Consider the following 115,343-nt stretch of genomic DNA (forward strand, 5'->3'; position numbering starts at 1 on the left):
ATGCCGGGGGATATTTATTTTCTGATTTCTTTATAATATCCGCCTTACTGGCTGATAACGATATGAACGGGTGATTTATGAATGGTTTATTGTGGCTGACGCTGGCCGTGGGCGCGGAAGTGGTGGCGACCTCAATGTTACGGGCGGCGGACGGTTTTACCCGGCTGATACCGTCGGTCGTGGTGGTGATCGGCTATTGCGTGTCGTTCTGGGCGCTGTCTCAGGTGGTGCGGATGATGCCGCTGGGGATTGCGTATGCTATCTGGTCCGGGTTGGGTATTGTCATTGTCTCTGCCGCCGCTTATTTTATCTATCACCAGAAACTGGATTTACCCGCAGTTATCGGGATGGCTCTCATTATTGCGGGTGTATTAGTGATAAATTTATTCTCGAAAAGCAGTGTTCACTGAGCTGCATCCGCAGCTATGAGGCCATAATCATGATATCAGTTCCATTTTTCCGCCGCCCGGGGCGGGTATTGTGCAGTGTTATTGTTGCGGCGGCTGCGTTTACCGCCGGTTGCAGCAGTTCACCGGACACGGTGCAGCAAAAGCAGATCCCGCGCTACCAGCAGCCGTTAATTGATTTAACTGAAGATGCCCGGGTCAGTTGCAGCTATGCGGGCGGAACGCCGTCACTTATCCGCGAGCTGAACGGCGCACAGACACCGGGCTGTCAGTTTGCCAACGGCAAACGCTGCAGCCAGCAGTCACTGCTTTCCGGAAGTTGCGGATCAGTATTATAAATGCGTTCTGAACAGCCGTGTTATGATGACACGGCTGTTATTGACTGAGTCAGATCAGAACAGACGGCGCGGCTGTTTGCGGTGAATGAACTGGGATAATAATACCAGCGCACTGACAAGCAGATACACAGCAAAGATCCCGATAAGCCACTGCGGCATATCCAGTTTCAGGAATACCCACTGCTGAACGGCACAGTCACCGGACGCCTCAAACACGGACGGCAGCCAGGTATTGAGCGGCAGCCATTCCGGGAAATTCACAAAGAAATCACAGGTATTGAACGGAGACGGGTAGAGCTGGATCATGGTGTGTTCCCATGACAGCTGTAATCCGGCAATCCCGCTGTAAATCCACAGGGCAATAGCCAGCCAGCGGATGATAACGCTGCGCGGTGCTATCCAGCCGAGGAATCCGGCAAATGCAATGCCCAGGACGGCAATACGTTCATAAATACACATCACACACGGCTGTAATCCCATTCCGTGCTGAAAGAACAGGGCGATACCGTCGAGTGCCAGTGCGGAGATCATCAGTAAAAACCATGCACCGCGGCCCCGCGAACACGCATAAAGATAAGTCAGCATAATTGTATCCGGGTTATCCGATTAATAAGAAACAGATTAACTAACGCAGCGACTGTACGATAAAAAATACAGCAGCGCACCCCTTTTCCGCATTTACGGCGGGCAGAAACAAAAAAACCGGAATAACACGGTTATTCCGGTTAGTGCAGTGTAAAAAAGTGGTTACGGCAGTGTGATCATACCATTTGCCGTCATCCATTCTGAAACCGGTACCAGCCACAATTCAACACCGAAGAAACCGACCAGTGTCATCACAATGGTGTAAGGCAGCGCCATGATCACCATTTTTCCGTAGGAAAGCCGGATCAGCGGTGCCAGTGCGGACGTCAGCAGGAACAGGAATGCCGCCTGACCATTTGGTGTCGCCACTGACGGCAGGTTTGTCCCGGTATTGATAGCAACAGCCAGATATTCATACTGGGTATAGGATACCAGTCCCGCTTTCATTGCCGTCATTGCCTCATTGATATACACCGTGCCGACAAAGACGTTATCGGAGACCGCCGAGAGCAGGCCGTTGAACAGATAGAACAGTGACAGCTGCGATGACGGATCCGAACTGAGGACAAACTGAATAAACGGTGTGAATAATTTCTGGTCAACAATTACCGCGACAACAGAGAAGAACACGGTCAGCAGGGCGGTAAACGGCAGTGCTTCCTCGAAAGCCTCACCGAGAGCATGCTCTTCCGTGATCCCGCAGAATGCTGTTGCCAGAATAATCACCGATAAACCGATCAGCCCGACTTCGGCGAGATGCAGGGCCAGTGCAGTGATCAGCCAGATACCGATAAGGCCCTGGACAATCAGCTGCATTTTTTCCTGTTTGGTCCGGCGTGCTGCGGATTTTTGTGCATTATCCTCCAGTACGGCTCTGACCCGATCCGGCAGTTCCGCACCATAACCGAACAGTTTAAACCGTTCCACCAGGTAACAGACCAGCAGACCACAGACAAACACCGGAATCGTCACCGGCGCCATATGCAGGAAGAAATTCACGAAATCCCATCCGGCATGTTTGGCAATAATCAGGTTCTGCGGCTCACCCACCATGGTCATCACGCCGCCGAGAGCGGTACCGATACCGGCATGCATCATCAGGCTGCGCAGAAAGGCACGGAACTGATCCAGTGTCTGGCGCATTTCGCTGCTGTCAATAAATTCATCATCACTGAGTGTCACCGTTTCCTTTCCGGAAGAAGCATACTGATGATAAATCGCATAAAACCCGACAGATACACTGATCACCACGGCGATCACCGTCAGAGCATCCAGAAATGCGGATAAAAATGCACTTGCCAGACAGAAAGCAAGGGAAAGCGCGCGTTTGGAGCGGATAGACAGAAGCAGTTTGGTGAACAGAAACAACAGCAGCTGCTTCATAAAGTAAATACCGGCAACCATAAAGATCAGCAGCAGAATAACCTCCAGGTTATTCATAATCTCATGACTGATTTGTGCCGGAGAGGTCATGCCGATCAGTACCGCCTCAATCGCCAGCAGGCCGCCGGGTTGCAGCGGATAGCACTTCAGTGCCATCGCAAGGGTGAAAATAAACTCAATGACCAGCAGCCAGCCGGCGGTAAAAGGGTCAATAAAGAAGTAAACAACCGGATTTATAATTAAAAAAAGAATAATAGCAAGCTTGTACCAGTCAGGGGAGTGGCCCATGAAGTTTTTCAGGAAGGCCTGCCGCATTGATATTTCCATTATTGCTGTGTGTCCTCCGCAGGGGGTGAAAAGACGATCCGCGTATAACTACAGTGCTTTATACTACGCCGGTATTCTGAATTTATTAAGAATTTAAATCAACTGATGGTCACCGTCCGCACTATCATGATTTATGACCGGACTCACTCTTTCGCAAGCTGATTGCTATATCGCGGCATCACATTCTGTTATCATCCGGATAATTGGAAGGTTAATTGTTTTGGACGAAGTCATCTATGGTCATCAAGGCGCAGAGCCCTGCGGGGTTTGCAGAAGAGTATATTATTGAGAGTATCTGGAATAACCGCTTTCCGCCGGGATCCATTTTACCCGCAGAGCGTGAGTTATCTGAACTGATTGGTGTGACCCGGACAACCCTGCGCGAAGTACTGCAACGCCTTGCCAGAGATGGCTGGCTGACGATTCAGCACGGTAAACCGACAAAAATTAATAATTTCTGGGAAACATCCGGACTGAACATCCTGGAAACCATTGCCCGTCTCGATCACGAAAGCGCGCCGAAACTGATTGAGAACCTGCTGGCAGCCAGGACCAATATTGCATCCATTTTTATCCGTACTGCGTTTCGTAATAATCCGGAAAAGTCACTGGAAATTCTCAGCCGGGAAAATGAGCCGGATGATAATTCCGATGCGTTCAGCCAGTATGATTATGACGTGTTCCGCGGCCTGGCATTTGCCTCCGGCAACCCGATTTACGGTCTGATCCTGAATGGTCTGAAAGGGTTATATACACGGGTCGGCCGGTTCTATTTCGCAAGCCCGGAAGCGCGTAAACTGGCGCGGAATTTTTATCAGCAGCTGACCGGCCTGTGCCGTGAAAAAGCCTATGATAAAGTACTGGATTGTGTCCGCAGCTACGGCAAAGAGAGCGGTACTATCTGGCAGACCATGCAGAGCGGTATTGCACAGGATTTGAATCCGCAGTAATACAGGCGGACAGGATGAAAAACCGGCTCAGTGCCGGTTTTTTTGTTATGCGCGGGCCAGAGCCTGTAATATCGCCTGTGACTGTGTCCAGAGCAGGGAGCCGCCTTCTTCCGCAAACAGATGATGTTCCGCGCGGGGAAAGCGTCCGGCCAGGATTTTGCCGCCATCCGGGGAATGCACGGTGCTGGTGTCCTTCTCCCCGTACCACAGCGACACCGGACAGGTGATTTGCTCCGGTGTAAACCCCCATTCCTGCATAGCAATCAGCAGATCCTGTGTATAGCCTTCATTTCCCTGAGAAAATGCCTCTGCCATACACTGCCGGTAAACCGGTAAAAAATCTGCCGCCTGATAAACCGCAAGGTCTGTTTCCCCGCTGTAATTCAGAATGAAATTCATCAGCCACTCTGCAGTGATATTTTCCCGCACCCATGCACTAAATCCGTCAGGCTGAGTCCGGGCGTTATTTTGCATATCAATGATATCCGCAGATAACAGTGCCCGGGTTGGCGGGTAATCGAACTGATCCTGTCCCGAAATCAGTGCCAGAGCGGAAACGTCCGCATAATACGCCAGCGCCATGGCATAAACCGCGCCCTGAGAGAATCCCGCCACCCGGAACTGTGCGTAACCCAGTGACTGCATCAGAAAAGTGACATCTGAAGCAAAGGACATCAGGGATTTTCCGGCATCGGGAGAAGAGTCCCCCAGTCCGGGACGATCGGGGGTTATCAGCCGGATATTATGGTCTGCCAGATACGAAATGCCGAATCCGGCAGAGCCGCTCATACCTGCACCGGTGCAGAATACAACCGGAATACCGGTTTCCGGGCCGGAATCATACCAGCTGAAGTGGCGGCCATCGGGTAAGGTAGTGATGGTTTTGCGTTGGTTTTTAATATTCATGGTGATTACCGGAAAATATGCCGGAAGGCATAAAAAAGAAGAGGGCGTTTTCTGATAAATAACCGGCGTAACGTAAATATACGGATTATTTATTCAGTCTGGTGTCATCGGCAACAGAGACGAGAGTCCGGTTGCGTTTCACGATGAGTTCGCAGCGGTGCCTGCGACAGATAGCCTGCATACTATTTAGTAAATGCTTATATTACAAGATAATAAAAGCATTTTCGGATAAAAGGATAATTTAATTAATGATATCAGTGATTAAAAAAAATACGGTTTTGTGACAGGCTGCAAAGAATCAGACTTAATATGATGTGAGGGGATTCCGCTATGTTGGCAAAATGTTTCTGAAATATTATGCTGATGCTAATGTGAAATAAGTAACAAGGCGGCAACATGAACATTGTCATCCTGGGAAGTGGTGTTATCGGTGTCACAACAGCCTGGTATCTCGCGCAGAAAGGGCACAATGTGACTGTTATCGACAGGCAGCCGGCGGCGGCGGAAGAAACCAGCTTCGGTAATGCCGGGCAAATCTCTCCCGGTTATGCCACACCGTGGGGCGCACCGGGTATTCCGCTGAAAGCGGTGAAATGGATGTTTGAAAAACATGCCCCGCTGGCCATCAGGCCGGACGGTTCGTTGTTCCAGCTGCGCTGGATGTGGCAGATGCTGCGTAATTGCGGTGCGGATTATTATGTTATGAATAAAAGCCGCATGGTGCGGATTGCGGAATACAGCCGTGACTGCATGAAAGCATTACGCGCAGAAACCGGGATACAGTATGAGGGGCGTCAGGGCGGTACACTGCAACTGTTCCGCACACAAAAGCAGCTGGATAACGCCGCCAATGACATTGCGGTTCTGAAGCAGGAAGGCGTGGCGTACCGCCTGCTGAGTGCCCGTGAACTGCACGAGGCAGAACCGGCGCTGGCCCATGCGGAACATAAGCTGGCGGGTGGCCTGCAACTGCCGAATGATGAAACCGGGGATTGTAACCTTTTTACCAAACGGCTGGCGGCAATGGCACAGCAGGCCGGCGTGAAATTCCGTTTCGGTGTCAATATTCACCGTCTGCAATTCAGCGGTGATCGCGTCAGCGGGGTGATCTGTGATGAGGAAGTGATCACCGGTGATCAGTATGTGGTGGCGCTGGGTTCATACTCCACGAAATTACTGCACGGTCATGTCGCCATCCCGGTGTATCCGCTGAAAGGTTATTCTCTGACCATGCCGATTATTGACGAAAGCCGTGCTCCTGCATCCACCGTACTGGATGAAACGTATAAAATTGCGGTGACCCGTTTTGACCAGCGCATTCGTGCCGGCGGTATGGCGGAAGTGGTCGGTTTTAATCTGGATATTGTCAGACGGCGCTGCGAAACACTGAAAATGGTGGTACAGGATCTTTACGGCGGCGGCGGGGATATCAGCAAAGCCACGTTCTGGACCGGTCTGCGCCCGATGACACCGGACGGTACTCCGATTGTCGGGCCGACGGAATACAGTAACCTGTTCCTCAATACCGGTCACGGCACCCTCGGATGGACAATGGCCTGCGGCAGCGGGCAGTTGCTTGCCGATATTATGTCCGGTGACAAACCGGCTATCCGTGCGGATGATCTTGCCGTTTCACGTTATCTGAACGGATTTAAGACCCGGCTGGTGATCCCGCAGCAGTTGCATACCGCATAACGAACAAAATAAGGAGTGGTGATTTTATGCCTCGTCCGATACAGGCTGTGATTGACAGTGAGGCTGTCCGCTATAATCTGGCCCGGGTAAAAGAGCGGGTCAGCCCGTCCCGGGTGTGGGCAGTGGTAAAAGCGGATGCATACGGACATGGCATTGAACGGATTTTTCCGGCACTGGCGCAGGCGGAGGGCATTGCGCTGCTGGATTTCAGTGAGGCGGCGAAAGTCCGCGAACTGGGCTGGCAGAAACCGCTTCTGTTACTGGAAGGATTTTTTCAGCCGCAGGATCTGTCTCTGATTGACCATTTGCAATTATCAACATCCGTACACAGCGAGTGGCAGCTTAAAGCGATAGAGGAAACATCGTTTATTCATCCGCTGAATGTGTATCTGAAACTGAACAGCGGCATGAACCGGCTGGGCTTTTCACCGGCGGCGTACCTGAATGCACTCCAGCGCCTGACAGTATTACCACAGGTCGGCACTATCACACTGATGAGCCATTTTGCGGATGCGGATTTAACCGCCGGTATTCATAAACAGATGTCCCGTATTGCCCTGTTCAGCTCTCTGAACTTACCGCAATGTCTGGCAAATTCCGCAGCGGCCATGTGGGAACCGGACACCCGTGCGGATGAAGTGCGCTGCGGTATTATCCTCTATGGCGTATCACCCAGTGGCAACAGTGCGGATATTGCAGAATTCGGCCTGAAACCGGCAATGACACTGCGCAGTGAAATTATTGCTGTTCATGATATTGAAGCCGGCGAAACGGTAGGCTACGGCAGCCGTTTTACCGCTGCGGAGCCGATGCGGATTGCCACCATTGCCTGTGGTTATGCCGATGGTTACCCGCGCCACGCACCGGATGGCACACCGGTCTGGATTGCCGGTCAGCGCTGTCCGCTGGCGGGACGGATCTCCATGGATATGCTGACAGTTGATATCACCCGCTGTCCGCAGGCGGATATCGGTACACCGGTTGAATTGTGGGGTGCGAATCTTCCGGCGGATGATGTCGCGCAATATGCCGGGACTATCGGCTACGAGCTGCTGACGGCACTGGCACGGCGGGTACCGGTGATCACCGCCGGGTAATTATACGTCTTTCCGGCTGTTTTTATGATCCTGATAAATACCCGGTCACTCTGCGCGCAGTAAACTGTGGCGGTTGAAATCAGGCAGGAGTGCGGTATGCAGGCGGGTGTGGAAATCCGGGTGAAAGGAAAAGTTCAGGGAGTCGGGTTTCGTCCGGCTGTCTGGCAGATAGCACATCAGATGGGATTGTGCGGGGATGTCAGCAATGACAGTGAAGGGGTGCTTATCCACCTTCCGGCAGATGCGGATATCGCCGGTTTTATCAGCCGGTTGCAGGCTCAGTGCCCGTTGCTGGCGCGTATCGACCATATCGGGCAGCAGCATTATACCTTTGAACAGCGTCCGGCAGCATTTACTATCACCGCCAGCGGACAGGGGGAAATGGATACGGAGATTATCCCGGATGCAGCAACCTGTGATGTTTGTCTGAGTGAGTTGTTTGACCCCGGCAACCGCCGTTACCGTTATCCTTTTATTAACTGCACACACTGCGGACCCCGTTTCACTATTATCAGAGGAATGCCGTATGATCGCCCGAACACCACGATGTCGGTGTTTCCGTTTTGTCCGGTGTGTCAGCATGAATACCGCGACCCGGCAGATCGCCGCTTTCACGCACAACCTAATGCCTGTCCGGATTGCGGGCCGCATATCTGGCTGACGGATCCGCAGCAGCAGATTACCGCCCGTTTTGATGATGCTCTGTCAGCCGCAGTCCGCTTACTGAAAGACGGAAAAATTTTGGCAATGCAGGGACTGGGTGGTTTTCATCTGGTGGCGGATGCACAAAACAGTGACGCTGTGGCTCTGCTGAGAGCCCGTAAACACCGGCCTGCCAAGCCATTTGCGGTGATGATACCGTCCGTTGACTGGCTGGCGGAATGCACCGGACAGGCGCCGGATCCCGGCCTGATAACGCTGCTGAAAAGTCCGGCTGCACCGATTGTGCTGACAGATGAACCGGGGATGATTGCTGCTTTATCGCCGTTGGTCGCACCGGGATTGTGTGAAACCGGAATTATGCTGCCGTCTAACCCGTTACAGCACCTGTTACTGCATGATATTCAGCGCCCGCTGATTATGACCTCCGGGAATGCATCGGGTCATACCCCGGCACTGGATCACGCAGCGGCATTTGAGCAGCTTAGTACCATTGCCGATGCTTTTCTTATGCATAACCGCGAAATTATTCAGCGGGCGGATGATTCTCTTGTCCGTTATCAGTCCGGTGATGTTCAGGTGCTGCGGCGCGCGCGTGGTTATGTGCCGGATGCCATTGATGTCAGTACTGTGACCGGCAAAAATCCGCCTGCGGTTCTGGCGCTGGGCGGTGACCTGAAAAACACCTTCTGTCTGCTGCATCATCAGCAGCTGATTACCGGGCCGCATCTCGGGGATTTGGCCGATCTCTCCGTGCAGGGGCAGCTTGAGGCCTCGCTGAAACTGTTTGAACAGATTTATCAGATGAAACCGCAGGTTGTCGCCGGGGATGCGCATCCGGGCTATATCAGCCATCAGATAGGTATGGCACTGGCGCAGGCACATGAGGTGCCGTTTATTCCGGTTTACCATCATCATGCTCATATTGCAGCCTGTCTGGCAGAACACGGCTGGCGTCAGGAAGATGGCGAAGTGGCGGGGATAGCGCTCGATGGCCTCGGGTACGGCGCGGATAACACATTATGGGGCGGTGAAATCCTGGCGGGTGATTACCGGCAGATGACCCGCACCGGCGGGTTACCGGCGGTGAGTCTGCCAGGTGGTGATAAAGCCGCTGTTCAGCCGTGGCGTAACCTGCTGGCACATCTGCATCATGCCGGTTTGTGGCCGTCTTCGCCACTGGCAGCACGGCTTGCCGGGAAGAATACAGCACCGCTTATCAAAGCCATTGAGAAGGGCATCAATGCCCCGAAAGCGTCATCATGCGGGCGTTTGTTTGATGCGGTGGCCTGTGCGCTGGGATTAACCGCTGATCAGATAAGCTGGGAAGGTGAAGCAGCCTGTGCACTGGAAACTTATGCGTTACAGTGTCACAATCAGGATGAACTTATTACAGGTGAAACATTGCCGCTGACGGCGGATAATACCATTGATTTATGCCCGCTCTGGCAGATGCTGGCGGATGATACGCTGACAATACCGGAAAGAGCATTCCGTTTTCATGTGCTGCTGGCAAATACGGTGGCAGGAATGGCGGATAAAACCGCTGTACGGAGGAATACGGATACGATTGTGCTTTCCGGCGGGGTATTTAATAACAGGCTGCTGCGCCGTTTCATTAAGGACAAATTAAGCCACCGGCAGGTGCTGGAACCCCGTCAGCTGCCGTGCGGTGATGGCGGAATTGCTGCAGGACAGGCGCTTATCGCGGCAGTGACATTACTTAACGAAAACCGGCGGCACGATTTAGCACAGTAAATATTTGTAATTTTTATCATCGCTGAATTATCATTCACCGTAATATATGCGATCCGCAAGCGTTGGTTGCGGTAATTTGTACATGAATTTAACTCAGGAAATGATAATGCATAAGAAATTAACCGGCCTGCTCAGCCTCAGTATGTTAACTGTCATGTCAGCCTCTGCGTTTGCCGATGACGGGAAATGGTCTGTCGGTGCATCTGTACTCTATCAGGATCAGGCATACCGCGGCACAAAAACGTCTGATAAGTTTATGCCGGTTCCGATGGTTAACTATGAAGGTAAAAACTTTTATTTTCATACGTTAGCGACCGGTTATTATCTGTGGAATGATAAAAAAGATCAGCTGTCCGTTGATCTGTTCTACTACCCGCAGGCATACCGTGCCAAAGATAATAAAGATTCCCGTATGCGCAAACTCGATAACCGCCGTGATACCGCCATGGCCGGGCTGAGCTACCGTCACCATGAAGCGTGGGGAACATTGCGTACCAACTTCTCCGGCGATATCCTGGGTAAAAGTGACGGTATGCGTTTTGATGCCGCTTACCTCTACGGATTCGAAGGGAATAATTGGTCTGTCCAGCCGGGGGTGGGTGTGATCTGGTCCAGTGAAAAACAGAACCGTTATGAATACGGGATCACTGACGCGGAATCCCGCCGCAGTGGTCTGGATGAATACCGTCCGGGCAGCAGCTGGACACCGTATGTCGAGCTGACCGGCCGCTATCAGTTTGATGAAAGCTGGTCCGCCTTCGCCATGGGCCGTATCGACCTGTTACCGTCGGAGGCCAAAGACAGCCCGATGGTGGATAAAAAATACACCTCCATCCTGTGGACCGGTGTGACTTATACTTTCTGATGATTCAGCGGTATAACAGAACTGCACCTGACCTGTGTCCGGTGCAGTTTTTTTATGGCTGAAATCCTGCCGGAGGCTTTCTGTGGTCAGCGTGTTGCGTCATTGTCTGTTATTGCTCTGTTTCTTTATTTCCGCCGTGTATGCATGGCAGCCGCAGCAGGGCGATATTATTTTTCATACCTCGCGCTCCTCTCAGAGCCTTGCCATTCAAAAAGCGACCGGGTCGGTATACAGCCACATGGGTATTATTCTGCTGCGTGACGGAAAACCGTATGTGTATGAGGCGGAAAAAACCGTCCGGTTTACTCCGCTGAAACAGTGGATTTCACGTGGTACCGGTAATCACTATGTGGTGAAACGCCTGAAAAAACCACTGAGTTCCTCACAGCAGCTGGCTTTATACCGTGAGGCGGGCCGTTATCAGTCACGGCCTTACGATCTGACATTTTCATGGGATGATGAGCGGATTTATTGTTCTGAACTGGTCTGGAAAATTTATAAAAATGCCCTGAATACAGAGGTCGGGCAGTTACAGACATTGCGGGAGTTTGATTTATCCTCACCGGAAGTTCAGGCGAAAATGAAGGAGCGATACGGAAAGAATATTCCGCTGAATGAAACGGTGATTTCGCCGGTGGCCATGTTTGATTCACCGCTGCTGAAAACGGTATATGAAAGCCGGTAATCCTTTACCGGCCTTCATAAGCGCGGGAACAGCCTGTCAGCCGATTTTCGGGTTCAGACGGATACGGACAGAGAGATGGGACGGTTTATCACCCTGTGGTGCCATAGGGCGGTTTATACGCGCACTTTCGGCACACACCATGGTTTTATAACCGTCATCCGGCATATCTGCCATTGATGCGGATAATGCCGCTCCCGGGTTCCAGCACACCACATCACTGTGATGAAAATGCACCACTTCAATATGACGTTTTAATTTCTTATCGTGAATATAGGTGGCTTGTTCCGGCTCGGTATAAATGCGGTCAGTACGGCCATTGAACACCAGCTTTGTATCTTCGGTATACTCTTCGCGCTGTGACAGATTATCCAGCAGATGCTGACCCAGACCGCTGATACTGACCTGAGCAATATCACCGACAGTAAAATAGGTATGCAGCGCAGCGGTTGCCTGATACTGCCCGTAAGCTTCCAGCTCAACCTCACAGGTTTCTCCCAGACGGATGCGGGCAATCAGTGTGAATTCGTGCGGCCACAATTTGCGGGTTTCCGCACTGTCACGCAAAGTGAATGTGAGAAATACACCCTCTTCATTTTCATTATGGGCGGTGAATTCCCACTGCATGATACGGGCAAAACCGTGAGAAGGCGCCTGTACCGGGCCGAACCACGGCCAGCAGATAGGGATCCCGCCGCGGATGGCCACACCCGGGGTAAATGCACTGTTCTCACTGAGCCACAATCCCGGCTGTTCTGAACCGGCAGGTTGCCATGCCAGTACCTGTGCTCCCTGAAAACTGACCGCAGCACGGACTTTCGGATGGTCGATCACAATAACCGGCAAATCACCCATCTGACGCTGGGACAGTGAAGGGGTGATCGGACTGGTAACCGGTAACGCAAGAAGGCGGTCAATCATAATTTACCCTTTTGTAATAAAAACAGGACATTTAATCTCTACTTTACGACTGTTTACCCCAAAACAAAAGAGCCGCAAAAGCGGCTCCTGACATCCGGAATTTTATGTCGCGATAGATATATTATTAAAATCGGGATAGAAAATCTGATGTGAAAGATTTGAAAAATTCTGTCTGCTTAATACAGAACCCCCGGTATTACTCATGATACTTTCATTTTTATAATGCACATCTATCAGTTGACGGGTCAGTGCAAGGTTCATCCGGTATGCTGCGCTGTGAAGCAGACGACGTTTTTCCGGTGTAATGCTGATCGCGTTATTCTGAGTATTTTCTGCCGGTTTTGTGGTCACAATATACTTGTCCTCATAACGGGAAGAATGATCTCTGGCCAGACAAAAGCCCTGTTCTGCCATCTCAAGCACCATCTGTATGGTATCCGTATTCTCCTGTGAGAATTCGTGTCCGGATGACAGATATTTATCCTGCTGTTGCCTGAGCATATTATATGCTGCCTGTGCTGAGACAGATGAGGTGGACAATACAGATAATTTACCGATTGATGCAGTCGCCTGTCCGTTTTCTGCTGAAACTGGTTCGGTCTGATTCGGTAATACAAAGCCGAGTTCCGCAGCACACGTTTTTATTACGGGAGTCAGATAACATTCGGGGGTCATGCAGGTCAGCGCAATTAATCGCTCACACACTTTGCGGATATTATGGTCTTTCTGTGTATGACATCCGGTTGAGAATGTTTTAAAACTATTAATAACGGAAGCGAGGTTGTCTTTCAGATGGCTGAAAACAGGTTGATTTCCAGTACAGCTTCCTGCACGCAGAGGCTGATATTCCGGAGTATAGGAGATTATTTTCACGGTTATTTTCCTGTTTATTGTCGTCACCGGAAAATAATATGAAACAGGCTGAGGAATGTATTTAAAGATATCACCATTTAAACCGGTATGGTGCTGTCATGATGTATAAAATAAAAAATGGCCGCAATCGCGGCCATTTCAGAGAATATGAGTGCAGACTTATTTGGAGATGTGTGCAATCAGATCCAGAACTTTATGAGAATAACCGGTTTCGTTGTCATACCAGGAAACCAGTTTCACAAAGTTGTCGTTCAGTGCGATACCGGCTTTGGCATCGAACACAGAAGTCAGTACTTCGCCGTTGAAGTCAGTGGAAACCACGTCATCTTCGGTGTAGCCCATCACACCTTTCAGTTCACCGGCTGCTGCTGCTTTGACAGCTTCGCAGATTTCAGCGTAAGTGGCTGCTTTTTCCAGACGGACAGTCAGGTCAACAACAGAGACGTTAGGAGTAGGAACACGGAAAGACATACCGGTCAGTTTACCGTTCAGTGCAGGGATAACTTTGCCCACTGCTTTTGCTGCGCCGGTAGAAGACGGGATGATGTTCTGGGATGCACCGCGGCCGCCGCGCCAGTCTTTGTGTGAAGGACCGTCAACAGTTTTCTGGGTGGCAGTGGTGGCGTGAACAGTGGTCATCAGACCTTCAACGATACCGAATTTGTCGTTGATGACTTTTGCCAGTGGTGCCAGGCAGTTAGTGGTACAGGATGCGTTAGAGACGATTTCCTGGCCCGCGTAATCTTTATGGTTAACGCCCATAACAAACATCGGGGTCGCATCTTTGGAAGGACCGGTCAGAACAACTTTCTTCGCGCCTGCCTGAATGTGTTTACGTGCGGTTTCGTCAGTCAGGAACAGACCGGTTGCTTCAGCAACAACATCAACACCGGCTTCGTTCCACTTCAGGTTCGCAGGGTCACGCTCGGAGGTAACGCGGATAGTTTTACCATTAACAACCAGATGGCCATCTTTCACTTCAACGGTACCGTTAAAACGGCCGTGAGTTGAGTCGTACTTCAGCATGTATGCCATGTAATCTGCATCGAGCAGGTCGTTGATTGCAACGATTTCGATATCTGAACGCTCTTGTGCAGCACGGAATACGATACGGCCGATACGACCAAAACCATTAATACCTACTTTGATAGTCATAGTATTACCACCAGCTATTTGTTAGTGAATTAAAGTTGCTACTAAAGTTACCAAAACCTTGCCAGCCGTCAAGCGGAATCGTGTCAATTAATGTCATTTAACATTTAATCTGCTCAACAAATCGCCACTTTCAGTAAATTTGTCGCCGCTATTATCGGGACTTACCGGAATAAAGACAGCGTGTATGGGGCATAAATGTGAAACATGTCACAAATAAGTAGTGTCAATGCTGACATGACAAGTTTAGAATAACATCCGGTCATTTGATGTTAATTTTTTGTTGTTCTGTAGTCTGACTGACCCTGCACAATAATGATAAGGATTCAGCTATGTCCGGGACTGATAAAAAGCGGGATACACCTGCTGAGCTGACAGAGATTCAGCACTATGTCACACAGGAAGCGGGAACTGAGCACCCGTTTACCGGCCGCCTGCTCTATAATGAGAAACAGGGGCTATATCGTTGTATTTGTTGTGGTTCTCCGCTTTTTTATTCGGATACCAAATTTGATGCCGGTTGCGGCTGGCCGAGTTTTTATGAACCGGTCGGCAAAAGTGCGATCCGGTATATTGACGATACCTCTCATGGCATGCATCGTATTGAGACCCGCTGCGGCCATTGTGATGCGCATCTGGGGCATGTTTTTCCTGACGGGCCTGCGCCGACAGGGCAGCGTTATTGCATTAACTCAGCATCACTGAGTTTTGAAGATGAAAAAACAAAAGCAATAACAAGCGGTTAGTTTGGTTATGTTGGTATTTAACATTTGTATAACGATAGAAAAAACGATTCAGCTTCTGATGTGATCAAAACGTGAAATCAGACGCTTTCGGGGAAGGAACTGTATGGAAATTGATGATTTATTGTCCGCCATGACGCCGGAAGTCTACGGGCGTCTGGTGACCGCCGTCGAACTGGGTAAATGGGCCGATGGTGTACCGCTGACGGAATCCCAGAAAAGCAGCAGTCTGCAGCTGGTGATGTTATGGCAGTCCCGCCATAATGCGGATCCGGCACATATGACGGTGGGTACTGACGGGGAAATCAGTCTGAAAAGTAAGCAGGAACTGAAAGCGCTGTTTACCGACACTCACCTGGCGACACTGAGACCGCAGGACTGAATATAAAACGGGACAGTATTGACTGTCCCGTTGTGATTTTTGCTATTCGTTTTCGCCGCAGAACTGAGCGGCAGTCTGCAATACCGCCCCGGCGTTTTCCATCTCTGCAAAGGCGGTGAGGCTGTCATCCGGCTGTAAATTAGCGCCCCGGCAGCCGTCTGTGATCACAGTGACGGCAAAACCTTCCGCCAGGGCATCCAGTACCGTAAATTTCACACAGTAATCGGTGGCGATCCCAAGAACCGCGAGATGCGTGATCTGCCGTTCTGTCAACAGTGGCAGCAGGGCGGTCGGCTCCCGGTGGTCGTTATCATAAAATGCACTGTAACTGTCCACTTCCGGATTTTCACCCTTATAAATAATATGGCTGATGGCCTGTTTATTCAGCTCAGGATGAAAATCCGCTCCCGGCGTGTTCTGCACACAATGCACCGGCCACCAGACCTGCGGCAGTCCGTTCAGCTCGCCGCATTCACCAATCACTGTCCCTGAATTAACCGCAAAGCTCAGATGCGCTGCCGGATGCCAGTCCTGACTGGCGATCACAGGAATATTTTGCTGCTGACAACGGGCTATTATCCGGTTTGCTGTGCGGATCACCGCATCACTGTCGCGGACAGCCAGACTGCCGCCCTGACAAAAATCATTCTGGATATCCACCAGAAGTAATGCCGGTTTTTTCATTGCCGACTCCTCAGTTGTCGTTATAGCTCAGTTCTCCGCGCAGATCCTGCTGCATGAGAATACGGATTTCATTGCTGGTGTAATCCTGGCTGAGCAGATAATGCAGTTTGGTCAGCGCCGCCTCGAAGGTCATATCAAAGCCGCTGATCACCCCGGCTTCCGCCAGCGCATGACCGGTGGCATAGCCGCCCATATTGACGCGCCCTGAAATACACTGTGTCAGGTTGATCACAATGATGCCGCGCTCTGTGGCCTCCCGCAGTGCTGTGAGCAGTTTCGGGTGCTGCGGTGCATTACCCACGCCGTAAGAGCGGATAATCAGTGCTTTGACCGGCTGCTGCAGAATGTTGTTCACCACATCCACTGACAAGCCCGGATACACGGTCACCACGCCGATGGGTTGCGGAGTGATGTTATGCAGCGTGAAAGGTGCAGTGCTCTGCGGCAGCGGGTGTGTATTGAGATTGCGGATATTAATCCCGGCTTCCATCAGCGGCGGGTAATTCGGGGAGGTAAAGGCCGCAAAGCCGTCCGCGTGGGCTTTGACGGTACGGTTACCCCGGTATAAGCGGTTATTGAAGAATAAGCCCACTTCATTGACCGGATAATTTGCCGCCAGGTACAGGGCATTCAGCAGGTTGATCTGACCATCGGAGCGCAGTGCTTCAAGCGGAATTTGTGACCCTGTCACAATTACCGGCTTGGTCAGGTTCTCAAACATAAAGGAGAGTGCCGATACGGTGAATGCCATGGTATCCGTACCGTGCAGGATCACGAAACCATCATAGTGGTCATACTGGGCTTGGATATCATCCGCGATACACTGCCAGTCATCCGGCGTCATATCGGATGAATCAATCAGCGGCTGGTGCTCGGTGATGGTGAAATCCGGCATCTCCGGACGGAAGAACTCCGGCATTTTGGCAACCTGGCGCTGAAGATGGCCGGAAACAGGGATATAGCCCTGTGCCGAATGCTGCATACCGATAGTCCCGCCGGTATAGACCACATAAATGGATTTCTTTTGCATGTTACTGCTCTTAACAATGAGTACAGGGAAGGAAATTATAGGGGCTTCAGAAATAAAAAAAAGCCTGTTCGTCACGAACAGGCTTTTGCGGATAAAGAATAAAACTTACTGAATATTGGTGCAATTTAAGCAGAATGCATAACGGTACTGCGGATCCGTCAGCATTTTCATAAAGGATGCCTGTTGTGTCAGCTGTGCGCCGACCGGTGCCGGGATCAGCCCCTGTAATGATGACGGCAGTGTCACCTTCACATTTCCGGCTGTTTCCGCGAGCAGTTTGTCAATGAACGACATTTCCGGCTGCATCCAGTTGAGTACCGGCTGTTCAACAGAGGCCAGCTCTGCCGCTTTGGCAACCGCATCATCAAAATCGCCGAGTTTATCGACCAGGCCATTCGCTTTGGCGTCAATACCTACCCAGACACGGCCCTGGGCAATTTTATCCACTTCTTCCGGTGTTTTGTGGCGGGATTTGGCAACGAGGTTAATAAAGTTACGGTACCCGTTTTCGATATACAGCTGCATCAGTTCTGAAAATTCCGGTGTCAGTGCCTTGGTCACTGTGGCGTCAGCCAGCGGAGACGTGGATACACCGTCAGTATGCACACCGATTTCACCCAGGGTGTCCTCAAAGGTGGTGATCACACCGAAAATACCGATGGAGCCGGTGATGGTGCTCGGTGAGGCAATAATGTAGTTTGCCGGTGTTGAGATCCAGTAACCGCCGGAGGCCGCCATACCTCCCATGGAAACCACCACGGCTTTACCGCTCTGTTTCAGTGCTGCGATTTCCGCACGGATCTGATCCGATGCCGTTACACTGCCGCCCGGGCTGTTTACCCGCAGTACCAGGGCTTTCACTTGCGGATCCAGACGGGCTTCGCGGATTTGTGCGGCAACGGTATCACCACCGGCCATTCCCGGTGCATCCGGCCCGTCAACGATCGCGCCCTGAACCACAACGACCGCGATATTACCGGTGGTTTTTCCCTTCGGCACGCCGATGCCCATATTTTTGGCATACTCAGCAAACGGAATCGCATTGATGGTGTTTTTCTTCTGATCCCAGCCGAATGTTTTGGACATTTCAGACTCAAACACGCTGGCCGGCATAATTTCATCGACCAGTTTCTGTGTGACAGCATAAGCCGCATTATCACCATTTGCGGATTTCATCAGTGCCAGCATCTGCTGTGCGCCCGGGAAAATGGTGGTTTTGCCGGTTTTACGGTTTTGCGCGAGTGTGGTGAGATAATTATCCCACAGCACACTGATAAAACGCTGTGTGGATTCACGGGCTTCCGGCGACATATCATTGCGCATCATCGGCTCAACGGCTGATTTATAGGTGCCGACACGGAAGATGTGCGTTTTTACCTTCAGCATTTCCAGCAATTCGTTATAATACAGCGTATTGGTAGCGAAGCCGTAGATACCGACACCACCCTGCGGCGGCATGTAGATTTTGTCTGCATAGGATGCCAGGTAATATTGCGCCTGGTTGTAGTTGCCGCTGACGGCATAAACCCGTTTCCCTTGTTTGCGGAATTCGGTGATGGCTTTGCCGATATACTGAAGTGACGGCTGATCAGCACCGATAAAATCATCCAGCTTCAGGATCATGCCGGTAATGTCAGGGTCAGTGGCGGCGGTGCGGATAGTTTCAACCACATCAAACAGCGAGTTTTCCTGTAACTGACCGGAAGACGCGCCGAGCAGCTGAAGAGAAAGACTTTCCAGCGGACTGTTACGGCTCAGCTGATCGACGACAACACCGGAGAGATTTACATATAATGCCCCGGGGTTACGGCTGGTCTGAACATCCTGTTCACTCAGCAGGACATAGGTCCCGGCAGCTAACAGCAGTATGATGATAAAAAGGACATTGGCGACAAGCTGACGCACAAAATTCAGTATACGCCAGCTCCATTTAAATATTCCGGCAACGATAGTCCATAAAGTATGCATGACGGCTCCAAAAACAAAGATGTCCTGCTATCGTAAAGAGGATATCCGGATTTGTCAGCCGGAAAACAACGCATTGCCGAAAATATCGGCAGTTAAGCAATCTATCCTTAAAAACAGTAAAAAAAGTGGTAGCTTATCAGCAACTGCAAAAAGGGGAAAACCGATGGATGCACTGACATTATTACTCAACCGGCGTTCTGCGTCTCGTCTGACCACACCTGCACCGGAAGGCGAAGCATTAAAAAATATACTTAATGCCGGGATGCGTGCGCCGGATCATGGCGCGTTACAGCCCTGGCATTTTATCGTGATGCGTGATGACGGCATCACCAAATTCAGTCAGCTGCTCGAAAAAGCGGCAAAAACAGCCGATCTCGGGCCGGAAGCGGAAGAGAAAGCCCGCAATGCGCCATTACGCGCACCGCTGATTATCACGGTTATCGCGAAAGTGAAGCCGGAACATAAAGTTCCTGAATGGGAACAGATCGCGGCGGCAGGCTGTTCGGTCCATGCAATGCAGATGGCCGCTGTGGCTCAGGGCTTCGGCGGGATCTGGCGCACCGGTTCGTGGACAAAAGACCCGGTGGTACGGGAAGGTCTGGGATGTGAAACGCACGATAAAATTGTCGGCTTTCTGTATCTCGGCACCCCGGCACTGAAAGCGCCGGCTAACGTGGCGGCACCGGATCTGACACCGTTTGTCACGTATTTCTGAGCAGACTGACGTTAACAAGGAGACTATCATGTCAGAAGCGGTGCGTTTAACGCAATACAGTCACGGCGCGGGTTGCGGCTGTAAAATTTCCCCGAAAGTGCTCGACACCATCCTGCACAGTGAGCAGGCAAAATTCACCGATCCTAATCTGCTGGTCGGCAATGAATCCCGTGATGATGCGGCGGTGTATGATATCGGCAACGGTACCGGCATCATCAGCACCACCGATTTCTTTATGCCGATTGTGGATGACCCGTACGATTTTGGCCGTATCGCGGCCACCAATGCCATCAGTGATATTTACGCCATGGGCGGCAGGCCGATTATGGCGATTGCGATCCTCGGCTGGCCGGTAGACAAACTGGCACCGGAAATTGCACAGCAGGTGATTGAGGGCGGGCGTGCGGTCTGCCGTGATGCCGGTATTTCGCTGGCGGGCGGCCATTCCATTGATGCCCCTGAGCCGATTTTCGGCCTGGCGGTCACCGGTATCGTCCCGACAGATAAAGTCAAACAAAACAACCGTGCGACCGCAGGCTGTGAGCTGCTGCTGACCAAACCGCTGGGTATCGGTATTCTGACGACCGCCGAAAAACAGAGCAAACTGCGTCCGGAACATAAAAATCTGGCACGTGACACCATGTGTCAGCTCAACAAGCCCGGTGCGGATTTCTCTGAAATCGGCGGCGTAAAAGCCATGACAGATGTGACCGGCTTCGGTCTGCTCGGCCACCTGAGCGAAATCTGTCAGGGTTCCGGGTTACAGGCTATTATTCGCACTGATTCTGTTCCGGTACTGCCGGGGGTGTATGACTATATTGCTCAGGGCTGCTGTCCGGGCGGCACACAGCGTAACTTTGACAGCTACGGTCACCTTATCGGCGACATGACCGATGTACAGCGTAAACTGCTGTGTGACCCGCAGACCTCCGGCGGCCTGCTGCTGGCGGTTGATCCGGCTGCGCGTGAGGAAGTGGAGGCTGTCGCCCGCAAATACGGCCTGACATTAAGCCCGGTCGGTGAACTGACTGAGCCGGACTCATCCCGTAAACTGATTGAAGTCACTGCATAAGCATGCGTTTGTTTATTGCCGAAAAGCCGAGCCTCGCCCGTGCGATTGCGGATGTATTACCCAAACCGCACCAGCGGGGGGACGGCTTTATCCGCTGCGGTCAGAATGACTGCGTGACCTGGTGTATCGGCCACCTGCTGGAGCAGGCGGAGCCGGATGCGTATGATCCGCGTTATGCCCGCTGGAACCTGGCTGATCTGCCGATTATCCCGCAGAAATGGATCCTCAGACCCCGCGATGCGGTAGCGAAACAGTTACGTACTATCGGTACACTGCTCAGTTCCGCAACCGAAGTTATCCACGCCGGAGACCCCGATCGCGAAGGGCAGCTGCTGGTGGATGAGGTTCTGGATTTCCTGGAACTCGCGCCGGAAAAGCGTCAGCAGGTACAGCGCTGTCTGGTCAATGACCTTAACCCGCAGGCGGTAAGCCGGGCGGTGGATAAAATGCGTCTTAACCGTGATTTTATCCCGCTGTGTGTCTCGGCACTGGCACGGGCACGGGCAGACTGGCTCTACGGCATCAATATGACGCGCGCTTACACTATTCTCGGCCGTAATGCCGGATATAACGGTGTACTTTCAGTCGGCCGGGTGCAGACCCCGGTGCTCGGACTGGTGGTACGTCGTGATGAGGAAATTGAGAATTTTGTACCGCGTGATTTCTTTGAAGTGCGGGCACATATTGTTACCCCGGCAGATGAACGTTTTACGGCGATGTGGGTGCCGAGTGAGGCATGCCGGGATTATCAGGATGATGAAGGGCGCCTGACGTACCGGCCGCTGGCGGAGCATGTGGTCAGCCGCATCACCGGCAAACCGGCGTTTGTCACCGATTTTCAGGACAAAACGGAAAATGAAATCGCGCCGCTGCCGTTTTCACTGTCCGCGTTACAGATTGAGGCCGCCAAACGCTACGGGCTGAGCGCCCAGGCAGTGCTGGATATCTGTCAGCGTCTGTATGAAACCCACAAACTGATTACCTATCCCCGTTCGGACAGCCGTCATCTGCCGGAAGAGCATTTTGCCGGACGTCACAGTGTGCTTAATGCGATTTCTGTGCATACCCCGCATCTGCTGCCGCAGGATAACCTCGATGATTCACAGCGTAACCGCTGCTGGGACGATAAAAAGGTGGATGCGCACCACGCCATCATTCCGACCGCAAAATCGGTCTCCGTGTCGCTGAATGAGAATGAGGCCAATATCTATGAACTGATTGCGCGTCAGTATCTGATGCAGTTTATGCCGGATGCACAGTACCGCAAATGCGTGATCGAGCTCGATATCGCCAACGGTAAATTTGTGGCAAAGGCGCGTTTCCTCTCTCAGGCGGGCTGGCGGACCATGCTGGGTGCCAAAGAGCGTGACGAGGAAAATGAAGGCACACCGCTGCCGGTGCTGACCAAAGGGGATGAACTCCTGTGTGAGCGCGGTGAAGTGGCGGAGCGTCAGACGCAGCCGCCGAGACCGTTTACCGATGCCACGCTGCTGTCAGCCATGACCGGGATTGCCCGGTTTGTGAAAGATAAGGCGCTGAAAAAAGTACTGCGTGAAACTGACGGATTAGGCACTGAAGCGACCCGCGCCGGGATTATCGAGCTGCTGTTCCGCCGCGAGTTTTTGTACAAAAAAGGGCGGAATATTCATTCATCCCCGGCAGGACGCGCACTGATTCATGTGCTGCCCGAAATGGCGACATTACCGGATATGACGGCACACTGGGAATCCACATTGACACAAATCAGTGAAAAACAGTATCGTTATCAGGATTTTATGGTGCCATTATCTGAAACACTGACCGGGTTGATAAACCAGGCCAGACAGAACCGGAATGTCCGGGCTTTCCGTGATTTACCACCACCGCCGCAGGCGAAGAAGGCCGGCGCGAAAGGCAGAGGCAAAACAGCCGCGAAGGGCAAAGGGAAAACCGGCGGGAAAAAAGCACCGCAACAGGAAAAAGAATAAAAAATGTCCCGCTTTGACGGGACATTTTTTATCAGCGGGTTAAATCGAATTCAGCCCAGACCGGCGCGTGGTCAGAGGGTTTTTCCATACCCCGGATCTCATAATCAATGCCGGTGGCGGTACAGCGCGGTGCCAGTGCATTGCTTGCCAGAATCAGGTCAATCCGCAGTCCGCGGTTGTCATCAAAGCCGCGGGAGCGGTAATCGAACCACGAGAAACGGTCGTCTGCATCCGGATACATGGCGCGGTAAGTGTCTGTCAGTCCCCAGCTGAGCAGGCGATCCATCCACTCGCGCTCTTCCGGCAGGAAAGAGCACTTGCCGGTCTTCAGCCAGCGTTTACGGTTGGCATCACCAATTCCGATATCAATATCCTGCGGGCTGATATTCATATCACCCATAATAACAATCGGATCCTGATTGGAGCGCCCGGACAGATAGTCCTGTAAGTCCTGATAGAATTTGGTTTTCGCCGGGAATTTCAGCGGGTGGTCACGGCTCTCTCCCTGGGGGAAATACCCGTTAATCACTGTCAGTACCCCGGCAGGGGTATCAATATCCGCCATAATCAGACGGCGCTGGGCATCTTCATCGTCCCCGGCGAAGCCTTTGCGCACGGCAAACGGCTCTGCCTTGGTCAGCAGGGCGACACCGTAATGGGATTTCTGGCCGTGATAAAAAATGTGGTAGCCGAGGTGTTTCAGGTCATCGAGCGGGAACATCTCGTCATGGACTTTGGTTTCCTGGAGGCCGATAACATCTGGCTGATGCTGTGCGATAATCGCTTCCAGCTGGTGGGGCCGGGCTCTTAACCCGTTAATGTTAAAAGAGACAAACTTCATAGCATTCCGACCGGTTGATGAGTTAACAACAAAAGAGTAACAGATCGCAGAAAAAAAGTAACCCGCCTGCAGAATAATAAAAAACCGGCACACCCGGCAGAGGTTAATATGTCTTAATTTTAATTGACAAAATAATCAGCATTAATAATGATTATTCTTCCTTCAGTAAAGCGGAATGAAATGGGTATGATAAAAATCGGAAGGAAGGTTTTTGTATTTATGGATTAATATTTAAAATGAGATTTAATAAAACAGAATAATAAAAATATAACATTGTATTATTATTGTTGTATGAGTTTTAACGAAAGCCGTATTTTAACTCTTTATTTAAGAAAAAAACACCAGAAATAAAGTCGTTACATATCAATAAGTAATTATTTAACTGATTATTTACTACAGCACAGGAATCGACATTATGTTTTTTTCAAGGAAGTTAGAAGCCTTTATGGCCGTTGTTGAGTACGGCTCACTCAGCAAGGCCGCGAAAGTAATGAACAGGACAACGCCTCCGGTCGCGAAGTCCATCAAGGATTTTGAAATCTCCCTGGGTAAGCGTTTATTTAAACGTGAGAAATTCGGGATGAGCCTGACTCGTGAAGGTATGGAGTTGTACAATGATTTGAAAGATCTCTATATGCAGGAAAAAGAGATTACCAAAAAACATATCAGCGGAACGATATGTAATAAGGTGAATATATTTTATGACTGGGGCAAAAGTAAATATATTGGTGCGCTGTACCGGGCGGCATTCAAAGCCGGTATACAAATTAATATATTTCGTTTCCATTATGATTGTATTGATGAAATAAATGATTTTGAGGGGAATACCCTGATACTGTCCTCTGAGCAGGTTATCAGTGAGCGTTTTATGCTGCTGCGCCACTTACCGCAGGGGCAAATCGGGATTTGTTGCCGCCGTTCACTGTTTCTGGCCTGCGACAATAATTTACAGGCATTATTATCCTGCTGTGTCTGGTTATGTGAGCCGTTGTTATATGAAAGCCCGTTACTGAAAACATTATTGCAGCAGCATGATGAGCAGAGTAAACATGAACATGTGCACCTGATCGACAATGTGAACAGTTATCTGCATCTGCTGGTTGACGGGGATTATCTCTGTTTTATTGATGAGCATCCGAAAACCCTGCCGTACAGTGATGAGCTGATTTTTCTGCCGTTATCGCAGAGTGAGGCGGAAAATCATTGTTATCTGTACAAATCGAAGTCACATGCAAGTGTGCTGAACAAAATAATGGATTGTATTGAAAATATGAAGTAACAGGAGAGAATAGAGATGGTGGTGGGAGAAGGATTCGAACCTTCGAAGTCTGTGACGGCAGATTTACAGTCTGCTCCCTTTGGCCGCTTGGGTATCCCACCAAAAATCAAATTGTCTGTCCGTTCAGCGGTTGCCTTGGGACGGGCTGCATAATAGCAAATATGCGGGCGCTGTAAAGTAAAAAAAGAGAAAAAATGTGTGTTCGCCGTTTTTTTGCCCGAAGTGCCCGTTATCCGTGCAACTTCAGGCAATTAAGCCGTTATAAAATGACAGTGCGGTTACCGTAAACAAATACCCGTTGTGTCAGAACACGTCCCAGGGCATGGCTGAGCACATTTTTTTCCACGTCACGTCCGGCCATGACCATATCATCAGCGCTGTAGGTGTGATCAACATTTATCACGCTCTGGTGAATGATCGGGCCTTCATCGAGATTATCATTCACATAGTGCGCGGTGGCACCGATAATCTTCACGCCGCGCTCATATGCCTGATGATAAGGCCGTGCGCCGATAAAGGCCGGCAGGAAGGAGTGATGAATGTTGATAATCCGGTTCGGGTAGTGCTGCACAAATGCCGGGGTCAGCACACGCATGTATTTTGCCAGCACCACATAATCCGGCTGATACTGATCAATCTGTTGAATAATCTGCATATCATGCTGTTCACGGGTCAGCCCCTCGTGGCTGATATAATGGAACGGAATACCGAACTGCGTGACCAGATGAGAGAGGACATCGTGGTTGCCGATAACCGCCGCGATGTCGACATCCAGACCGCCGTAGGCGCTTTTCATCAGGATATCACCGAGGCAGTGCGCTTCTTTGGTCACCATAATGACAATGCGGCGGCGCCCGGCGGTGGTTAATTCACGTGTGGAGCCTTTCGGCAGGGCATCATCCAGGTCGGCCAGCAGGGTTTCATCGTTAAAAATTCCTTCCAGCTCGGTACGCATAAAAAAGCGGCCGGTACGGTGATCAACGAATTCATTGTTCTGGACAATATTCAGCTGATGCTTGTAACAAATATTGGTGATCTTGGCGATAAGGCCTTTTGCGTCAGGGCAAATGGTTCGCAGAATTTTTTTCTGGCTCGTCTGGTGTTGCATGGAAGGTGCGGATCCTTAATAACTGATGTCGGTGATGTTTGTTTACAGAAGGTGCCTGTCCGGTGTCAGGCACAGCATTTTTTATATTTTTTTCCGGAGCCGCAGGGGCAGGGATCATTACGTCCGGTCTGTGGTTTAACGCCATCGAGGTACATCCAGGCACCGTCAGTCAGGCGAAAACGGGAGCGTTCGTGAATGAATTGTTTATCTTCGGACTTTTTATCAATAAAGCAAGCACAAAATTCAACGAAAGCCTCATCCGGCGCGGTGCCGGGCTGAAAATCGATCACATTCAGCCCCAGCCATTCTGTTTCACCGAACCCGGCAACCAGTTCTGCCCGCAGAGCTTGCGCACGTACCGGCGGGTACCAGGTGCGGATGAGATGATCAGCATTATGGGTGACAAACGCGCTGTAACGCGAACGCATCAGTGCCCGCGCATCCGGTGCGGACTGCACGCCGGAAAGATAAGGCTGACAACACTGTGCGAAGGTATTCCCGCTGCCGCACGGGCAGGGATCTGTTTCTGTAAAATGAGACATAATTATCAAATAATGTGTTGAGGGTAAATAATCGTAAGGAACAGAGATCAGATGCTACCGGAAATAGCGATCACGCGCTATCCTTAATCTCAGCAGCAGTGCGCGGGCAACGTTACCACCGGCGTTCCGCACGTTGTGTTGTGAGGCCGGCGGAAAGGAGATGCGATGAAGCAGGCACTGGACGGAAAACGATTGTTAGTCATCGATGACGACCCGGCATTCAATATGGCGCTGTCATCTTATTTACGTCTTCTCGGTGCCACGGTGTTATCTGCCGGTGACGGCGCCCGTGCATGGGAATGTATAGAACAGGGCTTTCAGCCGGAGCTGATTTTCTGCGACCTCAATATGCCGGTGATGACCGGCGCGGAATTTATTGCCCGGTCACAGTCGGATTTACCGGCCATCCCGGTGATTGTTATCTCCGCGACACAAAAAATGTCCGATATTGATGAAGTCCTGCGTCTCGGGGCGAAAGATGTTCTGTTAAAACCCCTGAGCAGGCTGGAAGAGGTGAAAAAATTATGTCTGTCTCACCTGTATCCGTCCTTTTTTTCACCGGGTGTGCTGGAAAATAATGATCTTTCCGGGATCTGGGCACAATTGCAGCATAATGTGGATGATGTTTTACGTTTATTAAAACAGCTGAATCCGCCGCCGAGCCAGGTACTGGCCAATTATCAGATTCGTTATGCGCAATTATCCGATACCTGCCGTGCCGGACTTGTATTTGATGTGGCAGAATTTTCCGATAATGAAGTGGCGTTTTATTGTCTCGATATCAGTCAGAATACCGGGAATGGCCCGCTGGTGGCGATGTTAATCCGCGTCATCTTTAACGATTTGCTTAAACGCTATATTCATAATCACCACCGGAAATTACCGAGCATGACCGCTATCTTAAATAAGCTGAACCGTTTATTGCAGGACGCGGGTATTCCGGGACAGCTGCCGCTGCTGCTGGGGTATTATCACACCCGGCGCAAGTCGGTGTTATTGTCCAGTGCCGGTATCTGTGCGGAATTACGCTCTGATAATCATGTGATCCGTATTAACCGGGGGATCCCGCTGGGGACACTCTCATCGGTTTATTCCAGTCAGATAAGCGAATTCAGCCGTCATCTGCAATGCCGGATCTGGAACAGCAGCAGTCAGATTAAATTAAGTCTGACCCCCGGACCGCATCAGGGATAATGACCGGACTTTACCAACCCGTTCAGATATTAAACATCTCTTAATACTAAACCGCATTTACCCGGCACAGAGTATTTATCCCTGAAAATTAGCTGGTATACTCAGTCTCATTATTTTTTATAAATCGCGTATTTATTCTGTTTATGCGCATTGAGGATGATGTATGTCAGTGCAGAAAAATAAAGTACACAAGGCTGTGATCCCGGTTGCAGGATTAGGAACACGTATGTTACCGGCCACAAAAGCGATTCCGAAAGAAATGCTGCCTCTGGTGGACAAACCGCTTATTCAGTATGTGGTAAATGAATGTATCGCGGCGGGGATCACCGAAATTATTTTAGTGACCCACTCATCAAAAAACTCCATTGAAAACCATTTCGATACCAGTTTTGAACTGGAAGCCATCCTGGAAAAACGTGTAAAACGTCAGTTGCTGGATGAAGTTCAGTCAATCTGCCCGCGTCACGTCACCATTATGCAGACCCGCCAGGGCATCGCCAAAGGGCTCGGCCACGCGGTGTTATGTGCAAAACCGATGATTGGTGATGAGCCGTTCGCCGTGGTATTGCCGGACGTCATTATTGATGAGTACAGCACTGACCTGACGAAATTCAACCTGAAAGAAATGATCGCGCGTTATGAAGAACACGGCGCGAGCCAGGTGATGGTCGACCCGGTTCCGCAGGAAATGGTGGCAAATTACGGTGTGGTGGATTGCCACGGTGAAAGCCTGGCCGCCGGTGAAAGTAAACCGATGTTTGCCGTGGTGGAAAAACCGGAACCGGCCAAAGCACCGTCGAATATGGCTATTGTCGGCCGCTATGTCCTTTCTCAGGATATCTGGCCGCTGCTGGGGAAAACAGCCCCCGGAGCCGGTGATGAGATCCAGCTGACTGACGCTATCGCCATGCTGATTGAAAAAAATCCGGTGGAGGCGTACCGTCTGGTAGGCCGCAGCCATGACTGTGGCGACAAAATGGGCTATATGAAAGCCTTTGTCGAATACAGCATGCGTCATAAGCACCTGGGCCGTGAATTTTCAGACTGGCTGAAAACATTACAGAATTAATTATTATCGCAATAGGTGAACTATGAAAGTAACTGTATTTGGAATCGGATATGTCGGTCTGGTGCAGGCGACTGTCCTGGCGGAAGTCGGCCATGATGTTATGTGTGTCGATGTGGATGCAAAAAAAGTCGAAAACCTGAAAAACGGGATTATCCCGATTTTTGAACCGGGTCTGACCCCGCTGGTGAAGAAAAACTATGACGAAGGCCGTTTAAGCTTCACCACGGATGCGGCACTGGGTGTGGCACACGGCACACTGCAATTTATCGCGGTTGGTACACCACCGGATGAAGACGGCTCTGCTGACCTGCAATATGTCACCGCCGTTGCCCGCACGATTGCGCAGCATATGCAGGACTACAAAGTGGTTATCGATAAATCCACGGTTCCGGTCGGTACTGCGGATAAAGTTAACGCCACCATTAAAGCAACACTGGCTGAACGCGGTGCGGATATTGCCTATGATGTGGTGTCCAACCCTGAATTCCTGAAGGAAGGGGCTGCGGTTGCTGACTGCATGCGCCCTGAGCGTATTGTTATCGGCTGTGATAATGATCGTGTTATCGATATTATCCGCGAACTGTATGAGCCGTTTAACCGCAATCACGATCGCATGATCGTGATGGATATCCGCAGCGCGGAGCTGACCAAATATGCGGCAAACTGCATGCTGGCAACAAAAATCAGCTTTATGAACGAAATCTCCAACCTGGCGGAAATGCTGGGCGCGGATATTGAAAATGTGCGCCAGGGTATCGGTTCTGACTCCCGCATCGGTTATCACTTTATTTATCCCGGCTGCGGTTACGGCGGATCCTGCTTCCCGAAAGACGTACAGGCGCTGATCCGTACTGCCGAACATATCGGCTTTACCCCGCGTATTCTGCGTGCAGTGGAAGAAGTGAACGAGCAGCAGAAATACAAGCTGCCATCCTTTATCAAACGCCATTTCGGTGAAAATCTGGAAGGCAAAACCTTCGCGGTATGGGGTCTTTCCTTTAAACCGAATACCGATGATATGCGTGAAGCGTCCAGCCGTATCCTGTTACAGGAATTATGGGCTGCCGGTGCCAAAATTCAGGCGTATGACCCGGAAGCGATGCAGGAAGCTCAGCGTATTTTCGGACAGCGTGATGACCTGGCACTGATGGGTACCAAAGAAGCGGCACTGCACAATGCGGATGCTCTGGTTATCTGTACGGAGTGGCAGAGTTTCCGTGCGCCGGATTTCGATGCTATCAAAGCCGGCCTGAAAACCCCGGTTATTTTTGACGGACGCAACCTATATGACCCGGAACGTTTAGAAAATCGCGGCTTTATCTATTATGGTATAGGCCGTGGTGCTTCCATTAATCCGGTAATCTGAGTCTGAATATGAAAATACTTGTAACCGGCGCGGCCGGTTTTATTGGTTATCATGTCTCGCAGCGCCTGCTTGAGCAGGGGCACGAGGTTGTCGGTGCCGACAACCTCAATGACTATTATGATGTTAATCTTAAGAAAGCCCGTCTTGATCTGTTATTACCGCATCCGCAATTTCAGTTCTTTAAAATGGATTTGTCGGAAAAAGCGGCGGTCAGTGAGTTGTTTACCGCTCAGCAATTTGAGCGGGTGATCCACCTGGCGGCGCAGCCGGGTGTGCGGTACTCCATTCAGAACCCGATGGCGTATATTGACGCGAATATTCTCGGGCATATGAATATTCTGGAAGGGTGCCGCCATCATAACGTGGGGCATCTGATTTACTCCTCCTCCAGTTCCGTATACGGTCTGAACCGCAAACAGCCGTTTTCTGCCGAGGATGATGTGGATCATCCGGTTTCGTTGTATGCGGCAACGAAAAAAGCCAATGAACTCATGTCTCACAGCTATTCACATCTCTATCAGTTGCCGACGACCGGTCTGCGGTTCTTTACCGTTTACGGTCCGTGGGGACGTCCGGATATGGCCTTATTTAAGTTTGTGAAAGCCATGCTGGACGGAAAACCGATTGATGTTTATAACCACGGCAATATGGTGCGTGATTTCACCTATGTTGGTGATATTGCGGAAGCCGTGGTCCGTCTGGTGAATGTGATTCCGGCAGCAAACAGTGACTGGACGGTGGAAGAGGGACTGAAATCCGCCAGTTCTGCGCCGTACAAAATTTATAATGTCGGTAACGGTCAGCCGACCCGGCTGGGTGATTTTATTCAGGCAATTGAAACAGCACTGGATATTAAAGCCAATAAACATTATATGGATATGCAGGATGGAGATGTGTTATCCACCTGTGCGGACTCTTCCGAACTGTATAACACGATTGGTTTCTCACCGGATACACCGGTTAATTACGGTGTGCAGCAGTTTGTTGACTGGTATATGTCGTTTTATCACGGTAAAAAATAAATAACAGCGGCGGTTATAAGTATAAAAAAAGGAGGCAAACGCCTCCTTTTCTCTGTCCGGCTGTCCGGAAGACATAAAAAAGCCCTTCAGAGAAGGGCCTTTTGTCAGGTATTATCGCTTACTTGATTAAGAAATCGTTCAGTGATTTACCTTCGTTATCGATAGCCTGTTTGATAACAGCCGGTGTACGGCCCTGGCCGGTCCAGGTTTTATTTTCACCGTTTTCATCGATATATTCGTATTTGGCAGGACGCTGGGCACGCTTGGATTTGCTTGCCACTTTGCCGGTTGCCATAGACTGAATTAATTCTTCCGGATTGATACCCTGCTTCAGAATTAACTGACGGACTTCTTCTAATTTGCGGGTACGCTCTTCCTTTTCTGCCTGAGCCTGAGATTCCTCTGAACGGCGTTCTTCAACAACCGCAGTGAGCTTCTCAAGCATTTCTTCTAAGATTTCTAAGCTGCATTCTCTCGCCTGAGCGCGAAGAGTACGGATATTATTAAATGGCTTCAAAGATTCACTCATAATCCTGGTCTCAAATTAAATGTTGGCTGATGTATAGATAATAATAGATTGCTATTTAAAAATCTGCAATAGCAAATTTCGGAGTAAGGTTAAAACACATTTTTTTTAAAAGCAATTATTTCTGAGGAATAATAAGGGTCTTTTTGGTTTTTCGTTTAAAACTGATAAGGGGACGGGGTGAAAATGTGTTGATGTTCAGCATCTTCATAAAAAATGTTCATAAATGAGGTGGGGAATACAAATTATATTCAACCTTATCTTATGTAAAGAAACGTTATTCTTCGGCGCCTGCATAATGAAAAACAGGATAAAGCGAAGAATAGCCGATAACAACAGTGAATATCCGGTATGTAACCATGACCGGTGTGAATTTACGCGGACGATGAAATCAGGATATTGTGCATGCGATCACGGCATGTGTTAAATACAGATTGCGCTGTTTTTAACACTAATGTGTTAGTATTGTCCCGGATCTTGAATGTGTAAGGGGAGAGAGCCGGTGGCTCAGCTTTATTTTTATTACTCCGCAATGAATGCGGGAAAATCGACAGCGTTACTGCAGTCATCCTATAACTACAATGAACGCGGCATGCGCACGCTGATATTTACCGCAGAGATAGACAACCGCTATGAGCAGAGCAAAGTCACCTCACGTATCGGCCTGAGCGCGGATGCACGGGTATTTGGCCCTGAGACGGACATGAGTACTGTTATTATCCGTGAACATCAGCAGACGCCCGTACACTGCGTATTAATCGATGAATGCCAGTTCCTGACCAAAGCGCAGGTGGAACAGCTCTGCTATATTGTCGATGATATTGATATCCCGGTTCTGTGTTACGGGTTACGCACAGACTTTAAAGGTGAGTTATTCAGCGGAAGCCATTATTTATTAGCCTGGGCGGATAAATTAGTTGAATTAAAAACTATTTGCTATTGCGGGCGGAAAGCCAGCCGTGTTTTACGTTACGACGGGCAGGGCCGGGTGATGTCAGACGGCGCGCAAATTGACATCGGCGGTAATGAAAAATATGTATCCGTCTGCCGCAAACATTACAATGAAGCGATACGCGAAGCGAAAGCAGCAGAATATCGGTCATAAAGCAGGGAAACGTCTCTGTTATACAAAAAGTGCCGGACGTCATTGTCCGGCTTTTTTATATCCGGCTGGTTTTGCCGGCGATATCAAAAAACACCGCAAACAGTTTCTGCAGGAAAAATGACGGGTATTAAGTGAAATATTAAAAACCATCTGTACCGGAAAACAGGTACAAAGGTGAACAATTGTTCATACAAAGACAATTATTTAATAATTATTATGAGACAGATATAAAAAAGCCCTCCGGAGAGGGCTTTGCGGTTATTATTTACCGGATTGATGACTATTTCTTAGCATTTCGTCTGGCAACCGGTTTTGGTGCCGCAACAGGCACCGATTCGTCATAGGTGCGGCCGTAATAGGTATCCAGCATAATTTGTTTTAATTCTGCAATCAGCGGATAACGCGGGTTTGCACCGGTACACTGGTCATCAAAGGCATCTTCGGACAGTTTATCCAGTTTTGCCAGGAATTCCGCTTCCGGCACACCGGCTTCACGGATAGATTTCGGAATACCCAGGGACGCTTTGATTTCGTCCAGCCAGATCAGCAGTTTTTCAATCTTCTGCGCGGTACGGTCACCGGCAGCACTCAGCTGCAGATGGTCAGCAATCTCCGCGTAACGGCGGCGCGCCTGCGGACGGTCATACTGGCTGAACGCAGTCTGTTTGGTCGGGTTATCGGTCGCGTTATAACGGATGACGTTACAGATAAGCAGGGCGTTAGCCAGACCGTGCGGAATATGGAACTCTGAACCCAGTTTGTGGGCCATGGAGTGACAGACACCGAGGAAGGCGTTGGCAAACGCGATACCGGCAATCGTCGCGGCATTATGCACACGCTCACGGGCCACCGGGTTCTTCGCACCTTCGTGATAGCTGGCCGGTAAGAACTCTTTCAGCAGTTTCAGCGCCTGCAATGCCTGACCGTCAGAGAATTCGTTTGCCAGTACCGATACATACGCTTCCAGCGCATGGGTGACCGCATCCAGTCCGCCGAACGCGGTCAGGGATTTCGGCATGTTCATCACCAGGTTGGCATCAACAATCGCCATATCCGGGGTCAGGGCATAGTCCGCCAGCGGGTATTTCTGACCGGTGGTATCATCTGTCACGACCGCGAACGGTGTCACTTCAGAGCCGGTACCGGATGTGGTGGTGATAGCAACCATTTTCGCTTTCACACCCATTTTCGGGAACTTATAGATACGTTTACGGATATCCATAAAGCGCAGTGCCAGTTCCTCAAAATGGGTTTCCGGATGCTCATACATCACCCACATAATTTTGGCTGCATCCATCGGGGAGCCGCCGCCGAGGGCAATAATCACGTCCGGTTTGAAGCTGTTCATCTGCTCTGCACCTTTGCGGACCACAGAAAGCGTCGGGTCAGCTTCCACTTCAAAGAAAATTTCCACTTCCATACCGTAGGATTTCAGCACACGGGTGACTTCATCCACATAGCCGTTATTAAACAGATAGCCGTCAGTTACGATAAAGGCACGTTTTGCGCCGTCACCGGCGATCTCTTCCAGGGCAACCGGCAGAGAACCACGGCGGAAATAGATAGATTTCGGAAGTTTATGCCACAACATATTTTCAGCTCGTTTTGCCACGGTTTTGGTATTGATCAGGTGTTTCGGCCCGACGTTTTCGGAAATGGAGTTACCCCCCCAGGAGCCGCAACCCAGTGTCAGTGACGGAGACAGTTTGAAGTTATACAGGTCGCCGATCCCGCCCTGTGATGCCGGGGTGTTAATCAGGATACGTGCGGTTTTCATCTTCTCACCGAAGTATTTCACGCGCGCCGGCTGGTTGTCCTGATCAGTATATAAGCAGGAGGTGTGGCCGATCCCGCCCATTTCCACCAGTTTTTCCGCTTTTATCACCGCATCTTCAAAATCTTTGCCGCGGTACATGGCTAACAGCGGAGAGAGTTTTTCGTGTGCAAACGGCTCGGTTTCATCCACCACGGAGACCGCACCGATAAGAATTTTGGTCCAGGCAGGTACTTCGATACCGGCCATTTCAGCAATTTTCACCGCAGACTGGCCGACAATTTTCGCATTCAGTCCGCCGTTGAGCAGAATGATGTCCTGAACGGCTTTCAGCTCTTTGCCTTTCAGAATATAACCACCGTGGGTTTCAAAACGTTCTTTGACCTGCTCATACACATCATCCACCACAATAACAGATTGTTCAGATGCGCAAATCACGCCGTTATCGAAGGTTTTTGACATCAGAATAGAGGCCACCGCGCGTTTGATATCGGCGGTTTCATCAATCACGACAGGGGTGTTACCCGCGCCCACACCAATGGCCGGTTTACCGGAGCTGTAGGCCGCTTTCACCATGCCCGGCCCGCCGGTGGCGAGGATCAGGTTGGTATCCGCATGATGCATCAGGGCATTGGATAATTCCACTGACGGCTCGTCGATCCAGCCGATAATATCTTTCGGGGCACCGGCGGCAACAGCTGCATTAAGGACAATCTCAGCGGCTCTGTTGGTGGCTTTTTTGGCACGCGGATGCGGGGAGAAAATGATCCCGTTACGGGTTTTCAGGCTGATCAGCGCTTTAAAAATCGCGGTGGAGGTCGGGTTAGTGGTCGGGACGATACCGCAGATAATACCGATAGGCTCTGCGATGGTGATAGTGCCGAAGGTCGGGTCTTCCGATAAGATGCCGCAGGTTTTCTCATCGCGGTAGGCGTTATAGATATATTCAGAAGCAAAATGGTTTTTGATCACTTTGTCTTCAATAATACCCATGCCGGACTCTTCAACCGCCAGTTTTGCCAGCGGAATACGGGCATCTGCTGCGGCGAGTGCCGCCGCCCGGAAGATAGCATCCACCTGTTCCTGGGAGAAACCGGCAAACTCGCGCTGAGCTTTCTTCACGCGGGCAACTAATTCATTGAGTTCGGTAACGTTCGTTACGGCCATACAGATCACTCCTGATAAATTGTTAAACTTTTTAAGCAAATCAGCGGATTGATACAATTTGATTATAGCGGTGATATCTTCCGGTAACTAAATCGATTTTGCCGGTAACATAATGCAGATATGCCCGCTGATTTGCTTAAAAAGCCCGTCAGGTCTTTCTGTTTGCATTGTAGTTGAATCGATTCAACTATAATGAAAGCAGCTTAACATTCGGGGGAAATATTAAAGTGATCCGGGTCACAAATATATCAAGCTGACACCATTCAGCATGGGTCAAAACGGGAACATCACACCATGACGGGAATGATATCGGGTTTCAATTTCACAGAAGAACTGATGATTGTCTGAAATTCAGGCAGAAATAAGGCAATATAACTGTATCGGGTCAGCGGGAAGCGGAAAATATTCTGCGCAAAGCAATTCCTTTTCCTGCACATTCAACGGTATGATGTCTGTGTTAATAATCACATTTATAATTATTACAACTATCTGGCGATAGTCTGCTGTTATTATCAGCGGCTGTCACTGTATTATCATCAGGCTGAGGATCCTTTGTGGGCAACACGTTGCTGGATTTTTCCGGTTATTTAAAATTTTTTGTCGGCTTATTTGCCTTAGTTAACCCGGTCGGTATTCTGCCGGTCTTTATGAGCATGACAAATTATCAGACTGCCGCAGTGCGCAATAAAACCAACATGATTGCGAACTTTTCGGTGGCCGTGATTTTGTGCACATCACTTTTGGTCGGCGATAAGATCCTCATTATGTTCGGTATTTCCATCGAATCTTTCCGGATAGCAGGGGGAACACTGATTGTCCTCATTGCCATGTCCATGATCAGCGGTAAGCTGGGGGAAGATAAGCAGAACAAACAGGAGCAGTCGGAAACGGCGATCCGCGATAATATCGGCGTGGTGCCGCTGGCGCTGCCGCTGATGGCGGGACCGGGGGCGATCAGTTCCTGTGTGGTCTGGAGTGCCCGCTGGCAGGGCTGGCAGAACTTTCTCGGGCTGGCGCTGACCAGCATCGTGTTTGCGTTCTGTTGCTGGCTGCTGTTCCGCTCGGCGGGACTGTGGGTGAAATATCTCGGACAAACCGGTATCAACGTTGTGACCCGTATTATGGGTCTGATGCTGATGTCTTTAGGGATCGAACTGATTATTACCGGCATGAAAATGAGTTTTCCGGGATTATTGTCATAATCACGCAGTTCATTATTATCAGACGGGGCCAATGGCCCCGTTTTTACCTCTATCAGTTCTCCATCCGGTGATCGCCGCGCAGCAAGGCGGCGCGATCAAATTCCCGTTCAATCTTCCCGTTCGCCATAAATGCCGCCCGGTCTGACATATGGGCCACCACATCCGCATCATGACTGACCAGCAGGTAGGTCATGCCGTGGGCGGTTTTCAGGTGGTTAAGCAGATTGAGAATTTCCGCCTGAACGGACATATCCAGTGCGGATGTCGGTTCATCGAGCAGCAGGATCTGCGGGCGCAGCATCAGGGCGCGGGCAATGGCAATACGCTGGCGCTGCCCGCCGGAGAGCTGATGCGGATAACGCTGTGCCACATCCGGCGGCAGCCCGACAGATACAATGGCCTCTGCCACCCGGCTGTCGATATCATTTTCACGGTGAATGCGTAATGGTTCGGAAAGTGCCCGGTGAATGGTATGGAACGGATGCAGAGACGCATAAGGATCCTGGAAGACCATCTGCACATTGCGGCGCAAAGCTCCCTTATACCGCTGGCCGGGGTGGATATGCTGTGTCAGCAGTTGCACACCGCCCAGCCATTCCCGCTGCAATCCGGCGATCACCCGCAAAATGGTGGATTTTCCGCAGCCGGACTCACCGATAAGACTGAACGTCTCTCCGGCATTGAGATGAAAACCGGCCTGACAAACCACCTGCCGCTGTCCGAAGCTGACGGAAAGGTTATTAACCTCAATAATCGGTGCTGAATTATTTTCCGGCATGATGTGTCTCCTGAGTCAGTAACGCCTGCAGGGCGGTGCGATCCAATACCGGCAAATCGGTGCCGTACGTCTGTGCATCCGGGCGGCAGGTCCATAATGTGCGGGTATAAGGATGCGTTGCCTGCGGCAGTTGTGCGGCGGGCAGTTCATCCACCTGCTGACCCTGATACATCACCATCACGCGCTGACAATGGGCCGCGACCAGTGGCAAATCATGACTTATCAGCAGCAGCCCCATCCGGCGTTCCTCACACTGGCTGACAATCAGCTCCAGAATCTGGTGGCGCAGCCGGGCATCCAGAGCGGAGGTCGGTTCGTCGGCAATTAAGACTGACGGGTTGTTGATCAGCGCAATCGCAATCATGGCGCGCTGTCCCATACCGCCGGAAAGCTGCCCCGGATAGCGGGAGAGCGCCTGTTCTGATAACCCGGCGGCACGGGCCATTTCAAAAACACGGTCGCGGCGATCAGATTTGTTCAGTGTCTGATGGCTCAGCAGAGATTCCTCAATCTGCTGATACAGATTTCTGACCGGATTCAGTGCATAGCGCGGATCCTGCATGATCATGGCAATGTCATTGCCGCGCAGTGCCGCCCACTGTTTTTCCCGCAGAGACAACAGGGACGTCTGACCGAATGTCAGCGTATCTGCGCTGACCATCCCCGGTTTGCGCACCAGCCCCATCAGCGCCCTGGCGGTCATGGATTTGCCGGAGCCGGATTCCCCGACCAGCGCCAGCCGCTCCTGTCCAAGGGTAAAGGAGACATTTTTCACCACTTGTGCGCGGGGATAATCCACACACAAATTACGGACACAAATAAGCGGCTCAGTCATGTTGCGGCTCCATAATATCCCGTAAACCATCACCCAGAAGATTGAATGCCATACCGGCAATCAGAATGGCTGCGCCGGGAACAGCAGCTATCCACCACTGGTCAAAAATAACCTGCATACCATCGGCAATCATGGCACCCCATTCCGCCATCGGCGGCTGTGCGCCCAGCCCGAGGAAGCCCAGACCTGCTGCTGCCAGGATAATGGTGGCGAGATCCAGCGCCAGCCGGACAATCGCTGACGGCAGACAGAGCGGCAGAATGTGCCCCCACAGCAGACGCAGACCACGGATCCCCAGCATTTCCGCGCTGGCCAGATAATCGCTGTTGCGCAGATGGCGGATTTCACTGCGTGCCTGGCGGGCATAGGCAGGCCAGGAGGTCAGGGCGAGTGCCAGCGCGCCGTTAATCAGCCCCGGGCCGAGAATGGCAACAAAGGCAAACGCGAGGATCAGGCGCGGCATCGACATGACAATATCGGTAAAGCGCATCAGAATCGTTTCCACCCAGCGGCCGTAAAATCCGGCCAGAATGCCGATTAATAACCCGGCAGGCAGGGTGATGGCGGCAACCAGCGCAACCAGACCAAACATCGGGCGGGTGCCGTAGATCAGGCGGGAGAGCACATCACGCCCGTAGCTGTCGGTTCCGAGCCAGTGTTGTGCATCCGGTGCCAGCAGGCGCTGTGCCGGGTTTTGCAATACCGGATCATAGGGAGCGAGCCACGGCGCAAACAGGGCCACCAGCAGCAGAAATAAAATAATCAGGGTGCCCGTCAGCGCGGACGGAGATCGGCGGATTTTCGGTAGTAATGTCATGATTTCACCCGCGGATCGGTTAAACGCACAATCATATCGGTCACGTTATTAATAAAGATAAAGCAGATACCGATCACCAGGGTTCCGCCCATCACAGCAGTGGTATCCCCGGCAAACAAAGCGGCGGTCAGGTAACGGCCGATACCGGGCCAGGAAAAGACCGTTTCGGTCAGTACCGCACCTTCCAGCATTCCGGTGTAGGCCAGTGCTATAACGGTGATCAGTGTTCCCCGGATATTCGGCAGCACATGGCGGAACAGCACCTGCATGTCGGTATTGCCTTTGGCGCGGGCCAGCGTGACATACTCTTTGTTCATTTCACTCAGACAGGCGGCGCGTGTCAGCCGGGTGATCCCCGCCAGACAAAAATAAGCCAGCAGCGATACCGGCAGGATCAGGTGTGCCACCGCATTGGTAAATGCGCCGGGGTCATCTGCCAGCCAGGTGTCGATCAGCACAAAACCGGTTTTTGCCTCGACGGTATACTGATAGATATCATCCAGCCGCCCCGGACCGGGGCTCCACTGCAGCGTGGCGTAGAACAACAGCAGCATCAGCAGTCCCAGCCAGAAAACCGGTACCGAGTTGCCGAGGAGGGTCAGGGTGCGGATGATAAAATCAAACGGCGTACCGGCATAACGGGCGCATAACACGCCGCAGAGGATGCCGAGCGAAGCGCCGATCAGGAGTGAAAGTGTTGCCAGTTCGATGGTGGCGGGCAGGGTGGTCAGCACGCCGTCGAGCACGGGCTGTCCCATCGAGGAGGCCATGCCGAGATCGCCGTGCAGCAGGCGTTCCGCGTAATGCCAGAACTGAATATAGACGGGCTGATCCAGCCCCAGCTCCAGCCGTACCTGCTCATAGGTCTCATGGCTGGCGTGATCGCCGACAATCTGCAATACCCGGTCAACCGGGGAGAGAGCCGATAATGCAAAGGTGATCACCAGTAACCCGAGCAGTGTCAGTGCCAGAGTGAAAACGCCCTGAAGCGTCACACGCAGGGTATGGCGAAACAGGGTTCCGGCAGGGGAAATATCGGACATACAGCAGTTCCTGAATAAAAACAAAACACACAAACCCCGTCAGCAGTACTGACGGGGTGATAAACAGAAAATCAGCAGGTTATTTGGTGACTCTGTCGTAATACACCATGTCTGCGTTCAGTCCCTGCTGATAGCCTTTCACGTTATCACGCAGTACCACCTGGTTTTGTCCCTGTGCCATAAAGACATACGGAGAACTGCGCTGTAACTCTTCCTGCATGGCGGTATACATCTGCGCACGTCTGGCTTTATCCGGCTCGGCCACGGCTTTCAGTGTGGTTTGTGATAACTGAGGAATATCCCAGCCGTTCAGCCACGCAACGGTGCTGCTCTTGCCGTCATTAAAGGCGAAGGCGCTGGCATTGGAATGGGCATCAAAATAGTCAGGGATCCAGAAACGGATGGCTGCCTGATGCTGGCGTGCCCGTACGCGGGAATAGACCTGACTGCCTGCCGCCGGCAACAATTCCACTTTGATGCCGCCCTGAGCAAAACTGGCCTGAAGTGACTGGGCGATAGTGATATATGGTGGTTTGTTTTCCACATCGAGGGTGAAATGGGCATCTTTAATCCCGGCGTTTGCCAGAATCTCTCTGGCTTTGGCCGGATCAAATTTATACGGGTTATTTTCCAGTGCGCCCGGTAAACCGACCGGCAGGAAGCTCTGATGAATAAAATACTGACCTTTCAGTAAATCGCGGGTAATGCCTTCATAATCGACCAGATAACGGGCCGCTTCCCACAATGCCGGGTTTTTCAGCAACGGATTAGCACTGTTGCCGGTGTTGAATGCCATATAATCCTGCTCGGCGGACGGAATATTTTCCACCCGCACCCCGGCGCTGTTTTTCAGTGCCGCAGTCTGGTCAGCACCCAGTTCACGGGCAATATCTGCATCGCCCTGCTGAATCAGCAGACGGCGGGAAGCCGGGTCCGGCACGTTTTTAATAATAATGGACGGAATTTTGGCCTCGCCGGTGGAGACATTCGGGTTGGCAGCCATCACAATTGCCTGGTTCGGCTGATAGACTTTCAGAGAATAAGCACCGCTGCCGGCAGAGTGCATTTTCAGCCAGGCATTACCGAAGTCATTATTTTTAATATTCGGTGTCACCAGTTTTTCATCCACCACCGAGGCTATCGGGGTAGATAACAGATTCAGTGCCACGTCCGGGCTGATATCTGCGCTCCATTTTATTTTCAGGGTGCGGTCGCCGGTTTTTTCAAACTGCTGCCCGATATTCTCTTTATTCCAGCCGAGAATATTGAGAATAAACGCAGGCGATTTATTCATGACCACAGCACGCTGGTAAGAGAAAATAATATCTTCCGGGCGCACCGGGTTGCCGGAGGCAAATTTTGCATTCTCTTTAATCCGGACAGTCAGGGTTTTATTGGCAGCATCGGCCTGCCAGTCTTCCAGTAAAATTGCGTCAAGCTGTTCCGGATTATCACGGTTCGGCTGCACCAGACGCTGATATAAGCTGGGAACAGTCTGGATACTGGACAGTTCATTACTTTCAGCCGGATCCAGGCTGACGATATCATCCAGGCTCTGGACAACAATGAGGGTATTCGGTGGTGTGGCGGCAAATGCGGAGACGGAAAAGAGCAGAGCCAGTGACGCTGCCGGATATATTTTTTTCATATATTTCCCCTGAAACGCGGTGTTATTGATTTTTGTAATACTGACACGTTAAAAAAAACAGCGCTGTTTTGCAAAGTCTGTTACGTGCTTGTTTATAACTTTTGGTTATAGACAAAACTAATCATAGTCTGAAATTGCTGACCGGGAGATTTCACCGGCAAAAAAAGCGGAAAAACAGCAGTAATATAACAACGGGTTATCAGCTCATAAAAAATCACACTAAAAATGGCGCTGTACGGGCGGATACGCTAACCCGTGTCGTTCAGTAATAAACGGGTATAACAGATAAAGGTGGTTAAATAAACAACAGAAACTATATTTACCGTCAATCCATTATTTTCAGTGCTCACCAGGTTGATATTTCAGTGAAATTTTTTGCTTTACTCTTTTTATTTACAGTTGTTTTTTAAGTGGTTGTTAATATTTAATCAGTTAAAATTGTGATAGAGGCAGGGTTTTTATCTGGAAAAATTGCTTTTTGTTAATTAAATGTTTACTTTTTATCCCTGGCTGAGCAAAACAGCCGGATCATAAGCAGTCTTGGGTTAATGTTTTATTTCAGCGGCAGAACGGCACTGTTTGCAGATAAAAACAATCACTGCCCCGGAAAATGTACATCAGACCGGAAAACAGCACCGGAAAACAGGCGAAACCCGTCGCTGACGGCACTTATAAATAAAGCATTTGCGATTTTTTAATCACGTTGTTCATTTAACAGGTGTTATTCAGAAGGGACGGAAGATGAAAAAACACACTATGACTGTTTTCCTCACGCAGGCGCTGCTGCTGAGTGCATTCTCTTATTCCGCATGGGCGGCACAGGTTCCGCCGGGAACCAAACTGGCGGAAAAACAGGTTATTGTTATCAATAACGGTACTGAACCGGTATCACTTGATCCGCATAAAGTGGAAGGGGTGCCGGAATCCAATATAATTCTTAATTTGCTGGAAGGGCTGGTCTCTACTGACAGTGATGGTCATATCGTGCCCGGGGTGGCGGAAAGCTGGTCGTCCCCGGATAACCGCATCTGGACATTCACACTGCGGCCGGATGCGAAGTGGAGTGACGGCTCGCCGGTGACCGCACAGGATTTTGTCTACAGCTGGCGGCGGCTGGCTGATCCGAAAACCGCATCACCGTACGGCAGCTACCTGCATTATGCCTATGTCGAAAATGTCGATGACATTATCAGCGGTAAAAAACCGCCGGAAAGCCTCGGTGTCAAAGCGATTGATGACAGAACTTTTCAGGTTCAGCTGACTCAGCCGGTGCCGTATTTTCCGGATATGCTGAGCCATACCGCACTGAAACCGGTACCGAAAGGGGCGATTGAACAGTTTGGTGATAAATGGACATCTGCCGGAAAATTTACCGGTAACGGCGCATATACACTTTCCGCATGGAATGTGAATGAACGGCTGGTGCTTAAACGCAACCCGGCATACTGGAACGATAAAGAAAGCGTGATTGAACAGGCAACATTTCTGCCGATCCAGTCAGAAACCAGTGATATTAACCGCTACCGCGCCGGTGAAATTGATGTTACCAACAGTGCGGTTCCGCCGGTTTTATTTGCCAAACTGAAAAAAGATATACCGGCTCAGGTGCGGATCTCCCCGTATTTATGCACGTTCTATTATGAGATAAATAATACGGCGGCACCGTTTACTGACCCGAAAGTGCGCGAAGCCGTTAAACTGGGATTGGATCGCGATATTATTACTCATAAAATCATGGGGCAGGGGCAAATTCCTGCGTTTGGTTTTACACCGCATTATATTAACGGCGGCCATTTTACCACACCGGACTGGGCATCCCTGACACAGGAACAGCGCAATGAAAAAGGGCGCAAACTGCTGGAAGACGCCGGTTACAGTGAAAAAAATCCGCTGACCTTTGAATTGCTCTATAACACGTCCGATCAGAATAAACAGCAGGCAATTGCCGCCGCATCCATGTGGCAGAAAAATATCGGCGCGAAAGTGGTGCTGAAAAACCAGGAATGGAAAACATCCAATCAGAACCGTCATGAAGGGAATTATCAGGTCGCCCGGGCGACCTGGTGCGCGGATTATAATGAGCCGTCCTCGTTTCTGAACATTTTTCTGTCAGACAGCAGTAATAACACCAGTTTCTACCGAAATACCGCGTTTGACAGCGCAATGCAGCGCGCTTTACTGGCAACGGATGAAAAAACACGTCAATCCGCTTATCAGGAGGCAGAAACTCAGTTAGATCAGGACTCTGCATTAATTCCTGTTTATTATCGCGTGAGTGTCCGGCTGATAAAACCATCAGTCGGCGGTATCAGCGGCAATGACCCGCTTGATTATATGGATATTAAGCGCTTATATATGGTAGAAACACATTAATAATAAAAAATTTGCACTCACAGAGTGCGAAAAAAATGAAGGTGCGGCAGTTAAAACGAAAAGCACCTGATAAAAACGCAACAAACGCAAAACACATTCGTCAATGGGGAGTTTATGTAAGATGGTTAATTCAACGAAAAAAACACTGCTGGCACTCAGTGTGGTCGCAGCTATGGGGATGGGAATTGGTACACAGGCGTTTGCTGCGGATGTACCGGCCGGTGTTCAGCTGGCAGATAAGCAGGATTTAATCCGCAATAACGGCTCTGAGCCGCAGTCACTGGATCCGCATAAAGTGGAAGGGGTGCCGGAAGCGAATATTATCCGTGACCTGATGGAAGGTATTACCCTGGAAGGGCCGGGTGGTGAAATTCTGCCGGGTTCAGCTATCTCCTGGGAAAATAAAGATTTTAAAGTCTGGACGTTTAAAATCCGCGAAGATGCAAAATGGTCTAACGGTGATCCGGTCACCGCGCAGGACTTCGTTTACAGCTGGCGCCGCCTGGCTGATCCGAATACCGCATCACCGTATGCCAGTTATCTCCAGTATGCTCACGTGGTAAATATTGATGATGTTATCGCCGGGAAGAAAAAACCGGAAGAGCTGGGTATCAAAGCGCTGGATGATAAAACCCTTGAACTGACTCTCTCTGAAGAAGTACCGTACATTCCGAAACTGCTGGCGCATAATTCCATGTCTCCGGTGCATCCGGCCACTGTTGAGAAGTTCGGTGATAAATGGACGCAGCCCGGCAATTATGTCAGTAACGGTGCATACACCCTGAAAGACTGGGTGGTTAACGAAAAAATCGAACTGACCCGCAACCCGAAATACTGGGATAACGAAAAAACCGTTATCAATAATGTCCGTTTCCTGCCGATTTCTTCCGAAGTTACCGATGTTAACCGCTACCGCAGCGGTGAAATCGACATGACCTATAACAACCTGCCGATTGAATTGTTCCAGAAGCTGAAAAAAGAAATTCCGGACGAACTGCGCATTTCGCCGTATATGTGTACCTATTACTACGAAATCAATAACGAAAAAGCGCCGTTTGATAACCCGAAAGTCCGTGAAGCCCTGAAACTGAGCCTTGACCGCGACATTATGGTCAACAAAGTCAAAGCACAGGGTGATACCCCGGCATTTGGTTTCACACCACCGTTTGCGGATGGTATGTCAGCCAAAGAGCCTGAGTGGTTCGCGAATATGACGCAGGATCAGCGTAACGAAAAAGCACGCAAACTGCTGGAGGAAGCCGGGTTTAATAAAGATAATCCGCTGAAATTTAACCTGCTGTATAACACATCTGATCTGCATAAAAAAATGGCGATCGCGGCATCGTCTATCTGGAAGAAAAACCTCGGCGCGGAAGTCCAGCTGGTTAACCAGGAATGGAAAACCTTCCTCGATACCCGCCATCAGGGGACTTATGATGTTGCCCGTGCCGCATGGTGTGCGGATTATAACGAACCGTCTTCATTCCTGAATATGGTTCTTTCTTACAGCAGCACCAACACCCCGCATTATAAGAGTGCGGAGTTTGATAAGCTGATGAAGCAATCCCTTCAGGTGAAAACCGATGCGGAACGTGCGCAGATCTATCAGCAGGCGGAAGCTCAGCTGGATAAAGACTCTGCCATTGTGCCGGTCTATTACTATGTCAGTACCCGTTTAGTGAAACCGTATGTGGGTGGCTATACCGGAAAAGATCCGCTGGATCACTTCCACACCAAAAACTTATATATGATTAAAAAATAATACCGACGGTTGGCCGCTCTGCGAAGGGCGGCCTGTGTAGTGTGTACCCCGGGAGCGGGTACTGTATAGGAACGGGCAATGTTTAAGTTTATTCTTCGCCGTATACTCGAGGCGATCCCGACGCTTTTTGTGTTAATTACCATCTCTTTCTTTATGATGCGTCTGGCTCCGGGCAGTCCATTTACCGGTGAGCGTAAATTGCCGCCGGAAGTGATGGCGAATATTGAAGCCAAATACCATCTTAATGATCCGATTCACGTTCAGTATTTTGATTATTTAGTTCAGTTATCAAAGGGGGACTTCGGGCCTTCCTTTAAATATAAAGATTACTCGGTGAATGACCTGGTCGCCTCCGCATTTCCGGTCTCCGCAAAACTCGGGCTGGCGGCGTTTGTGCTGGCACTGATTGTCGGGGTGAGTGCCGGTGTGATAGCCGCACTGAACCAGAACACCAAATGGGACTATACCGTCATGGGCTTTGCCATGACCGGGGTGGTTATCCCCAGCTTTGTGGTGGCACCGCTGCTGGTGCTTATCTTTGCCATCCATCTGCACTGGCTGCCGGGCGGCGGCTGGAACGGCGGGCAGCTCAGCAATATCATTCTGCCGATGGTTGCGCTGTCACTGGCGTATATTGCCAGTATCTCCCGTATTATGCGCAGCTCCATGATTGAGGTGATGCACTCCAACTTTATCCGTACCGCACGGGCGAAAGGTCTGCCGATGCGTAAGATTGTCTGGCGGCATGCGCTGCGCCCGGCACTGTTACCGGTGGTTTCCTATATGGGACCGGCATTTGTGGGGATTATCACGGGTTCAATGGTGATTGAGACAATTTTCGGTTTGCCGGGCGTGGGGCAGTTATTTGTCAACGGCGCGCTGAACCGCGATTACTCACTGGTGCTGAGTCTGACCATCCTGGTCGGCACACTGACCATCGCCTTTAACTGTATCGTTGACGTGCTGTATGCCGTTATCGATCCGAAAATCCGTTATTAGTCCCGGAGCACGCTATGTTACCGAATGAAAAAAACCGCGAAGCTCTGGAAAATTTCACGGAGCAGCTTGATGTCGAAGGACGCAGCCTGTGGGCGGATGCCCGCCGCCGCTTTATGCATAACAAAGCCGCGATCACCAGTCTGTGTCTGTTGTTTTTAATTACCCTGTTTGTGATTTTTATGCCGATGCTGTCGGAGTTCGCGTATGACGATACCGACTGGGGCATGATGTCCGCAGCACCGGATACGGAGAGCGGCCACTATTTTGGTACCGATTCCTCCGGCCGTGATCTGCTGGTGCGTGTGGCTATCGGCGGGCGTATCTCGCTGATGGTGGGACTGGCGGCAGCGCTGGTCGCAGTGCTGGTGGGAACACTGTACGGCGCGATGTCCGGCTATGTCGGCGGCAAAACTGACTCTTTCATGATGCGCGTGCTGGAAATCCTCAACTCCTTCCCGTTTATGTTCTTTGTCATCCTGCTGGTGACCTTCTTTGGTCAGAATATTTTTCTGATCTTTGTGGCTATCGGTATGGTTTCCTGGCTGGATATGGCGCGTATTGTGCGCGGTCAGACCCTGAACCTGAAGAGCAAAGAATTTATTGAAGCGGCGAAAGTATGTGGTGTGCCGACCCGCAATATCATTCTGCGTCATATTGTCCCGAACGTGCTGGGTGTGGTGGTGGTTTATGCCTCGCTGCTGGTGCCGAGTATGATCCTGTTTGAATCCTTTCTCAGCTTCCTCGGGCTGGGTACACAGGAGCCGTTAAGCAGCTGGGGCGCGCTGCTCAATGACGGTGCTAACTCAATGGAAGTTTCGCCCTGGTTACTGATGTTCCCGGCAGCATTCCTGGTGGTGACTCTGTTTTGTTTCAACTTTATCGGTGACGGGCTGCGTGATGCCCTTGACCCGAAAGATCGCTGAGGAGGCCGCCAATGACTCAGTTATTACAGGTTAACGACCTGAACGTAACATTCAAAACGCCGGACGGTGATGTCACCGCCGTGAACAAACTTAATTTTTCGCTGGCGGCGGGAGAGACACTCGGGATTGTCGGTGAATCCGGCTCCGGAAAATCACAGACGGCGTTTGCGCTGATGGGACTGCTGGCCCGCAATGGTGTGGTCAGCGGCTCTGCGGTGTTCAACGGGCGTGAAATTCTCAATCTGAAAGAGAAAGCGCTGAACAAAATGCGCGCGGAAGAAATTTCCATGATCTTCCAGGATCCGATGACCTCACTCAACCCGTACATGAAAGTCAGTAAACAGCTGACAGAAGTACTGATGCTGCATAAAGGTCTGAGTTCTCACGATGCTTTTGAGGAATCTGTCCGGATGCTGGATGCGGTGAAAATGCCGGAAGCCCGCAAACGGATGAATATGTATCCTCATGAATTCTCCGGCGGAATGCGTCAGCGGGTTATGATTGCCATGGCGCTGTTGTGTAAGCCGAAGCTGCTGATTGCGGATGAACCGACCACGGCGCTGGATGTGACGGTTCAGGCGCAAATCATGACACTGCTCAATGAGCTGAAGAATGAATTCAACACCGCGATTATTATGATCACCCATGACCTCGGTGTCGTTGCCGGTATCTGCGATAAGGTGCTGGTGATGTATGCCGGACGTACCATGGAATACGGCACGGCGCGTGATGTGTTCTACCATCCGTCACACCCGTACTCTATCGGGCTGCTTAAGGCGGTTCCGCGCCTTGACGGGCCGGAAGACAGTGAGCTCGCCACGATTCCGGGCAACCCGCCGAACCTGCTGCGTCTCCCGGCGGGTTGTCCGTTCCGCCCTCGCTGTCAGTATGCGACAGACGAGTGCGCACGGCATGAGCCGCCGTTACAGGCATTTTCTCAGGGCCGTTTGCGTGCCTGCTTCAGAACTGCAGAGGAGTTGGCATAATGACACATTCAGAACGTCCGGTTCTGCTGGAAATTGAAGATTTAAAAGTCCATTTTTCCATCAGAGACAATAAGCAATGGTTCTGGCAGCCGGCCAAAAGCCTGAAAGCGGTGGATGGCGTGACTGTCCGTCTGTATGAAGGGGAAACACTCGGGGTGGTCGGGGAATCCGGCTGCGGGAAATCCACGTTTGCCCGTGCGATTATCGGCCTGGTAAAATCCACTGCCGGGCGGGTAACCTGGCTGGGTAAAGACCTGTGCGGAATGAGCGAAAAAGACTGGCACAATGTCCGCAATGACATCCAGATGATTTTCCAGGATCCGCTGGCGTCACTTAACCCGCGTATGACTATCGGCGATATTATTGCAGAGCCGCTGCGCACCTATTATCCGTCAATGAGTAAGACGGAAGTGACAGACAAAGTCAAAGCTATGATGATGAAAGTCGGGCTGCTGCCGAACCTGGTGAACCGCTATCCGCATGAGTTTTCCGGCGGACAGTGTCAGCGTATCGGTATCGCCCGAGCGCTGATCCTCGAGCCGAAACTGGTTATCTGTGATGAGCCGGTTTCAGCGCTGGATGTGTCTATCCAGGCTCAGGTGGTGAACCTGCTGAAAGAATTACAGCGGGAGATGGGATTGTCCCTTATTTTTATCGCTCACGACCTGGCGGTGGTAAAACACATTTCTGACCGTGTACTGGTGATGTATCTCGGCCACGCGGTGGAACTCGGCACCTATGACGAGGTATATCACAATCCGCTGCATCCGTACACCAGGGCGCTGATGTCTGCGGTGCCGGTGCCTGATCCGGACAAAGAGCAGAATAAAACGATTCAGCTGCTGGAAGGGGAACTGCCGTCACCGATTAATCCGCCGTCCGGGTGTGTTTTCCGCACCCGTTGCCCGCTGGCGGACAGCGAATGTGCAAGAACCCGGCCGCTGCTGGAAGGCAGTTTCCGCCATGCGGTTTCCTGCCTGAAGGTTGATCCGCTGTAAATACGGTAAAGCCGTTAATCTTATTTTTGAGACAGAGCGCCCGGAACGGGCGCTTTTTTTACATTTTCACATACTGCTTTTCCGCATCAGCCGCAAAATCTGACAGAGCGTACTTCGCGGCCTTGCAGGCAGCCTACTGATTCCGTTATTAAAAAGCATAGCCGGTTTTCAGGTATGTCAATAACAGATGTTGACGTGTGTCAACATGTAAACTACAGTAGATACAGGTAATGAAGAAACATCAGGATAAACATATTCAGTCTGCGATTGAATATGCACTGTTGCAGGGATGGATATGGATTGCGCCGGGGAATTCCTCACATGCATTCTGCCGGTTACGGTGCGGGTCACCGTATGATGAGCACCGGCAGCATCAGATGAGTGTCTGGTCAACACCGCAGAATCCGGAAAACCATGCAAAACAGATCAGACGAAAAGTGGATACCTGTCAGTGAAAACGGGCAGCAGGAAAGGGGAAAATGATGGCACTGTATAATTTTACGCTGACGCTGTCCGGTGTGACAGCGGATACAGAGAATCTGGAGGATGCCTTATTTGCAGGTGGTTGTGATGATGCATTACTCTGTTTTTACGGCAAATCGGTCTATCTGGAATTTGACCGGGAAGCACCGTCGCTGGATTGTGCAATCCGCACGGCGGTGGAAGATGCGGAGACTGCCGGTGTGAATGCCAGGGTGGAATCGGTGGATTCCGCGCTTGTCGGCCTGAGTGATATTGCAGAACTGACCGGCATGTCACGTCAGGCAATCGCGTTACTCAAAGATGGCGCGCGTGGTCCGGGAACATTTCCGGGGCCGGTACAGCGGCTGCGCGGGCAATCCCCGTTATGGGACTGGGCGGCCGTTGCAGCCTGGCTGACGGCGCAGGGGCGGCTGACTGCCCATTCCGGGCTGGCGGAAAACGCCAGAATTATCAGCAATTGGAATATTGCATTACGGGCGGGTGCCGCAGAGGATCCCGCTGAAATTGACATTATCACAAGGTCATTAATTGCAAGACGGGAAAAGTGCCGCTGCTGAAAGTGTGACCGGCGGAAAAATTATTCCCGCCAGCGGACGGCGTATTCCGGTGAGCCGGTAAAATGACGGGAAATCAGTACCCGGGCAAAAATCTGGTCGATATCAGCATTTTCATCCGGAGCCAGGCCGATAACCACTTCAGCACATGCGGGGTTTTGCGCCAGAAAGGGCGCAAACTCTGACCAGTCACTGCCGGCCGGAACAATTTCGGCGCCGCCGATCTCTTCAAACTGAAGGTTGAACAGCAGAACGTCTGCCGGATCAAGATTATCCATTGCCTGTTCCAGAAACAGGTCATAGGCCATTTCAATAGTTTCTTGCTCGCTGAGGCGGCGGGGCAGAGAGGTACTCATAGGTCAGGTTACATTCCGGTGATCCCCCGCCGTGTCATACCGGCGGGGATAATAAAGAGGGTCAGTTTATCACAGCAGAGGACTGAAGAAATAACATAACCGCTCCAGAACCCGGTTTGTCAGCGGACGTTTTTCCCACTCGGTGTAATCAAGACGGGTTGCGCGTGAAATATAGTCATTCTGGACAATATTCAGATCACCGGCAAAACTTTCATCATCAATAACGGCGGTGATTTCAAAGTTGAGCCACAGGCTGCGCATATCCAGGTTTACAGAGCCGACCATACTGAGCTGGTCATCCACGAGGACACTTTTCGTGTGCAGCAGACCATCCTCAAACAGATAAATTTCCACACCGGCTTCCAGCAGTTCGGTATAAAACGCGCGGCTTGCCCAGCGGACGAGGAATGAGTCATTGAGGCGCGGCATCACAATCGCAACACGCACCCCGCGCATGGCGGCGGTACAGATGGCATGCATCAGGTCATCACTCGGGACAAAATACGGCGTGGTGAAGGTCAGACGTTCCTGCGCGGCAAAAATAGCCGTCATCAGGGATTGCTGGATCAGCTCTTCAGGGAAACCCGGCCCGGAAGCCACAATATTGACGGTATGACCGCTGTCTTTTTCAAACGGCATTTCAATATCGTCCGGCGGCGGCGGTAACCGGCGTTCGCCGCGTTCCATTTCCCAGTCCAGTGCGTAGATAATACCGAACAGAGTGGTGACAGGGCCTTCCATCCTGACAAGAATATCAACCCATTCACCGACACCGGCATCCTGTTTAAAATAGCGCGGATCCACCATGTTCATACTGCCGGTGTAGGAAATATAGTTATCGATAGTGACGATTTTCCGGTGCTGGCGCAAATCCATCCGGCGCAGGGCGAAACGCAGAACATTCACCGGCAGTGCTTCGACAAATTCGATCCCGGCATCCCGCATCATCTTCGGATAATCATGCCGGAAGAAGTGCCAGCTGCCGGCGGAGTCAACCATTATCCGGCATTTTACACCCCGTTTTGCGGCGGCGAGCAGGGCATTGGTGACATTGTCCACATCACCGCCCGGCTTCCAGATGTAAAACACCATATCAATGCTGTGTTTTGCATTATCGATATCTTTGACAATCTGGCGCAATGAGTCTTCACAGGTGGTAAACAGCTGAATCTGGTTACCTTTTACCCCGGGAATACCCTGGCGGTGTTCGATCAGCTGAAACAGCGGGGTCGCCTGGGTGCTGTTTTCAGTGGCGAAAATGTGTTTTGACTGACGCAGATTTTCGACCCAGCCGGAAACGGACGGCCACATTCCTTTTGCCTGCTCAACCCGGCGGCGGCCGAGATGCAGTTCACCGAAAGCGAGATAAGCGATTATTCCGATAAAAGGCAGAATATAGATGATCAGTAACCAGGTCATGGTAGATGTCACCGGGCGGCGTTTGTACATCACGCGGACAGAGATACCGGCCACCAGCAGCCAGTAGAAAAGAATACTCAGCCAATATAACAGCGTATAAAATGTCGACATAGGTATTATCTTTCCCTAAGAATAAGGTTTGCAGACAAAACAGGCACAGGATCTGATTGATACTTCATCGGAAAATGTATCAGAAAGCCATCTGTAATGCTGCTATATTTGTGATTTAAGTCAGTTTAACCACTTTTTTCTGCCGATGTTTGCAGATATTGCGGGAAAGCGGTTGGTTATTGTGTCAGGCAGTTTATAATAATTGCCCTTATTATTAGCGTATTTTTTTCACACAGTCTAAAAAAGGGTTTAGTTATGAGACACAGCAGACCGGAAGTTGCACGTTGGCGTATGTTACGGCAGGCAACCCGTCGTCGTCGTCGCTGGCTGGAAAGCCAGTCCCGGCGGAACATCCGGATTTTCGCCCTGCGTAAGCTGGATATCGCGAGACAGCGCCGTTCGCTGCTGTTTGCTCAGGCTGAATTAAGCCACTAAGAAGTGACCACCCGCACGATAAGTGACAATGGTTGCGTCTTTCGTGTTGAAATTGATTGCTATTTGCATTTACACTAGTGACCATTGTCATTATTAGCTGCTTATAAGATTGTATCGATTATGCCTATTTTTCGCTGGATCAGCTGGCCAATTCTCATTTCTCTTTGTCTGCATGCCTCTGTGGCTGCAGCGATTTACTACAACATAAACAAGGAGGTTGCGGACGAACCTAAGGTGCTGATGGTGGAAATGACGGCATTTGCGCCTGCACCGGCAGCTGCGGTGGCTGAACCTGAGCCTGAGCCGGAACCCGAAGCAGAACCGGAGCCCGAGCCGGAACCGGAGCCGGTCGTGAAGCCGGTTATTGAAAAACCGGTGGAAAAGAAACCGGTTGAGAAAAAACCAAAGCCAAAACCGAAAAAAGAGAAAAAAGTTGAGAAACCAGCTGTAAAACCGGCAGAAACCAAAGCACCGGTATCCGATAAACCACTGTTCAGCGGTACGCCGGATGGTCAGCAGGCCGTGAAAAAAGCCCCCGCAGGTCCCGCGGGAAATGTCGCCTCTGCCGGACAAAGTGATGTTGGCGGTGGTGATCCGAGAGCGTTACACCGTTCCGATCCGGTTTATCCGGCACGGGCACGCAGCCTCGGCAAAGAAGGGAAGGTGCGGGTCAGATTTGATGTTGATACGGATGGCCGTATTCAGAATATTGATATTATCGAAGCATCACCGAAAAATATGTTTGAACGTGAAGTCCGTAATGCAATGCGTAAATGGCGTTACGAGAAAAAGCCGAAGAAAGGCATGACAACAACCATTATTTTCCGGATCGACGGTAAAACCACGATTCAGTGATCAGATAAAATAAGAAAACCCGGCACATAAAAATGCCGGGTTTTTTGTTGCTGTTTTATTTTGCCGGAAAAAGATCAGCGCGTAAATTCACCAGGTTATCCGGTATCACATGAATAACCCCTTCACCCGGAATATCGATTTCGGCAATCATAAACAGTGCCATCGTTGTCAGCAGCGGCAGAATTAAAATCATCATATTGCTGCCGCGCAGTCCGCGGATATTATACCCGATCAGCACATTGGCACTGACGGCAAACAGAACCAGTAATATCCAGGCAGCTCCCGGAATCTGATAGCGCCAGCTGGCCATGGTTTTTTCTTCGGAAACATAGAGATCACTGAATGCTGTCAGTACAGAGGCAATGACCGGATTCGGGGTCGTACGGGCTTCAGATGCAGCAATTTCCCAGAGAGAGGACTGAGCCTCAAGGGAGATATCCCGCCATTTTTCATTTTTTGCCTGTGAACCGCCGTTAAAAAAATCAATACGTGCGTTAATATACGTGTTAAGCAGAGTATTTGCCCGCAGATTATTTTCCGGGGACAATAATTGTGCCCGCTGAAATGCATTACCGATGGCAATAGCTTCGTTTTCTTCCATTTGTTCGCGGTTATTATAGCCGCCGATAGAAATCGTCAGTAAAAAGCCGATTAATAAACCCAGCAGAGATAATACGGCACCGAGAACAATTTTGGTTTCATCATCCGCTAATTCAGTCTTACCGTGACGTTTTTTGAACAGGTATTTTCCGGCATAGGCTGAGCTGACCGATAAAATAAAGGTAACGACAAATAAGACGACAGAATCAGAGACTAAAGCGTTAAACAGCGCTGACATACAGAGACCCTTTAACAAAAAAATACCTCAGCAGCACGCTGAGATGCAGGTGGAATAAAGCCGGCCTGAGAAGGCCGGCCGGATACAAAACAGAGATATCATCCGCTGACGGGAAATGCGATCCTTTAAAATTATTTCAGCAGTCTGACTCTGACAGGTTTGCCTTTGATTTTACCCTGCTGAAGTAGTTTGCGTGCCTGCTGCGCGATACCCTGACGTACCGCGACATAAGCATGCATCGGCTGGATCACGATTTTGCCGATATCCTCACCGTTCAGTCCCATATCACCGGTCATTGCGCCGAGAATATCTCCGGGGCGGATCTTGGCTTTTTTGCCGCCGTCGATGCAGAGTGTCGCCATTGCCGCATCCAGCGGAGTGATACGCAGCCCGGCCGGGATTGGCTGCCAGTTCAGTTTCATATGCAGTATTTCTTCCAGTGCGTTTGCACGGACCGCTTCTTCCGGTGCGCACAGGCTGATCGCCAGCCCGCTTTCACCGGCACGGGCGGTACGTCCGATACGGTGGATATGCACCTCCGGATCCCACGCCAGTTCATAGTTGATCACCAGCTCAAGGGCTTTGATATCCAGTCCGCGAGACGCCACATCAGTGGCAACCAGTACACGGCTGCTGCCGTTGGCAAAGCGGATCAGCGTCTGGTCGCGCTCACGCTGTTCCATATCACCGTGCAGCACCAGAACACTCTGTCCGCTGCTCTCCAGGGCGTCATACACATCCTGGCAATCTTTTTTGGTATTACAGAACACCACACAGGATGCCGGTTGTTCGCGGCTCAGTAATTTCTGTAACAGCTCCGTTTTTCCGCGCCGCGACACTTCATAAAACTGCTGCTCAACCGCCGGCAGCTCATCGGTGCTGTTGATTTCAATGGTTTGCGGATCGCGCTGAAAACGGCGGCTGACGGCAGCAATCTCATCCGGCCAGGTGGCGGAAAACAGCAGGGTCTGGCGTTCTTCCGGGGTACGGGAAAGAATATCAGTAATATCATCAGCAAAGCCCATATCCAGCATACGGTCAGCTTCGTCCAGCACCAGGGTGCGGATAGCATCAAGGTGCAGTGTGTCTTTGCTCAGGTGATCAAGCAGACGGCCCGGAGTTGCCACAATAATGTGCGGCGGGTGGATCAGGGAATCGCGCTGGGCACCGAACGGCACGCCGCCGCATAAGGTCAGGATTTTGATATTCGGCAGATAACGCGCCAGCCGGCGCAGTTCCCCGGCAACCTGATCGGCCAGTTCACGGGTCGGGCAGAGAACCAGAGCCTGAGTCATAAAGTGTCCGGCATCGATATGCTGTAACAGCCCGAGACCAAATGCGGCGGTTTTTCCGCTGCCGGTTCTGGCCTGCGCACGGACATCTTTACCCGCGAGAATAGCCGGTAATGCAGCGGCCTGAACCGGGGTCATGGTCAGATAACCCAGTTCATTCAGGTTGGTAATTTGTTCTGCGGGAAGTGCATTAAGTTCAGCAAATGAGGTCACGATGAAAATTCCGGATTAAATAAAAAGAGAGATTTGCGGCAATGATACTATTACCGGGCGCCGGTGTCGCGGGTAACCTGCGCGTTATCCCGGCAGACAAAACGGCCACTCAGGAGAGTGGCCGGTATGAAACGCTTATTTTAAATCACTGTTACTGCTGTCTAACTGAAAATGACGTTTTCCGTCAGGCAGCGGGCGGGGGCGGTTATCAGCATCCACAGCAACATAACTGAAGACAGCCTCTGTTGCTCGGTAGCGGTCACCGATAGGATCGGTAGCCACTTTTTTCACCCAGACCTCGACTTTGACCGTCATGGATGAATTTCCGGTTTTCAGGCAGCGCGCATAACAGCAGACCACATCACCGACTGCCACAGAGCGCAGAAAGGTGATGCCGTCCACACGGACTGTCACCACGCGGCCCAGTGCAATCTCCTTTGCCAGGATAGCACCGCCGATGTCCATCTGCGACATCAGCCAGCCGCCGAAGATATCCCCGTTGGCATTGGTGTCTGTCGGCATGGTTAAGGTGCGCAGCACCAGTTCCCCGTTAGGTAAACATTGTTGTTGAGTCATGAGAAACACTTACATCCGTTTAACGAAAAAGGACAGCGGCAGAAACAAGCCGATATCCGGTTGATTTTATTATTTTTCTTCTTCCCGTGGCAGATGACGGTAAATATATACCACACTGGCAACGGTAAATACCAGCGTTACTGCGGTCAGGCCAAACACTTTGAAGTTCATCCAGGTATCCATTGATAACCAGAATGCGACATACACGTTTACCGCCGCGCAGACGATAAAGAAGAGAGCCCAGGCGAGATTCAGGCGCTGCCAGACCTGAGGCGGCAGGGTCAGCTCTTTGCCCAGCATTTTCTGAATCAGCGGTTTACCGAAGATAAACTGACCGCCCAGTAATACGAGAGCAAACAGGGCATAAATAATCGTCACTTTCCATTTGATAAACTGCGGGTCATGGAAAACGATGGTCAGGGTACCGAAGATGGCGACAATCACGAAGGTGATAACAGCCGATTTCTCCAGATGCTTATACATGAACCAGCGGACAGCCAGCGCCACCGCAGACGCGGCAATTAAGGCACCGGAGGCGTAATAGATATCCACGGTTTTATATATGGCAAAAAAGATAACCAGGGGGATAAAGTCTAGTAGTTGCTTCATAATTGAGTCTGTCCGAAATTTAAATTTATTTTAAGCACGTGGCATTCAGTCTCTTATTTTTAAAGAAAAAAAATATATTACAATTGATTTTGCAATATTTTACCATAAGACGCGGTCTGACTATCTTCTTTATGCGCGTTCGGTTATAAATCAGTTTAACTATCAGCAGTAAAATTAAATTGTACATCTCAATACGATATTTTTATAAGGGGCGATAATGCAGCCGAACCGATTTTTGCGCTGGATGCCGGGACTTTCTGTTTTTTTGCATTATGAACGAAAAAATTTGCGTTTTGATATCCGCGCAGGGCTTTCTGTTGCTGCCGTGGCATTGCCGGTGGCTATCGCTTACACGGGGCTGATGGGCATAAATGCCATTGTCGGACTCTATGCCTGTATCCTGCCGATGGTGACTTATGCGCTGTTCGGATCCTCCCGTCAGCTGATTGTCGGGCCGGATGCGGCGACCTGTGCGGTCATTGCGGCGGCGATTATCCCGCTGGCAAAAGGTGATCCGGATACGCTGTGGCAGCTGGCGATCATTATGACACTGATGACCGGTGTCTGGTGCCTGATTGCCGGGCATTTCAAACTCGCCGCGTTTGCGGATTTTTTATCGCAGCCGATTTTACAGGGGCTGCTCAACGGTGTGGCGGTAACGATCATTGTCGGGCAGATAGGAAATGTGCTCGGGCTGGATGAACTGCCGTCGCAGCTGATTGAGTGCCTGGTGGCGCTGCCGGAGCATCTGCATCTTATGCATATGCCGACGCTGATCCTCTCCGGTGCCAGTCTGGCGGCACTGTTTTTATTACGGGCTGTCCGCCGCAGCTGGCCGGGGCCGCTGATTGTGATGACGATTGCCACACTGGTCAGCGCACAGCTGGATTTTGCCTCAATGGGGATTGCCGTGGTCGGTAATCTGGGTAACGGGCTGCCGCATATCAAAATGCCGGCGTTTGATCCGGGTCTGCTGCGTGAACTGGTGATCCCGTCACTGAACCTTGCGGTGATCAGTATTGTCAGCTTTATGATGACAGTGCGCAGTTTTGCCGAGAAAAACGGCTATGCCATCGATGTGGATCAGGAGCTGCGTGCTCAGGGGTATATCAACATTGCCTCCGGGCTATCGCAGGGATTCGCGGTCAGTGCCGCGACCAGCCGTACTGCCGTTAACGATGCCACCGGTGGTAAAACACAGATGGTGTCCCTGATCGCCGCCGGATTGATCGCGCTGGTGCTGTTTTTCCTGACCGGTTTCCTCGGACACATTCCGCTGGCAACACTCGGGGTGGTCCTGATTTACTCCTCCTGGTCGATGTTCAGCATCCGTCAGATTTTCTCTTTCCGTAAACGGAATAAATCGGCTTTCACCCTGGCGCTGTTTACTCTGGTGGCGGTGTTAGTGGTGGGGCTTATCAACGGTATCGGGTTTGCGGTTCTGCTGGGTCTGGTACAGTTTCTGCGCACCGTTTTCCGTCCGACCGATCAGCTGCTGGGTGTGGATGAGCAGGGAATGATCCATTCCATCAACAACAGTAACGTGGATATTAATCAGGTCGACGGATTATTGATGTACCGCTTTAACTCGCCGCTGACCTATTTTAACGTGGCGTATTTTAAAAAGCGGATATTGCAGATGGTGAATACGGCACCAAAACGCCCCGGATGGGTAGCAGTGGATGCGACCGTCAGCTTTATCAATAATGATATGAGCGTGTTCAGCACTCTCAATGAGCTGGTGACTGAGCTGAAAATCAAAGGTGTCACACTGATCCTGGCGGGACGGCGCACCGAGCTGACCCGCTGGGTTTCGGAAAATAAAATCAAACGCAATGATGATGATTTGATTATTGTGCCGGATCTCTATTTTGCCATCCGGCTGATTCAGAGCAAACAGCAAAGCCGTATCAAAGCGATAGAAGAGGCAATGGCGCAGGCGGCTGAAGGAACGGAAAAACCGCTCACCACCTGATCTCAGCAATAAACCCGCCCTGCGGGCTGCGGCGGAACTGTATGGTCATGTGATGCAGTTCCGCAATCCGTTTCACTATCGATAGTCCCAGACCGCTGCCGGTTTTTTCCTGTCCCGGCGGCCGGTAAAAACGTTCTCCCAGCCGGGCCAGTATTGCATCACTGACACCCGGCCCGTCATCCTCAATGACTAACTGTTGTGCAGTCAGCGTCAGCTGAACGGTGCCGCCGGTTTTACCGTAGCGGATGGCATTATGCAGCAGATTGCGCAGCATGACAGTCAGCAGCAGCTGTTCGCCGCGGACAGTCAGTTCAGGTGCGGTGATGTCCGGTATTACGCTGACCTGATGCGCCGCTGCATCCGGTGCGGTTTGTGCAACGGCATCATTAATAATGGCTGACCAGCGCAGCTCTGTGCTTTCCAGCGGCTGAGACTGTGATTCCAGCCGTGAGAGGGTCAGCAGCTGATCCACCAGACGGGTGGCACGGTCAATTCCGGTGAGCAGATTCGCGGTCACATGTTCCCGGGTGGCGGGGTCATCGCCGGCAATCTGCATCACGTCGGTCTGTACTTTCAGTGCAGCCAGCGGGCTGCGCAGTTCATGGGCGGCATCAGAGGTAAAACGGCTTTCCCGCTCACGCAGGTCGCGGATCCGCAGAAATAACCCGTTCAGCGCGTCCAGCATCGGACTGACTTCTTTCGGCAGCACCGGTGGGGTAAGCGGGGTCAGTTCCGCCGGATTCCGGCGCTGTAACTGGCGTGCCAGCAGACGCAGCGGCGTCAGGGCACGGGTCAGCAGCCACAGGAACAAAAGCAGCATCAGGGGCAGCGCCACCAGCCACGGAACCGCCTGAGCGGTGATAATCGTCAGGCCCATATCCTCGCGGTATTCCCATTCCTGGCCGACCACAATGATATAGCGGCCATCAGCGGAAGGCAGCTGTACAAAGCGCCAGCGGTCGTTGTCATCCGTCAGCGAGCCGTCACGAAACCCGTTTTTCTTGTCTGAGAACGGAATTTTCCGGCCGTTCTCGCCGTCATCCAGCACCCGCTTGCCCTGCGGGGTAAAAATAGCAAAAGCCAGCGCATCATCATCCTGCTTTCCGCGGTTGCCGGAGAGCATTTTTTTGGTTTTTTTAATAGCGGACGACGGAAATTCCAGCCCGGACGGCAGAACCGACAGGCGTTTGGCAAAGGCCATTTGTTGCGTATCAAATAATTCATTAATGGATTTTGTGGTCTGCATCCAGGCAAACAGACTGGCGATCCCCCAGGTCAGCAGAGTGAGCAGCAGCAACAGCCCGCCCAGCCGCAGGCGCAGACTATACGTTTTCATCATTCTTTCCCGCGACATAACCAACACCGTGAATGGTTTTGATAAACCCGCGTCCCAGTTTGCGGCGCAGATGGTGAATATGCACCTCAACGGCATTACTGGAAACATCCTCATCCCAGTTATACAGTTTCTCTTCAATCATTGCGCGGGACAGCACTTTCTGCGGATTGCGCAGAAACAGTGCCAGCAGTGCCAGTTCTTTGCCTTTCAGCGATACCGGCACACCGTTGCGGGTGACGGTCATGGCTACCGGATCCATCTCCACATCGCCGAGCACCCGTTTTTCAGAAACCTGCCCGTAGCGGCGGCGGATCAGCGCCTGTAACCGTGCCGCCACTTCCGCAAGCGCAAACGGTTTGCACAGATAATCATCCGCGCCCTGCTGTAAACCGCTTACGCGCTGCTCAAGGGCATCACGGGCGGTCAGGATCAGTACCGGTTCGTCACGGCCCTCCGAACGCCACTGTTTCAGTATCTCCAGCCCGTCCATACCCGGCAGGGAGAGATCAAGGATCACGGCATCATAAGGGGCAGAATAGAGGGCCTGCTGACCGGTCAGGCCATCGGTAAACCAGTCAGGCGTAAAGCCGAGCCGGCTCAGGCCGATTTTCAGCCCGTCACCAATCAGCCGGTCATCTTCAATTAATAATATCCGCATAATTCTTATCCGTATAAATAGCGCTATACTAGTTTTAACCCGGATATCTCAGGATAACCACCTGTTTTTGCTGAAATTAAAAATATAATCAAAAATGACATCCCCTTAAGATCCTGTTAAGAACTTAATGGTTTAATAGTGTCCATGAAGCAAAGACGCTTCCTCATAAAGGAGATAAATGATGAAAAAATTACCTGCACTCGCATTACTTGCCACGTTACTGGCAGGATCAGCCGGTTCCGTTTTTGCAGCCAACGGCGGTTTTGAAGGTCCCGGCGCGACAGCGGCGGCAACAACCACAACAACATCACAAAACGGCGGTTTCAGCGGCCCGGATGCCCGTAAAATGACTGTTGCGGATGCACTGAAATTATCCGATGATGCACCGGTTGTACTGCGCGGCACGATTGTCCGTCAGCTCGATAATAAACATTATGAATTTAAAGATAACACCGGTACTATCCGTGCTGAAATTTCCCCGAAACGCTGGAACGGACTGAAAGTTACACCGCAGGATGAAATTGAGGTCGAAGGGGAAATCGACAAAGAATGGAATAAAACCGAACTGGATGTGAAAGCCGTGCGTAAAGTGCAGTAATCACCACCGCAGACACACCGGATAATCAGGCCATCTTACCGGCCTGATTCTTTATCTTCATATGTCTTATTTTCTGTGACAGCAGGTGCAAAATATCGTTCTTTTGCGTCTCTGACTGAATGTCCCGCAGCGGAAGAATAATGCCGTCATTTTTGCCGTGGTAAAGATAAATTCCGGTGTTGCTTTCGGCATAATCAATGACAGATCCCCAGGCAAAAAAAGAATGGTGAAGGGCTGAAACCTGGCTTATTCCGTCATTATTCAGTTCAAACGTGACAGGACGCAGGAGGTAATGTCCGGACTGAACAGAAAACTGACGCATAATCCGTCTGTTTTTGACAGAACGGCTGAACATAAACACCAGCAGCGATAAAAAACCGCAACTCAGCCCGTAAAAAACAGAATAACTATCAAACTTACCCGGCAGGGGGGAAAATGTACTGAAAATAAGCAATAACATCCCGCATAAGATCAGCCAGATAAGAAAATAAGGAATACGTCGCCACCCGACCGGTTCCTGATAAAAATGCCGGAAACTGAAAGCCTGGTAGTCAGCCAGATCCTGAACAGTAAGCGTGACGGGCAGGGTGATCATCATTGTATTCCTTTACACAGAAAGTGGCATATTTCAAACCAGGATACCGCAGCAATGGCCGCCTGATATTTCCTGAACAGTTTGCACATCATATTGTGCATAAAAAAGACAATATTATTATCTGCACGTATTAATCCGGCTTTACTGATAATCACTGACAGATTGTGACTGTGTAAATAACTGATAGAACCGGAACAGATAAATAATCACCAGTCCGCTGATAACATTATTAATAAACAGAATAACAGTCATCAAAATATGCTCATTCACGATAGGAAGTTTACTAAGAAACACTACGGATGCCTGTTTCAGAGCAAACCATATTAAAATAGCCGGCAGAAGCGTTCTGATATTTTTCAGGGCAATATTTCCGCTGATTTTAATGGCGGTAAATACGCTGTTCTTTTCGGTGAACATAATGACCGGGGCCAGTGCCAGCAACATGGCCAGAATTAATCCCGGCAGATACATGGCGACCAGTCCGAGTGCAATCACCAGTGAACAGATTAACAGCAGAATCAGCATGCGCGGAACACGTCCGGCAGAGCCGGTGATGGCCTGTAAAGCGGATACCGGCTGTCCCTGTGAAACACTGAAAATCAGGAAAATCATGGCGGTCACAAAGACAGCATTGCCCAGCAGGGAGCTGAAAATTGTGCCGAGACCGGTTTTCAGCATCTGCCACTGGTCGTCGGATGTCAGCGCGGCAACAGCGCGCTGAAAGCCGCCGGAGCCTTCAGTGACGTAGGTGGTTTCCAGCGCGCGGATCAGCGCCAGACCGTTGGAATTGTAAGTCAGGAGCACATTGAGCCCGACGGTCACAGCGGCGGTAAGCAGCGAAATGATCAGGACAGATAACAGCTGATTACGGAAAAAATTCAGGCTGTCGCGGGCGAGAACCGGCACCGGCATGGACATGGAACAACTCCTGTAAGGCATGAAATAAAAACGTTGATGCAATTGTAAAACAGTATGGCGGGGATTGTAACCTGTTCGTCCGGCGGAAATACAGTATTCAGACGGAATATCCGGAAACAGACAGCCAAATAATCACAAATTATTAACAATAATAAAACAAAATGGTCGGCTGAATAGTCAGAATTGTATTTTACAAATTGATATAAAACACATAAATAATGAGCACTCTGAAAATGACAATTGTTGTTTTTGATGTAAATCAATAAATGAAAATGTCACCATGGAATAATAATTCAGATCTTTGTGAAAAGTGCGTTTTTTATTTAAATGTTGTGATCTGTCTTAGATCATAATTGGATTTAAGTCTGTATATTTCAAACTGTACTTATTGTGTGTTTTTTCTTTTTTAGGATGGGATAGATAATGAAAAAGCTTTCTGCAGTGTGTTTAGCACTGGCAACGGTTTTACCGTCAGTTTCAATGGCACACCAGGCCGGTGATTTTATCATTCGTGGTGGTACCGCGACTGTGCGTCCGAATACAGGCTCTGATAATGTTCTGGGTTTTGCCGGCTCTTTTGAAGCAAATAACAATACGCAGCTGGGTCTGACCTTTACTTATATGGCAACTGATAATATCGGTATTGAATTATTGGCTGCGACTCCGTTTGAACACAAAGTTTCACTGCCGTCATCTCTGGGTGAAATCGCATCAGTTAAAGATCTGCCGCCAACCTTAATGGCTCAGTATTATTTCCGCACTCCGGAAGATAAACTGCGTCCGTATTTAGGTGTGGGTGTGAACTATACCTTCTTCTTTGATGAAGGGTTTAACGGTACCGGCAGTGGTGCAGGCTTACGTGATCTGAGTTTAGGTGATTCCTGGGGCTTTGCGGCACAGGCTGGTCTGGATTATCAGTTAGATGACCACTGGCTGCTGAATGCGTCCGTCTGGTGGATGAACATCGAAACAGATGTGGATTTCAAAGCAGGTAATGACAGTTACTCTTATAAAACCCGTCTTGACCCGTTTGTCTTTATGTTTGGTGCGGGCTACAAATTCTGATAATTCGTGTTATCAGTACCATAAAAAACGGCGCAATCATCATTGCGCCGTTTTTTTATCCGGTAATCTGATAGTCAGGGTCACCGCAACTTCATTGAGTTAATAACAACCTTCACGCCGGGAACTTTACGTGCGGTATTCACCGCCAGGTTTGCTTCTGTTTCTGAAGAGACAAATCCGCTCAGCTGAACTTTACCTTTGAACGTTTCCACGCTGATTTGGGTGGATTTAATGCCTTTCTCACCCAGTAACGCTGTTTTCACTTTTGTGGTGATGACGGAATCATCAAAATAACCCCCGGTACCTTCACTGGTGGCAGTCGGGGCACAGGCGGACAGCGTGAAAGCCATAAACATGACAACAAAAAATGAGGTGACCAATTTCATATACTTCATTATGTTCTCCTTATTACCGGCACGGTTCACAGAATAATGTGTGCCTGACCCTCTCAGTATTGATGAAAACTGAATGTTTCTCAACAAAAAATAACCCGCTGTTAACAGCGGGCGGAGTGAAACATTATAATTGCGTTGCGTTTTTCATTTTTTGCGTAAATTCCCGCAGTTTCTGACACATGACCGGTACATTATCCAGATTTGCGGCGATGATTTTTACCACAGCCGATCCGGAAATTGCCCCCGCCGCACCATTTTTCAGTGATTCCCGCACCTGTTCCGGTTCGGAAATCCCGAATCCCTGAACCGGCGGGGCGGCATTCAGTGCGGTCAGTTTGGCGGTCAGATCAGCCAGCGATTTTTCAGCCCGTTTTTCTGTTCCTGTCACACCGGCACGGGAAAGCAGATAAGTATAGCCTTTCCCGGCGGCAGCCAGTGTCTCCAGTAATTTGTCATCCGCATCCGGCGGGCAGATAAAGACCGGTGCGATATTATTGGCCAGCGCGGCATCCCGGAACGGCTGAGATTCATGCAGCGGCACATCGGCGATCAGAACCGAATCCACACCGGCGTTTGCTGCGGTTTCATAAAACTGACTGATACCGTTATGGAAGACCAGATTGGCATACATCAGCAGTCCCACCGGCAGTTCCGGATATTTCGCACGGATTTGCGTAATCAGCTCAAAGCAGCGCGCCGGGGTCATACCGGCGGCAAAAGCGCGGAGGTTGGCATCCTGAATCACCGGACCGTCTGCCAGCGGGTCAGAAAACGGAATGCCGATCTCCAGGGCATCGGCACCACCCGCGACCAGAGCATCAATAATTTGCAGGGAAACCTCTGCCGACGGGTCACCCAGGGTGACAAACGGGATAAATGCGCCCTGATTGCGGGACTGCAAACGCTGGAAAAGTTGTTCATACCGGCTCATCAGAAATCACCTCTTGCTTTAAAAATGTCATAAACAGTGAAAATGTCTTTGTCTCCGCGACCGGAAATATTAACGATAAGAAGTTGTTCTTTTTCCGGATTTTCGCGGATCATTTTCAGTGCGTGTGCCAGGGCATGGGAGGATTCCAGTGCCGGGATAATCCCCTCCTGACGGCTCAGCGTTTTAAATGCCTCGAGGGCCTCATCATCGGTGGCGGAAACATAATCAGCCCGGCCGATGGCATTCAGATATGCGTGCTGCGGCCCGACAGACGGAAAGTCCAGACCGGCGGAGATAGAGTAAGATTCCTCGATCTGACCGTCTTCTGTCTGCATCATCGGTGATTTCATACCGAAGTAGATACCAATACGGCCATGTTTGAGCGGCGCGCCGTGCTCGCCGGTTTCAATACCGTGCCCGGCCGGTTCGACGCCGATCAGTGCGACAGATTCATCCGGAATAAATCCGGCGAAGGCACCGATAGCATTTGAGCCGCCGCCGATACAGGCGATCACCGCATCCGGTAAACGGCCTTCACGGGTGAGGATCTGGGCACGCGCCTCATCACCAATCATGCGCTGGAACTCGCGGACAATGGTCGGGTACGGATGCGGGCCTGCTGCGGTGCCTAATAAATAGTGGGCGCGGTCATAGTTGCCGCTCCAGTCACGCAGCGCCTCATTACAGGCATCTTTCAGGGTGGCGGAACCGCTGTGTACCGGGATGACTTCCGCGCCCATCAGCCGCATACGGAACACATTCGGGGACTGACGTTCCACATCTTTTGCCCCCATATAAACACGGCATTTCAGGCCGAGCAGCGCACTGGCGAGTGCTGCCGCGACACCGTGCTGACCGGCACCGGTTTCGGCAATAATTTCCGTTTTTCCCATCCGTTTTGCCAGCAGTGCCTGGCCGAGTACCTGGTTGGTTTTGTGGGCACCGCCGTGCAGTAAATCCTCGCGCTTCAGATACAGTTTGGTTTTACTGCCGACAGTCAGATTTTTGCACAGTGTCAGGGCTGTCGGACGACCGGCATAGTTTTGCAGCAGGTCGGTAAATTCGCGCTGAAATTCCGGGTCTTCCTGAGCGGCAATAAAGGCATCTTCGAGCTGGTCGAGTGCCGGGATTAAAATCTGCGGTACAAACTGTCCGCCGAATTCACCAAAGTAGGGATTTAATTTACTCATTGTTTTCTGATCCTTTTTCTTTTCAGTCGTCAGTCAGGCAACTTGCTGATGTAATTGATTAAATATTTGACGGAGTTTTTCTGCATCTTTAATACCGGGGGCGGACTCGGCGCCGGAGTTAAAGTCCAGCCCGGCAGCACCGGAAGCGGCAGCGGAGATACAGTTTTCCGCATTCAGTCCGCCTGCCAGGGTAAAGGGTACCGGTAATGACGGGGGCAGGGTCTGCCAGTCGAACGTCTGCCCGGTACCGCCTTTGCCGTTATCCAGCACCAGGCGCACTACGCCGTCCGGAACGGTGATATCCGCACCGTGTGACATATCCAGCGCTTTCCAGATCTCACACGTTGCCGGGAGGTGCAGGCGCAGCAGCGCGATATCATGTTCGTTTTCATCACCGTGTAACTGAACCGCATGCAGTTTCAGGCGGCGGGCAATCGCGGCGATATCTGCCGGATCGTGGTTACGGAATACGCCGACATACGCCAGCGGTGCACCGCGCATTACTTCCGCTGCCTGTGCTTCATCCACATAACGCGGTGATTTGCTGACAAAAATCAGTCCGCCGAACGCAGCACCGGCGTCATAGGCGGCGCGGGCATCTGCTGCGCGGGTCAGCCCGCAGACTTTGTGTTCACCGTAAATCAGGCGGCGGATGGCTGTGTCCAGATCCGGTTGCGCCATAATGGCACTGCCGATCAGGAACCCGTCAGCATGGGGACGCAATTCGCGGATATGCTGATGTGTGGTAATACCGGACTCACTGATAATAATACGGTCAGCGGGAATATGCGGGGCAAAATCCGCTGTCCGGCGGCGGTCAATGGAGAGGTCGCGCAAATCGCGGTTATTGATACCGATAACCTGTGCATCAAGGGCAATGGCGCGGTGCAGTTCCTCTTCCGTACTGACTTCCGTCAGCACCCCCATATTGAGGGAATGAGCCAGCGTTGCCAGTGAGTGATAATCCGCATCATTCAGGACAGAGAGCATCAGCAGAATTGCGTCTGCGCCATAGTGGCGGGCGAGATACACCTGATAAGCATCAATAATGAAATCTTTGCATAATACCGGTTGCGTGATCAGCGCGCGCACCTGCCGCAGATAGTCATGTTGTCCCTGAAAATATTTCTCGTCGGTCAGTACCGAAACTGCCGTGGCATACGGTGCATAGGCCGCTGCGATTTCACTGAGATTAAAATCCTGACGGATAAGTCCTTTCGACGGAGAGGCTTTTTTGCACTCCAGAATAAACGCGGTTTCCGCACTGCGCAGTGCCTGATAAAAATCGCGGTCACTCAGCGGAAGATCATCCGCGAAACTCAGCAGCGGCTCCTGTTTCTTCCGCGCAACCAGGGAGATACGTTTATCATTCACAATCTGTTCTAATACGGTGCCTTTCATGGTTTATCCTCTCGCGGCCAGGGCGGTGACGCGCTCAAAGGCGTTACCACTGCGGATCATTGCCAGCGCGTGCTGAGCATTATCCTGTAAGTCTTCGTTATCATTGAGTTTCATCAGCAGGGCGACATTGGCTGCCACGGCGTGACTCTGGGCTGCTGTGCCTTCTCCCTGCAATAACCGGGTCAGTAACTGACGGTTTTCTTCCGGGGTGCCGCCGCGCAATTCCTGCATGTCATAACCCGGCAGGCCGAAATCGTCTGTGGTCAGGCGGTATTCGCGGATCTCTCCGTTATGCAGCTCGGCAACCTGTGTCGGCGCATGCAGGGAAACCTCATCCATCCCGCCGCTGTGCACCACGGCTGCACGCTGGTAGCCGAGGACTTTCAGCGTTTGTGCAACAGGGCGGATCAGCGCCGGGCTGTATACACCGATCAGGGCAACCGGCGGGCGGGCCGGGTTTATCAGCGGCCCGAGGACATTGAATAAGGTGCGGGTTTTCAGCTGCTGACGCACCGGCGCGGCAAAACTGAAGCCGTCATGGTAGTGCGGAGCGAACAGAAAACAGACGCCGACATCATCCAGCGCGCTGCGGGACACATCCGCCGGGGTGTCGAGCGCGATGCCGAAGGCATTCAGTAAATCAGAAGAGCCGGTTTTGCTCGAAACACTGCGGCTGCCGTGTTTGGCGACTTTTATCCCGCAGGCCGCTGCCACAAAGGCACTGGCTGTGGAGATATTGATGCTGTCGGAAGCATCGCCGCCGGTGCCGACAATATCACTGAAACGGTAGTCCGGACGCGGGAAGGCGCGCGCGTTGTTCAGACAGGCCTGGGCGGCACCGGCAATTTCATCCGGCTGTTCGCCGCGCATTTTCATGCTGATCAGTGCTGCCGCCAGCTGAGTTTCACTCAGTTCTCCCCGGATAATCGCGGAAAATAATTCCCGGCTTTCCGTCAGGGTCAGTGTTTCACCCCGGTAAAGTTTTTCAAATAATGTTTGCATCTCTCTGTTCCTTAATCTGTTTTTTTATCTGTTATTCAGGTTGAGTTATGCCTGTGCCCACGCCAGGGTATTGGCCAGCAGGGCTGCGCCGTCCGGAGTCAGGACGGATTCGGGATGAAACTGTAAGCCGCAGACTTTGTCCTGTTCATGGCGGACGGCCATTACAATATTGTCGCTGGTGGCGCACACGGTCAGCGCTTCCGGGATGACTTCCGCTGCCAGTGAGTGATAGCGTGCCACTTTCATCGGGTTCGGCAGACCGGAAAACATAGATTGCTCATCGTGGTGCAACTGACTGGCTTTACCGTGGAGTACGGCACCGGCGTGGCTGACTTTGCCGCCGTAGGCTTCAACAATCGCCTGGTGGCCGAGGCAAATACCGATCACCGGATAACGCCCTCTGACACGGCTCAGCACTTCCGGCTGACATCCGGCATCTGCCGGTTTTCCCGGCCCCGGAGAGAGTACCAGCACCGGGTTTTTCATGGTTTCCAGCGCGGACAGAATGACCTCCGCCGGTACCCGGTTGCGGTAAATCACCACCTGATGCCCCTGAGCACGGAACTGATCGGCCAGGTTATAGGTAAAGGAGTCGACATTATCGAGCAGTAAAATATCAGCCATCAGAATGTCTCCTCTGCATGATGGGCGCGGGTGATGGCGCGGATCACCGCGCGGGCTTTGTTGCGGTTTTCGTCGGCTTCCGCCTGCGGGTCAGAATCCAGCACCACGCCACCGCCGGCCTGCACAGTGGCAATGCCGTTTTCGACATAGGCAGAGCGGATCACAATGCAGGTATCAAAGGTGGTATCGCCGCGAAAATAGCCGACCGCGCCGCCGTAGCTGCCGCGGCGGACTTTCTCGGCCTGTGCAATCAGTTCCATCGCACGGACTTTCGGTGCCCCGGTCAGAGTGCCCATATTCATGCAGGCCTGATAAGCATGAAAAATATCAAGGTCGTCGCGTAATTCACCGGTGACGCGGGACACCAGGTGCATCACAAACGCATAACGATCCACTTTGGTCAGCTCCGCCACACTGCGGCTGCCGGGACGGCAGATGCGGGCGAGGTCATTACGGGCCAGGTCAACCAGCATGAAGTGTTCTGCCAGTTCTTTCTGATCCGTGCGCAGGTCAAGCTCCAGACGGCTGTCTTTATCCGCATCCACCGAACCGTCTGCTGACAGGCCGCGCGGACGGGTGCCGGCAATCGGGTAGATTTCAATCTGACGGGTTGCCGGGTCATATTTCAGGGCACTTTCCGGTGATGCGCCGAACAGAGTGAAATCCGCATCCTGCATAAAGAACAGGTAAGGGCTCGGGTTACGGTTTTTCAGTTCGCGGTAAGCCGCCATCGGTGACGGGCACGGTAACTGAAAACGGCGTGACGGCACGACCTGGAAAATATCACCCTGTACAATGGATTGTTTTAACTGATTAACGATAGTACAGAAATCAGTATCTGAATGTGACGTTGTCACACTGATATCCACCGGCGTAACAGCCGCAGAACCGGTTACCGGCTGTGCCAGTGCGGTCAGTATCTGCTGATGCTGTTCTGCCAGACGGGTTTGTTCTGCTGTATCTGCCGTAAAGGTCAAAGTAATGAGTTCGCTGGTTTGCTGCTGGTGGTCGATGGTGAGCAGCGTTTCCGCCAGGTAAAAACAGTAATCCGGGCAGCGGTTGGTGCGCTCAACCGGCGGCAGTGCCTCAAAGGCAGCGACCAGGTCGTAACTGAACAGTCCGCCGCAGAAAAGCGCGTGGCGGTCATCTGTCTGTGACGGCAGGTTCATCAGGGTGCGGAGTACATCAAAGACCGAGGCGGCACGCAGGCGGGTATCTTCATCCGCATGCGCGGCCGGTGCAGTAAAATGCAGTGTCAGGGTGTTACCGCTGATAGTCCCGGCGGACAGGCGATCCTGCAGTACCGGCAGTAATGCCGCGCCGTTGGCGGTCAGTGCTTCAGCAGTGACTGTATGTCCGGTGCAGCAGATGCGCAGTGCGCTGTGCAGTACCAGCATACTTTTTAAATTTGCTCTGGACGCGATTTCAGCAGATTCTAATAACAGCGTTGCAGGACGCTGTGCGCAAAGTGCGGTGAATACCGCCGCCGGGTCGGGCTGATAAGCCGGATAATCTGTCCGGATGTGTTGTGTGAAACGTGTGCTGTCCATGATAATTACCTTGCTATGTGAATTTTTGCCATAAAAAAACCCGCCACGGGGGCGGGTTCTGTGCTTTGGTACAGCCGGTTAACTGACATGCACGCACAACCATTCCGCCCGACGGGAAAGATTGCGCCACCAACGATTGTTCAGTTTGTGCATGTTCATGGGATGTCCTCAGTATTAGCAGTGATTACAGATAACTCGTTCTGCGTACTAGTTAACTAGATCGTGATTGGTGTGTCAAGGCTTTTTATGGAATACTGTGCGTCCCGTGAAAGACGGGTGAAACTTTATGTGGTCACTTCTGACAACAGTTGTCAGATGTCAGAACCGAAGGGAGACGCGATGGAGCCGGAGAATACAGGTATTGACCTGTCGTGCTATGATTTACACAGCCATACCACTGCGTCAGACGGCATGCTGACACCGGAGCAGTTACTGGACAGAGCCGTTGAGATGAGGGTGACCGTGCTGGCAATTACCGATCACGACACCACGGATGCACTTCCGGCAGCACATCATTATCAGCAGGCAAATAATTTACCGCTGACAGTGATTAATGGTGTTGAAATATCAACGCTTTGGGAACATCATGAGATTCATATTGTCGGGCTGAATATTGATATTACCCATCCGGCAATGACAGAATTACTGGCGCAGCAGTCAGAACGACGCCGGGCACGCGGGATGCTTATCAGTGAACGGCTGGCAAAGGCCGGAATTGAAGGCACCTGGGAAGAGGCGAATGAAATGGCGCAGGGCGGTGAAGTCACACGCGGACACTTCGCCCGGGTGTTGATCGCCCGTGGTGTGGAACCGACGATTCCGAAAGTGTTCAAACGCTATCTCGCCCGTAACAAAACCGGGTATGTGCCGCCGCAGTGGTGTGATATCCCTGACGCAGTACAGGCTATTCATGCCGCCGGCGGACAGGCGGTACTGGCACATCCCGGCCGCTATGGCTTATCCGCCAAGTGGCTAAAACGCCTGTGTGATTTTTTTAAACAGGCCGGCGGGGATGGCATGGAAGTGGCGCAGTGTCAGCAGGCGCCGGATGAACGCCGGACCCTGGCACAGTATGCAATAACTTACGGATTAAAAGCTTCCCAGGGATCCGATTTTCATCAGCCGTGTTCGTGGATAGAACTGGGCCGTAAATTGTGGTTACCGGGTGATGTGATACCAATCTGGCAGGATTGGTCATTGAAGGATTAACAGAGGAAACAACATGGGCCAGATGTTTTATATCCATCCGGATAACCCGCAGGCACGCCTGATCAATCAGAGCGTGGATATTTTTAACAAAGGCGGCGTGGTGATTTACCCGACCGATTCCGGCTATGCCATCGGCTGCCGCCTGGAAGATAAAGATGCATTACAGCGGATCTGCCGCCTGCGTCAGATAGACAGTAATCATAACTTTACCCTGATGTGCCGTGATTTATCGGATATCTCCACCTATGCGCATGTGGATAACACGGTATTCCGTTTAATCAAAAATAATACGCCGGGTAATTACACTTTTATTCTGCGGGCGACGAAAGAAGTGCCGCGCCGTCTGATGAGTGAAAAACGCAAAACCATCGGTCTGCGTATTCCGTCGAATCCGATTGCCATGGATCTGCTTGCCGCTATGGGCGAACCGCTGATGTCAGCCAGTCTCATCCTGCCGGGTAACGATTTTGCGGAATCCGATCCGGAAGAAATTAATGATACCCTGGGCAAGCAGGTGGATCTGGTGATCCACGGCGGCTATATCGGTCAGCAACCGACCACGGTAATTGACCTGACTGACGATGTCCCGGTTGTGGTGCGTGAAGGAACCGGAGATGTAACGCCGTTCCTGTGACTGCCGTGTGCGTCACATGTGTAAAATGCGTTAGCGCCGTGCATTAACCTGTGTATAATGCTGCGGTTGATTTTTATGACGCCTGTGAAGGCGACAGCAGAGGGTGCTCAATGAGCCAGAAAACAGAAAAGTTACAAAAGGTGTTGGCGCATGCAGGGCATGGCTCACGCCGCGAAATTGAAAGTTACATCGAAGCGGGCCGTATCTCCGTTGACGGTAAAACCGCCACACTGGGTGACCGTATCGATGTCAATACCAATGCCAAAATCCGCCTCGACGGCCGGATTTTAGGCATCAAAGATGCACAGAAAAACCCGTGCCGTGTACTGGCGTATTACAAGCCGGAAGGGGAATTATGTACCCGCCACGACCCGGACGGCCGCCCGACGGTTTTTGATCGTCTGCCGCGTATTCAGGGCGCCCGCTGGATTGCGGTCGGCCGCCTGGATGTGAATACCAGCGGATTACTGTTGTTTACCACTGACGGGGAACTGGCAAACCGCCTGATGCACCCGAGCCGTGAAGTGGAGCGTGAATATGCGGTCCGCGTCTTCGGTGAAGTGGATGATGCCAAACGTAATCAGCTGCTCAAAGGTGTTCAGCTGGAAGATGGCCCAGCGTCATTCCGTTCACTGAAATTCAAAGGCGGGGAAGGTATCAACCAGTGGTTTAATGTTTCTCTGACCGAAGGCCGCAACCGCGAAGTCCGCCGGATGTGGGAAGCGGTCGGTGTGCAGGTCAGCCGCCTGATCCGTGTCCGTTACGGCGATATCGATTTGCCGAAAGCGCTGCCGCGCGGCGGATGGGTGGAACTGAACCTGGAAAAAACCAACTATCTGCGCGCACTGGTGGGGCTGCCTGCGGAAACCACCACCAAGGTTTCTGTGGAAAGTGATAAACGCCGGATCAAAGCCAATCAGATCCGCCGTGCGGTAAAACGTCATTCACAAGTCGGCACTACCGCATCAAAACGTAATTCCGGGCGTCCGTCATCAACCCGTCAGGGGACCGGAAATACCCAGAAACGCCGTACCGGTAAATAATAATCCGGTTACGTAAAACCGGTTATTTTTGTTATTTCAGTCTGTCTTGTTCTTATAAACGTCCTGTACCTGCGTACAGGGCGTTTTTTTGTACAGGGGCCATGCAAATACCCGCAGTGTGGGTTAAAATAATCAAAACCGTATTTCCTGCCGGTGAATGGCCGGAAAACAGTGATATATCTGCGAGGAGATGATTATTGAGATAGCCAGATGCGGTCTGTTAACGCTCATCTTTCTGCTCCCGGGATGTGGTGACAAAACACAGTCCGGCACACCTGAACTGAGCCGGTATTACTACAGTAATATTACCGGGGATGATCTGTTTTTTACGGTAAACGGAAAAAGCTATCACCTTGCACATGGTGCGGAGGGCAGCGTTTATCTGCCGTCCGGCCTGAATAAGCTGGAAACGCCGCAGGGACAGCAGATTTCTTTTATGGCCTATCCCGGAAACAGCGGCGGGATCCTCAATCCGTCCCGCGCCCGTTATTATTCCTATACCATTCATGACGGCGATACCCTATATTCACCGCAGTTTAATTCCCTGGTGAAAACATTTAAATTTGACGGTCATTATTATCAGGGGCCTTTACGAACCAGTAATGCTGACGTTATCGATAATAATCTGTTTAAATGCCGGTTTGCTTCCGATGTACCGGATATAAAAGCCGTGCTGGACAGATTTGTTGCCGGGGAAAAAGGAATGATGACAATCTGTATGAATGAAAATGAATTTCGCCGGTTCCTGGAATACAATCCGCGTGGTGTCAGTTTATTACCGGATAATACCGTGATCACCCCGGAACAGGATGCGGATACCGGTAATACTCTCCGCCTGCATGATATCCGGTTTCAGGATCCGGAATTGCGTGAGGATGCTGAGGAAATCACAGATATTGTGACGGAGTTCCGGCATCAGAGCGATGTGACCAAAAAATATGAAATATACAGCCGTTATCATACGGTACTGATGCGGATGGCAAATCGTTATCGTCAGATACTGCTGCAGAGCGATAAAGAGAACGGGACAGATAAAGAAGAGAGCCGGAAATTCAGTGAATTTGTGCAGGAAACCGGTGAGATTTTCGGTGCCGGGATTTTACTGCTGCAAACGGATGACGCGCTCCCGGCACACTGATGTTACTGTCTTTTATTATTCCGCCGGTCCGGCTTTGCGGCCGGGCTGCGCATCATAGCTGATCCCGTTTTTACCTGCACTGTCATCACACATCACATATAAATAAGTCGGCATAATATCCGCCGGGGTTTTCAGCTTTTCTGATGCCTCATCCGGAAATGCGCCGGCGCGCATGGCCGTGCGGGTACCGCCCGGATTAATGCAGTTAACGCGCAGACCGGTCCCTTTATATTCCTCAGCCAGAACCTGCATCATACCTTCAGTGGCAAATTTGGAGACGGCATATGCGCCCCATCCGGCACGGCCTTCGCGGCCGACACTTGATGATGTGAATACCAGCGAGCTTTGCGGGGATTTCAGCAGCAGCGGTAACAGTGCCTGTGTCAGAATAAAGGTGCCGTTAACATTCACCTGCATCACATCCTGCCATAACTGCACCGGCTGCTCTGTGACCGGGGCGACGACACCCAGAATACCGGCATTGTGCAGCACGCCGTCGAGGCGCGGAAAGTCCTGTGCCAGTGCGGCGGCGAACTGACGGCTTTGTGTTTCTGTCAGTGTCAGCAAATCCTGCTGATAAATGTGCGGTACTGACCCGTAACGTTGTGTTATCCCGTCACGGACGGCCTGTAATTTGGATTCTGTCCTGCCGGTCAGGATCAGTTCCGCACCGTAGCGGGCATAGGTCAGGGCAGCTTCACGGCCGATTCCGTCACCGGCACCGGTTATCAGTATGATTTTATTTTTCAGTGCATCAGGGGAGGACGGCGAGAAGCGGGATACATCATTATTATGCATGGCAGATAACTCCGGAAAAGCGAATGGACGGGTATCACATACCGGGAAGGCGGTGAACCCGTTTTTATCATACCGTCCTCAGGGCGTGATTGCCATCAAGGGTTACAAAACTAGTTGAGCATTTATCAGATTTTTTAGTTAAAATAGCGACATTCAATTTAACAGCATTAAGGTGTGCCGGTGGAGTTTCTCTCACAATACGGTTTATTTCTTGCAGAAACCGTAACTATTGTTCTGGCAATCATTGCCATTGTCGTGTTCTTTGTCATGCTCAGCATCCGTAAAGGGCAGTCTCTGGGTAAATTACGTCTGACGGATCTGGGTGAAAACTACCGTGACAGACAGCGTGAAATGCAACATGCCCGCATGAGCGAAGCAGAGCAGAAAGTCTGGAATAAAGCATTTAAAAAACAACAAAAAAACGAAGATAAAAAAGACAAAAGCAACGCCAAAAACGGGCAGACCCGTCTGCGCAAATCCTGCATTTATGTGATCGATTTTAAAGGCAGCCTGGATGCACACGAAGTGGAATCGCTGCGTGAAGAAATCACCATTATTCTGTCTGTGGCTGAACCAGGTCTGGATGAAGTACTGGTGCGTCTGGAAAGCCCGGGCGGACTGGTGCATGCCTACGGTCTGGCTGCTGCTCAGCTGACCCGGTTGCGTGAGAAAAATATCCGTATCACCATTGCGGTGGATAAAGTCGCGGCCAGCGGTGGTTATATGATGGCGTGTGTGGCGGATAAAATTGTGGCCGCGCCGTTTGCGATTGTCGGCTCGATTGGTGTGGTGGCACAGGTGCCTAATATCCATCGTCTGCTGAAGAAAAATGATATTGATGTGGAAATGCATACAGCCGGTCAATATAAACGTACGCTGACATTCATCGGACAAAATACGGATGAAGGCCGGGAGAAATTCCAGCAGGAGCTGGATGAAACGCACGTTCTGTTCAAAAGCTTTGTTTCTCAGAATCGTCCGTCTCTGGACATTGATAAAGTGGCAACCGGTGAACACTGGTACGGTACTCAGGCAAAAGCGCTGGGGCTGGTTGATGAGCTGGCAGTGAGTGACGATTTAATTGTCGCGGCAATTCCTGACCACGAAGTTATTCAGGTGCGTTATTTCCGCCGTAAGCGTCTTATCGATAAAATCACACAGAGTGTGATGATGAGTGCTGACCGCCTTATTCTCCGCTGGTGGCAGCGCGGGAATGGCCCGGTCGGGAAATAACCGTCTCAATATAAATAACGGCAGCGCAGGCTGCCGTTATTCTTTGCGGATTATTATTATCCTGCCGGTGACTATTCCGGCATCCGCCGGTTAATCCACCAGATGATATTGTTCTGACAGAACGTGAGCAAGATGTTTAAACATATTAAAGACGGCTGCACTTTTGAGTGTCGGCAGGCCCTGGTCGTCTAAAAAGTATTCACCTTTAAAAACCAATACGCCGGATTTCTGTTCAACATCATCAGCCTGCATACCTTCCAGAAAATCTTCATGTTCCTGTATGATTTTATTGGCTTTTTCTAATAGCTCTTGTTTGCTGATGGCGATGGTTTCTTTTTGCATTCTGTGAACTCCTTTGAAAAATAATTTGTTGCGCATCACTATTTATCAGGTAGAGTGTGAACTTTTCAAGAGCCCCGCAACGTGGCGGGAAGACTATTTGCGTAATACACTCCGGTGACGGCGATATTAAAAATACATCATTTCCTGACAGATGTTTTGAGTTGAAACAAAGCATTAGTATAAAAAGAGTTGATCTATTACGAAAGTGCCTCAATATAAAAGGCAGTGTATTTAACGCAAAAATTGGCGTTTTTATAATCGCCCCGAAAATTTAGGTAATGATAATTATGGGTAAAGCTCTTGTCATCGTGGAGTCCCCGGCAAAAGCCAAAACGATTAACAAGTATCTCGGCAAAGACTACGTGGTGAAATCCAGCGTCGGTCATATCCGGGATCTGCCGACGAGTGGTTCAGCGAGCCGTAAACCCGCTGCTGCAGGCGATAAAACGAAAAAAGTTAAAAAAGACGAACGCACAGCGCTGGTCAGCCGGATGGGTGTTGACCCGTACCACGGCTGGGAAGCGGATTATCAGATTCTGCCGGGCAAAGAAAAGGTTGTGTCTGAATTACAGCACCTGGCTGCCGATGCATCACACATCTATCTCGCAACGGACCTTGACCGCGAAGGGGAAGCCATTGCATGGCACCTGCGGGAAGTGATCGGCGGTGATGACAGCCGTTTCAGCCGGGTTGTGTTTAACGAAATCACCAAAAATGCAATAAGCCAGGCGTTTGAACAGCCGGGCGAACTGAATATTGACCGGGTGAATGCCCAGCAGGCGCGCCGTTTTATGGATCGCGTGGTGGGTTACATGGTTTCTCCGCTGCTGTGGAAGAAAATTGCCCGCGGGTTGTCCGCCGGTCGTGTGCAGTCTGTCGCAGTGCGTCTGATTGTTGAACGTGAACGTGAAATTAAAGCGTTTGTGCCGGAAGAGTACTGGCAGATCCATGCACTGTTGTCTGATAAAAAAGATCAGCTGCGCATGGAAGTCGTACAGGAAAACGGAAAAACGTTTAAAGCAGTTAATGAAAAACAGGCGCATGCTGCTGTCAGCAAGTTACAGGACGCCACGTTTAAAATTATTGACCGCGAAGACCGCCCGACCTCCAGCAAGCCGGGTGCGCCGTTTATTACCTCCACGCTCCAGCAGGCCGCCAGTACACGCCTGAGCTTTGGTGTGAAGAAAACCATGATGATGGCACAGCGTCTCTATGAGGCCGGTCACATCACCTATATGCGTACCGATTCCACCAACCTTAGCCAGGATGCCATTACGATGGCGCGTGACTATATTACTGAGAATTTCGGTAATAAATATTTGCCTGCCTCAGCGAATCTGTACAGCAACAAAGAGAATTCCCAGGAAGCGCACGAAGCTATCCGTCCGTCTGATATTGCTGTCACGGAAGAGATGCTCAAGGATATGGAGCCGGATGCACGCCGCCTGTATCAGCTAATCTGGCGTCAGTTTGTCGCGTGTCAGATGACACCGGCAAAATACGATTCCACCACACTGATCGCAGAAGCGGGTGACTTTATACTGAAAGCCAAAGGACGCACACTGCGTTTCGATGGCTGGACCAAAGTGATGCCTGCTCTGCGTAAGAATGATGATGATAATACGCTGCCTGCGATTGCGCCGGGTACGGTTATGACGCGCGAAGCGATTGAACCTGTGCAGCACTTTACCAAGCCGCCTGCACGTTTCAGTGAAGCATCGCTGGTCAAAGAGCTGGAAAAACGCGGTATTGGTCGTCCGTCCACCTATGCGTCAATTATTTCCACTATTCAGGATCGCGGTTATGTGAAAGTGGAAAACCGCCGTTTCTATGCCGAGAAAATGGGTGAAATTGTCACCGATCGTCTCGAAGAAACCTTTGCGGAACTGATGAACTACGACTTTACCGCGCGGATGGAAAATCAGCTCGACCATATCGCCAACAATGAAGCGAAATGGAAATCAGTGCTGGATGAATTCTTTGCTGATTTCAGCAAGCAGCTGGATAACGCGGGCAAAGATCCGGAAGAAGGCGGTATGCGGACGAACCCGATGGTTATCACGTCGATCATCTGTCCGACCTGTTCCCGTCCTATGGGGATCCGTACCGCCTCCACCGGGGTATTCCTGGGCTGTTCCGGTTATGCGCTGCCGCCGAAAGAACGCTGCAAGCAGACTATCAACCTGATCCCGGAACACGAAATCCTCAATATCCTTGAAGGGGATGATGCGGAAACCAACGCACTGCGTGCCCGCCGCCGCTGCCCGAAATGCGGCACGGCGATGGACAGCTACCTGATTGACACCGGCCGTAAACTGCATGTCTGCGGTAACAACCCGGAATGTGAAGGGTACGAAGTTGAAGAGGGCGAATTCCGCATTAAAGGGTATGACGGCCCGGTCGTTGAGTGTGAAAAATGCGGCTCTGAGATGCACCTGAAAATGGGACGTTTCGGTAAATATATGGGCTGTACCAACGACGAGTGTAAAAACACCCGCAAAATTCTGCGTAACGGCGAAGTGGCTCCGCCGAAAGAAGATCCGGTACCGTTACCGGAACTGCCGTGTGAGAAGTCAGATGCGTACTTTGTACTGCGTGATGGTGCCGCAGGTATTTTCCTGGCGGCACATAACTTCCCGAAATCACGGGAAACCCGCGCACCGCAGGTGGCAGAACTGGTTCGCTTTAAAGATCGCCTGTCTGAGAAAATGCGTTATCTGGCGGAAGCGCCGGTGGCAGATCCGGATGGTAACCCGACCACGGTCCGCTGGAGCCGCAAAACCAAACAGCAGTATGTGGCATCTGATAAAGACGGCAAAGCAACCGGTTGGTCTGCATTCTATATCGACGGTAAATGGGTTGAAAAATCCAAATAATTTGTCGTTATAATATCGGCGGTCAGGTAACAGTAAAAACCGGTCAGGATCTTAAACTGACCGGTTTTTTTTACATCCAAACGGCAGTAATACCTTTTAGTTATAAGTATTGATGAAAATAGCCTAAGAAGGTACAGCTGCGATTTTCCGCGCTTTGCTGAGAAATGGGCGGTATCAGGGCATTGAGCTGTTATTTTTTGACTGGTGCCCGTGCATTTTTTGTTATATCGTCACTGAATAGAATAACGTTATAACAATTTGCTCACTTATTCTTTTTTGTAATAATAAAGATGAAAAAGGAGTAAGCAATGTCAAACCTGCATGGAAAGGAATAAGCGGATGAAATTACAGCAGCTGCGCTATATTGTGGAAGTGGTCAATCATAATCTGAATGTCTCCTCAACTGCCGAGGGGCTGTACACATCACAACCCGGTATCAGTAAGCAGATCCGGATGCTGGAAGATGAGCTGGGAATGCAGATTTTTGCCCGCAGCGGTAAACATCTGACCCACGTGACACCGGCCGGGGAATCCGTTATCCGTATCTCCCGTGAAGTGCTGGCGAAAATAGATGCCATCAAGGCTGTTGCCAGTGAGCACACTTATCCGGAGCAGGGAACCCTGAGCATCGCCACGACTCATACCCAGGCGCGTTATGCACTGCCGCCGGTGATTAAAGGCTTTATTGAACGTTATCCGCACGTTTCCCTGCATATGCACCAGGGCACGCCGACACAGATAGCCGAGGATGTCTGCAAAGGCAACAGCGATTTCGCTATCGCGACAGAAGCCCTGCATCTGTATAACGATTTGATTATGCTGCCGTGCTATCAGTGGAACCGGGCTGTTGTGGTCCGCCGTGATCATCCGCTGGCGCAGCGGCGTGACCTGACTATTGCCGATATTGCAGAATATGAGATTGTCACCTATACCCACGGTTTCACCGGCCGCTCCGAGCTGGACAGTACCTTTGAAAAACAGGGCCTGAAGCCGAAAGTGGTCTTTACCGCAACCGATGCGGATGTGATTAAGACCTATGTCCGCCTCGGACTCGGGATCGGGATTATTGCCAGTATGGCGGTTGACCCGGAAACGGATAAAGATCTTGTCAGTATCGATATGCGGGACAAATTCAGCTACAGCACCACAAAGATCGGGTTCCGGCGCGGTAGCTTCCTGAGAACGTATATGTATGATTTTATGTGGCGTTTCGCGCCGCATCTGACGCGGGATGTGGTGGATAAAGCCATTGCGCTGCGCAATAATGACGATATCGAAGCCATGTTTAAAGACATTCCTCTGCCGATTGTCTGAACGGGGGGATCCGCCCCGGCAGGCGCTGAAAACAGGTAAATGAAGATAGTCAGGCCACCGGTCAGGTGGCTTCTTTATATTACCGGAGCCTGTGCCGGTCAGATGATAGACCGGTTACATTGTTTTGCTGAAGCGTCATTTTACAATACTGATCACCTTTTTGGTTGTACTGGCTTTTTTCTCAATATTCTCTTTTTTTTCCAGACTGTCATTTTTGATTTTTTTTGAATCGATATTGAGCGCATCATCGATTTGATGTGTTGTCTGAGTTTTAACGGCTTTTTTCGTGTCACAGTTACCCGAAATTCCGATTTTTTGATCAAGCATTTTGTTACGGGCCGCTTTTTTGAAATCACATTCAGCAAGCGCCGGGGCAGATAATATAAGAAGTGAAATTAATAACCCTATTTTTTTCATGAGCGATATCCTTAAAATAAAGGCAGATTGTAGAGTAAAGCAACAATGGCACAAGAAAATAAGTGTCACAAAATTTTAGCTGCCGGCGACAAAAGAAAGCGGATATTACATTGCCGGGAAGCGGGTATATTCCGGATATAGTATCCGGAAAAATGGTTAGTTTTGGTTACATTGAATTAACAAATTGTGTGTCTGCCCCCGCAAAGATTACGGGAATATGGTATCTTTATAGTGAAAATAATAAGGAAGATACCTGTTTAACCCGTACACACTGTGTGGAGGCGTTATGTCGTTAACCTTAAAGCAACAATGTGAGACCCTGCTGACAGCGGGCGGAAAACACTACCATATCTATCATCTCTCCCGCCTGGCGGAACTGCTCGGCAATCTTGATAAACTTCCCAAATCCCTGAAAGTGCTGGCTGAAAACCTGTTGCGGAATCTCGACGGCGACAGTGTACAGGTGCGCGATTTACAGGCACTGATTGACTGGCAGAAAACCGGCACCGCTGACCATGAAATTGCTTTCCGGCCCGCCCGTGTACTGATGCAGGATTTTACCGGTGTCCCGGCGGTGGTGGATCTGGCGGCGATGCGCCAGGCTATCCGCGTGCTGGGCGGCGAAGAGAATAAGGTCAATCCGTTGTCGTCGGTCGATCTGGTTATCGACCATTCGGTGATGGTGGATGAATATGCCAGTGAGCAGGCTTTTGCCGATAACGTGGCGATTGAGATGTCACGTAATAACGAACGTTACCGCTTCCTGCGCTGGGGGCAACAGGCCTTTGACCGCTTCCGGGTGGTGCCGCCGGGAACGGGGATTTGCCACCAGGTCAACCTTGAGTACCTCGGGAAATCTGTCTGGTATGAAACCCGTGACGGTAAAACCTATGCCTACCCGGATACCCTGGTCGGAACCGATTCCCATACCACCATGATCAACGGCCTCGGTGTGCTGGGCTGGGGTGTGGGTGGTATTGAAGCGGAAGCTGCGATGCTCGGACAGCCTGTGTCTATGCTGATCCCGGATGTGGTCGGGTTTAAACTCACCGGCCGTTTACGTGAGGGGATCACCGCCACGGATCTGGTGCTGACCGTGACACAAATGCTGCGCAAACACGGCGTGGTGGGCAAATTTGTCGAGTTCTGGGGGGACGGCCTGGCGCAGTTGCCGCTGGCTGACCGTGCCACGATTGCCAATATGGCACCGGAGTACGGTGCAACCTGTGGTTTCTTCCCGGCGGATGAGGTCACACTCAGTTATATGCGTCTGACCGGGCGCAGTGATGACGAAATCGCACTGGTGGAAGCGTACTGCAGGGAGCAGGGATTGTGGCGTTACGAGGGGGATGAGCCGCGCTTTACTTCCGGGCTGGCACTGGATCTGGCGGATGTGCAGACCAGTCTGGCCGGGCCGAAACGTCCTCAGGACAGAGTGGTGCTGGCGCAGGTGCCGGGCGCGTTTCAGGCGGCGGTTGATCTGGAACTGAATAAAAAATCCCCGGCGGCGAAAGTGCCGGTCTCTCAGCATGGTGACGATTTCACCCTTGAGGACGGTGCTGTGGTGATTGCCGCCATTACATCCTGTACCAATACCTCCAACCCCGGTGTGCTGATGACCGCCGGTCTGCTGGCAAAAAATGCTGCTGAAAAAGGATTGACCCGCAAGCCGTGGGTGAAAACCTCTCTTGCACCGGGTTCAAAAGTGGTGACAGATTACCTGCATGCCGCCGGATTCACGCCGTATCTGGATCAGCTGGGATTTAATCTTGTCGGTTATGGTTGTACCACCTGTATCGGTAACTCAGGGCCGCTGGATGCGGAAATCGAAACGGCCATTAAAGAGAATGATCTGACGGTCGGTGCCGTGCTGTCCGGTAACCGTAACTTTGAAGGGCGTATCCATCCGCTGGTGAAAACCAACTGGCTGGCCTCTCCGCCGCTGGTGGTCGCTTATGCACTGGCCGGCAGTCTGCACTGCAACCTGGAAACCGATCCGCTGGGTTATGATAAACAGGGCAAGCCGGTACTATTAAAAGATATCTGGCCGGATAATGCCGCAATTGCCGCTGCGGTGGAAAAAGTGAAAACGGAGATGTTCCGCAAAGAGTATTCGGCAGTGTTTGACGGGGATGAGCAGTGGCAGTCACTGCCGGTGGAAAATACCCCGACCTACCAGTGGCAGCCGGATTCCACCTATATCCGCCATCCGCCGTATTTTGAGGGCATGCCGGTTTCCCCGGCACCGGTAAACGATGTAAAACAGGCGCGGATTCTGGCGATCCTCGGTGACTCTGTCACTACTGACCATATCTCCCCGGCGGGGAACATCAAAGCAGACAGCCCGGCGGGGCGTTATTTACAGGCGCACGGCGTAAAACCGGCAGACTTTAACTCTTACGGTTCACGGCGCGGCAACCATGAAGTGATGGTGCGCGGGACGTTTGCCAATATCCGTATCCGCAATGAAATGGTGTCGGGCACGGAAGGCGGATTTACCCGCCATATTCCGTCCGGGGAAACACTGGCTATTTTTGATGCCGCAATGCGTTATCAGGAATCCGGGATACCACTGGTGGTGATTGCCGGGAAAGAGTACGGTTCCGGCTCCAGCCGTGACTGGGCAGCCAAAGGCACCAATCTGCTGGGGGTGAGAGTGGTGCTGACGGAATCCTACGAACGTATTCACCGCTCCAATCTGATCGGTATGGGTATTTTGCCGCTGGAGTTTCCGGCGGGAACGGATCGCCGTACACTGGGTCTGACCGGGGATGAGCTGATTGATGTCAGCGGACTGGACAGTATCACACCGAAACAGATTGTGCCGGTAAAAATCACGTATGCAGACGGACGGGTGACTGAACTGAACGCGCTGTGCCGTATCGACACACAGACGGAGCTGGAATATTACCGTCACGGCGGTATCCTCTGTTATGTGATCCGGCAGATGCTGGCGTAACGTATTCAGACGGGTGAAAACAAAGCGCGGCTTTTGCCGCGCTTTTCTGTTTTTGCAGGCGGATCAGTGATTACAGCCCGGAGACTGGCACAGCATGTGTCCCATTTTCTCCGCTTTGGTATCCAGATAATGGGCATTAGCCGGATTACGGCCGACAATCAGCGGCACGCGCTCAGTAATGTTGATCCCGGCCTGAGTCAGAATCTCGACTTTTTCCGGGTTATTGGTCAGCAGGCGGATAGCGTGTACATCCAGCAGTTTGTACATATCGGCGCACAGGGTGAAATCGCGTTCATCCGGGGCGAAACCCAGCTTCTGGTTAGCTTCAACGGTATCCAGCCCCGTATCCTGCAATGCATAGGCACGGATTTTATTCAGCAGGCCAATATTACGGCCTTCCTGGCGGTGGTACAGTAATACACCACGGCCTTCTTCCGAGATCTGTTTCAGGGCAGCTTCCAGCTGGAAACCACAGTCACAGCGCAGGCTGAACAGGGCGTCACCGGTTAAACATTCAGAATGGACACGGGATAACACCGGCTCATCACCGCTGATATCACCGAACACCAGAGCCACGTGATCGTGACCGGTGGCAATTTCTTCAAATCCGACCATCAAAAATTCCCCGAACGGGGTAGGTAATTTTGCCTGTGCGACACGTTTTAACTGCAACTCTTTATTCATGATTTATTAACTCATTGATATAAGTATTTTTATTTAAACGCACATAATCGTATTGGCGATGTTATTATCTGCGTTGCCCGGGAAATGAAACTGACATTCCCTTTCCGGGTCAAATAACTGAACATGACCATAGTAGTACATCAGTTTGACAAAAATAATATTTATTTTTAATGGAATGATTCAACCCGGATGAAAAACCTGACAAAACCCTTTATTGCCGGTGTCATATTGCTGATGCTGGTACCGCTGGTAACACTGCTCACCGGCTGGCGCTGGCAGCCATCAGGTGATGATGACCTGTTGCGCGGCCTGCGGTATCTGACTGACACGGCGGCGTATCCGCTGGCGATTATCGTATCACTCATTTTTTGTATCCTGTTTGTCCGTTTGTTTCGCGGCAGCAGAAAACAGGCACTGCGCGCGGCGGTACTGATCCTGGTGGTGGTGGCTGCGGGACAGGGCATCAAAGTGGCGATGAAAAACACCATTAAAGAGCCGCGTCCGTATGTGGTCTGGCTGGCTCAGCAAAATAGTGTGCCAGAAAACGAATTTTATGACCTTTCCCGGAAGGCGCGGGTACAACTGCTGAATAATACCGTGAAAAATCATTATCAGGTGCCCGGCTGGCTCCTGAAGCACTGGAAGAGCGAAACCGGCTATGCATTTCCGTCCGGTCATGCACTGTTTGCAGGTGCGTGGGCGCTGATACTCTTTGTGTTTTTCACGGCACAGGGCCGCCGCGGGCTGGCCGGTGTGATTCTTCTGTGGGGGATTCTGGCGGAATACAGCCGTCTGGCGCTGGGGATGCACTGGCCGTCTGATATCATTATGTCGGTGATGATTAATGTAATCCTGGCGGGGCTGTTTTTCATCTGGCTCAGTAAACAACGTGAAAATGGCGTGCAGCTGCCACCACAGGCCTGAAATCATGTTATTATAGGGTGTATAAAACCTGTTACCGGTATTCTGTGCGGACACCGGCAGAAAAGCGGAAAAAACTCGGGAACACAACAAATTACTTTCATTCTCCCCGGGGGAAATGGTAACTTAAGGGATTAGTGCGTCTGCAAGGAGCAGGCGTGAAATGCAAGCCTGATAATAGGAACGCCGGTGAAATATTTTCTGATTTTTATCCTTGTACTGGTGGTTTTCATCATTTCGGTGACACTGGGCGCAAATAACGATCAGGTAGTCACATTTAATTATCTGATTGCGCAGGGACAGTATTCTGTATCCACCTTGCTGGCCGTACTGTTCGGTATCGGTTTTGTGCTGGGCTGGATTGTCTGCGGTCTGTTTTATTTACGTCTGAGGTTGTCGCTGGCACATGCACGGCACCGGATCAAACGTCTGGAAGCTGACCAGACGGTGCAGTCTTCCGGTTCGGTTGTGCTGCGGGACACCACTAAGGAATAAGCATTATGCTTGAGCTGTTGTTTCTTCTGTTGCCCATTGCTGCCGCATACGGCTGGTATATGGGGCGGCGCAGCGCGCAGCAGAATCAACAACAACATGCTGACCGCCTGTCACGTGATTATGTGGCAGGCGTAAACTTTTTGCTTTCCGATCAGCAGGATAAAGCGGTTGATTTGTTCCTCGACATGCTGAAAGAAGACAGCTCTGCATTTGAAGCTCACCTGACACTCGGCAACCTGTTCCGTTCGCGCGGCGAAGTGGAACGTGCCATCCGCATCCATCAGTCGCTGATGGAAAGTGCCTCTCTCTCCTATGAACAACGTCTCCTCGCCACACAACAGCTGGGCCGCGATTATGTGGCCGCCGGGGTTTATGACCGGGCGGAAGCGCTGTTTTTACAGCTGATTGATGAGGCGGATTTCAGACAAAGTGCGCTTCAGTCGCTGTTATCGATTTATCAGTCCACCAGTGACTGGGGCAAAGCGATTGATATCGGCGAAAAGCTGCTGAAGCACGGCGACACCGGGCAGCGGGAAAATATCGCTAATTTCTATTGTGAACTGGCATTGCAGGCGCTGGGCAGTGATAACACGGACGGGGCATTTGCGTATCTCGCCAAAGCTGCCGGGGCGGATAAAAACTGTGCCCGTGTGTCGATTATGCAGGGGCGCATTCATATTGAACGGGCGGAATACAGCAAGGCTGTCACTGTGCTCAAGCGGGTGTTTGAACAGGATAAAGAAATGGTCAGTGAAACACTGCCGATGCTGGAAACCTGTTACACCCACCTTGATCAGCCGGCGGAATGGGCAGAATACCTGTTGCTTTGTTCGGATGAAAATATTGGTGCGATTGCCGAACTCTATCTTGCGGATATTATTGAACAGCAGGAAGGGCCGGAGATGGCGATCACTTATGTCAACCGGCAGTTGCAGCGCCATCCGACCATGCGTCTGTTCTGCCGCCTGATGGAATATTATCTGTCAGAGGCGGAGGAAGGCCGTGCCAAAGAGAGCCTCGGCCTGCTGCGTAACATGGTCGGTGAACAAATCCGGACCAAACCGGATTACCGCTGCGGCAAATGCGGATTTACATCACACGCCCTGTACTGGCACTGCCCGTCCTGCCGGTCATGGGATACTATCAAGCCTATCAGAGGGCTGGACGGACAGTGACAATGTCACATTTACCCGTATTTATTTACCCGGATAAACTCACCAACCACAGGTAATTCATTCATGACATCTCTTCCTTCGCATACAGGCCGTGCAGATATCGCATCGCCTGTTATTGTTGCGCTCGATTACGACAACCCGGACGATGCGCTGGCTTTCGCCGACCGTATTGATCCGGCACAGTGCCGTCTGAAAGTCGGTAAAGAGCTGTTTACGTTCTGCGGGCCGGAATGTGTCCGTGCATTGCAGCAGCGCGGGTTTGAGGTCTTTCTTGACCTGAAATTTCATGATATTCCGAATACCGCGGCGCATGCGGTACGGGCAGCGGCTGAGCTGGGTGTGTGGATGGTTAATGTCCATGCGGCAGGCGGCGAGCGGATGATGACGGCAGCAAAAGAGATCCTGCTGCCGTACGGCAACGATGCACCACTGCTGATTGCGGTAACCGTGCTGACCAGCATGGAGCAGTCCGACCTGGCCGGAACCGGTATTGATGCCACACCGGCAGAGCACGCGCTGCGTCTGGCTAAATTAACGCAGAGTTGCGGGCTGGATGGTGTGGTTTGTTCCGCACATGAAGCAAAACTGATGAAAGAGACGCTGGGCCGGGAATTTAAACTGGTTACACCGGGGATCCGCCCTGAAGGCAGTGATGCCGGTGATCAGCGCCGTATCATGACACCACCGCAGGCGGTCAGCGCCGGGGTGGATTATATGGTTATCGGGCGGCCGATTACCCGCAGTGATGATCCGCAGGCGGCTTTGCAGGCCATTAATGCCTCGGTGGGAGTGTTATAAGATGGACAATAATTCACGACTGGTTTATTCCACAGACGCCGGCCGTATTGATGAGCCGGAAGTCAAAGCGGCGCGCCCGAAAGGTGACGGCATTGTCCGCATTCAGCGCCAGACCAGCGGCCGTAAAGGTAAGGGCGTGTGTCTGATCACCGGTATTGATTTGGATGATGCGGCGCTGAGCAAACTGGCGGCAGATCTGAAAAAACGCTGCGGTTGCGGTGGTGCGCTGAAAGACGGTGTTATTGAAATTCAGGGCGATAAGCGCGATCTGCTGAAGCAACTGCTCGAAGAGAAAGGTTTTAACGTCAAACTGGCGGGCGGCTGACAGTATGATAAGGCGTCCGTTGCGGACGCCTGTGTTACTTTCCTGCCTCGTTGCCGATAATCCCGCCGACAGCGGCACCACCGACCGTCCCCAAACCGGAACCGTCCGTCAGGATCGCACCGCTGATTGCGCCTAACTCAGCACCAATCGCGGTATCCTTTTCCTGTTCTGACAGATTTTTACAGCCACTGAGCGCCAGCAAGCCACCGGCGATGAGCAATGCCGTTACTGTTTTCTTCATCTTATTTTTCCGCCTGTTATTCTGTACTGTCACTATAACAATCACGTTATTAATTTCTATCCATATGATTTAAATAAAATTTAAATTCTGCTGAATGCGTGATTGAAGCAGATTAATGATAAAAACAACGGCGGGTTATGAGTGAAGCGTATAAAAAAACCGCCGTTAATACAAAACGGCGGTTTTTATCCGTCAGGGATTCCGGCGCCGGATCAGAGCGGGCGCGCCAGAATACTGCGGGTTTCCATCTTCACTTCCTCAATTTTCACCGGAATGATGTCATTGAGGCGGTAACGGACTTCACCTTTAATCAGCACTGAGCCGGTCTCCTGGCTGCACTGGAGTTCATCTTTGACCGGATGAATAAAGGTACCCGGGATAAAGGCGACCGCACCGTTATCTGTCAGGCGGACACGGACACCGCCACGGGTGATATCAATGATCTCCGCCGGGAACGCGGTATCTGTACCGGCATACGGTTGCAGATAACGGGCATATAACCAGTCACCGACATCACGCTCTGCCATGCGGTTAGCACGGCGGCGCTCAGCCAGGTGCTCGGCCAGAGCTTCAGCCGGTTTTTCCGCAGATTGACCGGCGATAATGGCTTTCAGCAGACGGTGGTTAACAATATCACTGTATTTACGGATAGGGGATGTCCAGGTCGCATAACCATCCAGTCCCAGACCAAAGTGCGGGCCTTTTTCCATACGGACTTCGGCAAAGGTCTGGAAGCGGCGGATACGGCTGTCGAGGAATTGCGTCGGCTGGTTATCCAGTTCACGACGCAGACGACAGAAACCGTCGAGGGTCAGTAATTCTTCCGCACTGAAATTAATACCGTTTTCGGCGAGCAGGGCAACGGCCTGACTGATGGTCAGCGGATCCAGCCCGGTGTGCACGTTATAAACACCAAAGCCGAGTTTTTTATCCAGCACCTGCGCGGCACAGATATTGGCGGTGATCATCGCTTCTTCCACGATACGGTTGGCACTGCGGCGCTGTTCCGCCACGATATCTGTCACCACGCCGTTTTCATCAAGGATAAATCGGTAATCAGGACGATCTTTAAAGACCAGCGCATGAGTTTCACGCCAGTGATGGCGGCGCTGATACATATCCTGCAACAGGGAAATCTGACGGCGGATCGTTTCATCCGTTGTCACGCGGTCAGCCACCCCTTCCAGCAGATCGGAAACATTGTCATAAGCCAGCTTGGCTTTGGATTCAACCCAGGCAGCGAAGAACACGGCATCATCCGCCAGAGAGCCATCTTCATTAACAGATACCTGACACACCAGTGCCGGACGGCGCACATGCGGATGCAGCGAACACAGGTCATCAGACAGGTTACGCGGCAACATCGGGATATTAAAGCCCGGCAGATAGTTGGTAAATGCCCGTTTATGGGCAATAGCGTCCAGCCCGCTGCCTGCCGGGATGTAGCTGGTCGGGTCAGCAATCGCGATAGTCAGCTGAAGCTGATTGTTATCACCGGTAGTGATGTAGAGTGCATCATCCATATCTTCGGTGGATGCACTGTCGATAGTGACAAAATCCAGATGTGTCAGGTCAGTGCGCGGCAGATCATCATCCGCCATCGTTACCTCAACCGGCTCCGGTTCTTTCAGTGCGTGCTGATGGCGGGTCAGCGTCACCCACCACGGCGCGTAATGGTCATCGGCATCGGTAATAAAGCCGGTGATTTCCGCGTGGAAGCTGCGATCACCCTTCAGCGGGTGGCGGCGCATTTCCGCAACCGCCCAGTCACCCTGACGAAATTCATGATCAACGCCTTTTGCCGGACGGCAGGGAATGGCGTCTTTTAACAGCGGATGATCAGGAATGATCCAGAGACGGTCATCATTTGCTTTGCGCTGCACACGGCCGACAAATCTGTCCAGAAACGGGGTGACCAGGGCTTCCGGCTCTGCCACATCTTTATTATTCACTGTGTGAATAGCCGCGGTGATGCGGTCACCGTGCATGACTTTTTTCATCTGCGGCGGCGGAATAAAATAGGATTTTTGTCCGTCAACTTCCAGGAAACCGTAGCCTTTATCGGTACTTTTTACGATCCCTTCGACACGCAGTGTTTTATCGTGGAGCTGTTGTTTTAGCTGAGCTAACAGCGGGTTATCTTGAAACATAGGTTTCCGTACTGGTTGGGTGAGCTAATTTAAGGTTATTTTTACGCGAATTTACGCTGCCCGCAAGCACAGAGGACAATTTCTGTTTAAAGCGCAGCAGATTAATCTTCCGGATACACTTTTTCGCTGAATTCACACAAATCCTCAATGATGCATGAACCGCAGCGGGGCTTGCGGGCAACACAGGTGTAACGCCCGTGCAGTATAAACCAGTGGTGGCAGTCGACTTTAAATTCTGCCGGAACAACCCGCAATAATTTTTGTTCCACCTCATCCACGTTTTTACCGGGGGCAAATTTTGTGCGGTTGCAGACACGGAAAATATGGGTATCAACAGCGATAGTCGGCCAGCCGAACGCAGTATTGAGTACCACATTGGCGGTTTTCCGCCCCACACCGGGCAGCGCCTCAAGTGCGGCTCTGTCTTCCGGCACCTCGCCGTTGTGCAGCTCTGCCAGCATCCGGCAGGTTTTAATCACATTCTCTGCTTTGGTATTAAATAACCCGATGGTTTTAATATAGGATTTCACGCCGTCCACACCCAGATCCAGGATAGCCTGCGGTGTATTGGCAACAGCATACAGCGGGCGGGTGGCTTTATTGACACTGACATCCGTTGCCTGGGCGGATAATAAGACGGAGATCAGTAATTCAAACGGAGAATCAAACAGCAGTTCGGTGGTGGGTTGCGGGTTGTTGTCCCGCAGGCGGGTCAGGATTTCAATACGTTTTTCTTTATTCATAACGACATTGGCTCATTCATGATAAAAGCAGATTCCGGGAAAGGAATCTGCTTAATGATACAGTTATTTGACCAGATGGCTTCCGCATCCTTTTTCTGTTTCATATTGCGGAGCGGCAGGCGCATTTTTGCGCTTTTTCATTTTCTCATCAATCAGATACTTACCCGCCAGCATTAAGCCCAGCCCGATAAAGGCACCCGGCGGCAGCATCGCCAGCAGGAACGGGGTATCAAGGTGCAGCACATCGATGCGCAGTATTTTTGCCCAGTCGCCGAGCAGCAGATCCGCACCGTCAAACAGGGTGCCGTTGCCGAGGATTTCGCGCATGGCACCAAGCACAAACAGCGCGGCGGTCGCACCAAGCCCCATCGCCAGGCCATCGATCGCAGAAGGGTAAACCGCATTTTTGGCGGCAAAGGCTTCGGCACGGCCAATAACAATACAGTTGGTCACAATCAGCGGGATGAATATACCGAGCGACTGATATAAACCGAAAGCATAGGCGTTGATCAGCAGCTGTACTGCGGTCACCACAGAGGCAATCAGCATCACATAGATAGGAATGCGGATTTCTGACGGGATCCAGCGGCGCAGCGCGGAAACCGCCACATTAGTGCAAATCAGCACCAGTGTGGTGGCCAGCCCCAGACCCAGCGCGTTGGTGACAGTGGAGGAAACTGCCAGCAGCGGACACAGCCCCAGCACCTGGACGAGGGCGGAGTTGTTTTTCCATAATCCGTCTGCGAATAACTCTTTAATCTGACTCATTATTCTGCTCCGCATTGAGGTAAATTGTTCAGCAGCGGCGGCAGTGTCTGCATATAATCCGCTGTTGCACGGACAGCATTGACGACTGCGCGCGGCGTGATGGTGGCGCCGGTAAACTGATCAAAATCCCCGCCGTCTTTTTTCACTGCCCAGTGCGGGTCATTGGCGGATTCAATCCGTTTGCCGCTCAGTGACGTGATCCAGTCTGAAATCCGGGTATCAATTTTATCACCCAGCCCCGGTGTTTCTTTGTGTTCGGTGACACGGGAGCCGAGGACGGTGCGGTTAAAATCAGCCGCAACCAGCAGCTGAATATTGCCGGAATAGCCGTCCGGCGCGGTGGACTCCAGCACGGCGGCGACCGGTGTGCCGTCTTTGCGGGCAATATACAGGCGGTGAGGCAGTTCATTACCCAGTGCCGGATCGGTGACCAGATAGCACTCTGCAATCACATCATTATTATAAACCGATTCCGGCAGGATTTCGGCAAACAGCGCTTTTTGCTGAGCAGCGGCCTGCTTATCAATTTCCGGTTTTGTCAGGGTATAGACAAATCCGCTCAGTCCGGTGGTACCGGCGGCAAACAGTGCGAGGATCAGCCCGTAACGGCGTAATGTGGCAATCATTTATTCCCCCGTTTGTGCCCGTAAACACGCGGTTGTGTATAGGTATCGATCAGCGGTACGGTGATATTGGCCAGCAGAACGGCAAATGCCACTGCATCCGGATAACCACCGTAAACACGGATAATCCACAGTAGCAGACCGATCAGCATCCCGTATATCAGGCGGCCGCGCGGCGTGGTGGAGGCGGTAACCGGGTCGGTGGCGATAAAAAATGCCCCGAGCATGGTGGCACCGGAAAACAGCTGAATAACCGGGGTGGTGAAATGTGATGGATCAATCAGATAGCCGATGGCGGACAGCGCAGCAAGTGTTCCCAGTATGGAAACCGGGATCTGCCAGGCAATCACTTTGCGGTTGAGCAGAATGCATCCGCCGATCAGGTAACCGATATTCACCCACTGCCAGCCGATACCGGCGACAGAGCCCTGTAAAACAGGCTGCGTGAGGATATCTGACATGTCGCGGGTCAGCAGACCGGTTTTGAAACTGTCAAGCGGGGTCGCCTGGCTCATGCCGTCCGCCCCGGCACGTAACTGTTCCAGTGTCTGACCGCCGTCTGATAACCCGGTGAAAATCACATGCAGACTGTCACTGAGCGAAACCGGGGTGATTTGCAGACTCTCCGGTGGCAGCCAGCTGGTCATCTGTACCGGGAAAGAGATCAGCAGCACCACATAACCGACCATTGCCGGGTTAAACGGGTTTTGCCCGAGGCCGCCATATATATGTTTGGCAATAATCACGGCAAAGAATGTACCGATAACAATCATCCACCACGGTGCCAGCGGCGGAATACTGACAGCCAGCAGCACCGCCGTGACCAGCGCGGAATTATCTTTCAGATACGGCATCACCGGCTGATTGCGCAGCCGGACAGCAATACTCTCAGTGACCAGCGCAGTCACAACCGCAATCAGAATCTGAAACAGGGTACCGGCGCCGAAAAACCAGAGCTGCGCGGCAATCCCCGGGATCATGGCAATCACCACCCACAGCATGATGGCGGATGTGTTGTCGCGGTTATGCGTAAACGGTGATCCCGCAATTTTCAGCCGGTGCGGGGCGTTTGAGGAAACGGGCCTAAATTTCATGCTTATTTCGCTTCATTAATCAGTGGTTTCTTCAGAATGTTGTGCAGCCGCCTGCGCGGCTTTTTTCGCCTTGGCGCGGGCAATCGCGGCAGCGACAGCGGCTTTGCGCGGATCCGTTTCTGTTTCTGCTGCCGGTTGTGCAACTTCCGCCGGTGCTTCAGCCGCCTGCGCGGCTTTTTTCGCCTTGGCGCGGGCAATCGCGGCAGCGACAGCGGCTTTGCGCGGATCCGTTTCTGTTTCTGCTGCCGGTTGTGCAACTTCCGCCGGTGCTTCCGCCGCCTGAGCGGCTTTCTTCGCTTTGGCGCGGGCAATGGCCGCCGCGACAGCCGCTTTGCGCGGATCCGTTTCTGTTTCTGTTGCCGGTTGTGCAACTTCCGCCGGTGCTTCCGCCGCCTGAGCGGCTTTCTTCGCTTTGGCGCGGGCAATGGCGGCAGCGACAGCGGCTTTGCGCGGATCCGTTTCTGTTTCTGTTGCCGGTTGTGCAACTTCCGACGGTGCTTCAGCCGCCTGAGCGGCTTTCTTCGCTTTGGCACGGGCAATGGCGGCAGCGACAGCCGCTTTGCGCGGATCCGTTTCTGTTTCTGTTGCCGGTTGAGTGGTTTCCGCCGCGAGTGCCGCTTTCTCTGCCTGACGTGCGCGTGCCTGTGCTTTACGGGCTTCGCGGGCAGCAATTACGGCGCTGTTATCCGGTAAGACGGACGGATTAACAGAAATGGTCATCCCTGCATTACTGTCCTTGGCTTTCACACGGGCAAGGGCGGCATTGATAGCAGCACTGTCTTTTTCATCCACCTGAACAGCCGCACTTTTATGACGGGCTTCACGGGCTTCTTTTTCCCGTACCATTCGTGCCTGTTTGGCTTCAAAGCGGATTTTGGCATCGGCAGCGCGCTGGGCTTCTTCGCGGATCTCAATAACCTGTGCTTTTTCCTGACGGTAATACTGCACCAGCGGAATGTTGCTCGGGCAGACCCAGGCACAGGCACCGCATTCGATGCAGTCAAACAGATGATGCTGCTCTGCTTTTTCGTGTTCGTTACCTTTACTGAACCAGTAGAGCTGCTGCGGCAGCAATCCGGCCGGACAGGCATCCGCACAATGACTGCAGCGGATACAGGCTTCTTCCGGTGCAGACGGTTCCATCTCGTTTGTGGTCGGTGCCAGAATACAGTTACAGATTTTCACCACCGGCACATCGAGATCCGGCAATGTAAAGCCCATCAGCGGGCCTCCCATCACAACCATTTGCTCATGCTGCGGGTGGAAATCAGCCTGTTGCAGCAGGAAACGGACCGGTGTACCGAGTCGTGTCCAGAAGTTGCCCGGTGATCCGACCGCTTCGCCGGTCACGGTTACTACGCGCCGGATCAGCGGTTCGCCGTCGGTAATGGCGCGTTTGATGGCAACCACGGTTCCGACGTTCTGCATCAGTACGCCGATATCAGAGGAACGTCCGCCGGACGGCACTTCGCGGCCGGTGAGAATTTTGGTCAGCTGTTTGGCACCGCCGGACGGGTATTTGGTCGGGATCACCCGCACGAAAATTTGTTTTTCACCGGCAGTGACGTCGCGCAGTGCGGCGATCGCTTCCGGTTTATTGTCTTCAATGCCGATAAGCACCTGTTCCGGTTCCAGAAGGTGCATCAGAATACGGATGCCGGTAAGAATTTCCCCGGCATGTTCCTGCATCAGACGGTCATCCGCCGTGATATAAGGCTCACACTCCGCCGCATTGATAATCAGGGTGCGGATAAGATCACCGCCGCCTTTCAGCTTGCTGGCGGTCGGGAAGCCCGCACCGCCGAGACCGGCAATCCCGGCCTGATGAATGCGGTCGGTCAGTTCTGTTTTGGTGAGAGTGGTGAAATCCGGTGTTTTTTCTGCCGGATACGGGGTATCCAGCCCGTCAGTCCGGATGCGGACACACGGCGCGGTCAGCCCGGACGGATGCGCGGTCACACAAGGCTCCACGGCGGTCACGGTGCCGGATGATGAAGCATGTACCGGCAGGCTGCGGCCGGTTCCGCGTGTCAGCGGCTGACCTTTCAGGACATGATCGCCGGGGCTGACCAGCACATCACCTTCGTTCCCGATATGCTGCTGCAACGGAATAATCAGTTCGTCCGGTACCGGGCATACCCGCATCGGTGTCCGGCTGGACTGTAATTTCATTTCCGGCGGATGAATGCCGCCGTCAAAATCCCATACCCGGTCTTTTTTCAGAAAATTGAGCAAATTGAACATAAAACTTACGACGCCTCAATCTGAACAGGTTTGACAGGAGTACCGCCGGTATCCGCCGGAATATTTCTGACCGGAATGGTGTTTAAATCCCACTTCCAGTTACGCGGGGTGACAGCGACCGGGATCATCTCAATGCAATCTGTCGGGCAGGGGGCGACACACAGGTCACACCCGGTACAGAGATCCTCAACCACGGTGTGCATGGCGCGGGTGGCGCCGATAATCGCATCCACCGGACACGCCTGAATACATTTGGTGCAGCCGATGCACTGGTCTTCATGAATAAAGGCCACTTTGCGTACCGGGTTGAGTACGGATTCGTCACCGTCGAGCGGCTGCGGATCGACGCCCAGCATATCCGCCAGTTTCAGCATCACCTGCTCGCCGCCGGGGGCACAGCGGTTTATTGCGCCGCCATTGGCAACAGATTCCGCATAGGGGCGGCAGCCCGGAAAACCACACTGCCCGCACTGACTCTGCGGCAGAATGTCATCAATTTTATCCACAATGGGATCTTCCTCCACTTTGAAGCGGCGGGAGGCGTAACCCAGTATCAGACCGAATGCCAGACCCAGCAGGCTGAGTACGGCAACGGCAATCCAAATCATTGTCATCAGAATTTCACCAGACCACTGAAGCCCATAAAGGCCAGAGACATCAGACCGGCAGTGACCAGCCCGACAGACGCCCCGCGGAAAGGCGCCGGCACATCTGCCGTTGCCAGCCGCTCACGGATAGCGGCAAACAGCACCATCACCAGAGAGAAACCGGCTGCCGCACCAAAGCCGTAAACGGCGGATTGCAGGAAATTATGCGACAGATTGATATTCAGCAGTGCCACGCCGAGAACCGCACAGTTGGTGGTGATCAGCGGCAGGAAGATCCCGAGCAGCCGGTAGAGCGCCGGGCTGGTTTTACGCACCACCATTTCGGTGAACTGCACCACCACGGCGATCACCAGGATAAAGCTCAGTGTGCGCAGATAGAGAATATCCAGCGGGATCAGGATAAAGGTATCCATCAGCCATGAGCAGACGGAGGCGAGTGTCATCACAAATGTGGTGGCAAACCCCATGCCTATAGCGGTTTCCAGCTTTTTGGAAACCCCCATAAAGGGGCATAATCCTAAAAATTTGACGAGTACGAAGTTGTTAACCAGCACCGTCCCGACAAAAAGTAATAAGTAGTCAGCCATTACAATGCCCAAAGCGAGTCTTTAAAAACAGTCAAATAAAGCACATAAAAAACCGGGATCCCCGGTAAGCGGGGTGAATAATAGCAATCCCCGGGCATCCGGGGTTATCGGGATTGTGTGAAAGCACGGATAACCGTGTGTATCAGAATGAAAAAGCGGCAAAACTGACGAAAACCGGGCACAGTATTTGCGTCACGGAATCAGTTAGTGGTACTTTTCAGGAGGATGACAGATTCTGAAAGCATGTTTTTATCCGTTAACATGACAATCCCCCGGAGGGAGTGATGACGAAAATACTGAAAGTGGGCCTGATCGGATACGGTTTTGCCGGAAAAACATTCCATGCGCCGTTTATTGTCAATAATGCCAATATGGAACTGGCCAAAGTCGCGAGCAGTGATGCGGCCAAAGTGCATGCGGATTATCCGGATGTGCAGGTTGTTGCCACGCCGGAAGCTATTTTTGCTGATCCGGCCATTGACCTCGTCGTGATCCCGACCCCGAATGACACCCATTTCCCGCTGGCGCGGATGGCGCTGGCAGCGGGTAAGCACGTGGTGGTGGATAAACCGTTTACTCTGACATCTGAAGAGGCATTTACCCTGGCAAAGCAGGCGGATGACGCAGGGCTGGTGTTATCTGTTTATCATAACCGCCGTTTTGACTCCGGGTATCTGACGCTCAAATCCCTGTTTGACAGTAAAAAACTCGGGGATATCAAATATTTTGAAATCCATTTTGACCGTTACCGCCCGCAGCCGCAAAAACGCTGGCGCGAAGCTGCCGCATTGGGCAGTGGTATCTGGTATGATCTGGGTTCTCATCTGATTGACCAGGCACTGCAGTTTTTCGGCAAACCAACGGCGATCACCGCCGATCTGGGTATGATTCGTCCGGGTTCTGAAGCAGTGGATTATTTCCATGCACAACTGCACTATCCGGATGTTAAAGTCGTACTGCATGCCACCACGGTCGCGGCAGCGGAATCCCCGGTGTATATCGTTCACGGCATGAAAGGCAGCTATGTGAAGTACGGGCTGGATCCGCAGGAGAATGCGCTGAAAGCAGGACAGATGCCGGTCGGTGTCAATTGGGGGCATGACAGCCGCGACGGGGAACTGAGCCTGTCACCGGATGGCATTGAAGTGATCACGGAGACGTATCCGAACAAAGCCGGGCACTATGGCCGCTATTACGCGGAAGTGGCAGAGGCGATTATCAATAACGGCCCGAACCCGGTAACTGCGCAGGAAGGGGCGGAAGTTATCCGAATTATTGAGGCCGGTATGGAATCTCACCAAACCGGACGAACAGTGACGCTGTAACAAATAATCATTTAATTTTAATGCAGACAAAAGTGAATAACGCATGACAAACTGGTGGCAGAAACTGCGGTTAGATCCGTTCCTGGTCATAATGATCACGGTTGTTATTTTGGCGTCACTCTTTCCGGCAACCGGCAGTGCGGCGACCGGATTCCGCTATCTGACCACCGCCGCGATTGCGTTATTGTTCTTCTTCCACGGCGCAAAACTCTCGCGGGAAGCGATTGTGACGGGGATGGGGCACTGGCGTCTGCATCTGATGGTGTTCTCCAGTACCTTTATCCTTTTCCCGCTGCTGGGGCTGGGTTTGCAGTTCCTGGTGCCGGAATGGATGTCACCGGCCATTTACATGGGTTTTTTATACTTATGTGCCTTACCGGCGACAGTACAATCGGCTATCGCCTTTACCTCTGTCGCGGGCGGAAATGTGGCGGCGGCGATTTGCAGTGCATCTGCCTCCAGTATCCTTGGTGTGTTCTTATCACCGGTGATTATCGGTTTTATGATGGAAACGCAGGGCGCGCATGATCTGGATACCCTGGGGGCTATCCGTTCTATTTTACTGCAGCTGATGCTGCCGTTTGTGGTCGGACACCTTTCCCGTCCGCTGATCGGCAAGTGGGTGGATCGCAATAAAAAAATCATTAATAAAACAGACCGTACCTCTATTCTGCTGGTGGTGTATGTCGCTTTCAGTGAAGCGGTTGCTGAGGGGATCTGGCAGCAGATTGATGCAATGTCTATTCTGCAGATTGCGGTGGTGTCGTGCGGGTTGCTGGCGATTGTATTAGTGATCAACGTGTACGGCGCACGGGCACTCGGCTTTAATAAGGCCGATGAAATCACCATCGTGTTCTGCGGCTCGAAGAAAAGCCTGGCAAACGGCGTGCCGATGGCAAACGTGATGTTCCCGCCTGCGGTAGTCGGTATTCTGGTACTGCCGCTGATGTTGTTTCATCAGATCCAGCTGATGGTGTGTGCGGTGATGGCGGCGCGCTATGCGCGACAGGGAAAAGAACATTCACAGGAGTCATGATGAGCAGGATTATGGCAGGATGCCTTGTGTTTCTTTTTGTCAGTTTCTTTGCCCGTGCGGATGTGCAACAGCTGCCGGAACTGAAACGGGCGCGGGTTATTGACAGCGCCGGTCTTCTGACCGGCCCGCAATTTACACAGCTTAACCGGCAACTCACGGAGTATGAACTGAGCCGCAATGACGGCAGTCAGTTTGTGGTGTTTATTGTGCCGTCAACCGGCGGGGAAAGCATTGAGACATTCGCACACCGTGCATTTAATACCTGGAAAATCGGCCGTAAAGGTCAGAACAACGGTCTGCTGCTGGTCGTGGCAGTAAATGACCGCAATCTGCGCTTTGAAGTCGGTTATGGTCTGGAAGGTATTCTGCCGGATGTCTCCGCAGGCCGTATTATCGGTCACCGTATCACCCCTGAATTTAAAAAAGGCCGTTATTTTACCGGGATTGAAGCGGGCGTAACTGATGCCATTGATATTATCAGCGGGAATGAACCGGCATATATCAAATCAAATGCATCCGGAACAGAATCTTTAAAAATCGCACGGCTGACCGTTATTTATTTTCTGACATTTATTACGGTGTATCTCTGGTCATTGTTTGTAGGCTCTCCCGGCCGTAAGAAAAGCATAGAAAAACAGGTTGTTAACGATATTGAATACCTGAAAGAGGAATATGCAAAATCCAAAAATAAGAAAAAACGTCAGCCCGAACGGGCAATACGCCTGACTCAGAAGCGCCTGACGGCATTTTTACGTCATAAATATATATATCCGTCACTGTTCGGTCAGACAGTTGCTGTATTAATTTATTCGGTTCTGATTTTTATAATGACGCGGGTTCTGATAGACGGAGATCCTGATCCGGATGCATTATTCATCAGTATTATGATGCTGGTTTTTCTGAATGTATTTGGCTCACTGTTTTTGTGCTATTTGTTATATGCATTAATTCCGGCATACCGTATTCAGGAAGCGGAAATACAGAAATTAACCGGTGTTACAGCAGGTGCCGGAAGCGGATATTCATCCGGTTCTGACAGTAGCAGTTACAGCAGCAGCTCCGGCGGCAGTTCCGGAAGCAGCGGATCGTCCGGGGGCGGAGGCGGCAGCAGCGGAGGCGGCGGTGCTTCCGGCAGTTGGTGATGAGAAATACCGGGCGGCGCTGTCTGACCGCCCGGTATAAGGAAAACAGCCTTGTTTATCACACTGCCATCCCGGTGGTTTTTAACGACAATACAGTCTGTATAAACACTATGATAGCCTGCATCGTGTTAATCAATGACACTCACCTCCAGCGCGGACTCGTGATAAGAGACGAGGCTCCGTGTGTGAACGTTTTTTTCTGCCCGGCAAAGTGACGATAAAAATCAGCATTTTTTGCAGTATAAGCAAGATAACGGGTTGCTGTTGTAAAAGAGTCTGCATTTCTGACAGCATCCAGGCTTCCCCGGGCACGTCGTTGTTTGAGCGTTTCTTCAGGCTCTCCTCTGCCGGTCTGTAGTTTTTCTGGTTCAAGAAGGGCGAGCATAGCATTTAAATCATGATATCCCTCATTTTTCGCCACCCCGATATACGCCATATCTTCCGTGTCCAGGCGGAGGTGAGACATTTCATGAATTAAAATATGCGCTAAATGATCAACACCCAGTGTTTCATTTTTTTTGACTTTTTCCAGTACACCAGTATAAGCATCTATGTAAATTTTTTCTCCCCGCTGAAATGCCTGCATATTGGCTTCGGCTGCGACAGTCTCTGATTTCTCTCCGGATGCGGTTATTTTCAGCGGGGAATACCGGACATTTCTTTTCGTATCCAGTTTGTTTATCCCCTCCGACACACTTTTTATTTGTGTCTTCCACAGACCCAGTTTTTCTTCTCCCATATGCTGCCCGAAAAATGTCTTATAGATATCTAACGCAATGTCATTATCAGATGCGTTATTCAAAAATTTCTCAGCAGCTGATAATTGCTCCGCAGCTAAATATTTAGCTTCTTTAATATAAGGTCTGCCGAGTGCCTGCTGAGATTTGTCATCACTTGGTGCCAGCCCGTTGGTATCAAAAAATCGCAGAGGATTATTCCGTACCATTCTGAACAGATTCAGTCCGTCCATTATTCCCGCAGGATCCGCACTCAGCCATCTTCCGGCCCACGGCTGGTAGTACCGGTAACCATAGTAGTACAGCCCGGTGGCATCCCGCTCCCTGCCTGAGTAGCGCACGGTTTTGTACTTCGCTTCCGCGACGCTGCGGGCAGTCCACACGGCGGTACCGCCGTACGGGTAGTACTCCTCCATACTGATAATATTTCCCTCACCATCCAGTTCCAGACCGCTGCTGCCGATCAGGTTGTCGTAGCTCCGGCGCATCTGGTCATCGCCATTCTCCCGGTGCAGAAGACGTACCTGTCCCGCGTCCCCCGCGATAATCACCTGCAGGTTCTCCGTTTGCGTATCGCCGGTTTTTGTTGTGTGCAGCTCCAGACCCGGCAGATATTGCACCCGCTGCGTCTGTATACTGCCGCCGGTTTTCTGCCTGCTGACTTTCAGGATGCGCCGGCTGCCCGCATCATAGCGGTAGATTTCGCTGTCATCTGCTTCTCCGTCCCGCACGATCGGTGTCACCTTCAGCAGCGTGTTGCGCGGTGTCCAGGTCAGGCTCTGTCCCGGCTGCAGCTGTTTCTGCTGGCCGCCTGTGGTGAACAGCGCATCCACGTCTGCCGGATTTTCCGTCAGGGTGCTCAGTACGCCCCGGTTGCTTCGGTTGCTTATGGTGATTTTTGTTGTGTAACTGTTGTTTGCCGCCGGTGAGCGGTGGCTTATCTGTGTCAGATTACCGGCTGTGTCGTAGGTATATGTGCGGGTATAGTTCGTGTAAGTGCTGCTGTCTGCGGGGAGGGGAACGGTCAGCGGCGGTAATCCGCAGCCCTGCTGACCGGCATTTGCCATTTCACGCCCGGTGGCGCTTATCAGCTGGTACAGGCTGTCGTAGGCGTATGTGTTTTCCGGCACCACTTTCTGATTGCGCCAGAAACGGGTTTCTTCGGCATCATTGGTTACTTTCAGAACGTTACCCACAGGATCATATTCATAGCGCAGATCCTGCAGTATCTTCAGTCCGGCGGCATGTCCGGCCGGGCGTTCCGTTTTAATGCCGTTCAGGCGTTGCGTTTCCGGTTCGTATGAGTATGTGGTTATCACGCCGTTGCCGTGCTCTTCACGCAGTTTCTGTCCGGCTGCCGAGTACGTCAGGGAAGCCACGATAACCTTTTCAGAACCGTCCTTCAGCGTCAGCCGGCTGCCCGACAGCAGGCCTGCCACATCGTACGCCATCCGCTGCGTATTGCCCTGTGCATCGGTGGTGGTCAGCACGGAGCCGGTGGTGTCTGTGGTGGTCAGAGTGGTCCGGGCGTCATTGTCCAGCAGGCTGTTCCAGGCCGGTGCATTTTCTCCCTGCCAGTCAGCCACCGTATCAGCGTTGTCCGCATTCTTCAGCATCCGCCGGGTGACGGAGAGCGGTACACCGGTCAGGGCAATGCTGTCTGTCTGCTTCAGTCCGGCGGTATCGTTGTGACTGACAAGCTGACCGGCGAGGTTCAGAGCCTTCTCTGCATCCGTATTACCGGCATAGACGAAACGCTCCGTGATGCGTGCGGCTCCGCCGTTTACCTGTTCCGTAATACTTAACGGACGTCCGGCCAGGGAGGTATCTTCATACTGCCAGGTGCGGGTTACGGCCTGACGCCGGTCATCCGTACCGTTGCCTGCGGTACCGATGTTACTGACCATCATAAAGGGGCGTCCGGCAACATCGTTCAGGCTGACGGTGGTACCGTTGTCTGTCCCCTGTGTACGCAGGACGTTTCCGCGCAGATCCGTCCGGTACGTAAAGTTCGTCAGCCCGGCTCCGGCCAGGCGCGGGTCGGCGCTCTGCGTCAGAAAGCCCAGGGTATCGTACAGGTGGCGGGTGATACGTTCCGTGGTGATATCCGGTGACTCAGGGTGGCGGTGATACGCAACGTTGAGAATGGTCAGACCACGGTTGTTGAGAACCGTGACTGCCGGGGTCTTACTGAACAATGATGTGTTCATGATATTCTCCTGTCTAGGTTAAACAGCTGTTGAGGCTGCAAAGAAAAGTATACAGCAATCAGGAGAAAATGTGGGAAAACTGCGGGTGTACAGATTTTATTTTTATTTATGACGAACCATAGGTGATAAACGCGGGTTCGTTACCACTTCATGTGAGCCGGAAATGGCGCTGATTTTCGGGGTGGGAGAGGGTTCGGTAACCCGGTATCCCCCCGGGATAAATATCCGGCTTCCGGGGGGATTTATACGCTGTTTGGCAGGCCGGCGCTTACTGACCGCGTTTGGCTGCTCTGTTTCTCAGTGCCGCTTTTTCTTCTGCGGATAAAAAGGCAATTTCCAGCCCGTTAATCTGAGCCTGTTCAATTTCCGTCCGGGTCAGACCGGCAGCCGGTGCGGCAACATTGTATTCATGGGCAATCTCAATACCTTCAACCGCCGGGTCATCGGTGTTGATGGTGGCGGCAATGCCATGTGCCAGGAACTGTTTCAGAGGATGCGCTGCCAGTGACGGTACGGTACTGGTCTGAATATTGGAGGTCAGGCAGGATTCCATTCCGATGCGGTGTTCAGCCAGATAATCCATCAGTGCAGGGTCTTCAATCGCCATCACGCCGTGACCGATACGCTGCGCTCCCAGGTCACGGATTGCCTGCCAGATACTGGCGGCCCCGGCGGCCTCTCCGGCATGGGCGGTAACAGCCCAGTTGACATCACGGGCTTTGCGGAAATGCCCGGTAAATAGATCGCCCGGATAACCGTATTCATCACCGGCAATATCCAGCGCCACAATCCGTTCATGATGAGCGAGCAGGGCATTCAGTTCTTCATGACAGGCTTCTGTGCCGAATGTCCGGCTCAGAATACCGATCATATTAATCCGTACCGGGCTGTTACGGACTTCGGATGCGACACCATCCAGTACGGCTTCCACCACGCCTTCAACAGGCAGATGGTGTTTCATTGCCATATAATAAGGGGAAAAGCGCAGTTCAGCGTAATCCAGCCCGGCACTGACGGCATCCTGCACGTTTTCAGCGGCCACACGGCGGCAGGCATCAAGGTCGGCCAGCACGGAAACGCCCCAGTCCAGTTTGCTCAGAAACTGTACCAGATCCGGTTCATTGCTCATCACCTGTACATACGGGCGCAGTGCTTCGGTTTCATAAGCGGGCAGCGGCAGGTTGTGCTGCCGGGCAAGATCCAAAATGGTGGACAGGCGGATATTACCATCGAGATGGCGGTGCAGGTCGGTCAGGGGGAGTGAGCGGTTAATCATTGCGGTATTCCTCAGATGATAAAAAGCCAGTCTGACGACTGGCTTTTGTCTGATCAACAGATAATAACAGTGTGAAATTACTGCGCAGCAGGTGCCGCAGTATCAGCAGCCGGCTCTTCACCGAAAGTCACTGCTTCTTCACCGAACGTCACTGCGTCACCGTTAGGATCCATTTCGATTGTTTCTTCCTCGTAACCTTCGTCGTCACTGCTGTCATCACTCAGTACGCCGTACTGGTCATATTTTTCCAGGAATTCTGCAACGGTGTATTTCTTCCCGTTGAAATCGATGTTGTTGTTGCTGTATTTCAGATCCATGGTGATTGCTTTATCGGTCACTTTCACGACTTCCATCATGGCACCCATGCTGGCCATCTGAGTAACACCCTGCTCACCCTGTTCTTTGGCTTCTTTTGCGCCCATACCCTGAGACTGCATGACAGATGCAACGAGATCAGTCAGCATCGGTTTGGACAGATCCATATTGAAACCGAACTCTTTCACCAGAACCGGCAGAACTTTATCAAAGCTGCCTGCGCGTTCCAGAGCTTTAAAGCTCTCTTCATTCAGTGTATTAAAGGTCATGTTCAGGTTAACTTTTGATTCACCGCCGCTGTTTTTCCAGCTCAGGGGCGCGATAGCGAATGACGGGCTGTATTTGAACAGACCCAGTGCATTGGATTTCATTTTTTCATCCAGTGCCTCCATTTTCGCATCGTCGAAATCTTCGGTGTACATAGATTCAGACAGCTTGGTGTACTCTTCCAGGGATGCCATCAGCGTATTTGCGGAAGTGGCATCCAGATCTTTCAGAGAACCTTTCAGGCTGATAGCACCGAGATTGGCATCACGGTAGCTCATTGAACCCAGGCTGTAATCAATATCTGCAGTCAGTTTGTTATCTTTGCTGCCGGATGTGCCGCTTAGTTTCAGATCTTTCAGAGTAAGGGTATCGTTGTAATTAACAACTGCCAACTCTTTCAGGCTCAGGTTCTGGTCACCCAGGTAGAAATAGCTGTCACCGGATTTGGCAACATCGCTGTCAAAAGACAGACCTTTCATAATAAGGCTGTCGCGCTCGCCTTTACGGTAAGTCAGTTCATTGCTGCTGCCTTTACCTTTGACATTTTTGAATTCTTTATCGAATTTGACGTTCACATCAGCACCGGAGAATACCAGGTCTTCACCGTTTTCTTTATGGTTGATTTTGCTGACAACAAGATCAACATCGAAATTCTGGTCGTAGCTGATACGGGTATCCGTTGCAACAGGGGATTTACCGCCGGTGATATCAAAGCCCCGTTTGGTGAGTTTATTATTTTCCAGCTCAGAGTGGATTGACGCCAGATTTGGCGAGAAGACCAGGCTCTTAAACTGAGATAACGGGAACGGGCCGTGATCGATGGTATTGAGGATCACCAGTTCTTCTTCTTCGCCGCCAGTATCACCGCTTTTTTTCGTTTCTTTGATGATCAGTTTGACATCAGAACTGAAAATACCGCGTGAAAAATCTTTGGCAGTCAGCGTAACAGGGATATCAGGGTATTTATCCTTGATTGTTTTGTTCGCTTTGGCGATATACTCATCAAGGTTTGCTTCAATTTCCTTACCGGTTTGCCATGAAGCCACACCCCATGCGGCGCCTAACGCAACAATAACGCCAACAGCAACTAACGACTTTTTCATAGAGAAATCCATCCTTTATATGCGATTTATTTTGCAGGTTTTCGCACGGTATCAAAATTAACGGGCAGTTAAACGGTTCACTGCCCGGAGAAAATGAGAGAAGTTACTTACACAGCATTATAAACGCGGGCAATGATTCCTTCACCATCTATTTTAAACTTTCTTTCTATAGCAGAAAGAAAAACAGATTCACCTGAGATAACTCTTAATTGTTCTGTTTCTGTAGTGATAACTGCATGACCTTCCACACAAAAAAGAATATTAGCACTGTTGTTCTCAAGAATCATTTCCTGATTATGCAGTTTCATCACTGAAAAAGAAAAATCATCAACCGGGATCGGGAAAATTTCAGAGTTGTTAATATGTTCCGGCTGCATAAATAAACTTTTTGCGTGTTTCGGTATAAAATCAAGGTTATTCAGCAATTCACCGACATCAATATGTTTTTGTGTCAGACCGGCACGCAGCACATTATCCGAGTTAGCCATCACTTCCAGCGCGGTTCCTTCAAGATACGCATGCGGTGTGCGGGCATACAGGAACATTGCTTCACCGGGTTTTAACTCAACTACGTTGAGCAGCAGCGGGGTGAACAGACCATTATCGTCAGGATAAAATTCTGTCATCTTACGGATGGTATCCCACGGTTCACCCTGACGGCTGTTCAGTGCGGATTTCAGCACAGCGATTGCCCGCTCTTTGGCTTCCCCGCTCATGGAGAGCAGGCGGGTAAACAGAACAGATAAATTTTCCTCTGACGGAGAGGCAATAAAACGTCCGATGGCGGGATGTGCCGGTGCGACCTCACTGAGCAGCCCGGCAATGTCCGCCAGCGGGCGGAACGCATTCATTGCACGGAACGGGGTGAGGGCATAAACCAGCTCCGGTTTATGATTATCATCCTTATAATTACGAACCGGTGAATCCAGCGGGATCCCGGCATCGTTTTCGCGGGCAAATCTGGCCTCTGCGGCAGCTTTATCCGGATGAACCTGTACCGACAGGGGCTGAGCAGCACTCAGTACTTTAAACAAAAACGGCAGCCGGTGAAAACGGCGGTTAATCTTATCCCCCAGCGCTGACTGCGGATCACCGGCAATAAAATCATATAAAGAGCAGGAGTTACCGCAGGAGTCTGTCACCACCGAACTGGCTTTCGGATGTGCTCCCATCCACAATTCTGCCATTGGCTGCTTGTCAGGGTTAGGGTAACCGTACATTTCTGTCATCGCGGTATGGCTTCCCCAGTCATAGAATTGCACCTGATTCTGCATTTTTAACATAGCAACGCTCTCTTTTTAAACAGTTAACAATAAGATAATAACAATAAAGCAATAACTCCGCCCGGATCGCATAATCGGAAATGAAAGTATGGCAAAATAAGCCCGTTTTCAGAGTCTATCTGTAACTTTCGGGATTTTAAATCCATTTTATTTTGTGTGCTAAGGAGAGACTAATGGCAGCCACGCGTATTGAAAAAGACTCAATGGGCCCTATCGATGTTCCTGCGGACAAATTATGGGGCGCTCAGACCCAGCGCTCTTTAGAGCATTTCCGTATTTCAGTTGAAAAAATGCCTGCGGATCTGATTGCTGCGCTGGCCATAACAAAAAAAGCGGCAGCAGCTGTCAACTGTGATCTGGGACTGCTGGCGAAAGAGCGGGCGGATGCGGTGATTGCCGCAGCGGATGAAGTGCTTGCCGGTAAACATCCGGAAGAGTTTCCGCTGGCAATCTGGCAGACCGGATCCGGCACACAAAGTAATATGAATATGAATGAGGTGCTGGCAAACCGTGCCAGTGAAATCCTCGGCGGGCAGCGCGGCGGCGAACGTATCGTTCACCCGAATGATGATGTCAACAAAAGCCAGAGCTCTAACGATGTGTTCCCGACAGCAATGCATGTTGCAGCCGTGATTGTGGTCAGCACACAGCTGATCCCTGAACTGAAATCCCTGCACAGTGTTCTGGCCGCGAAAGCGGAAGCTTACCGCGATATCGTGAAAATCGGTCGTACTCACTTACAGGATGCGACACCGCTGACACTGGGTCAGGAAATTTCCGGCTGGGCGGCGATGCTGCAATATAACCTGAAACACCTGGAAAACAGCCTGCCGCATCTGAGCGAGCTGGCACTGGGCGGGACTGCGGTTGGTACCGGTCTCAATACACATCCGGAATATGCCGTGCGTGTGGCGAAGAAAATTGCTGAACTCTCCGGTCAGCCGTTTGTGACTGCACCGAATAAATTTGAGGCACTGGCTGCCTGCGATGCACTGGTTCATGCTCACGGCGCACTGAAAGGCCTGGCAGCGTCACTGATGAAAATCGCTAATGATGTCCGCTGGCTGGCATCCGGTCCGCGCTGTGGTATCGGTGAAATTGCGATTCCGGAAAACGAACCGGGCAGCTCTATCATGCCGGGTAAAGTGAACCCGACACAATGCGAAGCCATGACCATGCTGTGTGCTCAGGTGATGGGTAATGATGTGGCGGTTAATATCGGCGGGGCATCGGGTAATTTTGAACTGAACGTGTTCCGTCCGATGGTGATCCATAACTTCCTGCAATCTGTCCGCCTGCTGGCCGATGGTATGCGCAGCTTTAATGAGCACTGTGCAGCCGGCATCGAGCCGAACCGCGAGCGGATCAGTCAGCTGCTGAATGAATCACTGATGCTGGTTACAGCGCTGAATACGCATATCGGTTACGACAAAGCCGCCGAAATCGCGAAGAAAGCCCATAAAGAAGGCCTGACCCTGAAAGCCTCAGCCATGAAGTTAGGTTATCTGACTGAAGCTGAGTTTGATGCGTGGGTGCGCCCGGAAGATATGGTCGGCAGCATGAAGTAATCCGCAGTCAGGGATAGTCATAACGGAGCCGCTGATGGCTCCGTTTTTACATCACTTCCATATACAAATGCAGTCGTGGTATCACAGGAATTAATTTTTTTGCTTTCGGTCTGTGGCGGATTTTGATGTTTTCCGCATCATAATCCGGCAATATTCCCGTTACCGGTTTTTCCTCATTTTTATCACAAAACACAATCAGCGGTGATGCGCAGGCATACTGCACCTGCTTTTGTGCCTCACTGTACCAGACCCTGGCGATCGGCTGAACTTTTACCGGTCGTTTGATTTTGAGTATGGCATCTTCCGGCACCTGTTTTAAGGCGGATATCTCTTTCGCCAGATAAACCTGCCGCTCTTCGCGTGTCAGAGACTGAATAGCGCGCGGATTCTGATACTGCTCCTCCAGCTGAGATAACAACGTGTTACGATCTACCTTCTGAATAATATGTTTATTGGCCCAGCCAAACCGGACTGAGGAAGGAGAGGTGACCGACTGGATCTGCCGGTAGGCATTGAGCGTAATCAATCCCTTTATCTGATTGTGTACAAATTCAAAGCGCTGTGTTTTATCCACACCGGAGGTTTTTGTCACGATTGCGGCCAGCTGCTGTTTCAGCCGGTTAACTTCATCAAGCTGTTGCTGCATTATTTTCCGTTGTGCAGGGGAGAGGGAAATCAGCAGTACACCAGGCAACCGGACGGCAGATTTACTGCTGACCTCCTGGTCATTATCAAAGATAAACAAACGCTGATAGTGAGATAGTGCCAGCGAAACAGCCTCTTCACCACTGACAGGAATAACGGAAATGGTGTTGACGGTGTTGGTTTCCTCACCTTTTAGTATTTCAGGTAACTGATAAACCTCAGCCGCAGGGGAAGGATGCTGCCGGATAGCGTTGCATAATGCACTCAGTGCTGATTCCAGCTGATTAAAGCAGTCGGTAAGAGAAACTATTGCATCATATCGCATACATCACCATTTTAGTTACAACATACAATAATGTTTATACCAGATTAATTCAGCAACGTGCTCTGTACAAGCAAATTTTTGTTTTCCATGGAAGAAAAGGGGGCGATGGTAAGCACATTAACCCACATAAACGTGGGTTAATGGCAAATACTCAGTGAGTTTTTATATGAACAACCCTGTTTATCTGTACCGTGTGAAATAAATGGATAAACAACGTTTGTTCAGGATGGACAGTAATATTGCCCATTGTTATCACAGCATGTGACAATAGGGTTTATCTTTGGGGCATGAATCATAAATATACTGAGCCGACGTTGGCTCCCAGAGATCCGGCGGTTTTGGCTCATCATTTTTAGGGATAGGAAAATAACTGTTAACCATTAATGAACTACTTAAAATAAGTGTCAGCATAAATGTGCCTCATATATGTTATATAACCATTTAATTCCACCAGTCGGTGGAACAATATTCAGGTACAAATATATCGCAGGACTCAAATGATTCCGCGGAAGAAAAAAAAGGGTGCCTGTTAATAAAAGTGTAAGCATAATAATCTCTGTTTATTGGTTGTCTGATCCCATTCCAGCATAGGCAGTGTTGGTCAGGGTATGTCAAACCGGATATTTTTTATTGAAACGGAGCTTCGTCACTTGGTTGTGGTGGCATAACCTGGTCGTGACAAACAGCAAGGTTTGGTGGTGGTGGTGCCAGTTGCTCATTAGCAAGTAGCGGAGGGGGCATCATCAGGGCAGAGCTTAATATCAGAGTAAGCATATGAACCTCATTTTTCTGTTGTGTGGAAAAAAGAATATGTGGAACACTTATAACTGTAGATACGTTTATACGATAATGAAATTAACCTTATGGGGTATTTTACATTCCATAAAAATAAAAACGTGATTATTGGATTTTTAATTTAATCAGAAGGATATAGTTTATGTGATAAATAAAAAATCACCACCAAAGATGCCAATGGTGGTGATGAATGTTAAGACCTAAAAATAATATGGTACGAAAGATTATAAATATGAAGACGTTAATACCAATGGTACTTGTTACGCGATCAATCATTCACCCGGGTTTTCTGCGGACCCGACAGGCGTCCGATGCCGCAGAAAGATGGATTTTTGCGTAACAGAGGAAATATACGGAATTACATGTTATCCGGCAATTAACCCGATGAGGTATTTTATATGACATCACTATTAATTACCTGATTGTGCTGGTTATGTATCATGAGTGTGCGTGCTTATTCAGATACAGGGCAATCAGCACACCGGTTGCCAGCATAGCGGCAATAAACCAGCCGATACCATCCCAGTGCCAGTAAGACCAGAAAACGCCACCCAGTGTCCCGGCAATACTGGATCCTCCGTAATAGCAAAACAGATACAGTGAGGATGCCTGAGCTCTGGCGCGCCGCGCCCGGCGTCCGACCCAGCTGCTGGTAACAGAATGGGCGGCAAAGAACCCGGTAGTCAGCACCAGCATGCCGATGAGAACCGCTGCCAGTGAGCTGCCAAGGGTAATGAGAATCCCGGTCAGCATTAATGTGACAGCGCCAATCAGTACTTTGCCGTAGCCGTATTTCCGTGTCAGTACACCGGCTTTAGAGGCACTGTAAGTTCCTGACAGATATACAACCGACAACATACCGACAACCGCCTGGCTGAAGTGATACGGCGGCTCCATCAGCCGGTAGCCGATATAGTTAAACAGAGTGACAAAGCTGCCCATAATGATAAAACCGATGGCAAACAGCCACGGCAGACCATCATCACGGCAGTGAAGGATCAGGTATTTCCACAGGCTTTTCGGTTTCAGTGAACTGGCTCTGAAGTGACGTGACGGCGGCAGTAACCGCCAGAACAGAAAAGCACCGAACAGGGAAAATGTTCCCAGCACCAGAACAGCAATCCGCCAGCTGGCATAATCTGCGATGACCCCGGTGATCAGACGGCCGCTCATACCGCCGATAGAGTTACCACTGATATATAACCCCATCGACAGGGCAACATAACTGGGATGGATTTCCTCACTCAGGTAGGTCATGGCCACGGCTGCAACACCACTGAGTGATAAACCGACCAGGGAACGAACAATCAGGATCCCTGCCCAGCTGGTGGTAAATGCGCTGAGCAGAGTAAAGATGGCTGCGCAGGTCAGGGATATCACCATGACATTTTTGCGTCCGAC

Annotated in this window: 103 protein-coding genes, 1 tRNA gene and 1 pseudogene (1 of these 105 running past the window's edge); 50 read left to right on the forward strand and 55 right to left on the reverse strand. The window is 51.2% G+C overall.

The features are described from left to right. The first annotated feature begins 77 nt into the window (after window positions 1–77). The gene (locus U868_RS0109355; protein WP_025153055.1) at window positions 78–410 is read left to right on the forward strand and encodes an SMR family transporter; all 333 of its coding nucleotides are present in this window, start codon (window positions 78–80) and stop codon (window positions 408–410) included. Window positions 411–439: 29 nt separating this feature from the next. Continuing rightward, window positions 440–745 (forward strand): putative hemolysin, encoded by a 306-nt coding sequence (locus U868_RS0109360; RefSeq protein ID WP_025153056.1) that lies wholly within the window; start codon window positions 440–442, stop codon window positions 743–745. A gap of 54 nt (window positions 746–799) precedes the next feature. Here the strand turns inward: U868_RS0109360 and dsbB are convergent, their stop codons facing one another. Next, complete coding sequence (gene dsbB / locus U868_RS0109365) at window positions 800–1,330, reverse strand: disulfide bond formation protein DsbB (protein ID WP_025153057.1); 531 nt, start codon at window positions 1,328–1,330, stop codon at window positions 800–802. A gap of 162 nt (window positions 1,331–1,492) precedes the next feature. After that, on the reverse strand, window positions 1,493–3,040 hold the full coding sequence (gene nhaB, locus U868_RS0109370) for a sodium/proton antiporter NhaB (RefSeq protein ID WP_025153058.1): 1,548 nt from the start codon (window positions 3,038–3,040) through the stop codon (window positions 1,493–1,495). A 236-nt stretch (window positions 3,041–3,276) separates the two neighbouring features. On the opposite strand from nhaB, the gene fadR reads away from it, so the two are divergent. Then, on the forward strand, window positions 3,277–3,990 hold the full coding sequence (fadR, locus tag U868_RS0109375) for a fatty acid metabolism transcriptional regulator FadR (RefSeq protein WP_025153059.1): 714 nt from the start codon (window positions 3,277–3,279) through the stop codon (window positions 3,988–3,990). Window positions 3,991–4,035: 45 nt separating this feature from the next. On the opposite strand, the gene U868_RS0109380 is transcribed toward fadR, so the two are convergent. Next, window positions 4,036–4,896, reverse strand: a complete 861-nt coding sequence (locus U868_RS0109380; RefSeq protein WP_025153060.1) for an alpha/beta fold hydrolase — start codon at window positions 4,894–4,896, stop codon at window positions 4,036–4,038. Window positions 4,897–5,292: 396 nt separating this feature from the next. On the opposite strand from U868_RS0109380, the gene U868_RS0109385 reads away from it, so the two are divergent. The 5 genes from U868_RS0109385 (at window position 5,293) to U868_RS0109405 (ending at window position 11,656) form a co-directional block, all read left to right on the forward strand. Further along, window positions 5,293–6,591, forward strand: a complete 1,299-nt coding sequence (locus tag U868_RS0109385) for a D-amino acid dehydrogenase (protein ID WP_025153061.1) — start codon at window positions 5,293–5,295, stop codon at window positions 6,589–6,591. A gap of 26 nt (window positions 6,592–6,617) precedes the next feature. After that, window positions 6,618–7,688, forward strand: a complete 1,071-nt coding sequence (gene alr / locus U868_RS0109390) for an alanine racemase (protein ID WP_025153062.1) — start codon at window positions 6,618–6,620, stop codon at window positions 7,686–7,688. Between the two features lie 96 nt (window positions 7,689–7,784). Beyond that, complete coding sequence (gene hypF, locus U868_RS0109395; protein WP_025153063.1) at window positions 7,785–10,106, forward strand: carbamoyltransferase HypF; 2,322 nt, start codon at window positions 7,785–7,787, stop codon at window positions 10,104–10,106. A gap of 106 nt (window positions 10,107–10,212) precedes the next feature. Continuing rightward, window positions 10,213–10,971, forward strand: coding sequence for a MipA/OmpV family protein (locus U868_RS0109400; RefSeq protein WP_025153064.1), 759 nt, complete (start codon window positions 10,213–10,215; stop codon window positions 10,969–10,971). Window positions 10,972–11,065: 94 nt separating this feature from the next. Continuing rightward, a complete protein-coding gene (locus U868_RS0109405) occupies window positions 11,066–11,656 on the forward strand; it encodes a YiiX family permuted papain-like enzyme (protein WP_025153065.1) in 591 nt (196 codons plus the stop codon). Between the two features lie 36 nt (window positions 11,657–11,692). Here U868_RS0109405 and U868_RS0109410 read toward each other — a convergent pair whose 3' ends face one another. The 3 genes from U868_RS0109410 to gapA form a co-directional block, all read right to left on the reverse strand. Continuing rightward, window positions 11,693–12,574: a D-hexose-6-phosphate mutarotase gene (locus tag U868_RS0109410; protein ID WP_025153066.1), complete on the reverse strand. Its 882-nt coding sequence runs from the start codon at window positions 12,572–12,574 to the stop codon at window positions 11,693–11,695. A 102-nt stretch (window positions 12,575–12,676) separates the two neighbouring features. Beyond that, a complete protein-coding gene (locus tag U868_RS0109415; RefSeq protein ID WP_025153067.1) occupies window positions 12,677–13,447 on the reverse strand; it encodes a hypothetical protein in 771 nt (256 codons plus the stop codon). A 159-nt stretch (window positions 13,448–13,606) separates the two neighbouring features. Beyond that, on the reverse strand, window positions 13,607–14,602 hold the full coding sequence (gapA, locus tag U868_RS0109420; protein ID WP_025153068.1) for a glyceraldehyde-3-phosphate dehydrogenase: 996 nt from the start codon (window positions 14,600–14,602) through the stop codon (window positions 13,607–13,609). Between the two features lie 329 nt (window positions 14,603–14,931). Between gapA and msrB the strand changes: the two genes are divergently transcribed. Both msrB and U868_RS0109430 read left to right on the forward strand, forming a co-directional pair. Next, complete coding sequence (msrB, locus tag U868_RS0109425) at window positions 14,932–15,345, forward strand: peptide-methionine (R)-S-oxide reductase MsrB (RefSeq protein WP_025153069.1); 414 nt, start codon at window positions 14,932–14,934, stop codon at window positions 15,343–15,345. A 103-nt stretch (window positions 15,346–15,448) separates the two neighbouring features. Then, a complete protein-coding gene (locus tag U868_RS0109430; protein ID WP_025153070.1) occupies window positions 15,449–15,724 on the forward strand; it encodes a YeaC family protein in 276 nt (91 codons plus the stop codon). Window positions 15,725–15,766: 42 nt separating this feature from the next. Here U868_RS0109430 and pncA read toward each other — a convergent pair whose 3' ends face one another. The 3 genes from pncA to sppA all read right to left on the reverse strand — a co-directional run bounded on the left by pncA (window position 15,767) and on the right by sppA (window position 19,406). Beyond that, window positions 15,767–16,408, reverse strand: a complete 642-nt coding sequence (gene pncA, locus U868_RS0109435; RefSeq protein WP_025153071.1) for a bifunctional nicotinamidase/pyrazinamidase — start codon at window positions 16,406–16,408, stop codon at window positions 15,767–15,769. A gap of 10 nt (window positions 16,409–16,418) precedes the next feature. Then, entirely contained in the window at window positions 16,419–17,438 is a 1,020-nt protein-coding gene (gene ansA / locus U868_RS0109440; RefSeq protein WP_025153072.1) for an asparaginase, read from the reverse strand. Between the two features lie 105 nt (window positions 17,439–17,543). Next, window positions 17,544–19,406, reverse strand: a complete 1,863-nt coding sequence (gene sppA / locus U868_RS0109450; protein ID WP_025153073.1) for a signal peptide peptidase SppA — start codon at window positions 19,404–19,406, stop codon at window positions 17,544–17,546. Window positions 19,407–19,569: 163 nt separating this feature from the next. Here sppA and U868_RS0109455 point away from each other — a divergent pair, with 163 nt between their 5' ends. Genes U868_RS0109455 through U868_RS0109465 form a run of 3 tightly spaced genes read left to right on the forward strand, consistent with a single transcriptional unit; the run spans window position 19,570 to window position 23,160 of the window. After that, window positions 19,570–20,121 (forward strand): NAD(P)H nitroreductase, encoded by a 552-nt coding sequence (locus U868_RS0109455; RefSeq protein WP_025153074.1) that lies wholly within the window; start codon window positions 19,570–19,572, stop codon window positions 20,119–20,121. 28 nt (window positions 20,122–20,149) lie between these two features. Then, a complete protein-coding gene (gene selD, locus U868_RS0109460; protein WP_025153075.1) occupies window positions 20,150–21,193 on the forward strand; it encodes a selenide, water dikinase SelD in 1,044 nt (347 codons plus the stop codon). 2 nt (window positions 21,194–21,195) lie between these two features. Then, window positions 21,196–23,160, forward strand: coding sequence for a DNA topoisomerase III (locus U868_RS0109465; protein ID WP_025153076.1), 1,965 nt, complete (start codon window positions 21,196–21,198; stop codon window positions 23,158–23,160). Between the two features lie 31 nt (window positions 23,161–23,191). Here U868_RS0109465 and xthA read toward each other — a convergent pair whose 3' ends face one another. After that, a complete protein-coding gene (xthA, locus tag U868_RS0109470; RefSeq protein ID WP_025153077.1) occupies window positions 23,192–24,001 on the reverse strand; it encodes an exodeoxyribonuclease III in 810 nt (269 codons plus the stop codon). Window positions 24,002–24,416: 415 nt separating this feature from the next. On the opposite strand from xthA, the gene U868_RS0109475 reads away from it, so the two are divergent. Continuing rightward, window positions 24,417–25,280, forward strand: a complete 864-nt coding sequence (locus tag U868_RS0109475) for a helix-turn-helix domain-containing protein (protein WP_025153078.1) — start codon at window positions 24,417–24,419, stop codon at window positions 25,278–25,280. A gap of 16 nt (window positions 25,281–25,296) precedes the next feature. Here U868_RS0109475 and U868_RS0109480 read toward each other — a convergent pair. From U868_RS0109480 to U868_RS0109490, 3 genes are all read right to left on the reverse strand, one after another. Next, a tRNA-Tyr gene (locus U868_RS0109480) sits at window positions 25,297–25,381 on the reverse strand. A 158-nt stretch (window positions 25,382–25,539) separates the two neighbouring features. Continuing rightward, window positions 25,540–26,388: a formyltetrahydrofolate deformylase gene (gene purU / locus U868_RS0109485; RefSeq protein WP_025153079.1), complete on the reverse strand. Its 849-nt coding sequence runs from the start codon at window positions 26,386–26,388 to the stop codon at window positions 25,540–25,542. Between the two features lie 65 nt (window positions 26,389–26,453). Then, a complete protein-coding gene (locus tag U868_RS0109490; RefSeq protein WP_025153080.1) occupies window positions 26,454–26,930 on the reverse strand; it encodes a YchJ family metal-binding protein in 477 nt (158 codons plus the stop codon). 165 nt (window positions 26,931–27,095) lie between these two features. Here U868_RS0109490 and rssB point away from each other — a divergent pair, with 165 nt between their 5' ends. The 4 genes from rssB (at window position 27,096) to U868_RS0109510 (ending at window position 31,581) form a co-directional block, all read left to right on the forward strand. Beyond that, window positions 27,096–28,124 carry a two-component system response regulator RssB gene (gene rssB, locus U868_RS0109495; RefSeq protein ID WP_025153081.1) on the forward strand — a complete coding sequence of 343 codons (1,029 nt, stop codon included), beginning with the start codon at window positions 27,096–27,098 and terminating at the stop codon, window positions 28,122–28,124. A 163-nt stretch (window positions 28,125–28,287) separates the two neighbouring features. Next, window positions 28,288–29,193 carry a UTP--glucose-1-phosphate uridylyltransferase GalU gene (galU, locus tag U868_RS0109500; protein ID WP_025153082.1) on the forward strand — a complete coding sequence of 302 codons (906 nt, stop codon included), beginning with the start codon at window positions 28,288–28,290 and terminating at the stop codon, window positions 29,191–29,193. A 22-nt stretch (window positions 29,194–29,215) separates the two neighbouring features. Further along, window positions 29,216–30,559 carry a UDP-glucose dehydrogenase family protein gene (locus U868_RS0109505; protein WP_025153083.1) on the forward strand — a complete coding sequence of 448 codons (1,344 nt, stop codon included), beginning with the start codon at window positions 29,216–29,218 and terminating at the stop codon, window positions 30,557–30,559. An 8-nt stretch (window positions 30,560–30,567) separates the two neighbouring features. Continuing rightward, complete coding sequence (locus U868_RS0109510; RefSeq protein WP_025153084.1) at window positions 30,568–31,581, forward strand: NAD-dependent epimerase; 1,014 nt, start codon at window positions 30,568–30,570, stop codon at window positions 31,579–31,581. Window positions 31,582–31,699: 118 nt separating this feature from the next. On the opposite strand, the gene hns is transcribed toward U868_RS0109510, so the two are convergent. Beyond that, on the reverse strand, window positions 31,700–32,110 hold the full coding sequence (hns, locus tag U868_RS0109515) for a histone-like nucleoid-structuring protein H-NS (RefSeq protein ID WP_025153085.1): 411 nt from the start codon (window positions 32,108–32,110) through the stop codon (window positions 31,700–31,702). A gap of 499 nt (window positions 32,111–32,609) precedes the next feature. Here hns and U868_RS0109520 point away from each other — a divergent pair, with 499 nt between their 5' ends. Continuing rightward, window positions 32,610–33,212, forward strand: a complete 603-nt coding sequence (locus tag U868_RS0109520; protein ID WP_025153086.1) for a thymidine kinase — start codon at window positions 32,610–32,612, stop codon at window positions 33,210–33,212. 280 nt (window positions 33,213–33,492) lie between these two features. Here U868_RS0109520 and adhE read toward each other — a convergent pair whose 3' ends face one another. Continuing rightward, window positions 33,493–36,153 carry a bifunctional acetaldehyde-CoA/alcohol dehydrogenase gene (gene adhE / locus U868_RS0109530; RefSeq protein WP_025153087.1) on the reverse strand — a complete coding sequence of 887 codons (2,661 nt, stop codon included), beginning with the start codon at window positions 36,151–36,153 and terminating at the stop codon, window positions 33,493–33,495. Window positions 36,154–36,707: 554 nt separating this feature from the next. Here adhE and U868_RS0109535 point away from each other — a divergent pair. After that, the gene (locus U868_RS0109535) at window positions 36,708–37,355 is read left to right on the forward strand and encodes a YchE family NAAT transporter (RefSeq protein ID WP_025153088.1); all 648 of its coding nucleotides are present in this window, start codon (window positions 36,708–36,710) and stop codon (window positions 37,353–37,355) included. Window positions 37,356–37,407: 52 nt separating this feature from the next. Here the strand turns inward: U868_RS0109535 and U868_RS0109540 are convergent, their stop codons facing one another. The 5 genes from U868_RS0109540 to U868_RS0109560 all read right to left on the reverse strand — a co-directional run bounded on the left by U868_RS0109540 (window position 37,408) and on the right by U868_RS0109560 (window position 42,476). Beyond that, window positions 37,408–38,133, reverse strand: a complete 726-nt coding sequence (locus tag U868_RS0109540; RefSeq protein ID WP_029990956.1) for an ABC transporter ATP-binding protein — start codon at window positions 38,131–38,133, stop codon at window positions 37,408–37,410. After that, window positions 38,120–38,968 (reverse strand): ABC transporter ATP-binding protein, encoded by an 849-nt coding sequence (locus tag U868_RS0109545; RefSeq protein ID WP_025153090.1) that lies wholly within the window; start codon window positions 38,966–38,968, stop codon window positions 38,120–38,122. The genes U868_RS0109540 and U868_RS0109545 overlap by 14 nt, the downstream gene beginning before the upstream one ends. Next, entirely contained in the window at window positions 38,961–39,785 is an 825-nt protein-coding gene (locus U868_RS0109550; protein ID WP_004238189.1) for an ABC transporter permease, read from the reverse strand. The genes U868_RS0109545 and U868_RS0109550 overlap by 8 nt, the downstream gene beginning before the upstream one ends. Beyond that, window positions 39,782–40,828 (reverse strand): ABC transporter permease, encoded by a 1,047-nt coding sequence (locus U868_RS0109555; protein WP_025153091.1) that lies wholly within the window; start codon window positions 40,826–40,828, stop codon window positions 39,782–39,784. Before U868_RS0109555 ends, U868_RS0109550 begins: the two co-directional genes overlap by 4 nt. A 79-nt stretch (window positions 40,829–40,907) precedes the next feature. Then, entirely contained in the window at window positions 40,908–42,476 is a 1,569-nt protein-coding gene (locus tag U868_RS0109560) for an ABC transporter substrate-binding protein (protein ID WP_025153092.1), read from the reverse strand. Between the two features lie 741 nt (window positions 42,477–43,217). Between U868_RS0109560 and U868_RS0109570 the strand changes: the two genes are divergently transcribed. The 8 genes from U868_RS0109570 to U868_RS0109610 all read left to right on the forward strand — a co-directional run bounded on the left by U868_RS0109570 (window position 43,218) and on the right by U868_RS0109610 (window position 51,557). After that, a complete protein-coding gene (locus U868_RS0109570; RefSeq protein WP_025153093.1) occupies window positions 43,218–44,849 on the forward strand; it encodes an ABC transporter substrate-binding protein in 1,632 nt (543 codons plus the stop codon). 121 nt (window positions 44,850–44,970) lie between these two features. Then, window positions 44,971–46,611 (forward strand): oligopeptide ABC transporter substrate-binding protein OppA, encoded by a 1,641-nt coding sequence (oppA, locus tag U868_RS0109575; RefSeq protein WP_025153094.1) that lies wholly within the window; start codon window positions 44,971–44,973, stop codon window positions 46,609–46,611. A gap of 78 nt (window positions 46,612–46,689) precedes the next feature. Continuing rightward, a complete protein-coding gene (gene oppB, locus U868_RS0109580) occupies window positions 46,690–47,610 on the forward strand; it encodes an oligopeptide ABC transporter permease OppB (RefSeq protein WP_025153095.1) in 921 nt (306 codons plus the stop codon). Between the two features lie 14 nt (window positions 47,611–47,624). Continuing rightward, window positions 47,625–48,533 (forward strand): oligopeptide ABC transporter permease OppC, encoded by a 909-nt coding sequence (gene oppC / locus U868_RS0109585; RefSeq protein WP_025153096.1) that lies wholly within the window; start codon window positions 47,625–47,627, stop codon window positions 48,531–48,533. 11 nt (window positions 48,534–48,544) lie between these two features. Then, on the forward strand, window positions 48,545–49,519 hold the full coding sequence (locus U868_RS0109590) for an ABC transporter ATP-binding protein (protein ID WP_025153097.1): 975 nt from the start codon (window positions 48,545–48,547) through the stop codon (window positions 49,517–49,519). Next, window positions 49,519–50,517, forward strand: coding sequence for a murein tripeptide/oligopeptide ABC transporter ATP binding protein OppF (gene oppF, locus U868_RS0109595; protein ID WP_029990959.1), 999 nt, complete (start codon window positions 49,519–49,521; stop codon window positions 50,515–50,517). Before U868_RS0109590 ends, oppF begins: the two co-directional genes overlap by 1 nt. A 230-nt stretch (window positions 50,518–50,747) precedes the next feature. Then, the gene (locus U868_RS0109605) at window positions 50,748–50,972 is read left to right on the forward strand and encodes a hypothetical protein (protein WP_025153099.1); all 225 of its coding nucleotides are present in this window, start codon (window positions 50,748–50,750) and stop codon (window positions 50,970–50,972) included. Window positions 50,973–50,999: 27 nt separating this feature from the next. Further along, on the forward strand, window positions 51,000–51,557 hold the full coding sequence (locus tag U868_RS0109610) for a helix-turn-helix transcriptional regulator (RefSeq protein WP_025153100.1): 558 nt from the start codon (window positions 51,000–51,002) through the stop codon (window positions 51,555–51,557). A gap of 20 nt (window positions 51,558–51,577) precedes the next feature. On the opposite strand, the gene U868_RS0109615 is transcribed toward U868_RS0109610, so the two are convergent. Both U868_RS0109615 and cls read right to left on the reverse strand, forming a co-directional pair. Next, the gene (locus U868_RS0109615; protein ID WP_025153101.1) at window positions 51,578–51,910 is read right to left on the reverse strand and encodes an HI1450 family dsDNA-mimic protein; all 333 of its coding nucleotides are present in this window, start codon (window positions 51,908–51,910) and stop codon (window positions 51,578–51,580) included. Between the two features lie 69 nt (window positions 51,911–51,979). Beyond that, window positions 51,980–53,440, reverse strand: coding sequence for a cardiolipin synthase (gene cls, locus U868_RS0109620; RefSeq protein ID WP_025153102.1), 1,461 nt, complete (start codon window positions 53,438–53,440; stop codon window positions 51,980–51,982). Window positions 53,441–53,695: 255 nt separating this feature from the next. Here cls and U868_RS0109625 point away from each other — a divergent pair, with 255 nt between their 5' ends. Both U868_RS0109625 and U868_RS0109630 read left to right on the forward strand, forming a co-directional pair. Beyond that, window positions 53,696–53,875, forward strand: a complete 180-nt coding sequence (locus U868_RS0109625; protein WP_015422737.1) for a YciY family protein — start codon at window positions 53,696–53,698, stop codon at window positions 53,873–53,875. A 120-nt stretch (window positions 53,876–53,995) separates the two neighbouring features. Beyond that, entirely contained in the window at window positions 53,996–54,730 is a 735-nt protein-coding gene (locus U868_RS0109630) for a TonB family protein (RefSeq protein WP_025153103.1), read from the forward strand. Window positions 54,731–54,785: 55 nt separating this feature from the next. Here the strand turns inward: U868_RS0109630 and U868_RS0109635 are convergent, their stop codons facing one another. The 4 genes from U868_RS0109635 to U868_RS0109650 form a co-directional block, all read right to left on the reverse strand. Continuing rightward, window positions 54,786–55,568, reverse strand: a complete 783-nt coding sequence (locus tag U868_RS0109635) for a hypothetical protein (protein WP_025153104.1) — start codon at window positions 55,566–55,568, stop codon at window positions 54,786–54,788. Between the two features lie 131 nt (window positions 55,569–55,699). After that, a complete protein-coding gene (gene dbpA, locus U868_RS0109640; protein WP_025153105.1) occupies window positions 55,700–57,073 on the reverse strand; it encodes an ATP-dependent RNA helicase DbpA in 1,374 nt (457 codons plus the stop codon). 135 nt (window positions 57,074–57,208) lie between these two features. Beyond that, window positions 57,209–57,649 (reverse strand): acyl-CoA thioester hydrolase YciA, encoded by a 441-nt coding sequence (gene yciA, locus U868_RS0109645; RefSeq protein WP_004238167.1) that lies wholly within the window; start codon window positions 57,647–57,649, stop codon window positions 57,209–57,211. A 69-nt stretch (window positions 57,650–57,718) separates the two neighbouring features. After that, entirely contained in the window at window positions 57,719–58,258 is a 540-nt protein-coding gene (locus U868_RS0109650) for a septation protein A (protein WP_004239196.1), read from the reverse strand. 217 nt (window positions 58,259–58,475) lie between these two features. On the opposite strand from U868_RS0109650, the gene U868_RS0109655 reads away from it, so the two are divergent. Next, entirely contained in the window at window positions 58,476–60,233 is a 1,758-nt protein-coding gene (locus U868_RS0109655) for a SulP family inorganic anion transporter (protein WP_025153106.1), read from the forward strand. On the opposite strand, the gene qseC is transcribed toward U868_RS0109655, so the two are convergent. Both qseC and qseB read right to left on the reverse strand, forming a co-directional pair. After that, window positions 60,223–61,569, reverse strand: coding sequence for a quorum sensing histidine kinase QseC (gene qseC, locus U868_RS0109660; protein ID WP_025153107.1), 1,347 nt, complete (start codon window positions 61,567–61,569; stop codon window positions 60,223–60,225). The genes U868_RS0109655 and qseC overlap by 11 nt on opposite strands. After that, a complete protein-coding gene (qseB, locus tag U868_RS0109665) occupies window positions 61,556–62,227 on the reverse strand; it encodes a quorum sensing response regulator transcription factor QseB (RefSeq protein WP_025153108.1) in 672 nt (223 codons plus the stop codon). The genes qseC and qseB overlap by 14 nt, the downstream gene beginning before the upstream one ends. A gap of 178 nt (window positions 62,228–62,405) precedes the next feature. Between qseB and U868_RS0109670 the strand changes: the two genes are divergently transcribed. Then, window positions 62,406–62,825, forward strand: coding sequence for a YgiW/YdeI family stress tolerance OB fold protein (locus U868_RS0109670; RefSeq protein WP_080694341.1), 420 nt, complete (start codon window positions 62,406–62,408; stop codon window positions 62,823–62,825). 25 nt (window positions 62,826–62,850) lie between these two features. Here the strand turns inward: U868_RS0109670 and U868_RS0109675 are convergent, their stop codons facing one another. Continuing rightward, window positions 62,851–63,423: a YcxB family protein gene (locus U868_RS0109675; protein WP_025153110.1), complete on the reverse strand. Its 573-nt coding sequence runs from the start codon at window positions 63,421–63,423 to the stop codon at window positions 62,851–62,853. 138 nt (window positions 63,424–63,561) lie between these two features. Continuing rightward, window positions 63,562–64,338 (reverse strand): YciC family protein, encoded by a 777-nt coding sequence (locus U868_RS0109685; RefSeq protein ID WP_025153111.1) that lies wholly within the window; start codon window positions 64,336–64,338, stop codon window positions 63,562–63,564. Between the two features lie 423 nt (window positions 64,339–64,761). On the opposite strand from U868_RS0109685, the gene ompW reads away from it, so the two are divergent. Next, on the forward strand, window positions 64,762–65,403 hold the full coding sequence (gene ompW / locus U868_RS0109690; RefSeq protein ID WP_025153112.1) for an outer membrane protein OmpW: 642 nt from the start codon (window positions 64,762–64,764) through the stop codon (window positions 65,401–65,403). Between the two features lie 80 nt (window positions 65,404–65,483). On the opposite strand, the gene U868_RS0109695 is transcribed toward ompW, so the two are convergent. From U868_RS0109695 to U868_RS0109725, 6 genes and pseudogenes are all read right to left on the reverse strand, one after another. Beyond that, window positions 65,484–65,798 (reverse strand): BON domain-containing protein, encoded by a 315-nt coding sequence (locus tag U868_RS0109695; protein WP_025153113.1) that lies wholly within the window; start codon window positions 65,796–65,798, stop codon window positions 65,484–65,486. A 124-nt stretch (window positions 65,799–65,922) separates the two neighbouring features. Further along, window positions 65,923–66,729 carry a tryptophan synthase subunit alpha gene (gene trpA / locus U868_RS0109700; RefSeq protein ID WP_025153114.1) on the reverse strand — a complete coding sequence of 269 codons (807 nt, stop codon included), beginning with the start codon at window positions 66,727–66,729 and terminating at the stop codon, window positions 65,923–65,925. Next, the gene (gene trpB, locus U868_RS0109705; RefSeq protein WP_025153115.1) at window positions 66,729–67,919 is read right to left on the reverse strand and encodes a tryptophan synthase subunit beta; all 1,191 of its coding nucleotides are present in this window, start codon (window positions 67,917–67,919) and stop codon (window positions 66,729–66,731) included. The genes trpA and trpB overlap by 1 nt, the downstream gene beginning before the upstream one ends. A gap of 33 nt (window positions 67,920–67,952) precedes the next feature. After that, entirely contained in the window at window positions 67,953–69,320 is a 1,368-nt protein-coding gene (trpCF, locus tag U868_RS0109710; protein ID WP_025153116.1) for a bifunctional indole-3-glycerol-phosphate synthase TrpC/phosphoribosylanthranilate isomerase TrpF, read from the reverse strand. A 3-nt stretch (window positions 69,321–69,323) separates the two neighbouring features. Continuing rightward, window positions 69,324–70,946 (reverse strand): annotated as a pseudogene (gene trpD, locus U868_RS25705) (bifunctional anthranilate synthase glutamate amidotransferase component TrpG/anthranilate phosphoribosyltransferase TrpD). Continuing rightward, window positions 70,946–72,496 (reverse strand): anthranilate synthase component 1, encoded by a 1,551-nt coding sequence (locus U868_RS0109725; protein WP_025153119.1) that lies wholly within the window; start codon window positions 72,494–72,496, stop codon window positions 70,946–70,948. The pseudogene trpD and the gene U868_RS0109725 overlap by 1 nt, the downstream one beginning before the upstream one ends. 315 nt (window positions 72,497–72,811) lie before the next feature. Between U868_RS0109725 and rnm the strand changes: the two genes are divergently transcribed. The 4 genes from rnm to U868_RS0109745 all read left to right on the forward strand — a co-directional run bounded on the left by rnm (window position 72,812) and on the right by U868_RS0109745 (window position 76,520). Beyond that, window positions 72,812–73,705 carry an RNase RNM gene (gene rnm / locus U868_RS0109730; RefSeq protein WP_036411710.1) on the forward strand — a complete coding sequence of 298 codons (894 nt, stop codon included), beginning with the start codon at window positions 72,812–72,814 and terminating at the stop codon, window positions 73,703–73,705. A 13-nt stretch (window positions 73,706–73,718) separates the two neighbouring features. Continuing rightward, a complete protein-coding gene (locus U868_RS0109735; RefSeq protein WP_025153121.1) occupies window positions 73,719–74,339 on the forward strand; it encodes an L-threonylcarbamoyladenylate synthase in 621 nt (206 codons plus the stop codon). A 110-nt stretch (window positions 74,340–74,449) separates the two neighbouring features. Further along, window positions 74,450–75,382 carry a 23S rRNA pseudouridine(2605) synthase RluB gene (rluB, locus tag U868_RS0109740; protein WP_025153122.1) on the forward strand — a complete coding sequence of 311 codons (933 nt, stop codon included), beginning with the start codon at window positions 74,450–74,452 and terminating at the stop codon, window positions 75,380–75,382. A gap of 190 nt (window positions 75,383–75,572) precedes the next feature. After that, a complete protein-coding gene (locus U868_RS0109745; protein ID WP_025153123.1) occupies window positions 75,573–76,520 on the forward strand; it encodes a hypothetical protein in 948 nt (315 codons plus the stop codon). A gap of 15 nt (window positions 76,521–76,535) precedes the next feature. Here U868_RS0109745 and U868_RS0109750 read toward each other — a convergent pair whose 3' ends face one another. After that, window positions 76,536–77,318 carry a YciK family oxidoreductase gene (locus U868_RS0109750; RefSeq protein WP_025153124.1) on the reverse strand — a complete coding sequence of 261 codons (783 nt, stop codon included), beginning with the start codon at window positions 77,316–77,318 and terminating at the stop codon, window positions 76,536–76,538. Window positions 77,319–77,498: 180 nt separating this feature from the next. Between U868_RS0109750 and sohB the strand changes: the two genes are divergently transcribed. Continuing rightward, a complete protein-coding gene (sohB, locus tag U868_RS0109755) occupies window positions 77,499–78,551 on the forward strand; it encodes a protease SohB (protein WP_025153125.1) in 1,053 nt (350 codons plus the stop codon). 90 nt (window positions 78,552–78,641) lie between these two features. Here sohB and U868_RS0109765 read toward each other — a convergent pair whose 3' ends face one another. Further along, window positions 78,642–78,893 carry a YciN family protein gene (locus U868_RS0109765; protein ID WP_025153126.1) on the reverse strand — a complete coding sequence of 84 codons (252 nt, stop codon included), beginning with the start codon at window positions 78,891–78,893 and terminating at the stop codon, window positions 78,642–78,644. Between the two features lie 287 nt (window positions 78,894–79,180). On the opposite strand from U868_RS0109765, the gene topA reads away from it, so the two are divergent. Continuing rightward, the gene (gene topA / locus U868_RS0109770; protein WP_025153127.1) at window positions 79,181–81,769 is read left to right on the forward strand and encodes a type I DNA topoisomerase; all 2,589 of its coding nucleotides are present in this window, start codon (window positions 79,181–79,183) and stop codon (window positions 81,767–81,769) included. 339 nt (window positions 81,770–82,108) lie between these two features. Continuing rightward, window positions 82,109–83,083 (forward strand): HTH-type transcriptional regulator CysB, encoded by a 975-nt coding sequence (cysB, locus tag U868_RS0109775; RefSeq protein WP_025153128.1) that lies wholly within the window; start codon window positions 82,109–82,111, stop codon window positions 83,081–83,083. A 135-nt stretch (window positions 83,084–83,218) separates the two neighbouring features. On the opposite strand, the gene U868_RS0109780 is transcribed toward cysB, so the two are convergent. Next, a complete protein-coding gene (locus tag U868_RS0109780; RefSeq protein WP_025153129.1) occupies window positions 83,219–83,500 on the reverse strand; it encodes a hypothetical protein in 282 nt (93 codons plus the stop codon). A gap of 286 nt (window positions 83,501–83,786) precedes the next feature. On the opposite strand from U868_RS0109780, the gene acnA reads away from it, so the two are divergent. Further along, the gene (acnA, locus tag U868_RS0109785; protein WP_025153130.1) at window positions 83,787–86,459 is read left to right on the forward strand and encodes an aconitate hydratase AcnA; all 2,673 of its coding nucleotides are present in this window, start codon (window positions 83,787–83,789) and stop codon (window positions 86,457–86,459) included. A gap of 63 nt (window positions 86,460–86,522) precedes the next feature. Here the strand turns inward: acnA and ribA are convergent, their stop codons facing one another. Continuing rightward, window positions 86,523–87,131 carry a GTP cyclohydrolase II gene (gene ribA / locus U868_RS0109790; RefSeq protein WP_024473150.1) on the reverse strand — a complete coding sequence of 203 codons (609 nt, stop codon included), beginning with the start codon at window positions 87,129–87,131 and terminating at the stop codon, window positions 86,523–86,525. A gap of 201 nt (window positions 87,132–87,332) precedes the next feature. Between ribA and U868_RS0109795 the strand changes: the two genes are divergently transcribed. From U868_RS0109795 to yciH, 5 genes are all read left to right on the forward strand, one after another. Further along, a complete protein-coding gene (locus tag U868_RS0109795) occupies window positions 87,333–88,067 on the forward strand; it encodes a phosphatase PAP2 family protein (protein ID WP_025153131.1) in 735 nt (244 codons plus the stop codon). 186 nt (window positions 88,068–88,253) lie between these two features. Then, window positions 88,254–88,559: a LapA family protein gene (locus U868_RS0109800; RefSeq protein ID WP_025153132.1), complete on the forward strand. Its 306-nt coding sequence runs from the start codon at window positions 88,254–88,256 to the stop codon at window positions 88,557–88,559. A gap of 5 nt (window positions 88,560–88,564) precedes the next feature. Further along, the gene (lapB, locus tag U868_RS0109805) at window positions 88,565–89,734 is read left to right on the forward strand and encodes a lipopolysaccharide assembly protein LapB (protein WP_025153133.1); all 1,170 of its coding nucleotides are present in this window, start codon (window positions 88,565–88,567) and stop codon (window positions 89,732–89,734) included. Window positions 89,735–89,797: 63 nt separating this feature from the next. Continuing rightward, window positions 89,798–90,532: an orotidine-5'-phosphate decarboxylase gene (gene pyrF, locus U868_RS0109810; protein ID WP_025153134.1), complete on the forward strand. Its 735-nt coding sequence runs from the start codon at window positions 89,798–89,800 to the stop codon at window positions 90,530–90,532. Between the two features lies 1 nt (window position 90,533). Then, window positions 90,534–90,857 carry a stress response translation initiation inhibitor YciH gene (gene yciH, locus U868_RS0109815; protein ID WP_025153135.1) on the forward strand — a complete coding sequence of 108 codons (324 nt, stop codon included), beginning with the start codon at window positions 90,534–90,536 and terminating at the stop codon, window positions 90,855–90,857. Window positions 90,858–90,891: 34 nt separating this feature from the next. Here yciH and U868_RS0109820 read toward each other — a convergent pair whose 3' ends face one another. The 9 genes from U868_RS0109820 to rsxA form a co-directional block, all read right to left on the reverse strand. Continuing rightward, on the reverse strand, window positions 90,892–91,098 hold the full coding sequence (locus U868_RS0109820) for a glycine zipper 2TM domain-containing protein (RefSeq protein ID WP_025153136.1): 207 nt from the start codon (window positions 91,096–91,098) through the stop codon (window positions 90,892–90,894). A 212-nt stretch (window positions 91,099–91,310) separates the two neighbouring features. Then, window positions 91,311–93,248, reverse strand: coding sequence for an exoribonuclease II (locus U868_RS0109825; protein ID WP_025153137.1), 1,938 nt, complete (start codon window positions 93,246–93,248; stop codon window positions 91,311–91,313). 101 nt (window positions 93,249–93,349) lie between these two features. Next, window positions 93,350–93,991: an endonuclease III gene (nth, locus tag U868_RS0109830; protein ID WP_025153138.1), complete on the reverse strand. Its 642-nt coding sequence runs from the start codon at window positions 93,989–93,991 to the stop codon at window positions 93,350–93,352. A gap of 63 nt (window positions 93,992–94,054) precedes the next feature. Further along, window positions 94,055–94,759 (reverse strand): electron transport complex subunit E, encoded by a 705-nt coding sequence (locus tag U868_RS0109835; protein ID WP_025153139.1) that lies wholly within the window; start codon window positions 94,757–94,759, stop codon window positions 94,055–94,057. After that, window positions 94,759–95,385 carry an electron transport complex subunit RsxG gene (gene rsxG, locus U868_RS0109840; RefSeq protein WP_025153140.1) on the reverse strand — a complete coding sequence of 209 codons (627 nt, stop codon included), beginning with the start codon at window positions 95,383–95,385 and terminating at the stop codon, window positions 94,759–94,761. The genes U868_RS0109835 and rsxG overlap by 1 nt, the downstream gene beginning before the upstream one ends. Beyond that, window positions 95,382–96,476, reverse strand: a complete 1,095-nt coding sequence (rsxD, locus tag U868_RS0109845) for an electron transport complex subunit RsxD (protein ID WP_025153141.1) — start codon at window positions 96,474–96,476, stop codon at window positions 95,382–95,384. The genes rsxG and rsxD overlap by 4 nt, the downstream gene beginning before the upstream one ends. 15 nt (window positions 96,477–96,491) lie before the next feature. Continuing rightward, complete coding sequence (rsxC, locus tag U868_RS0109850) at window positions 96,492–98,720, reverse strand: electron transport complex subunit RsxC (RefSeq protein ID WP_025153142.1); 2,229 nt, start codon at window positions 98,718–98,720, stop codon at window positions 96,492–96,494. A gap of 5 nt (window positions 98,721–98,725) precedes the next feature. Beyond that, window positions 98,726–99,334, reverse strand: a complete 609-nt coding sequence (gene rsxB / locus U868_RS0109855) for an electron transport complex subunit RsxB (RefSeq protein WP_024473143.1) — start codon at window positions 99,332–99,334, stop codon at window positions 98,726–98,728. Continuing rightward, complete coding sequence (rsxA, locus tag U868_RS0109860; RefSeq protein ID WP_015422727.1) at window positions 99,334–99,915, reverse strand: electron transport complex subunit RsxA; 582 nt, start codon at window positions 99,913–99,915, stop codon at window positions 99,334–99,336. Before rsxA ends, rsxB begins: the two co-directional genes overlap by 1 nt. A 284-nt stretch (window positions 99,916–100,199) precedes the next feature. On the opposite strand from rsxA, the gene U868_RS0109870 reads away from it, so the two are divergent. Genes U868_RS0109870 through U868_RS0109880 form a run of 3 tightly spaced genes read left to right on the forward strand, consistent with a single transcriptional unit; the run spans window position 100,200 to window position 103,418 of the window. Beyond that, on the forward strand, window positions 100,200–101,240 hold the full coding sequence (locus U868_RS0109870) for an oxidoreductase (RefSeq protein ID WP_025153143.1): 1,041 nt from the start codon (window positions 100,200–100,202) through the stop codon (window positions 101,238–101,240). 43 nt (window positions 101,241–101,283) lie between these two features. After that, complete coding sequence (locus U868_RS0109875; protein WP_025153144.1) at window positions 101,284–102,276, forward strand: bile acid:sodium symporter family protein; 993 nt, start codon at window positions 101,284–101,286, stop codon at window positions 102,274–102,276. Beyond that, window positions 102,273–103,418: a TPM domain-containing protein gene (locus U868_RS0109880; protein WP_025153145.1), complete on the forward strand. Its 1,146-nt coding sequence runs from the start codon at window positions 102,273–102,275 to the stop codon at window positions 103,416–103,418. The genes U868_RS0109875 and U868_RS0109880 overlap by 4 nt, the downstream gene beginning before the upstream one ends. 142 nt (window positions 103,419–103,560) lie before the next feature. Here the strand turns inward: U868_RS0109880 and U868_RS0109885 are convergent, their stop codons facing one another. From U868_RS0109885 to manA, 4 genes are all read right to left on the reverse strand, one after another. Beyond that, window positions 103,561–106,365: an RHS repeat domain-containing protein gene (locus U868_RS0109885; protein WP_025153146.1), complete on the reverse strand. Its 2,805-nt coding sequence runs from the start codon at window positions 106,363–106,365 to the stop codon at window positions 103,561–103,563. Window positions 106,366–106,633: 268 nt separating this feature from the next. Then, entirely contained in the window at window positions 106,634–107,641 is a 1,008-nt protein-coding gene (gene add / locus U868_RS0109890; protein ID WP_025153147.1) for an adenosine deaminase, read from the reverse strand. Between the two features lie 77 nt (window positions 107,642–107,718). Continuing rightward, complete coding sequence (locus U868_RS0109895; protein WP_025153148.1) at window positions 107,719–109,326, reverse strand: YdgA family protein; 1,608 nt, start codon at window positions 109,324–109,326, stop codon at window positions 107,719–107,721. Window positions 109,327–109,433: 107 nt separating this feature from the next. Further along, entirely contained in the window at window positions 109,434–110,609 is a 1,176-nt protein-coding gene (gene manA, locus U868_RS0109900) for a mannose-6-phosphate isomerase (RefSeq protein WP_025153149.1), read from the reverse strand. 173 nt (window positions 110,610–110,782) lie between these two features. On the opposite strand from manA, the gene fumC reads away from it, so the two are divergent. Then, window positions 110,783–112,177: a class II fumarate hydratase gene (gene fumC, locus U868_RS0109905; RefSeq protein WP_025153150.1), complete on the forward strand. Its 1,395-nt coding sequence runs from the start codon at window positions 110,783–110,785 to the stop codon at window positions 112,175–112,177. Between the two features lie 46 nt (window positions 112,178–112,223). Here fumC and tus read toward each other — a convergent pair whose 3' ends face one another. Together tus and U868_RS0109915 are read right to left on the reverse strand one after the other, a co-directional pair. Continuing rightward, entirely contained in the window at window positions 112,224–113,147 is a 924-nt protein-coding gene (gene tus / locus U868_RS0109910) for a DNA replication terminus site-binding protein (protein WP_029990974.1), read from the reverse strand. A gap of 1,233 nt (window positions 113,148–114,380) precedes the next feature. Next, window positions 114,381–115,343: the 3' portion of an MFS transporter gene (locus U868_RS0109915; RefSeq protein WP_025153152.1), read on the reverse strand. 291 nt of this gene lie beyond the right edge of the window; only the last 963 of its 1,254 coding nucleotides appear in the window; the start codon falls outside the window, past its right edge; the stop codon is at window positions 114,381–114,383.

This window comes from Morganella morganii H1r, assembly GCF_000633515.1.
Classification (GTDB): Bacteria; Pseudomonadota; Gammaproteobacteria; order Enterobacterales; family Enterobacteriaceae; genus Morganella; species Morganella morganii_B.

Bases quoted from the DNA above. Each gene is read 5' to 3' on its own strand.
- U868_RS0109355 (WP_025153055.1), top strand. From the start codon at position 78: ATGAATGGTTTATTGTGGCTGACGCTGGCCGTGGGCGCGGAAGTGGTG.
- U868_RS0109360 (WP_025153056.1), top strand. From the start codon at position 440: ATGATATCAGTTCCATTTTTCCGCCGCCCGGGGCGGGTATTGTGCAGT.
- dsbB (WP_025153057.1), bottom strand. From the start codon at position 1,330: ATGCTGACTTATCTTTATGCGTGTTCGCGGGGCCGCGGTGCATGGTTT.
- nhaB (WP_025153058.1), bottom strand. From the start codon at position 3,040: ATGGAAATATCAATGCGGCAGGCCTTCCTGAAAAACTTCATGGGCCAC.
- fadR (WP_025153059.1), top strand. From the start codon at position 3,277: ATGGTCATCAAGGCGCAGAGCCCTGCGGGGTTTGCAGAAGAGTATATT.
- U868_RS0109380 (WP_025153060.1), bottom strand. From the start codon at position 4,896: ATGAATATTAAAAACCAACGCAAAACCATCACTACCTTACCCGATGGC.
- U868_RS0109385 (WP_025153061.1), top strand. From the start codon at position 5,293: ATGAACATTGTCATCCTGGGAAGTGGTGTTATCGGTGTCACAACAGCC.
- alr (WP_025153062.1), top strand. From the start codon at position 6,618: ATGCCTCGTCCGATACAGGCTGTGATTGACAGTGAGGCTGTCCGCTAT.
- hypF (WP_025153063.1), top strand. From the start codon at position 7,785: ATGCAGGCGGGTGTGGAAATCCGGGTGAAAGGAAAAGTTCAGGGAGTC.
- U868_RS0109400 (WP_025153064.1), top strand. From the start codon at position 10,213: ATGCATAAGAAATTAACCGGCCTGCTCAGCCTCAGTATGTTAACTGTC.
- U868_RS0109410 (WP_025153066.1), bottom strand. From the start codon at position 12,574: ATGATTGACCGCCTTCTTGCGTTACCGGTTACCAGTCCGATCACCCCT.
- gapA (WP_025153068.1), bottom strand. From the start codon at position 14,602: ATGACTATCAAAGTAGGTATTAATGGTTTTGGTCGTATCGGCCGTATC.
- msrB (WP_025153069.1), top strand. From the start codon at position 14,932: ATGTCCGGGACTGATAAAAAGCGGGATACACCTGCTGAGCTGACAGAG.
- U868_RS0109430 (WP_025153070.1), top strand. From the start codon at position 15,449: ATGGAAATTGATGATTTATTGTCCGCCATGACGCCGGAAGTCTACGGG.
- pncA (WP_025153071.1), bottom strand. From the start codon at position 16,408: ATGAAAAAACCGGCATTACTTCTGGTGGATATCCAGAATGATTTTTGT.
- ansA (WP_025153072.1), bottom strand. From the start codon at position 17,438: ATGCAAAAGAAATCCATTTATGTGGTCTATACCGGCGGGACTATCGGT.
- sppA (WP_025153073.1), bottom strand. From the start codon at position 19,406: ATGCATACTTTATGGACTATCGTTGCCGGAATATTTAAATGGAGCTGG.
- U868_RS0109455 (WP_025153074.1), top strand. From the start codon at position 19,570: ATGGATGCACTGACATTATTACTCAACCGGCGTTCTGCGTCTCGTCTG.
- selD (WP_025153075.1), top strand. From the start codon at position 20,150: ATGTCAGAAGCGGTGCGTTTAACGCAATACAGTCACGGCGCGGGTTGC.
- U868_RS0109465 (WP_025153076.1), top strand. From the start codon at position 21,196: ATGCGTTTGTTTATTGCCGAAAAGCCGAGCCTCGCCCGTGCGATTGCG.
- xthA (WP_025153077.1), bottom strand. From the start codon at position 24,001: ATGAAGTTTGTCTCTTTTAACATTAACGGGTTAAGAGCCCGGCCCCAC.
- U868_RS0109475 (WP_025153078.1), top strand. From the start codon at position 24,417: ATGTTTTTTTCAAGGAAGTTAGAAGCCTTTATGGCCGTTGTTGAGTAC.
- purU (WP_025153079.1), bottom strand. From the start codon at position 26,388: ATGCAACACCAGACGAGCCAGAAAAAAATTCTGCGAACCATTTGCCCT.
- U868_RS0109490 (WP_025153080.1), bottom strand. From the start codon at position 26,930: ATGTCTCATTTTACAGAAACAGATCCCTGCCCGTGCGGCAGCGGGAAT.
- rssB (WP_025153081.1), top strand. From the start codon at position 27,096: ATGAAGCAGGCACTGGACGGAAAACGATTGTTAGTCATCGATGACGAC.
- galU (WP_025153082.1), top strand. From the start codon at position 28,288: ATGTCAGTGCAGAAAAATAAAGTACACAAGGCTGTGATCCCGGTTGCA.
- U868_RS0109505 (WP_025153083.1), top strand. From the start codon at position 29,216: ATGAAAGTAACTGTATTTGGAATCGGATATGTCGGTCTGGTGCAGGCG.
- U868_RS0109510 (WP_025153084.1), top strand. From the start codon at position 30,568: ATGAAAATACTTGTAACCGGCGCGGCCGGTTTTATTGGTTATCATGTC.
- hns (WP_025153085.1), bottom strand. From the start codon at position 32,110: ATGAGTGAATCTTTGAAGCCATTTAATAATATCCGTACTCTTCGCGCT.
- adhE (WP_025153087.1), bottom strand. From the start codon at position 36,153: ATGGCCGTAACGAACGTTACCGAACTCAATGAATTAGTTGCCCGCGTG.
- U868_RS0109540 (WP_029990956.1), bottom strand. From the start codon at position 38,133: ATGCCGGAAAATAATTCAGCACCGATTATTGAGGTTAATAACCTTTCC.
- U868_RS0109545 (WP_025153090.1), bottom strand. From the start codon at position 38,968: ATGACTGAGCCGCTTATTTGTGTCCGTAATTTGTGTGTGGATTATCCC.
- U868_RS0109550 (WP_004238189.1), bottom strand. From the start codon at position 39,785: ATGACATTACTACCGAAAATCCGCCGATCTCCGTCCGCGCTGACGGGC.
- U868_RS0109555 (WP_025153091.1), bottom strand. From the start codon at position 40,828: ATGTCCGATATTTCCCCTGCCGGAACCCTGTTTCGCCATACCCTGCGT.
- U868_RS0109560 (WP_025153092.1), bottom strand. From the start codon at position 42,476: ATGAAAAAAATATATCCGGCAGCGTCACTGGCTCTGCTCTTTTCCGTC.
- U868_RS0109570 (WP_025153093.1), top strand. From the start codon at position 43,218: ATGAAAAAACACACTATGACTGTTTTCCTCACGCAGGCGCTGCTGCTG.
- oppA (WP_025153094.1), top strand. From the start codon at position 44,971: ATGGTTAATTCAACGAAAAAAACACTGCTGGCACTCAGTGTGGTCGCA.
- oppB (WP_025153095.1), top strand. From the start codon at position 46,690: ATGTTTAAGTTTATTCTTCGCCGTATACTCGAGGCGATCCCGACGCTT.
- oppC (WP_025153096.1), top strand. From the start codon at position 47,625: ATGTTACCGAATGAAAAAAACCGCGAAGCTCTGGAAAATTTCACGGAG.
- U868_RS0109590 (WP_025153097.1), top strand. From the start codon at position 48,545: ATGACTCAGTTATTACAGGTTAACGACCTGAACGTAACATTCAAAACG.
- oppF (WP_029990959.1), top strand. From the start codon at position 49,519: ATGACACATTCAGAACGTCCGGTTCTGCTGGAAATTGAAGATTTAAAA.
- U868_RS0109605 (WP_025153099.1), top strand. From the start codon at position 50,748: ATGAAGAAACATCAGGATAAACATATTCAGTCTGCGATTGAATATGCA.
- U868_RS0109610 (WP_025153100.1), top strand. From the start codon at position 51,000: ATGGCACTGTATAATTTTACGCTGACGCTGTCCGGTGTGACAGCGGAT.
- U868_RS0109615 (WP_025153101.1), bottom strand. From the start codon at position 51,910: ATGAGTACCTCTCTGCCCCGCCGCCTCAGCGAGCAAGAAACTATTGAA.
- cls (WP_025153102.1), bottom strand. From the start codon at position 53,440: ATGTCGACATTTTATACGCTGTTATATTGGCTGAGTATTCTTTTCTAC.
- U868_RS0109625 (WP_015422737.1), top strand. From the start codon at position 53,696: ATGAGACACAGCAGACCGGAAGTTGCACGTTGGCGTATGTTACGGCAG.
- U868_RS0109630 (WP_025153103.1), top strand. From the start codon at position 53,996: ATGCCTATTTTTCGCTGGATCAGCTGGCCAATTCTCATTTCTCTTTGT.
- U868_RS0109635 (WP_025153104.1), bottom strand. From the start codon at position 55,568: ATGTCAGCGCTGTTTAACGCTTTAGTCTCTGATTCTGTCGTCTTATTT.
- yciA (WP_004238167.1), bottom strand. From the start codon at position 57,649: ATGACTCAACAACAATGTTTACCTAACGGGGAACTGGTGCTGCGCACC.
- U868_RS0109650 (WP_004239196.1), bottom strand. From the start codon at position 58,258: ATGAAGCAACTACTAGACTTTATCCCCCTGGTTATCTTTTTTGCCATA.
- U868_RS0109655 (WP_025153106.1), top strand. From the start codon at position 58,476: ATGCAGCCGAACCGATTTTTGCGCTGGATGCCGGGACTTTCTGTTTTT.
- qseC (WP_025153107.1), bottom strand. From the start codon at position 61,569: ATGAAAACGTATAGTCTGCGCCTGCGGCTGGGCGGGCTGTTGCTGCTG.
- qseB (WP_025153108.1), bottom strand. From the start codon at position 62,227: ATGCGGATATTATTAATTGAAGATGACCGGCTGATTGGTGACGGGCTG.
- U868_RS0109670 (WP_080694341.1), top strand. From the start codon at position 62,406: ATGATGAAAAAATTACCTGCACTCGCATTACTTGCCACGTTACTGGCA.
- U868_RS0109675 (WP_025153110.1), bottom strand. From the start codon at position 63,423: ATGATGATCACCCTGCCCGTCACGCTTACTGTTCAGGATCTGGCTGAC.
- U868_RS0109685 (WP_025153111.1), bottom strand. From the start codon at position 64,338: ATGTCCATGCCGGTGCCGGTTCTCGCCCGCGACAGCCTGAATTTTTTC.
- ompW (WP_025153112.1), top strand. From the start codon at position 64,762: ATGAAAAAGCTTTCTGCAGTGTGTTTAGCACTGGCAACGGTTTTACCG.
- U868_RS0109695 (WP_025153113.1), bottom strand. From the start codon at position 65,798: ATGAAGTATATGAAATTGGTCACCTCATTTTTTGTTGTCATGTTTATG.
- trpA (WP_025153114.1), bottom strand. From the start codon at position 66,729: ATGAGCCGGTATGAACAACTTTTCCAGCGTTTGCAGTCCCGCAATCAG.
- trpB (WP_025153115.1), bottom strand. From the start codon at position 67,919: ATGAGTAAATTAAATCCCTACTTTGGTGAATTCGGCGGACAGTTTGTA.
- trpCF (WP_025153116.1), bottom strand. From the start codon at position 69,320: ATGAAAGGCACCGTATTAGAACAGATTGTGAATGATAAACGTATCTCC.
- U868_RS0109725 (WP_025153119.1), bottom strand. From the start codon at position 72,496: ATGGACAGCACACGTTTCACACAACACATCCGGACAGATTATCCGGCT.
- rnm (WP_036411710.1), top strand. From the start codon at position 72,812: ATGTCAGAACCGAAGGGAGACGCGATGGAGCCGGAGAATACAGGTATT.
- U868_RS0109735 (WP_025153121.1), top strand. From the start codon at position 73,719: ATGGGCCAGATGTTTTATATCCATCCGGATAACCCGCAGGCACGCCTG.
- rluB (WP_025153122.1), top strand. From the start codon at position 74,450: ATGAGCCAGAAAACAGAAAAGTTACAAAAGGTGTTGGCGCATGCAGGG.
- U868_RS0109745 (WP_025153123.1), top strand. From the start codon at position 75,573: ATGATTATTGAGATAGCCAGATGCGGTCTGTTAACGCTCATCTTTCTG.
- U868_RS0109750 (WP_025153124.1), bottom strand. From the start codon at position 77,318: ATGCATAATAATGATGTATCCCGCTTCTCGCCGTCCTCCCCTGATGCA.
- U868_RS0109765 (WP_025153126.1), bottom strand. From the start codon at position 78,893: ATGCAAAAAGAAACCATCGCCATCAGCAAACAAGAGCTATTAGAAAAA.
- topA (WP_025153127.1), top strand. From the start codon at position 79,181: ATGGGTAAAGCTCTTGTCATCGTGGAGTCCCCGGCAAAAGCCAAAACG.
- cysB (WP_025153128.1), top strand. From the start codon at position 82,109: ATGAAATTACAGCAGCTGCGCTATATTGTGGAAGTGGTCAATCATAAT.
- U868_RS0109780 (WP_025153129.1), bottom strand. From the start codon at position 83,500: ATGAAAAAAATAGGGTTATTAATTTCACTTCTTATATTATCTGCCCCG.
- acnA (WP_025153130.1), top strand. From the start codon at position 83,787: ATGTCGTTAACCTTAAAGCAACAATGTGAGACCCTGCTGACAGCGGGC.
- U868_RS0109795 (WP_025153131.1), top strand. From the start codon at position 87,333: ATGAAAAACCTGACAAAACCCTTTATTGCCGGTGTCATATTGCTGATG.
- lapB (WP_025153133.1), top strand. From the start codon at position 88,565: ATGCTTGAGCTGTTGTTTCTTCTGTTGCCCATTGCTGCCGCATACGGC.
- pyrF (WP_025153134.1), top strand. From the start codon at position 89,798: ATGACATCTCTTCCTTCGCATACAGGCCGTGCAGATATCGCATCGCCT.
- yciH (WP_025153135.1), top strand. From the start codon at position 90,534: ATGGACAATAATTCACGACTGGTTTATTCCACAGACGCCGGCCGTATT.
- U868_RS0109820 (WP_025153136.1), bottom strand. From the start codon at position 91,098: ATGAAGAAAACAGTAACGGCATTGCTCATCGCCGGTGGCTTGCTGGCG.
- U868_RS0109825 (WP_025153137.1), bottom strand. From the start codon at position 93,248: ATGTTTCAAGATAACCCGCTGTTAGCTCAGCTAAAACAACAGCTCCAC.
- nth (WP_025153138.1), bottom strand. From the start codon at position 93,991: ATGAATAAAGAAAAACGTATTGAAATCCTGACCCGCCTGCGGGACAAC.
- U868_RS0109835 (WP_025153139.1), bottom strand. From the start codon at position 94,759: ATGAGTCAGATTAAAGAGTTATTCGCAGACGGATTATGGAAAAACAAC.
- rsxG (WP_025153140.1), bottom strand. From the start codon at position 95,385: ATGATTGCCACATTACGCCGTTACGGGCTGATCCTCGCACTGTTTGCC.
- rsxD (WP_025153141.1), bottom strand. From the start codon at position 96,476: ATGAAATTTAGGCCCGTTTCCTCAAACGCCCCGCACCGGCTGAAAATT.
- rsxC (WP_025153142.1), bottom strand. From the start codon at position 98,720: ATGTTCAATTTGCTCAATTTTCTGAAAAAAGACCGGGTATGGGATTTT.
- rsxB (WP_024473143.1), bottom strand. From the start codon at position 99,334: ATGACAATGATTTGGATTGCCGTTGCCGTACTCAGCCTGCTGGGTCTG.
- rsxA (WP_015422727.1), bottom strand. From the start codon at position 99,915: ATGGCTGACTACTTATTACTTTTTGTCGGGACGGTGCTGGTTAACAAC.
- U868_RS0109870 (WP_025153143.1), top strand. From the start codon at position 100,200: ATGACGAAAATACTGAAAGTGGGCCTGATCGGATACGGTTTTGCCGGA.
- U868_RS0109875 (WP_025153144.1), top strand. From the start codon at position 101,284: ATGACAAACTGGTGGCAGAAACTGCGGTTAGATCCGTTCCTGGTCATA.
- U868_RS0109880 (WP_025153145.1), top strand. From the start codon at position 102,273: ATGATGAGCAGGATTATGGCAGGATGCCTTGTGTTTCTTTTTGTCAGT.
- U868_RS0109885 (WP_025153146.1), bottom strand. From the start codon at position 106,365: ATGAACACATCATTGTTCAGTAAGACCCCGGCAGTCACGGTTCTCAAC.
- add (WP_025153147.1), bottom strand. From the start codon at position 107,641: ATGATTAACCGCTCACTCCCCCTGACCGACCTGCACCGCCATCTCGAT.
- U868_RS0109895 (WP_025153148.1), bottom strand. From the start codon at position 109,326: ATGAAAAAGTCGTTAGTTGCTGTTGGCGTTATTGTTGCGTTAGGCGCC.
- manA (WP_025153149.1), bottom strand. From the start codon at position 110,609: ATGTTAAAAATGCAGAATCAGGTGCAATTCTATGACTGGGGAAGCCAT.
- fumC (WP_025153150.1), top strand. From the start codon at position 110,783: ATGGCAGCCACGCGTATTGAAAAAGACTCAATGGGCCCTATCGATGTT.
- tus (WP_029990974.1), bottom strand. From the start codon at position 113,147: ATGCGATATGATGCAATAGTTTCTCTTACCGACTGCTTTAATCAGCTG.